Here is a 112,536-nt window from a genome sequence, read left to right as displayed (position 1 = left end):
CTTGACCCGATTGTCGATCACTTGCCGGGGGTGGAAAACCGCAAATTATACAATAAATCCCGCCGGGAATTGGAAAAAATGAATGAAATCAGTGCCTTGGCCAGATAAACGGCACTGCATCCTTATTTTTCCTGCTCCCGGGGATGCCGGCCAGGCAGGGCGCCCAGCCCTAGCTTTTTACCGGCACAGGGGTTTGATTGCCATTTTTACGATACAAATACAATGTTGCAATCAAGCCACAAATTGCCGCCGCCGTCATCCACATGCCTGGCGCACCCTTGTCGCCGGTGTATTCGATCAGGCCGGTGGCGATGGCTGGCGTGAAGCCGCCGAAAATCGCCGTCGCCAGGCTGTAGGCCAGCGAAAAGCCGGCGGTGCGCACTTCAACCGGCATGATTTCGGTCAGCGCCACCACCATGGCGCCGTTATAGCTGGCGTACAGGAAGGACAGCCACAGCTCGACCATCAGCATCTTCTGGAAAGTCGGATCGGCCACCAGCCATGACATGGCTGGATAGGCGCTCAGGATGGTCAGCACGGTAAACAGGATCAGCAGCGGCTTGCGGCCGATGCGGTCGGACAGTGCGCCCATCACCGGCAGCCAGATGAAGTTGGAAATGCCGATGCAGAAGGTCACTATCAGCGCATCGGTAGTGCTCAGGTGCAGCACGCTCTTGCCGAAGGTCGGCGTGTAAACCGTGATCAGGTAGAAAGACACAGTGGTCATCGAAACCAGCATCATGCCGGCGATCACCAGGCCCCAGTTGTCCACCATCGAGCGCAGGATTTCGCGCACCGGCGGCTTGTGCTTGCGCGCCTTGAATTCCTCGGTTTCCTGCAGCGAGCGGCGGATCACGAACAGCACCGGCACGATCATGCAGCCGATGAAGAACGGCACGCGCCAGCCCCAGTCGGCGATCTGCGCCGGCTGCAGCCACACCTGCAGGCCAAAGCCGAGCGCGGCGGCGACGATGATCGCCACCTGCTGGCTGGCGGACTGCCAGCTGACATAAAACCCCTTGTGGCCCGGCGTCGCCATTTCCGACAGATAGACCGAGACGCCGCCCAGTTCCACGCCGGCTGAAAAGCCTTGCAGCAGGCGGCCGACCAGCACCAGGAACGGCGCGGCATAACCAATGGTGGCAAAGCCAGGCACGAAAGCGATCAGCATGGTGCCGAGCGCCATCAGCGCCAGCGTCGTGATCAAGCCTTTGCGGCGACCTACCCGGTCGACGTAGGCGCCGAGTATGATGGCGCCCAGCGGCCGCATCAGGAAACCGGCGCCGAAGGTCATGAAGGTCAGCATCAGCGAGGCAAATTCGTCGCCGGCCGGGAAAAACGTCTTTGAGATATAGGTCGCGTAAAAACCGAACAGGAAGAAATCGAACATCTCCATGAAGTTACCGCTGGTAACCCGCAGGACTGTGCCGAATTTCGATTGGCTGGATTGAGTAGTCGCCATGATGTGCCGTTGCGAAAAAAGGAGGTTCGCAAGGATAGCATTTAACCGGCAGACATGTTCTGACTATGTGTGACGATATTGTATGTATCTGTTGCTTAAAATCACCATTCGCATCATTCGACTGTCGTTCTGGGACGAAGTGCACCGCAGCAATTCCTCCGCGCACAAAAAAAATCTGACCTGCTCGCGCAGATCAGATTTTTTGGTTTCCGGTTGCAGTCAGCGACAACCGGAACGGTCAACCTTGGTTAACCGCCGCGTCGCATCATGTCGAAGAACTCGGCGTTGTTCTTGGTCGACTTCATCTTGTCGAGGATGAATTCCATCGCTTCGATTTCATCCATGCTGTAGAGCAGCTTGCGCAGCACCCAGATCTTTTGCAGCTGGTCAGGCTTGATCAGCAATTCTTCGCGGCGGGTGCCGGACTTGTTCAGGTTGATCGACGGGTACACGCGCTTCTCGGCGAGGCGGCGTTCCAAGTGGACTTCCATGTTGCCGGTACCCTTGAATTCTTCGTAGATCACGTCATCCATGCGGCTGCCGGTTTCGATCAGGGCGGTCGCGATGATGGTCAGCGAACCGCCTTCTTCGATGTTGCGCGCTGCGCCGAAGAAACGCTTAGGACGTTGCAGCGCGTTGGCGTCGACACCACCGGTCAGCACCTTGCCGGAAGCAGGGATCACGGTGTTATAGGCGCGCGCCAGGCGGGTGATCGAGTCCAGCAGGATCACGACGTCTTTTTTCATTTCGACCAGGCGCTTGGCTTTTTCCAGCACCATTTCAGCAACCTGCACGTGGCGTGTGGCCGGTTCATCGAAAGTCGATGCCACCACTTCGCCGCGCACCGAGCGCTGCATTTCGGTCACTTCTTCCGGACGTTCGTCGATCAGCAGGACGATCATCACGGTGTCGGGATGGTTGGTGGTGATCGCATGCGCAATGTGTTGCAGCATGACCGATTTACCGGACTTCGGCGAAGCTACCAGCAGACCGCGCTGGCCCTTGCCGATAGGCGCGATCATGTCGATGATGCGGCCGGTGATGTTTTCTTCGCCGCGCATGTCGCGTTCCAGCGGCAGCGGCTTGTTCGGATGCAGCGGCGTCAGGTTTTCAAACAGGATGCGGTGCTTCGACGCTTCCGGCGATTCGCCGTTGACCTTGTCGACCTTGACCAGCGCGAAATAGCGTTCGCCGTCTTTCGGCGTGCGCACTTCACCTTCGATCGAATCGCCGGTGTGCAGGTTGAAGCGGCGGATTTGCGAAGGCGAAATGTAAATGTCGTCGGTGGACGCCATGTAGCTGGCGTCGGGCGAGCGCAGGAAGCCAAAGCCGTCAGGCAGGACTTCAAGGGCGCCGTCGCCGAAAATCTGTTCTCCTGATTTCGCGCGCTTTTTCAGGATCGCGAACATCAGTTCTTGTTTGCGCAAACGCGCTGCGTTATCGATGTCCAGGCCGATTGCCATTTCTAGCAGGGCGGAGACGTGTAACGCCTTCAATTCAGATAAATGCATAGGTATGAGTGTCCCGGGATGGGAAATATTGGGTGGGGGAGGGAACTGCGTGGTGTAGTCAGTAAAACACAAGCGGCGATGCGGGCGCACCGCCGCGGTTCTTATTATATATTCGAATCAATGAATGCGGTCAGCTGGCCCTTGGCCAAGGCGCCGACTTTTTGTGCCGCTGGAACACCGTTCTTGAACAGGATCAGTGTCGGGATGCCGCGGATGCCGTGCTTGGCTGGTACTGCCTGGTTGGAATCCACATCCAGCTTGACGATCTGCAGCTTGTCGCCGTATTCCTTGGCCACTTCTTCCAGGATCGGGGCGATCATCTTGCATGGACCGCACCACTCAGCCCAGAAATCGACCAGGACCGGTTTGTCGGATTTGAGTACGTCTGCTTCAAAAGCTGCGTCGGATGTGTGTTTAATATGTTCGCTCATGGTTTCCTCAGTGTGAGGGAAAAAATAATCAATGTGTGCCAAGACGACTTACCATTCCTGCTTGGTGGCTGCCTGCGGCGTTCCCTATTCTAGTGAATAAGTGGGGATGCCGTGCGCGAATTCAAGTTTCTGTGGGTGTGGTAAGAGGTGTTGCGGCGGGATATTCACTAAATAATAACCGATTTTGATAAAAAGTGTGGTGCATGATCTTATTTTGCAGGGATTTTTTGAGGGGCTCGCATAAAATGACAGGTAATTGTTGCAAAAGAGAGCCCCGCTGGGCCGCTTTCCGGGGCTGCGCGCCCGAGACTGCCTGCATCGCCGCAACACTTCAGTGAGCCTCATGTCCTTAAAGTCAATATTCATCGCGCCTTCCGCCAACTTCTGGCCCGCTGCAGCGAGCGCCTTGCTGGCGAGCTGCCGTGCGGGCGAGGATGGCATGCGCGATTTTTCGCACTGGCGCGTTATCCTGCCGACCTTTGCCCATGCCCAGCTGCTGAAAGCGGCGCTGAGCGCGCAGCTGGGCGGGACTTTCCTGCCGCCGCAATTCTTCACGCTGTCAGGCCTGCTGATGACCATGCCGCCCCTGCCGAATGTGTTGCCGGCGAGTGAGCGCCTGATGCGGCTATATGCGGAATTGCGCCAACATGGCTGGCTGAAGAAATTGTTCACCGCGCGCCGCAATACCGATCTGCTGCCGCTGGCGCAGACCTTGTTAGCGCTATCAGATGAATTGACGCAAGCTATGCTGCCGTCCTTGCATGGCGGCGGCGACGCTGAAGACGGCGCAGCCGAACAACGCTGGCAGCAGGCGCTGGAGCAGTTGTCGCCGGATGCGCGCAAGCTGCTGTCGGATGAAACCCAGCTGGTGTGGTCGATCTGGAAAAGCCAGCTGGACGCCGACGACGCGATTGCCGCGCGCTTCAGTCAAATGCTGCAACTGGCAGAGAGTTCTGCGCAACCGCTGATCTGGATCAGCTCGGTAGCGCCGGAACCATTGGAGCAAGCCTTCCTCGATGCCTATGCACGTCGCCAGCAGGTGCTGACCATTACCCTCGACTGGCGCGCGCATGCCTTGTCGCCGATTTACGCACTGGCGTGGCCGGAGATGGTGGAGGCCGCGGACGGCGCTGAGCAGATGCCGCCTGCAACTGACTACGCACTCGCCACGGAACTGGCATTGTGCGCAGCGCAGAACGTTGAGGATGAAGCCGTACAGGGCGCGCAAATGGTGATCGACTGGCTGCAGGCCGGCAAGACCAGCCTGGCGATCGTGGCCCAGGACCGGGTCGTGGCGCGGCGCATCCGCGCCTTGCTGGAACGGGCGCAGATCCATGTGGCGGACGAAACCGGCTGGAAGCTATCTACCACCCGCGCCGCGTCCGCCATCTCGGCATGGTTCGATGTCGTCACCGCGCGCGGAGAAACCACGGCCCTGCTCGATTTTCTGAAATCGCCGTTCGTCTTGAAGGCTGCAGCCAGCGATCTGCTGCATAGTGGCCAGGATGAACAGGACAGCATCGCCAACAAATCGGCGCTGGTGATGAAGATCGAATTGCTGCTGCGGCGCGCCAACGTGCTCGGCGAATGGCGCGCGGTGACCAGCGCGCTCAGCGCCGCGCCGGCAGAACAAAAGACGGTGGCCCTGCTGGCGCAACAGGCCGGATTGTTCAGCGGCCGCAAGAATCTGCGCGACTGGATCGCCACCACCGCTGCCGCGCTGGATGCGCTGGGCATGAGCGCCGCGCTGAATGCCGATTCGGCCGGCCAGCAGATCTTGCAGCTGCTGCAGAATATCGCGCCGCCGGGCAATGATTTTTCTGCCCTGTTTTCGTTTCCCGAGTGGCGCGCGCTGGTCAACCTGCAGCTGGACGACACCAGCTTCATCAGCGCCATCAACGACCGCCGGGTCGTCATGCTGCCGCTGAACGGCGCGCGCCTGCGCAGTTTCGACGCCGTGCTGATGGTGGGCGCGGATGCCGACCACCTGCCGTCGCAGCCGCAGGAAACGCTGTTCTTCGCCAACACCGTGCGCCGCGAACTGGGCCTGGCCACGCGCGAGAGCCGCCAGCGCCAGCAATTGCGCGATGTGGCCGAGCTGCTCGCCTTGAATCCTCTGGTGGTGCTGTCCTGGCAGGCGTACAAGGACGGCGAGCCGAATCCGGTCAGCCCCTGGATCCAGCGCCTGCAGCTGACCTTGGCGCGTACTGGCGCAGCGGCCTTGCCGGAACTGCGGGCGGCGATTGCCGTACAAAGCCTGCAGCCGCGGCCGTCGCGCATGCCGGCGCCGGCCGCGGCGCAGCTGACGCCAGCACGCCTGACTGCCAGCGCTTACAACAGCTTCATCGCCTGTCCATATCAATTCTTTGCCCGCCGCATGCTGGGGCTGGCCTCGCTCGATGAACTGTCTGATCTGCCGGAAAAGCGCGACTACGGCGGCTGGCTGCATGAGATCCTGGAGACCTATCACGAATCTCTGCGCGACCAGCCCTTGCCGCCGTCGCAACGTGAAGCCTTGCTGACGGCGATCTCTAAAAAGCTGTTCGACGCCGTCATCAGCAAGAATGCGGCTGCGCTCGGTTATTACGCGCGCTGGCAAAAGGTGATCGCGCCGTATGTGGCATGGGCCAATCAGCATGAAGCCGAAGGATGGCGTTTTGTCTTTGGCGAACAGGCGTATGAAAAGCTGCTGCCGCTGGCGGAGCGCGACCTGACCCTGCACGGCCGGATTGACCGCATCGATGAAAACGACGCCGGCGAACGCGCCGTGCTCGACTACAAGACCAACAACTTGCTGGCGCTGAACAAGAAACTGAAAGACCACGAAGATCATCAGCTGGCGTTCTACGGCTTGCTGTCCGACCGGCCTGTAGCCTCGGCCCATTACGTCGCGCTGGAAACCACCAAGGACAAGGTCGGCGATGTCAGTGCGCCTGACTATGACCAGGCGCAAGGCGCGCTGGCGACGCAGATCAGGATCAACGTGGAGGCGATTGCCGGTGGCGTCGGCCTGCCTGCCAACGGCGTTGCTGCGGTTTGCCAGTATTGCGATGTGCGCGGCCTGTGCCGCAAGGGAGCCTGGTGATGGACGAAGCAATGGCTCTGCCGAGCGCCTACCGCCTGAACGGCAATGTGGTTGAAGCGCAGGATTTCACCAATGCCGCCTGCGATCCGCGCCAGTCAGTGGTGGTGGAAGCCTGCGCCGGCAGCGGCAAGACCTGGCTGCTGGTGGCGCGCATGCTGCGCCTGCTGCTGGCCGGCGCAGCGCCGTCGGAATTGCTTGCGATTACCTTTACCCGCAAGGCGGCGCAGGAAATGCGCGAGCGCCTGCTGGAATTGCTGCATGACCTGGCGCTGCAGCCCGAGGCCAAAGTGCGCACGCTGCTGCTGGAACGCGGCATTGCGCCGCAGGAGCTGGCGCAGGTGCTGCCCGCCGCGCGCAATCTGTACGAAAGGGTGCTGGCCAGTCCGCAGAGCCTGTCGATCGACACCTTTCACAGCTGGTTTGCGCGGTTGCTGCAGATCGCACCGCTGGCCTCTGGCGTGCCGCACGGCTACTCGCTTACCGAAAAGACGGGTGAGTTGCTGGCGGATGCCTATCTGCGTTTCATGCAATCGCTTAACGATGAAGAAAACGACGCCGTCAAACAGGATTTGCTGGCCATGTATCAGTTGACTGGCGATTTCAGTACCAGGAAACTGCTCAATGCCTTCATCGACAAGCGGGCAGAGTGGTGGGCGGTGATCCGCCAGGGCGCCGCCGTGCCGCTGGAATGGCTGCGCGAACTGTGCGGCGAAGATGCAGACACCGATGCCCGCTTGTCGCTCTGGGCAGACGAGAAATTATTGGCGCAGGTGAAGCAGATCGCCTGGCTGCTGGGCCAGGGTTCTGCCACCAACCAGAAACGCGCCACTGCGATCGAGATGGCGCTGACCGCCGGCGCTGCGGTGGAAAATTTCGACGCCCTGTGCCAGCAGTTTTTCGACGATAACGGTAAGCCGCGCAGCAATGGCAAGACCAAGGACTTTCTCAAGGCGCTGGAAAACAGCCTGGGCGGCGATGCGCTCGACGCTTTCGACGAGCAGTTCGGCGCCACCGGCACGGCGCTGAAACTGCTGCGCAAGCGTAGCTACGAGCGCACCGTGCTGAGCATGAACCGGCATCTGTTCAGCGTCGGCAATGCCTATCTGGACTGCTACCAGGCGCTCAAGGCGGAGCAGCGCGTGTTCGATTTCGCCGATCTGGAATGGCAAGCTTACCGCCTGCTGACCAATCCGGAGAGCGCAGCTTACCTGCAGAGCCGGCTTGACACCCGCTACAAGCATATCCTGCTGGATGAATTCCAGGACACCAATCCGCTGCAATGGAGCATCGTGCGGGCCTGGCTCAGCGCCTATGGCGAAGACGCCGGCCAGCCCAGCGTCTTCGTGGTGGGCGACCCCAAGCAATCGATCTACCGCTTTCGCCGCGCCGAGCCGCGCGTGTTTGAAGCCGCCCGCAGCTTATTGCAGGAGCAGGGCGCCGCGGTATTGCAGGCCAACCAGACGCGCCGCAACGCCAGCAATATCGTCGATGTGCTGAACGCCGGTTTCCGCGCCAATCCCTTGTTTTCGCCGCAAACCACGCTGGGCGAAAGCGGTGGTGCGGTGTGGCGCTTGCCGCTGATCAGGCAGGCGGGCGACGACGCGGCCGACGACGCATCTGCGCCGGGCCTGCGCAATCCGCTGGTCACCGCGCGTGAAGAGTCGGAAGATGCGCGTCGTCGCGATGAAGGCGCGCAGCTGGCGCAAGCGCTGTGGCAGGCCCGCCAGAGCCTCAGCGTGCGGCAGGAAAACGGTAGCCGCAGCTTGCGCTGGTCGGATGTAATGTTGCTGGTGAAGAAGCGCAGCCATCTCGGCGCCTACGAGAGCGCCTTGCGCGACGCCGGCATTCCTTTCATGTCCGACAAGCGCGGCGGCTTGCTGGAGTCGCTGGAAATTTCCGACCTGATTGCTTTGCTGACATTCCTGATCACGCCGGACGATGCGCGCGCGCTCGGCCATGTGCTGAAATCGCCGATCTTCGGCGCCAGCGACGACGACCTGATCGCCCTGGCGCAGCGCGGCGAGCGCGGCTGGTGGGCGCGCCTGCGTGCGGCGGCTGCAGTTGAACCTGCTCCGCCGGTACTGCAGCGCGCTGTCGCCCTGCTGGAGCAATGGCTGCTGGCGGCGCCGCGCTTGCCGGTGCACGACTTGCTGGACCAGATTCTGCACCAGGGCCAGTTGCTGGCGCGTTATGCCCAGGCGGCAGCGCCGCTGGTGCGCAGCCAGGCCATCGGCAATATCGAAACCTTCGTCGAGCTGGCGCTGAACATGGATGCCGGCCGCTATCCCAGCCTGCCGAAATTCATCGACGCCTTGCGCGGCCTGCAGCATGCCGGCGACATGCCCGATGAAGCCAGCATAGCTGCCGCCACCGATGCCGTGCGCATCCTCACCGTGCATAGCGCCAAGGGGCTGGAAGCGCCGGTAGTGGCGCTGCTCGACGCCAATCACAGCAAGCCGGCGCGCGACGACTACGGCATCCTGTGCGACTGGCCGCAGGATGCGGAGGCGCCCCGGCATTTTTCAGCGTTCGGCAGCAGCGCCGAACGCGGGGCTGCACGTGATCCTCTGTTCGCGGCCGAGGAAGGCTTCAAGACGCAGGAAGACTGGAATCTGCTGTACGTCGCCACTACCCGCGCCAAGCAGCTGCTGATCGTCAGCGGCGTCGCCGGCAGAAGCGGCGGTGTCACGGAAGACAGCTGGTATGCCAGGCTGGAACTGGTGCCGGAAACGACGTTTGATGCAAGCGTCGCCGATGCCGTCGCAGGCGGCGAGGCCGAGCGCTTCCAGCAAGAAATTTTCGACCCGCCGCAGTTGCCGCCGCCGCAGGCCGTTGTGGCAGCGACTTTCGATAACCAGGCGATCGCCGAAGGGGTCGCCTTGCATGGCTTGCTGGAACGCGTCACCCAGCACGGGCAATGGCCGATAGTGTTGCCTGACGCAGAAACCATCGCGCGCTGGCTGCCTTGTCCGCTGGCGCTGGCAAAGCAGGTGCGGCAACAGGCACAGACGGTCCTTGGGCAAAGCGAGCTGGAACACTTTTTCAATCCGGCCCTGTATCAGCATGCGCGCAATGAAATGGAAATCATCGCCGACAACGTAGTACTGCGTTTTGACCGCGTGGTGGTGTTCGAGAACGAAGTCTGGATCCTCGACTACAAGCGCAATCTGCTCGACAGCGAGCTGGCGGCATATACCGCCCAGCTGCGCAGCTACCGGCAGGCAGCGCAGCCGGTGTTTGCCGACAAGCGCCTGCGCACGGCGCTGCTGACGGTAGATGGGCGCTTGTCGGAAATCGACTAGCGACAAAAAAGCCCTTGCTTCATGACAGAAGACAAGGGCTTTTTCGATGCAAGGAAGACTGCGATCAGCGGTGATGCGGCGCCGCGTATTTCTTTTCCAGCCGGCCCACCAGTGTCGCCAATATCATCGTCATGGCGAAATAGACCACCGAAATGGTGATGTACGGTTCCCAGTAACGCGAATAGGCGCCGGCCACTGTACGCGCCGCGTAAGCCAGTTCGGCCAGGCCGATGGCGGATACCAGCGAAGAGTCCTTGAGCAGGGTGATGGCTTCGTTGCCGAGCGGCGGCAGCATGCGGCGGAAGGCTTGCGGCAGCACCACATAGCGCATGGTTGCCTTGTAGCCCATGCCGAGGCTGGAGGCGGCATAGCTTTGGCCGCGGTCGATAGACTGGATGCCGGCGCGGAAAATTTCGGAGATATAGGCGCCGGCATTGAGCGACAAGGCGACCACGCCCGAAATGAAGGCGCCATAGTCTTGCTTGATGGTGCGCGCCAGTTCGCCGGAAATCAGCAAGCCGTTGTCCTGGTGGATCAGCACCGGCATGACGGCGAAGTGGATCAGCAGGATCTGCACGAACAGCGGCGTGCCGCGGAAGAAGGCAACGTAGAAGCTGGCCAGGCCCTTCACAACGCGGAAGGGCCACTTCCATGGTCCATGCTTGACTTCAGCCAGGCGCAGCATGCCTAGAAATAATCCGAGGATGGTGCCGATGATGATACTGATCACGGCGACCTGCAGCGTCATGAAGAAGCCTTTGACGAATAGCGGGGCGTAGCCTTGTATGATGCTCCAGCGGAAATCCATAAATTATTGAGAAGAAATGATGCGAGGATGAAGGCGGACGCGCAAGCCGGGATCGGCAATCGGCAGGCTGCGCATAAGGATATTAAAAAATTAGCGGAAAATTATACCGTAGTTGCCGCAGACCGCCAAAAAACGGCAGTCTGCGCCTCATCACGCCTTACTTGGCGTTGCCAAAATACTTCTGGTTAATCTTGTCGAAACTGCCATCCGCCTTGACCTCGGCCAGCCCCTTGTTGATTTTCTCCAGCAGTTCGGTGTTGCCTTTGCGTACGGCGATCCCATAGTACTCCTTGGGGAAGCCGCCATCGGTCACCACGCGGAAGCTGGCGGAGGGATTGTTGGTAATGTAATTGCGCACCACCGGATCGTCGGCCACCACGGCATCGACGCCGCCGCTTTCCAGTTCCTTCAGGGCCAGCGTGGTCGAGTCGAAGCGCTTGATGCTGGGGTTGTTCTTGCCGACCAGGTTCTGCACCACTTCGTCGCCGGTAGTGGCGCTTTGCACGCCGATCTTCAGGTTCTTCAGGTCGCTGAACTGCTTGACCGTGGTATTACCTTGGGGGACGGCGATCAGCTGGCTGGCTTCGAAATAGGGTGTCGAAAAATCCACCGTCTGCTTGCGCTCGTCGGTGATGGTGATGGCGGAAATCAGCAGGTCGCGGTCGCCTTGTGCCAGGAAGTTGAAGATTCCTTCAAACGGCGTCGGGATGAATTTCACCTCGATGCCGATCTTTGCCGCGATCGCCTTCATCAGATCGATATCGAAACCGACCACTTCCTTTTTTTCGTTTTCGGCGGAGAACGGCGCATAAGCCGATTCCACCCCGACCACGTACAGGGTCTGTTTGGCTGCCGCGGCCGGCGCTTCTTCCTTTTTACCGCAGGCGCCGACGGCCAGCAGGCCCAGGCTCAGGGCGCACAGCGGCAGGTAGCGGCTTAACAATTTTTTCATGGTGTACTCGCAAAAATAAATCGGCTGGCGATCAGGTTCAGTATCGGCAATGAAACGGGATTTACAGCTTCTCGTCGGCGAAATATTTCTTGTAGATGCGGTCCTGGGTGCCGTCCGCCTTGATCAGTTCCAGGCCGTGGTTGAGCTTGGCCAGCAGTTCGCTGTTGCCCTTCTTGACCGCGATGCCGTAGTACTCTTTGGGGAAAGCCGGATCGTTGACGATGCGGAAATTCTTGCCCGGATTGTTCTTGACGAAATTGGTGACCACGCCATTGTCGCCGACCACGGCGTCGACGCCGCCGCCTTCCAGTTCCTGGAACGCCAGCGGCATCGATTCGAAGCGCTTGACGCTGGGGCTGTTCTTGCCGACCAGGTTTTGCGCCGCTTCATCTGCCGTGGTGCCGCTCTGGACGCCGATTTTCTGGGCTTTCAGATCTTCGAATTTGGTCACCTTGGAGCCGGCCGGCAGCACGATCAGTTGCTTGGCGACGAAGTAGGGCTCGGAGAAGTCCATGCTTTGCTTGCGCTGGTCGTTGATCGTGATGGTGGAGATCAGGATGTCGCGATCGCCCTGGGCCAGCGCATTGAACAGGCCGTCGAACGGGGTATTGACGATCTTGACCTTGATGCCGGCCTTGTCGGCCACTGCCTTCATGATTTCGACGTCGAAGCCGACCAGTTCCTTCTGTTCGTTCTCGGAGGCGAAGGGTGCATATGCGCCGTCGGCGCCGACCACGTATTCCTTAGGCGCAGCAGCCGCAGCGGCAGTGTCCTCTTTTTTACCGCATGCCGCCAGAAGCGTCAGCGAGCACAGCAGGGCCAGCGCGGGAAGATATCGTCGTTTCATGTTGTCTCCCGGCTTATTTGGCTGTGTCGGCGAAATACTTGGCGTAAATCTTGTCGTAGGTACCGTCGGCCTTGATCGCCGCCAGTCCCTGGTTGACCTTGGCCAGCAGCTCGGCATTGCCCTTCTTGACGGCGATACCGTAGTACTCTTTAGGAAATTCCGGATCGGCGATGAAGCGGAAGCCTTCCGAAGGATTGTTCTTGATGTAGTTCTTGATCACGCCATTGTCGGAGACAACCGCCTCGACGCCGCCGCCTTCCAGTTCTTTCATCACCAGCGTCGCCGATTCCAGACGCTTGATGTTCGGATTACTCTTGCCCAGTTCCTTCTGCACGATTTCATCGCCGGTGGTGGCGCTTTGCACGCCGACCTTCATGTTCTTCAGGTCGGCAAACTTGGCGACCTTGGAATCCTTGGGCACCACGATCAGCTGGTTCGCCTCGAAGTAGGGTTCGGAAAAATCGACGGTCTGCTTGCGTTCGTCGGTGATGGTGATAGCCGACGCCAGCAGGTCGCGGTCGCCTTGCGCCAGGAAGTTGAAGATGCCTTCAAACGGGGTGTTGACGAACTTGATCTTGAAGCCGGCCTTGTCGGCGATGGCGTTCATGACATCGACATCGAAGCCGACGATTTCCTTTTGTTCATTCTGATATTCAAACGGTGCAAAAGTCGCTTCGGCGCCGACCAGGTAGACCTTGGGTTCGGCCGCTGCCGTGGTTTTCGGTTCCTGCTTGCCGCAGGCCGCCAGCAACAGTGCAGCGGACAGTACGCACAGACTCAGATTGAAAATTCGTTTCATTGAATATCTCCTGTAAATATCGGTAAAGTGTTCGATTCATATCAACAAGCAAACGGTTTCTTCGGCGCTTGGGAGTGTGCTGCCGGATAAAATATTATGCAAATGATAATTTCATCGGAAATAATGCGCTATTTTAGATTCATCTTTGCATTCCACAATGATTTATATAGATCATTGCGCATAAAGGCGCTCGATGGTTAGTGCTATGTGGAAATAAATTCATGTACGGCGTGTCCGGGCCGGACGGCGCCGCTACCGCGCCTGCTAGTGCAGGCTCTTGAACGCCTTGGCAAGCGTCAGGATCTCGCCGGTGGCGTTGCCGTCGTAGCCATGCAGCTGGTTGACGATGTCGCGGAACGAGGCTGACTGCAGGATGCCGATGACTTGCTGCATCAAGGGATCTTTCATGACGCTGATAGGCACGGCAAAGAAGTAGCGCTCGCGGATCAGGGGAATGAAGTCCAGGCCGAAGCGTTCGGCGGCGGTCTGGACGCCGAAACCGACATCGGCCATGCCGCTGGCAATAAAAGCGGCAATCGCCGAGTGCGTGAATTCGGCGGTCTCGAAGCCGTCGATGGCGGTCGGCGACAAGCCTTGCCGCGACAGCATCAGCTCCAGCAGCATGCGGGTGCCGGAGCCGGGCTGGCGATTGACGAACAGCACGCCGTCGCGGCTGAGGTCGGCCAGGCTGACTATATGTTTCGGATTGCCGGGCGCCACCATCAAGCCCTGGTTGCGGACCGCCAGATGGATCAGACAGTGCTTGTTCTTGTCCAGCCAATGGCTGTAGCCGGCCACCGCTGCTTCTTCAAACTCTCCCAGCGGCACATGGAAGCCCGCCAGGTCGCATTCCTCGCGCGCTAGCGCCGCCACGGCGTCAGCGCTGTTGCGATAGCGCAGTTCCACCGGTACCTGCTGTTCGTTCAACTGGCTGAGCAGCGCCGCCACCGCAAAGCCATGGCTGGCGTTGAGCCGGATTACCTGCGGCTGGACGCTGACCGCCTTGCTCAATTCCCCCTCTAGTTCCGAAGCCAGGCTTTCCAGCGTCGGCGATAGCCGGGCGGCGATGCGGCGATCGGCCCAGATCAGTTTTTCCGCCAGCGGCAATAATTCACTGCCACGGCCGCGTCCAGTTTGTATCAAGGGGTGGCCGAACATCTTTTCCGCTTCGCGCAGCAAGCCCCAGGCGTGGCGGTATGAGTTGCCGATCTGCTTGGCGGCGTTGGCGATCGAGCCGGTTTCCTGGATTGCCGTCAGCAATGTCAATAGCACGGCAGTATCCAACGGCGGCTCGGCGTCGCGCGAAATTTCCCAGTGCGGTTTGATTTTGACTTTAAACATTATGCAAAATATAGCCTATTGAGTATGCGCGCCGCTAGTGATATTTTTCGTTCATGTAAGGGAAATGAAAATATTTCACACATAAAACTATATGTAAGTAATTACCTATGGTACATATAATACTTTTTCATTTCCGGGGGGAATTAGATGGGGTTTCTAGACAAACAACGGACCATTGCAGGTCCGGGATTCAACCGCTGGCTGGTGCCGCCGGCGGCGTTGGCGATACATCTGTGTATTGGCATGGCTTATGGTTTCTCAGTGTTCTGGCTGCCGTTGTCAAAGGCGATCGGGATCAAGGAATCGGTGGTTTGCGCCAAGGATATGAGTTTCTTGGCTGAAATATTCGCAAGCAATTGCGACTGGAAGATTTCGATGCTGGGCTGGATCTTCACCATGTTCTTCGTCTTGCTGGGAACATCGGCGGCAATCTGGGGTGGCTGGCTGGAGCACGTTGGTCCGCGCAAGGCCGGTTTCGTGGCTGCGCTGTGCTGGTGCGGCGGTTTGCTGATCTCGGCTTTGGGCGTGTATGAACATCAGATCTGGCTGATCTGGCTCGGCTCCGGCCTGATCGGCGGCGTCGGCCTCGGACTGGGTTATATCTCGCCGGTGTCGACCCTGATCAAATGGTTTCCGGACCGCCGCGGCATGGCGACCGGCATGGCCATCATGGGTTTTGGCGGCGGCGCGCTGATCGGCAGCCCGCTCGCGGACAAGCTGATGAAGCATTTCGCTACCGATACCTCGGTCGGCGTGTGGCAGACGTTTGTAGTGATGGCGTTGATTTACCTGGTGTTCATGATGGCTGGCGCTTTCGGCTACCGGATTCCGCCTAGCGGCTGGAAGCCGGCTGGCTGGACCCCGCCGGCGGCCAGCAGCAATACCATGATCACCCAGCACCACGTGCACGCCAGCAAAGTCTGGGGTATTCCGCAGTTCTGGCTGGTGTGGCTGGTGCTGTGCCTGAACGTATCGGCAGGTATCGGCGTGATCGGCATGGCGTCGCCGATGCTGCAAGAAATGTTCGGCGGCCACCTGCTGGGTGTGACGACAAAGTTTTCCGAGTTGTCGGGCGACCAGGTGAAGGCGATTGCGGCGATTGCTGCCGGCTTTACCGGTTTGATCAGCCTGTTCAATATCGGCGGCCGCTTTTTCTGGGCTACCTGCTCGGATTACATCGGACGCAAGATGACGTATGTAGTGTTCTTTGTACTTGGTTTCGTGTTGTACGTGAGCCTGCCATGGTCGGGGGCGAGCGGCAACGTGGCGTTGTTCGTGGGGGCAGTGTGTTTGATCCTGTCGATGTATGGTGGCGGTTTCGCTACCGTGCCGGCCTATCTGGCGGACTTGTTCGGCACACAGATGGTAGGCGCGATCCATGGCCGTCTGCTGACTGCCTGGGCTACCGCCGGGATTCTCGGACCTGTGGTGGTCAACTACATGCGCGAGTACCAGCTTGGCCTCGGCATGCCGCGTGAATCGGTTTACAACACCACCATGTACATCCTGGCTGGCATGCTGGTGCTGGGCTTGCTGTGCAATTTGATGATCCGCCCGATTGCCGCCAAGCATTTCATGACGCCGGAAGAACTGGCGCGCGAAAAGCAGCTGGCGCATGAGCAGGCTTCGGCCAAGGGCGAGGCAGTGCTGCCGCCGGAAGTCATGGCGCGTATCGGCAGCGGCGGCAATCCTGCGCTGTTGTGGCTGTCGTGGGCAGCGGTGGTGATTCCGCTGATCTGGGGGATTTCGATCACCCTGCAAAAATCGGCGGTGCTGTTCAAGTAAGTATTTAGGGCAAGTGGATAGGCAACTAAATAGACAAACGCAGTACATGTAGCAGAGGGACAGGGCGTGCAAGCCAACGCAGCGTGGCGCACTGCTCTGTCCCGGTAACAAGGCAGTTTGATAAAAGCATAAAAACAGTAATGGCAACACAGATTTCAAGACACACCGCGGCACGCTGACCAGGATGCATCGCTGTACATAAGAACAGCATTCGATCGGAGCGCCTTTTGTAGTGCTGAATCCCGGTAGGAGACTGTTGTGAAGATGCAAATCGAAGCTAGCGTTCCGCAAGCTGTGCCGTCGGACCCGTCTGTCGACCTGAATCAGGTCAGATCCATTATTCAAGAATTCAAGATGCTGCCGGGCGCCATGCTGCCCGTGCTGCATGCCATCCAGGACGCGCTCGGCTATGTGCCGCCATCCGTGGTGCCGCTGATCGCCGATGAGCTGAACCTCTCGCGTGCCGAAGTGCACGGCGTGATCAGCTTCTATCACCATTTCCGCCAGCAGCCGGCAGGCCGCCACATTGTGCAGATCTGCCGCGCCGAAGCCTGCCAGGCGGTCGGCGCCGATGCGCTGGTGGCGCACGCCAAGGCAGCCCTCGGCTGCGATTTCCACGGCACCAGCAGCGATGGCCAGTTCACGCTGGAGCCAGTGTATTGCCTGGGCCAGTGCGCCTGCGGCCCGAACATGCAGATCGACGATGATTTGCACGCCCGCGTCAGCAGCGACAAATTCAATCGCCTGCTGCGCGCCAAGCGAGGTGTGCAATGAACGCTCTCGACACAGCAGTCACCATTTATGTCCCGCGCGATTCCACCGCGCTCGCTCTCGGCGCCGACCAGGTCGCCGCGGCCATTGTGCAGCAGGCGGCGCAGCGCGGCATCAGCATCAAGTTGGTGCGCAACGGCTCGCGCGGCATGTTCTGGCTGGAGCCGCTGGTTGAAGTGGCGACCGCGGCCGGGCGCATCGCTTACGGTCCGGTCGAAGCCGACGATGTCGCCGCGCTGTTCGACGCCGGTTTCCTCAGCGGCGGCCAGCATGGTTCGGCGCTCGGACTGGTGGAAGAAATCCCCTATCTGAAACAACAGGAACGCCTGACCTTTGCCCGCGTCGGCATCACCGATCCGCTCTCGCTGCCGGACTACCTGGCGCACGAAGGCTATGCAGGCTTGCGGCGCGCCTTGACCATGCCGAGCGCTGCGCTGGTGCAAGAAGTGCTTGACTCCGGTTTGCGCGGCCGCGGCGGCGCGGCTTTTCCGACTGGGATCAAGTGGAAGACGGTAGCCGCGACCGTCGCCGCGCAAAAGTACATCGTCTGCAATGCCGACGAAGGCGATTCCGGCACCTTCTCCGACCGCATGGTGATGGAAGACGATCCCTTCATGCTGATCGAGGGCATGACGATTGCGGCGCTGGCAGTGGGGGCCACGCGCGGCTATATCTACGTCCGCTCGGAATATCCGCATGCCATCGCGGCGCTGAACCATGCGATCGCCACGGCGAACAGCGCCAACTACCTCGGCGACAACATCCTCGGCTCGGCCAGCAGCTTCTATCTGGAAGTGCGCAAGGGCGCCGGCGCCTATATCTGCGGCGAAGAAACCGCTTTGCTGGAAAGCCTGGAAGGCAAGCGCGGCGTGGTGCGCGCCAAGCCGCCGCTGCCCGCCATCGAGGGTTTGTTCGGCCAGCCGACCGTCATCAACAATGTGATCTCGCTGGCGTCCGTGCCTATCATCCTGGCGCGTGGCGCGGCCTTTTACAAGAACTACGGCATGGGCCGTTCGCTGGGCACGCTGCCGATGCAACTGGCCGGCAATATCCGCCGCGGCGGCCTGGTGGAAAAAGCCTTTGGCGTGACCCTGCGCGAACTGCTGCAAGACTTTGGCGGCGGCACTGCCAGCGGCAAGCCGATCCGCGCGGTGCAGGTCGGCGGCCCGCTGGGACCCTATCTGCCGCCGTCGCTGTTCGACACCAAGCTCGATTATGAAGCCATGGCGGCAGTCGGCGGCATGCTGGGGCATGGCGGCATCGTCGTGTTTGACGACAGCGTCGATATGGCGAAGCAGGCCAGATACGCGATGGAATTCTGCGCGGTCGAATCCTGCGGAAAATGCACGCCTTGCCGCATCGGTTCTACCCGTGGGGTGGAGGTGATCGACAAGATCGTCGCCGGTCAGCCACAGCAGATCAAGCTGCTGCGCGATCTGTGCGACACCATGGTCAACGGCTCGCTGTGCGCCATGGGCAGCATGACGCCGCTGCCGGTGCTGTCGGCGCTCGATCATTTCCCGGAAGATTTCGGCAAGGGCGAACTCGGCCAGGCCGCTTGAGAAATTGGTAGGGTGGGCACGCTTTTGTGCCCACGCGGACAGCGCTACAGCGTGGGCACAAAAGCGTGCCCACCCTACACAGCGATGGATAAAAAATTTGTCGGAACCAGGAGTATGTGATGAATCAGCTTAACGAACTCGACTACGGCACTCCCGCCAAAACGGCTACCCAGCTGGTGACCCTCGAAATCGACGGCGTCAACGTCGAAGTCGCGGCCGGCACTTCGGTGATGCGGGCCGCAGTCGAGGCCGGCATCAACGTCCCCAAGCTATGCGCTACCGACAGCCTGGAACCGTTTGGTTCCTGCCGCCTGTGCCTGGTGGAGATCGACGGCCGCAAAGGCTATCCGGCTTCCTGCACCACGCCGTGCGAGCCTGGCATGAAGGTCCGTACCCAGACGCCTAAACTGGCCGATATCCGGCGCGGCGTCATGGAGCTCTATATTTCCGACCATCCGCTCGACTGCCTGACCTGCCCGACCAACGGCAATTGCGAACTGCAGGACATGGCAGGCGTCACCGGCCTGCGCGAAGTACGCTACGGCTACGAAGGCGAGAACCATCTGAAAATGAAGAAGGATGAATCGAATCCTTACTTCACCTACGATCCCTCCAAATGCATCGTCTGCAACCGTTGCGTGCGTGCATGTGAAGAAACCCAGGGCACCTTCGCGTTGACCATCGACGGCCGCGGTTTCGAATCGCGCGTGTCGGCCGGCCAGATGCAGGATTTCATGGATTCCGAATGCGTCTCTTGCGGCGCCTGCGTGCAAGCCTGCCCGACCGCCACCCTGACCGAAAAGACCGTGATCATGCTGGGCCAGGCTGAGCACAGCGCGATCACCACCTGCGCCTATTGCGGGGTCGGCTGTTCGTTCAAGGCGGAGATGAAGGGCAACCAGGTGGTGCGCATGGTGCCGCACAAGGATGGCCAGGCCAACCATGGCCACTCCTGCGTCAAGGGCCGCTTTGCCTGGGGCTATGCGACGCACAAGGACCGCATCACCAAGCCCATGATACGCAGCAAGATCACCGATCCCTGGCGCGAAGTGTCGTGGGATGAAGCGCTGGCCTATGCGGCCGGCGAATTCCGCCGCATCCAGGCCAAGTACGGCAAGGATTCGATAGGCGGCATTACCTCTTCACGCTGCACCAACGAAGAGACCTATCTGGTGCAAAAGCTGGTGCGGGCGGCGTTCGGCAACAATAACGTCGATACCTGCGCCCGGGTTTGCCATTCACCCACCGGCTACGGCCTCAAGCAGACGCTGGGCGAATCGGCCGGCACCCAGACCTTCGATTCGGTCATGCAGGCCGACGTGATCATGGTGATCGGCGCCAATCCAGTCGCCGCGCATCCGGTGTTTGCCTCGCAGATGAAGCGTCGCTTGCGCCAGGGCGCACAATTGATCGTGGTCGATCCGCGTACTACCGACATGGTCAAGTCGCCGCATGTGCAGGCGGCGTTCCACCTGAAGCTGCGCCCGGGCACCAACGTTGCGCTGATCACTGCACTGGCGTATGTGATCCTGTCGGAAGGCCTGGAAAAGCCGGACTTCGTCGCCGAGCGTTGCGATCAGAAGTCGTATACCGACTGGAAGGAATTCGTGCTGCGTCCGGAGCACTCGCCGGAAGCCGCGGCCGAGATCACCGGCGTGCCGGCCGAGCAGCTGCGCGGCGCCGCGCGTCTGTATGCCAGCGCCGCCAACGGCGCCATCTACTACGGCCTCGGCGTCACCGAACATGCGCAAGGTTCGACCATGGTGATCGGCATCGCCAACCTGGCGATGGCGACCGGCAATGTCGGCCGCGAAGGTGTCGGCGTCAATCCGCTGCGCGGCCAGAACAATGTGCAGGGCTCCTGCGACATGGGCTCCTTTCCGCATGAACTGCCGGGTTATCGCCACGTCTCCGACAGCACCGTGCGCGGCGAGTTTGAACAGGTCTGGGGCGTTACGCTCAGTCCGGAACCGGGTTTGCGCATTCCGAACATGTTCGATGCCGCGCTGGACGGCAGCTTCATGGGGCTGTACTGCGAAGGCGAAGATATCGTGCAGTCGGACCCGAACACCCAGCACGTCACCGCCGCCATGGCGGCGATGGAATGCATCGTCGTGCAAGACCTGTTCCTCAACGAGACTGCCAAGTACGCACATGTGTTCCTACCAGGTTCCTCGTTCCTGGAAAAGGACGGCACGTTCACCAACGCGGAACGCCGCATTTCGCGGGTACGCAAGGTGATGCCGGCCAAGGCCGGGAAATCGGACTGGGAAGTGACCGTGGCGCTGTCCAATGCGCTGGGTTATCCGATGAACTACACGCATCCATCGCAGATCATGGACGAGATCGCGGCCTTGACGCCGACCTTCCACGGTGTCAGCTACGCCAAGCTGGACCAAGCCGGCAGCCTGCAGTGGCCGTGCAACGACGAAGCGCCGCAAGGCACGCCGATCATGCATATCGGCCAGTTCGTGCGCGGCAAGGGAAAGTTCATCAATACCCAGTACTTCGCTACCGATGAAAAAGTGACGCTGAAATTCCCATTGATCCTGACCACCGGCCGCATCCTCTCGCAATATAATGTCGGCGCCCAGACCCGCCGCACCGAGAACGTCGAATGGCATAGCGAAGACCGGCTGGAAATCCATCCGCACGACGCTGAGGACCGCGGCATCAAGGACGACGACTGGGTCGGCATCGAATCGCGCGCCGGCCAGACCGTGCTGCGGGCGACAGTGACCGAGCGGGTGCAGCCGGGCGTGGTTTACACTACCTTCCACTTCCCGGAATCGGGCGCCAACGTGATCACCACCGATAATTCGGACTGGGCCACCAATTGTCCGGAATACAAGGTCACCGCGGTGCAGGTGCTGCCGGTCAGCCAGCCGTCCACATGGCAGCAACAGTTCAGCCGCTTTACCGAGCAGCAGCTGAAACTGCTGCAAGGACAGGCGGAGCATGGGACGGAGGCAGCCGTCACCAAATAACAGTACAGAGGAAAGCATATGGCCTTACCAGAATACGCCAGCAGCACCGAGGTAGCAGTGGAGCGCTGGCGTAACGGCGGTGTCAGCAACAGCCGCAGCCACGATATGGTGGCAGAAGAAGTGCCGGTGGCGCTGGAGTACAACGGCATTTCGCACGCGGTGATGATGGCCTCGCCGGCCGATCTGGAAGATTTTGCCTTGGGCTTTTCCCTGACGGAAGGCATCTTGCAAGACCGCAGCGAGCTGTTCGATTGCGACATAGTCATGGCTGAAGAGGGGATCCAGGTGCAGATGCAGATCGCCACGGAACGCTTCGTGGCGCTCAAGGAAAAGCGGCGCAACCTGACCGGCCGCACCGGCTGCGGCTTGTGCGGGGCGGAAACCTTGCAGCAGGCAGTGCGCAAGCCGGCGCCGGTAGTGTCGCATGCGCGCTTTTCCGCGGCGGCGATTTACGCGGCGATGGCGGAGATGCAGAAGCAACAGCATTTGCAGCAGGTTACGGGAGCGACGCACGCCGCGGCCTGGTTGCAAGCGGATGGAAATATCGGCCTGGTGCGGGAAGATGTCGGCCGCCACAACGCGCTCGATAAATTGATCGGCGGCCTGATGCAGCTGGATCCGCCGGTGGATTTTGCCAGCGGCGCGATATTGATCACCAGCCGCGCCAGTTATGAAATGGTACAGAAGGCAGCCAGCATGGGCTGCGGCTTCATCGTCGCGGTCTCGGCGCCGACTGCGCTGGCAATCCGGCTGGCGGAGCAGGCCGGCGTCACCCTGCTGGGTTTCGTGCGGCAGCCGGGCCACGTGGTGTATGCCCATCCGCAGCGCCTGGCGCCAGCTTAGTTCTTAAACACAGTCTTGCAGCAGAAAAGGTAGACGCAATGAATCTGGAACATCTGGTGAAAATGGCGAATCAGATCGGCGCATTTTTTGACACCATGCCGGACCGTCCGCAAGCCATGACGGACCTGATCACTCATCTGAAGCGTAGCTGGGAGCCGCGCATGCGGCGCGAACTGCTGGCCTATGTCGACCACGAAGGCGGCGCCGAACTGATGCCGTTCGTGCAGGAAGCCATCCGCCTGCACGCCGCCGTCCTCAAATAAATTACGGCAGGAACACCATCTGCGACGGGCTGCCCAGCCCGGTATAGCGGTCGATGAATTCCAGCCTGCCGCTTTGCTTGTCGATGGCGAACTGGGTGATGTTGTCGCTGCGCTGGTTCAGCGCATACATGAAGCGCCCTTGCGGCCCGATCACGATGCTGCGCGGATAATCGCCGCGGGTCCAGGTATCCTCCACCCAGGTCAGCTTGCCCTCGGCGCCGATGGCAAACTGCGCAATGCTGTTGCGCAGCCGGTTGGCGACATAGGCGAAGCGGCCGTCGGGGCTGAGGATCAGGCCCGAGGCGAAATTCGTGCCCTGGTAGTTTTTCGGCAAGGTCGAGACTGAATCCTGTTCCTGCAAAGTGCCCTTGGCCTGGTCGAAGTGATACAGCGTCAGCGTCGACGATTCTTCGTTGATGACATACACGTACTTGCCGTTGGGATGAAAGACGAAGTGGCGCGGCCCGGCGCCGGCCGAGGACGCCTTGATGAACGCCGGCATGTTCGGGCTCAGGCGGCCGCTGGTCTGGTCGAAGCGCCACTGGTAGATGCGGTCCAGCCCGAGGTCGGTGGAGAACACGAAGCGGCCGCTGGGGTCGCTGGCGATCATGTGCGCATGCGGTCCGTTATGGTCGCTGGCGGTGAAGCTGCCGACGACCGCCGCTTCCGGCCTTGCTGCGCCGGGGGTGCCGCTGCTTTGCTGTACCGATGAGGCCGGCTGCAGACTGCCGTCGGCGCCCAGCGGAAACACTGCCACCGAGCCGCCGCCGTAGTTGGCGGCGAATAGATGTTTTCCCTGGGCCGAAAGCGTCACGAAGGCCGGTGTCGCGCCTTGCGAATCCTGCTCATTCAACTTGCTCAGCGCGCCGTCGGTGCGGTTGACGGCATAGGCCGCCACGCTGCCGTGCTGGCCATCCTTGTAGTTGGCGATTTCGCTGGCCACATACAAGGTCTTGCCATCCAGGCCTGCGGTCAGCTGTGCCGGATTAGGCTGGCTGCTGGCAAGGCCGGCCCGGCTGAGCGCACCGGACTGGCCGTCGACCTTGAACAGATAGACTCCTTCGCCGTTAGGGTTATATGTTCCAACATAGGCGAACTGTACGGGAGTCGCGGGTGTTTCGGCTTGGAGGGGCAGGCTGGTCATGGCGAATAGGGCGGTGAGTGCGATGGAGAAGGTCGTCCGGCGGGACAGACGGGAAATCGATAATGGCGTCGGCATGGTTTCCTCGATAGCCGGGCGCTGCAGGCAAGCGCCCTGGTGGATAATTTCGTTGAATGAATATAGGGTTTTCTAGCCAGAATGGCAATCCATAAATGTGACAGCCGAGGCGCTTGGAACGTTCCTGCATCAGCTGCCGTGTAACGTAAAATATCGGGTGATCCCGGTTCTCGGCTAGAATGGCGCTCGCGCTGTATTAAAACCGACAGGCAAGGACCAATGGAATTTCAGTTCATCAGCCCCAAAAAGAATGCGCTGGTTTATCTGGTCAAGATACTTACCGGCGCCCTGATCACATGGTATGGCTTGCGCGCGCTGGGTTTGCAGGAGCCTTACTGGGCCATGATTTCGCTGATCATCGTGACTGAACCGGACATCAACCTGGCCAAGGCCAGTTTCAAGGCGCGCCTGATCAATACCCTGAACGGCTGCGTGGTGGCTTGCCTGGCGCTGGTATTGTTCGGCCCGGGCTTCCTGTCCTTGCTGATCGCGCTGGCGGTATCGGTGCTGGTTGCCATGCTGTTGCAAAACTATCCGGCCAACTGGCGCCTGGGACCGGCCACCGTGGTGATCCTGATGTCGGCGGCGATCGGCGGCAAGGGGCTGCACCAGGAACTTGAATATGCGTTATTGCGCGTCGGTGAAGTGATCGCCGGCAGTACCGTGGCATTATTGCAATCATTGGCCTACGGCTTTGTGCTCAAGCGTCTGGCGCCAGTGAAGACCTGATCACCAAGCGCGAGATTGATTGATCGAATCTATTGACGTAATTTCCTAAGCAACACTATAGTGACAAAATGATTTCAGAATTCCATCAATTATCAGAAAAAATAGGCCAGCTGGCCGAGCTGACGCACGCTCTGCGCCGCGAAAATGTCGATTTGCGCCTGCGTGCCAAGGATTTGCAGAGCGAGAGCGAGGACCTGCAACGCCAGAATGCAGAATTACAACAGCGGATAGACGAAGCGCACCGGCGCGTTGCCGCCTTACTTGAGAAATTGCCGGCATTGCCGTCGTCGCCGCAGGATAAGGAGCTTGCATGAGCCAGTTAAGCGTCAACATCATGGGCCAGCCATATACCCTGTCCTGCAAGGAAGGCGAAGAAAACGCCCTGCAGGAAGCGGTGAGCTACCTCGACGGTAAAATGACAGCGATCCGCGACGCCGGCAAGATTCGCGGCAACGACCGCATCGCCGTGATTGCCGCGCTCGGGATTGCTGCTGAATTATTGAGCAGCAAGGCGCCTTCGGGGCCGTTGTCCGAGCTGACGGTGTCGGAAGTGAAGCAGAACATTGCGGCGATGCATACCGTGCTGGATGACGCCCTGGCGGCCCAGGAAGACCTGTTCTGAGGCGGCGAAATCCAAGAAAAAACTTGCGGCAAAGGGTTTGACTTGGAAGTTGTTTGGAGTAGACTACTCACTCCTGCCGTGTTCGCGATTGTCATAAAATCCTTGAACCATTTATACGCACCGGCTGCGGAATTTTGTTCGACAGGTGTGAGCGTCGCTAGTCCGATGAGCCCGAAGTTGAACTAACTGCGGCCAACTTGAATCGCTTTGGTTCAGGATGCCGACAAAGCGGCACAGGCGGGACTTGATTCTGAAGCGGTTGCATAACCATGCAGCCGCTTTTTCTTTTGCGGCTTTGCTTTTGCGTTTTTTGCGGCCTGTTGCGATGCCTGTAGAACAGCGGAAAGAGACCACATGAATTATTGGCTAATGAAATCCGAGCCGGACGACGCCAGCATCGACGATGTGCTGGGCATGCCCGGGCAGACGATTGCCTGGTATGGCGTACGCAATTATCAAGCGCGCAATTTCATGCGCGACCTGATGAAGGTCGGCGACGGCGTACTGTTCTACCACTCCGGCTGTGCGGTGCCGGGCATCGCCGGCCTGGCGGAAGTGGCGAGCACACCCTATCCGGACGATACCCAGTTCGATTCCAAGAGCAAATATTTCGATGCCAAGGCCGAGCGTGAAAATCCGCGCTGGATGCTGGTCGATGTCAAGGCGCTCAAGAAAACCCGGCTCCTCCCTTTGGCCGAACTGCGCGCACAGGAAGCGCTGGCCGAAATGCAGATCCTGCGGCGCGGCAACCGGCTTTCCATCACGCCGGTCAGCGCCGCCGAATGGCGCCACATCGGCAAGCTGCTCAAGGCGTGACGGTAACGGCTGCCTGCTTGGCATAGTGTTCGCGCAGCAGGTTCTTTTGCACCTTGCCCATGGTGTTGCGCGGCAGCTCATCGGCGAAGAACACTTGCTTCGGCACCTTGAAGTTGGCGATGCTGCTTTTCATCAGTTCGATCACGCCGGCAGTGGTCAGCTTGGCGTCCGGCCGCTTGACGATGACCGCCGTCACGGCTTCGCCGAAATCGGCGTGCGGGATGCCGATCACCGCTGATTCCAGCACGCCGTCGATCTCATCGAGCACGCTTTCGATTTCCTTGGGATAGACGTTATAGCCGCCGGAAATGATCAGGTCCTTGCTGCGGCCGACGATGGCCAGATAGCCGTCATCGTCGAACTTGCCGACATCGCCGGTCTTGAAATAACCGTCGGCGGTGAATTCCTCCGCGGTCTTTTCCGGCATGCGCCAGTAACCCTGGAATACATTCGGACCTTTTACCTGGATATCGCCGATTTCACCGGCGCCGCCAACGCTGCTGCCGTCGCTGCCGGCCAGCCGCAGCGAGACGCCCGGCAAGGGGTGGCCGACCGTGCCGCCGCGCCGTTCCCGGTCATAGGGATTGGAAGTCAGCATGGCGGTTTCGCTCATGCCATAGCGTTCCAGGATGGTGTGGCCGCTGCGCACCTTAAATTCAGCAAAGGTATCGGCCAGCAAAGGCGCCGAACCGGACACGAACAGGCGGATATTGCGGCAGGCATGGGCGTCGAAACCCTGGGCCGCCAGCAGGCGCACATAGTAGGTGGGCACGCCCATGAAGATGGTGCTGCGCGGCAGCTGGCGGCAGACTTCGGCGGCCTCGAATTTCGGCAGGAAAATCATCTTGCTGCCATTCAGCAGGGCGCCGTTGGCAGCCACCAGCAAGCCATGGATATGGAACAGCGGCAGCGCGTGCAGCAGCACGTCGCCGGCTTGCCAGTGCCAGTACTGCTGCAGCACCTTGGCGTTCGATGCGATATTGCCGTGCGAGAGCATGGCCCCTTTGCTGCGGCCAGTGGTCCCGGAGGTATACAAGATGACGGCGAGGTCGTCGGCCTGGTTTTCCACGGTCTCGAAATGGTCCGGGAAATGCATGGCGCGCGCCAACAGCGAGCCGGAATTGCGGCCTTGGTTGCCGCTGCTGATTTCATCCAGCGTGAACAGGTGCCGGGTGCCGGCCTTGAAGGCGATCTGCGCCACCCAGCCGAAATTTTTCGGCGAGCAGATGAACACCGCGGGCTCGGCATCGCCGATGAAGTATTCGATTTCCGCGCTGCGGTAAGCCGTATTCAGCGGCAGGTAGACAAAGCCGGCGCGCAGCGTCGCCAGGTACAGTATCAAGGCTTCCGGCGATTTCTCTACCTGCACGGCAATCCGCGCGCCGCGCGGCAGGTCCAGGCTCTTGAACAGGTTGGCGATGCGGGCGGAGGCGCGCTCGACATCGCCCCAGGTGTAGTACTGGCCGTCATGGGTTTCGATGCAGCAGGCGGTTTTATCGGCAGGGAAATGCGACGCGAACAGGGCGTAGAGATTGGCGTTCATAGAGATGCGGGAAAAAGACGTTCGGCCATCGCCGCCGGCGCTATCCCTACATCAGGAATGGCCGGCGGCACGGTATTGCGCTTCAGGTTGGAGCGGGGCTGGCGGCCTTGACCGGCGGCGCATCGGCGGCGCCGGCATATTTGCGCGGATGGCGGTAAGCGATGAACAGCAGGATAATGCCGAGCACGATCATCGGCACCGACAGCATCTGGCCGGCGGAAATCGTGATGCCGCCGAAAGTGACGTTGTAGTCCGGCACGCGGAAGTATTCGGTGAAGAAGCGGGCGCAGCCGTACAGCAGCGAGAACATGCCGGCCACTGCCATGCGCGGCCGCGGCTTGCGCGAGAACAGCCAGAGAATGATGAACAGCAGGATGCCGTCGACCAGCATCTGGTAGATCGGCGACGGATGGCGCGGCAGGTTGTCCACGTTCGGCCAGATCATGGCCCACGGCAGCGACGGGTCGGAAACCACGCGGCCCGGCAGTTCGCCGTTGATGAAATTGCCGAGGCGGCCGGCGGCGTAGCCCAGCGGCACCATCGGTGCGATGAAATCCATGATGTCCATCAGGTTGCGGCCAGCCTTGCGGCCCCACAACGCCATGGCGATCAGGACGCCGAGGAAGCCGCCGTGGAAAGACATGCCGCCCTTCCATACGGCGATGATTTCGGCCGGGTGCGAAAAATAGTAGGCCGGATCGTAAAAGAACACCTGGCCCAGGCGGCCGCCGATCACCACCCCCAGCACGCCGTAGAACAGCATGTCGTCGATATCTTCCTTTTTCCAGCCGACCGCGGCGATATGCGGCTGCTTGATACGGATGCGGCCGACCCAGATGAACTGGATGAAGGCCAGCAGATACATCAGGCCGTACCAGCGTACATGCAGCGGGCCGAGTGAGAAGGCGATCGGATCGGGTAAGGGGTGGATCAGCATGTTCTATTTCTTTCTTAATAATTCTAAAAAGGCTTGCAGTACAGGTGAGGCATTATCGCGTCGCCAGGCCAGCCCGGTCTCTACCAGCGGCGTCTGGTCCAGCAATTCGCGATAGTCGACCCCCGGGCGTTGCAGGTTCGACACCGATTGTGGCACAAGCGCGATCCCCATGCCAGCCGACACCAGGCCGACGATGGTTTGCATCTGGATTGCCTCCTGGCCGATATGCGGGGTGACGCCGGCGGCGCGGAAGCAACCCAGGATGGTGTCATGGAAACCGGGCGAGATGCGGCGCGGGAAAATAATCAGGGGCATGTCGGCCACGCTGCTCAGGGCAATCTTGCCTTTGCCGCGCAGCGCCTTGAGGCCGCTTGGCGCCGCCAGCATCAAGGGTTCGGACAGCACAGGCTGATAATCGAGCACCAGCCTGGCTTTGTCCGGCAAGGGCGGGATCAGCAAGCCGGCATCGATGCGGCCTTCCATCAGCTGCGCCAGCTGCAGGTCGCTGGTGGCTTCCTGCAGGTCTATCCGTACCTGCGGGTAGGTTTCGCGGAAAGAACGCAGCAAAGGCGGCAGGATGCTGTAGTCGGCGGTGGAGACGAAGGAGAGCGTGAGCAGGCCCGACTCGCCACTGGCGGCGCGCCGGACCAGGTCGGGCAGGGTAGCGGCCTGCTGCAGCAGGCGTTGTGCTTCCGGCAGCAGCGCTTGCCCGGCCGGGGTCAGGGCGACGCTGCGCTTGGTGCGCGCAAACAGAGCGGCGCCAAGACCGGCTTCGAGCGCCTGGATGGCTTGCGACAAAGGCGGCTGCGTCATGTGCAGCCGCAGCGCGGCGCGGCCGAAATGCCTTTCTTCCGCCACCGCCACGAAATAGCGCAGTTGTCGCAGCTCTATATTCATTCATCGATACCTAATAAAAAAGCCGGAGAGAAGCCGGCTTTTTGCTTTGCTTGATGTGGCCGTATCAGCGGCCGGGACGGTTATTCTTGTCGAAGGTTTTCTTGACGCGTTCCTTCTTGATTTTTTCGAGTTCTTCGTGCGCCTTGCGCTTGTCCAGGCCGAGCATGCGTTCGAGAAATTCAAACCAGATGAAAGCGATCGCCATCAGGCCCGCGATCCACCACCAGGACATATTGGTAAAAAACGCAGTGACTTCGAAGTATTTTAACGCTATTAGTACAACGATAATGATAATCAGTGGCATGGCATTCCCTTTTCTTTGCCGAAAGGATAGGGCGAAAGATGCCTGTGGTCAACGGATGTCGCTCTGATATGTCGGATCCCTGATGTAGGTAGGTGTTTGCGGGATATGAGACAATGCGCACGGGCAGGTAAAATGGTGTCACATTTTTTTTGACGGAGATAAGAATGAAACGTTTGTTGATCTGTGCATTGCTGGGTGCAATGGCATCGGGTTCTGCTCTGGCTGACGCCGGTCTGGATCTGGCAAAAGCCAAGAACTGTCTGGCATGCCACTCGGTAGCCAACAAGGTCGTCGGACCGGCATATAAAGACGTTGCGGCAAAGTTTTCGGCAAAAGACGAAGACATGCTGGTGCAAAAAGTCCTGAAGGGCAGCACCGGCACTTGGGGCGCCATCCCGATGCCGGCCAATCCGCAAGTCAGCGAAGCCGAAGCGCATACGCTGGTGAAGTGGATTCTGTCGCAGAAATAATTCCACCGGTCAGACTGCAAAAAGGGCGCTCAGATGAGCGCCCTTTTTATTGGTAAAAATGTCGCCGTGTCCGCCGTTAAACGGTCATAGGGCGGACAGATTTTCTGCCCATGCTGAAGCCGTTTCAGTTCCCTCAAATAAAAATGCCGTTCGATCTTGGCTGAACGGCATTAATCCCGCGGGAGGCTTTTCAGGATGGCCGGAAACGCCTTATTTGGTCACAGCTAGCTGGCTGCGCTGCGCGCCGCGGTAAGTGTACAGAGTGATGGTGCCGTCCTTGATGTCGCCCTTGGCATCAAACGAAATCATGCCGGTCACGCCCTGGTGCTGGATCTTCGCCAGTTCCGGCAGGTATTTCTTCGGATCGGCCGACTTGGCTTTTTGCATCGCATCTGCCATCGTCATCAAGGCATCGTAGGTATACGGCGCATAGATCACCACATCCTTGCCGTATTTGATCTTGTATGCAGTGCGGAATCCGTCCAGCGCTTTTCTGCCCGAGTCTTCTACGCCGCCGGCTTCGGCGCAGATCACCTGGTCGTTGCTGATGCCGTCGCCCGCCAGTTTCGGCAGGTCGGAAGTGCAGATGGCGTCGCCGCCCATGAACTTGGCCTTGATGCCGAGCGCTCTCATCTGGCGCAGCATCGGGCCGGCGCCGGCATCCAGGCCGCCGAAGAAGACGACGTCAGGTTTCTTGGCCTTGAACGAGGTCAGGATGGCGTTGAAGTCGGTCGCCTTGTCGTTGGTGAACTGGCTGGAGACGATGGTCATGCCGGCCGCTTTGGCCGCTTTGCTGAATTCTTCCGCCAAACCCTGGCCGTAGGCGGTGCGGTCGTCGATCACCGCTGCGGTCTTGGCATGCAGCGTGCTGGCCGCATAACGGCCGAGGGCGCCGCCCAGCTGGCTGTCGTTGGCGACCACGCGGAAGGTCGTGTTGAAGCCTTGCTGGGTATATTTGGCGCTGGTGGTGGAAGGCGAAATCTGCGGGATGCCGGCGTCGTAATAGATCTTCGATGCCGGGATCGAGGTGCCGGAATTGACGTGGCCGATGACGCCGGCGACCTTGGCGTCGACCAGCTTCTGGGCGACGGCGGTGGCCTGCTTCGGATCGGATGCATCGTCTTCCGCCACCAGCACGAAGCGGGTCTTCTTGCCGTCCAGCACGATGCCCTGCGCATTCAATGCTTCGATCGCCATGCGGGCGCCGTTTTCATTGTCCTTGCCGATATGGGCGATAGGGCCGGTGATCGGTCCGACGTGAGCGATCTTGACCACTTGCTCTTGCGCCTGCGCCGAAGCGGCCAGGGACAGGGCGATGGCGGCAGCCAGCGGCATCATTTTAGTAGTGTGCACCAGGGTTTCTCCTAAGGATTGTCGGCGGTATTATTAAAAAATCAGTTTTTAGACAGTCGGCTTGCGCCGCGAGTTCGGACTGTCTTGAGGGAGTTAAACGTTACAACAATCCATAGCCGGCGCAAAGGGCATTTATATGCTTTTTTATCAATTCGGCAGAATGATATGCGTAAGCTGCTGGCTCCATGGAAACAATAGGCATGAAAAAAGCGCTCCGGCCTTGCGGGCGGAGCGCTTCTGCAAAGCTGCTGCGATGGTTTATTTGGTCACGGTCAGCAAGGTCCGCTTGCCAGCCTTGTAGGTGTACAGAGTCAGCGTGCCGTCCTTGATATCGCCCTTGGCGTCGAAGGCGATCATGCCGGTCACGCCCTTGTGATGGATCTTCGCCAGTTCCGGCAGGTATTTTTTCGGATCGGCGGAATTGGCTTTCTGCATTGCCTCCACCATGGTCATCACCGAGTCGTAGGAGTAGGGCGCGTACAGTTTGACTTCGGTGCCGTACTTCTTTAGGAAAGCTGCCTTGAAATCCTCCAGGCCTTTCTTGCCCGATTCTTCCACGCCACCGGCTTCTGCACACACCACCTGGTCATCGCTCAGGCCATCGCCGGCCAGCTTGCCCAGCTCTGCCGTACACATGCCGTCGCCGCCCATGAACTTGGCCTTGATGCCGAGCGCCTTCATCTGGCGCAGCATCGGACCGGCGACCGCATCCATGCCGCCGAAGAAGATTACGTCCGGATTCTTGGCCTTGATCGAGGTCAGGATGGCGTTGAAGTCGGTCGCCTTGTCGTTGGTGAACTGGGTCGCCACGATATTGACGCCGGCAGCCTTGGCGCCCTTGGCGAACTCTTGCGCCACCCCTTGGCCGTAGGCGGTGCGGTCATCGATGACCGCGATATTCTTGGCATGCAGCGCCGTCGCCGCATAGCGGCCCAGGGTGCCGCCCAGCTGGCCGTCGTTGGCGACGACCCGGAACACGCTGTTGAAACCTTGCTGCGTGTATTTCGGGCTGGTGGCTGCCGGCGAAATCTGCGGAATGCCGGCGTCGTAGTAAATCTTCGAGGCCGGGATGGTGGTGCCGGAATTCAAGTGGCCGATGACGCCGTCGATCTTGGCGTCGACCAGTTTCTGCGCCGCTGCCGTGCCTTGCTTCGGATCGGAAGCATCGTCTTCCGCCAGCAGCACGAACTTGACCTTCTTGCCGCCCAGGGTGACACCCTTGGCGTTCAATTCCTCGACCGCCATCTTGGCGCCGTTTTCCATGTCCTTGCCGAGGTGGGCCGAGGGGCCGGTCACCGGGCCGACGTGGCCGATCTTGACGACTTGATCTTCCGCATGGGCGGCGCCGGCGGCGCTCAAGGCCAATGCGATTGCTGCAGCCAGCGGCAACATTTTATTCTTCATCTGCACGTGTTTCCTCCTAAGGATTTGATAAGGTCAATGAAAGCTTTTCCAGCTTTACAGCGCGGAACATGTAAACCTTACAACAGAAAAAAATCTTCTCAAAGACTTTTAGACAATATCCTTGCGCTGGATGAGGGAATTGCGCGGTGCCGCATGCAGCCTGATTGTGTACGGTGGCGGCCGCTGACAGAGGGGAGAGCCGTGCCGCGAGAATCCGCGCGGGCATAAAAAAAGCGCCCCGGAAACCGGGGCGCTTTCTAGGAGCTGCGTACGACGATTATTTTGTCACGGTCAGCAGAGTGCGCTTGCCGTCCTTGTAGGTGTACAAGGTCAGCGAACCGTCCTTGATGTCGCCCTTAGGATCGAAGGAGATCTCGCCAGTCACGCCCTTGTAGTGGATCTTGGCCAGTTCAGGCAGGTATTTCTTAGGATCCGAGGAACCGGCTTTTTCCATCGCAGCGACCATGGTCATCAGCGCATCGTATTCATACGGTGCATAGATCACGACTTCCTGGTTGAAGCGTTTTTGGTAAGCGACCTTGAAGGCTTCCAGAGCGGCCTTGCCTGCATCCGGCACACCGCCGGCTTCAGCGCAAACCACCTGGTCGTCTTTCAGGCCGGCGCCGGCCAGCTTGGCCAGTTCAGTAGTACACAGGCCGTCGCCGCCCATGAACTTGGCCTTGATGCCCAGCTGGTCCATCTGGCGCAGCATCGGGCCGCCGACAGCATCCATGCCGCCGAAGAAAATCAGGTCAGGATTCTTCGACTTGATCGAGGTCAGAATCGCGTTGAAATCGGTCGCCTTGTCGTTGGTGAACTGCGTCGCAACGATAGTGCCGCCGGCTTTCTTGGCGCTCTTGGTGAACTCTTCAGCAACACCTTGGCCGTAGGCAGTGCGGTCATCGATGACCGCAATGTTCTTGGCTTTCAGCGTGTTGATGGCGTAGCGTCCCAGGGTGCCGCCCAGCTGGCCGTCGTTGGCGACTACGCGGAACGCAGTGTCGAAGCCTTGCTGGGTGTACTTAGGATTGGTGGCGGAAGGCGAGATTTGCGGGATGCCGGCATCGTGATAGATTTTCGATGCCGGGATGGTGGTGCCGGAGTTCATGTGGCCAATAATACCCTTGACCTTGGCGTCCACCAGTTTCTGGGCAGCGGCAGTTCCTTGCTTAGGATCGGAAGCGTCGTCCTCGGAAGCCAGTACGAATTTCACTGGCTTGCCGCCGATCTTGGTGCCCTTGGCATTCAGTTCCTCGATCGCCATGGTGGCGCCGTTTTCATTGTCCTTGCCGATGTGGGCGTTAGGACCCGTGAGCGGGCTGACCTGGCCGATGGTGATGACTTCTTGTGCCGAAACCGGACCGGCAAAGGCGAAAGCCATTGCAATTGCGCCAGCCAACGGAATCATTTTGATCTTGTTCTGCATGAATATCCTCCTGAGGATTTAAAATAAAACAATCTAGTTACAGTTTCACCGTCCGCTGCTTATTTATTATTTACTCAGATAAGACTGAAAATTTTGTAAGTTAAGTCTTATCCGAATAGAGCAACGTTACAACATAAAAAACGCTTCGCATAGCGGTTTTTGCGAATTCTTAAAACGGCAGCAGCAGCCCCTGATCCCTTGGCATGAGCAAACACCACACCCTAGACAAAGTCGACCGCAAGTTGCTCAATTTGTTGCAGCGCGACAATCAAATGCCGACCCGTACTTTGGCCGACAAAGCGCACATTTCCCAACCGACCTGCCTGCGCCGCCTGCGCGACTTGCGCGAGGCCGGCATCATCAGCGCCGACGTCTCGCTGGTCGATCCCTTTGCGCTCGGCTACGGCATGCTGGCCTTCCTCGAAATCTCGCTGAACCACCAGTCCGACGAGCACATGCAGGAGTTCGAACTGCGCATGAACAAGGAAGCCGAGGTCATGCAATGCTATTTCGTTTCCGGCGACTACGACTACTTCCTGGTGGTGCACGTGATCGACATGGATGCCTACTATCAGTTCGTGCGCCGGGTCATTTCAGGCTCCGGCAACGTCCGCCATTTCCAGTCGCGCTTTCCGATGAAACGCGCCAAGTTCGTGACGCGCGTCGCTTTCGACGAAAAACCGGCGACGGTCGAAGTCCGCGCCGTCAGGTGATGCACTGCAACAGTGCGCCTGCCGCTTCCTGAATACAGCTGAGCAAAAAGCGCGCCATGCCCGTGCCGGCAAAAAAAAGACCGGTGCTGGCGACAGCATCGGTCTTTTCAGGGCTTGCCGCGAGGGCAGTCAGGCGATCAGCTTGTTCAGGCTTGCAGCGGACGCGGCAATATCAGCGGCTGCGGCACTTGCCGCGGCATGCCGGTAAAGGCGAAATCGACTTCCGGCCGGCGTCCCGAGACGATCTCGGCGATGGCGCGTCCTGAGCCGCAACCCATGGTCCAGCCGAGCGTACCGTGGCCGGTATTAAGGAACAGGTTGCTGATCTTGCTCTTGCCGATGTAGGGCACGTTGGATGGCGTCATCGGCCGCAGGCCGGTCCAGTAGACCGGATTGTCGTAGTCGCAGCCGTCCGGGAACAGTTCGCGCGTGCGGCGCGTAATCGCCTCGCAGCGGGTGGTGTTGAGCTCGCGCGTGTAGCCGTTCAGCTCGCAGGTGCCGGCCACCCGCAGGCGGTCGCCCAGGCGCGACACCACCAGCTTGTAGCCGTCGTCGGTCAGCGACACGCTTGGCGCCGCGTCCGGATTGGTGATCTGGTAGGTAGCCGAGTAGCCCTTGCCCGGATAGATCATCAGGTCGACGCCGAGCGGTTTCAGCAGCGGCGTCGAGAAACTGCCCATGGCGACCACGAAAGCATCGGCATGCAGCACTTCGTGGCGGCCATCGGCATTGATCACTTCCACCCCGGTGATCTTGGCGCCGGCGCCGCTGCCTTCGGTGAGCAGGCGGGTGACGCTGGTGTTGTACTGGAAGTTGACGCCGGCTTCGGCGGCTTTGTCGGCGAGGCCCGATGTGAATTTGTAGACGTCGCCCGATTCGTCGGTGGCGGTAAAGTCGCCGCCGACGATCTTGTCGCGGATGCGCGCCAGCGCCGGTTCGATCTTCACCACTTCATCGGCGCTGATCGAGTCGCGCGGGCAGCCGAGGTCGCGCATCAGTTGCGCAGCCGGCAGCGAGATGTCGAATTCTTTTTGATCTGTATAGAAGTGCAGGATGCCGCGCGTCAGGCAATCGTAGTCGACGCCGGTATCGGCGCGCACCGCCTGCAAGGTCTGGCGGCTGTATTCGCAGATGGCGACGATCTGGCGGATATTGTCATTGGTGCGCGCCGGCGTGCATTCGCGCAGGAAGTTGAGCGCCCATTTCCATTGCAGCCATTCCGGACGGAAGCGGTACAGCAAGGGCGCGTCTTCCTGCCCCAGCCATTTCAAGACCTTCAAGGGCGCCTGCGGGTTGGCCCAAGGCTCGGCATGCGACACGGAAATCTGGCAGCCGTTGGCAAAACTGGTTTCCTGGGCGGCGCCAGGCTGGCGTTCGATCACGGTGACATCGTGACCTTCCTTGTTCAGGAACCATGCCGAAGAGGTCCCGATTACACCAGCGCCCAATACTATTACTTTCATCTCATCTCCAAAAAACCACCGTTTTTAACCAGCTGCGCGTTGCAGGAACAGCTTTTTCAATAGCGCTATTGTAAGAAAACCGGGATTTTTTAGGCGATCAAAATGTGGCTTGATATTTTTACTTTTAGCTATCGTGAGAATATATGTGACTGAAAAACAAAAAATATACGTTAAATATTTGTTTTTTTCAATTTGACCAATTCCAGTGTCACGGCCCGGGAAATGACTTCATCCAGGGTCTGGTGCAAGCCCTCGCGGATTTGCGCCGCCATGCCTTCCACCGCGGTCTGCAAGACATCGGCCAGGCCATCGCGCACGCGCTGCTCGATGACGAAATCGATGCGGTCCTGCAGCTGCTGCAGCACTTTTTCCCTGACTTCCGTCTCCAGCCGTTCCCAGTCGTGCTGGCTGAGGACGGCTTCCCGTTGCGGCGGCGGCAGCTCGAAATTGTCCAGATCATCCGCTGCCGCGGCAGGGAAGGCAGCGGTTTTCGGCATATCGATAATATCGGTCAGGGTCGGCAACGGAACAATGACCTCGGTCAACAAAGGGATATTGGCGTCAAGTTTTCCGGTGCTCATTGTGTTTCCTTAAACATTTTCGGCAACAAAGTGCGTCAACGGGTAACCGCGTTGCTGGTAAAAGCGATAGCGCTCGCGGCCGCCCGCCTTGTCGTCTTCGGCCAGCGAGACGATTTCAAACATTCTTTCGAAGCGGGCAAAATGCTGCGGCGTCTTGCCCGACAGGTTGACCAGCATCTGGTGATGCGGCCACTCGGTCTCTTCGTCGGCCGCCAGGATCACCGGGGTTTGCGCGGCGAGCGGGTCGCCGGCGCGCACGTGGGGCAGGAAATCGTGCTCCGAAAACGTCCACAGCGTGCGGTCCAGCGTCGCCAGCTCGTCGTTATTGGCGGTCAAGATGACGACCTGGCGTTGCGCGGTTCGGGCTTTGCGCACCAGTCGGCAGGCGTACAGGAATTTATCCGAGATATTGGTGTGAAAGTCGATTTGCGTCATTGATATAGGCTGGTTGGTCGGACCGCGCTTAAAAGCGGAAGCCGGGTGGCGCATTGCCCGCGGCCGGCGGGACGTCACCGCTATTGGCGGTGGCGGCAGGAGCGGTGGTTTTGCCGGCAGGCCGGGTGCCCTGCGCGGCGGCAACCGGCGCAGCGTTCTGATAGCCTGCCGGCAAGCGGCTGCTTTCCGGATAGCCGGCCGTGCTCAAGGCGCTGCCCCAGCTGGCGCTGGAAAAGCCGCTTTGCTTGTCGCGGCCCACCGTCAGCACCGGCAGCTGGTTGTCGCTGGCGATCTTGCGCAGCGCTGCGATATCTTCATTGGTCTTGACGGTCTTCTCGCTGAAAGGGATGCCGCGCTCCTTCAGCATTTTGCGGCCGTCGTCGCAAGGGATGCACTTGTCGGAACTGTACAAGGTGACAGGATGATTCTTGACCGCCTGCGCCAGTTCATACGGCAGGCCGTCGGTATCGTCGCCGGGGCCGCCGGCGATTTTCTTCTGCACCACATTGCCGCTGGCCGGCGGCGTATCGCTGTACGTGACCTTGCCGTCCGGGCCGGTCGACTTGTACAGCTGAGCCTGCGCACTGGCTGCCAGCATCAGCAGAAAAAACGTTGCAACGGTTCTGATACCTATCGTCATACCTGTTCCCCTTGTTCGATTTAAGAGCCTGGTTTGTATGGTTGCTACTAACTAGTACTGTGTTCTTCGGTTCAGGCGGCCATGCCGCTGTGCCGCAGCAAGGCGTCGATATTCGGTTCGCGGCCGCGGAAAGCCTTGAACGATTCCAGCGCTGGCCGCGAACCGCCGACCGCCAGGATTTCGTCGCGGAACCTGCGGCCGGTTGCGGCCGACACCACGTTGCCGCCGACGGCGGCTTCTTCAAACGCGCTGTAGGCATCGGCCGACAGCACCTCGGCCCATTTGTAGCTGTAGTAGCCGGCTGCATAGCCGCCGGCGAAAATATGGCCGAAGGAATGCTGGAAGCGGTTGAAAGACGGTGGAGTAATCACCGCGATCTTGCCGCGCACCTGGTCGATCACATCCTGCACGCTCTGGCTGCCGTAAGGATCATAATCGTCGTGCAGGCGCATGTCGAACAGCGAAAATTCGACCTGGCGCAAGGCTTGCAGGCCGGACTGGAAGTTCTTGGCGGCGATCATCTTGTCGAACAGTTCACGCGGCAGCGGTGCGCCGGATTCGGCTTCCGCAGTCATGTGCTGCAAGACATCCCACTCCCAGCAGAAATTCTCCATGAATTGCGAAGGCAGTTCGACCGCATCCCACTCAACCCCGGAAATGCCGGAGACGCCGATCTCATCGACCTGGGTCAGCATGTGATGCAAGCCATGGCCGAATTCGTGGAACAGCGTGATCACTTCGTCGTGGGTGAACAAGGCAGGCTTGCTGACGCCGTCCGCCATGGCTGGCGCGGTGAAATTGCAGGTCAGATAGGCGATCGGGGTTTGCACTTCATTGCCGAGACGGCGCCGGGCACGGGCGTCGTCCATCCAGGCGCCGCCGCGCTTGCCGTTGCGGGCATACAGATCGAGATAGAACTGGCCGATCAGCTTGCCGTCTTTCTCGATGCGGAAGAACTTGACGTCAGGATGCCACACCGCCGCCTGGTCGGCGCTGATGTCGACCGAGAACAGTTTCTGCACCAGCTGGAACAAGCCTTGGACCACCTTCGGCTCGGGGAAATACTGCTTCACTTCCTGTTCGGAAAATGCGTAGCGCTGTTCGCGCAGTTTTTCCGCGGCATAGGCCAGGTCCCAGGCTTCCAGTGTCGCCAGGCCGAGCTGCTCGGCGGCGAAGGCGCGCAGTTCCATCAGGTCCTGCTCGGCAAACGGGCGGGCGCGCCGGCCCAGGTCTTCCAGGAAGTGGATCACGTCTTGTGGCGTGTCGGCCATTTTCGGCACCAGCGACAGCTCGGCGTAGTTCTTGAAATCCAGCAGCTTGGCTTCTTCGTTGCGCAGGCGCAGGATTTCGACGATGTTGGCGCTGTTGTCCCATTCCGGCTTTTCGCCCAGCTCGGAAGCCTTGGTGGCGTTGGCGCGATACATCTTCTCGCGCAGGGCGCGGTTGTCGGCGTACTGCAGGATCGGGAAATAGGAAGGAAAGTGCAGCGTGAACTTATAGCCCGGCTTGCCATCCTGTTCTGCGGCGGCGCGCGCGGCCTGGCGCACATCCTCCGGCAGCCCGGCCAGCTCGGCTTCATCGGTGATGAAGAGGCCGTAGGCATTGGTCGCGTCCAGGATGTTTTCCGAGAAGCGGGTGGTCAGCGCCGCATGCTTTTCCTGGATCTGGGCAAAGCGGGTCTTCTTGGCTGCCGTCAGTTCGGCGCCGCCCAGGCGGAAATCGCGCAAGGCGTTGTTGACGATCTTGCGGCGCGCCGCCGACAGCTCGGCGAAATCGATATTGTTCTTGATGGCCTTGTATTTGCTGAACAGCGCCAGGTTCTGCGCCAGCGCGGTCCAGAATTCGATCAGCTTGGGCTGGTTTTCGTTATAGGCGGCGCGCAGCTCCGGCGTGTCAGCTACCGCATTCAAATGGCTGACGATGCCCCAGGCTCGGCTCAGCTTTTCCGTCACGTGCTCCAGCGGCAGGACGAAATTTTCCCAGGTGGCTGCCTCGGCGGAGGCCTCCAGCAGTTCAACCACGGTATGCGCCTGCTGCAGTAATGCGGCGATCGCCGGACTGATGTCGGCCGGGGTGATCTGGTCGAACTTGGCCAGGCCGGTAAAGTCGAGCAGGGGATTGTCAGCGTTGATTGCGGTAGTGGTCATTGCAATTACATTCTTTCTGCTGCTTCAATGGTATTGACCAGCAACATGGTGATGGTCATCGGCCCGACGCCGCCTGGCACCGGGGTGATATAGCCCGCCACTTCCTTGGCGTTGGCGAAGTCGACATCGCCGCACAGCTTGCCGTTGTCGTCGCGGTTCATGCCGACGTCGATCACGGCGGCGCCCGGCTTGACCATGTCGGCGGTGACGATATTGCGTTTGCCGGTAGCCACCACCAGGATGTCGGCCATGCGCGTGTGCAGGCCGAGGTCGCGGGTCTTGGAATTACAGATGGTGACCGTGGCGCCGGCCTGCAAGAGCAGCATGGCTTGCGGCTTGCCGACGATGTTGGAAGCGCCGACGATCACCGCATGGGCGCCGCGCACCGGGAAATTCACCGATTCCAGCATCTTCATCACGCCATATGGCGTGCAGGGGCGGAACAGCGGTTGGCCGGTCATCAGCAGGCCGGCGTTACTGATATGGAAGCCGTCGACGTCCTTCTCCGGGGCGATGGCTTCGATCACCTTGTGGGCGTCGATATGCGCCGGCAGCGGCAGTTGCACCAGGATGCCGTTGATCTTCGGATCCGCATTCAAGGCATCGATGCGCGCCAGCAGCGCCGCTTCCGTCAGGTCGGCGTCATATTTTTCCAGCACCGAATACAGGCCGTTGTCTTCGCAAGCCTTGACCTTGTTGCGCACATACACTTGCGAGGCCTGGCTGTCGCCGACCAGGATCACGGCCAGGCCGGGCTGCTTGCCCTGGGCCGTCAGTGCGGCGGCGCGCTTGGCGACATCGGCGCGCAGTTGTTGGGATAAGAGATTTCCGTCGATCAGTTGAGCAGGCATAGTGGGGACTGTTGAAAATTGAAAGCAAAGCAGGATTATAAGGGGTGTGCGCTAGGAAGACTGTGCCGGCGATGTATTGCCGTAGAGAAATTTGTCGATTCTTGCAATTTTTATTGTCACTGATGCGCGAGAAATCGCTGGAAGTTATCCATTTGACAAAGCCGGGCTGGCCAGATGTGCTCGCCGGCCGGCCGGCCGATTGTCAAATGCTGTCCATCCGTCATCCAACGCGTTCTTTCATTTTCGGCTATTCTCGCCTTCTACGACATCTGTATGTCATCGACTGCGGCCGCCATCATGCAATCAGCAATGCAATCAGCAGGACAGGCCGGAGCTGACAAATCTCAATAAAAAGGATGCTGAATTGACCGATCACTACACCCGCCGGCTGGCGCTGCTAGGGCAAGAGCAGCACCGCGGCCTGCTAGGCCAGGGCTTGCGCGGCATCGAAAGAGAAACCTTGCGCGTCGACGGCGACGGCCGTCTGGCGCTGACGCCGCATCCGCGCGCGCTCGGTTCGGCGCTGACGCAGCCGCAGATCACCACCGATTATTCGGAATCGCTGCTGGAATTCATTACGCCGGCCGAGCATGATATTGCGACGGCGCTGGACGAACTCGACACGATCCACCGTTTCGTCTACAGCAAGCTGGGCGACGAGCTGCTGTGGAGCCAGTCGATGCCGGCCCACCTGCCGGCCGAAGAGCAGATTCCTATCGCCTGGTACGGCACTTCGCACATGGGGACCTTGAAGCACGTTTACCGGCGCGGCCTGGCGCTGCGCTACGGCAAGCGCATGCAATGCATCGCCGGTATCCATTACAACTACTCGCTGGCGGAAGGCGTGTGGCAAACCTTGCAACAGGCCGAAGGCGCCAACGGCACGGCCATGCACTTTCAGTCGGAAAGCTATATCGCGCTGGTGCGCAATTTCCGCCGCTACAGCTGGCTGCTGATGTACCTGTTCGGCGCCTCGCCGGCGCTGTCCAAATGTTTCCTCGACGGCCGCGACCACCGGCTGGAGGAGCTGGATAAAGATACCCTCTATCTGCCATACGCCACCAGCCTGCGCATGAGCGACCTCGGCTACACCAGCGAAGCGCAGGCGCGCCTGACGCCGCAGTTCAACAGCCTCGACAGCTATATCAAGAGCCTGGCGCACGCGGTCAGCCAGCCTTATCCGCCGTATGCCGAGATCGGCACTCACCGCAACGGCGAATGGGTGCAGATCAACACCAACATCCTGCAAATCGAAAACGAATACTACTCGACCATCCGGCCGAAGCGCGTGATCAATTCCGGCGAACGGCCGATCCAGGCGCTGTCGGCGCGCGGCGTGCAATATATAGAAGTGCGCTGCATGGACATCGACCCCTTCGAGCCGATGGGCATCAACCTGGAAACCTCGCGCTTCCTGGATGCTTTCCTGCTGTTCTGCGCGCTCGACGACAGCCCGCTGACCAGCGACGAGGAAAGCCTGGAAAACACCGAGAACTTCGCCCGTGCGGTGAAAGAAGGACGGCGTCCCGGCCTGCAGCTGCGGCGCGACGGCAATCCGGTCGGCCTGCAAACCTGGGGCAAGGAACTGCTGGAGCGGATCAGCGCGGCAGCCGATTTGCTCGATGCCCAGCGCAGCGACGGCGCCCACGCGGCATCGCTGGCAAAGCAAAGCCTCAAGCTGGACCAGGTGGAACTGACGCCTTCGGCGCAGGTGCTGGCGATTTTGCGCGACAACAAGGAATCGTTCGGCAGCTTTGCCCTGCGCCTGAGTAAAGAGCATGCTGCGTATTTCCTGGCGAATCCTCCCAGCCCGGAAGAGCGCAATTATTACGAAACGCTGGCGGCGACTTCCCTGTCCGAACAGGAAAGCCTGGAGCGCAGCCAGACTGGCGATTTTGATACCTTTGTTGCTGCTTACCGGGCGAGCACGCTGGGTAACATGAGCGTTTAGATAAGTGTCAGCTTGGATGACCGCCTCGGCGCCGCTGGCCGAGGCGGTCGGCGTTCAAGCTTTGTTCAGCCTCCTTGGCGCCACGCGCCCGACCCGGCATGCGTCGTTTGTGCCGCCGGCAGTCCCCCACCATAGATGAAGCAGGTAATGGCGCGCGACGCCCATGCAAGATACGCTCCTTGACATTCATAACCAATTGGTTATGATTAGCTCATGTGAGGCGCGAGCTTCGCAGAAATCAAAATCAAGTTCACATAAGCAGGGATGGGCAATGCACGCAGAACCGACAGCTGTTCTAAAAATCCTGTCCGATCCAACCCGGCGCGCGATTTTCGAGCGTCTGAGCAGGGACGGTGAAATGACGGTGCATGCCTTGACCGATCCGTCCGGCGTATCGCAGCCCGCCATTTCGAAGCATCTCGGCGCGCTCAAGCTGGCGGGCCTGGTGCGGGGCCGGCGCGACGGACGCGAAACGTATTACAGCGCCGAGCCGAAAGCGCTGGCGCCCTTGATTGACTGGATCGGTTTTTATTCGACCTTCTGGAACAGCCGATTTGACCGTTTGGAAACCCTATTGAAGAGGATGGATCAATGATGCAAGCCAACGATACCAAAACGCTGATAGTAGAACGGGAAATGCCGCATTCCCTCGACAAAGTCTGGCGCGCGCTGACGCAGAGTCCCTTGATTGAAGAATGGCTGATGGATAATGACTTCCAGCCGGTCGTCGGCCACCGTTTCGATCTGCGCGCCGACTGGGGCGTGGTCGAGTGCCAGGTGCTGGCGATCGAGCCGAACCAGGCGCTTTCCTACACATGGGAAGCCATGGGTCTCAAGAGCGTCGTCACCTGGACCCTGACCCCTACCAGTGCCGGCACTCAGCTGCGCATGGAACAATCGGGCTTCCGGCCTGACCAGCAGCAAGCCTACGCCGGCGCCAAGTACGGCTGGGAGAAATTCTTCACGGGCCTGGAGCGCGTGGCGGGAGGCCTGGCGTGAGCCACGGCCTGGCTATATCTGTAACTTCGAGGACATGCACATGAAAAAATCGGACGCAAGCCAAGGTTTGTCGGCATCGGATCTCATTTCTGAAAAAATAGCCGGACTCGGAGACTGGCGCGGGGAAACGCTGGGCAGGATGCGCAAGCTGGTGAAGGACGCGGATCCGGATGTCATCGAGGAGATGAAGTGGGGGGATACGCCGGTCTGGTCGCACGACGGCATCATCTGCACCGGCGAATCCTACAAGAAGGTGGTGAAACTTACCTTTGCCAAGGGCGCGTCGCTGCAGGATCCGGCCCCTCTGTTTAACTCTAGCCTAGACGGCAATGTGCGCCGTGCGATCGACATCCACGAAGGCGAAGAAATCGACGAGTCGGCCTTCAAGGCGCTGGTGCGCCAGGCGATTGCGCTCAACAGTTCCGGCAAGGCGAAACCTTCGAAGAAAGCCAAACCTTAGGACACCCCGCCATTGAGCAGGTCAGGTATCGGGATAGCATGAAGCATGCTCCGCCGGAGCCTATTCCGGCCGGAGATTATTCCGAAGTTTTCGGCATCCGCTTCTGGCCAGGGTGTATATTTATGGCCAAGCTGCAGAGAACATCTCATCTCACCACGATACCTCGGAGGTCCCATGAAGCGAGTCACCGGCATAGGCGGCATCTTCTTCAAAGCCAAAGACGCTCCGGCGCTACAGGCTTGGTATAAGCGGCACCTGGGAATCGATGTCCAAGGATGGGGCGGCACGGCGTTCACCTGGGCCGACGGCGACGGTAAGCCGGTTGCCGGAACAACCGTATGGTCGGTCGGGTCGGCAGAAAGCGAGCAGTTTGCTCCCAGCACTGCATCTTTCATGATCAACTACAGGGTGGAAGATCTTCACGGATTGGTTAAGGTCTTGCGGGAAGAAGGTTGCAACGTGCTCGAAAAGATCGACGAATCCGAGTATGGGAAGTTTGCCTGGGTCATCGACCCGGAAGGAAACAAGGTAGAGCTCTGGCAACCGCCTGCCGGTCAATGAGCGATGCAGCCCGGGTTGACAGATATATCGGGACCATTGACGATACCGGCAGCGCTGCCCCGGCCAGTGATCAGCTTACAATTTTTCGCCGGGTGTTTCGCCTCCGGAAATAAATGTCGCTTGTTCTGGCGCATTTCCTCATTGCCATTTGCCGAAAGTGTGTTCGAAAATCTAAAGAGCTCAGCCTCCTCTGCATAGGTGGCAAGAAACGCAACTCAGGAGAAACAATATGGTCAGCAAAAACACAATTTGTCTCTGGTTCGACGGCACCGCGCTAGAGGCCGCGAAGTTTTACGCCGAGACCTTCCCGGACAGCGCGGTGGGAGCAGTCCATCGCGCCCCTGGCGACTATCCCGCGGGTAAGGAGGGTGATGTCCTGACGGTCGAGTTCACGGTGATCGGCATTCCTTGTCTCGGCCTGAATGGCGGATCGGGGATCAAGCACAGCGAAGCATTCTCGTTCCAGGTTGCGACCGACGACCAGGCCGAAACGGACCGCTTGTGGAATGCGATTGTCGGCAACGGCGGCCAGGAGAATGCGTGCGGCTGGTGCCGGGACAAATGGGGCTTGTCGTGGCAGATCACGCCGCGCGTCTTGACGGCCGCGTTCGTCGATCCCGATCGTGTTGCGGCCAAGCGGGCATTCGACGCCATGATGACGATGAAAAAGATCCACGTCGCTGCGATTGAAGCGGCCTGGCGCGGTTGAGGCAGGACACGACACTAGGTTCCAGCAGATAACGGGTGACAGCTTCTGACCGAGAGCAGGGTATCGGTAAGCGTGTACGACATCAAAACAATTCTTTCTGCCCGCCCACCAACGCCGCAAAACTATCGTCCAGAAACGGCAAGATCGCATCCGCCAGCGGCTGCAGCTGGCGGCTCAGATAGTGCTCGTAATCGATCGCCGAGCGCTGCGTTTCCAGCGGCTCCGGGCCGGCGGTGGTCATCAGGTAGCTGATCCAGCCGCCGTTCTGGTATTGCAGCGGCCGGCCTTGCGCCAGGTTGAATTCGTCGGCCGTGCGGGCGGCGCGCACATGCGGCGGCACGTTGCGCTGGTAGGCTTCCAGCGGCCGCCGCAGCCGTTTGCGGTAGACCAGCAAGTCGTCGAATTCTCCGGCCAGCGTGCGGCTGACGTAGTCGCGCACATAGGACTGGTAGGGTTCGCGCTTGAATATATGCTGGTACAGCTGCTGCTGGAATTGCTTGGCCAGCGGCGTCCAGTCGGAGCGGACTGTCTCCAGTCCCTTGTACACCATCTCTTCCGCGCCATCGGCATTGACGATCAGGCCGGCGTAGCGCTTCTTGCTGCCCAGCTCGGTGCCGCGGATGGTCGGCATCAGGAAGCGGTGGTAGTGGGTGTCGAACTCCAGTTCCAATGCGGATTCGAGGCCCAGGGTTTGCTGCAAATGCTGGCGCCACCATGTGTTGACGTCTTGCGCCAGCGCATTGCCAATCTGCGTTGCCTGCTGTTCGGTATGTGGCTGTTTCAGCCAGACGAAGGTGGAATCGGTGTCGCCGTAGATCACCTGGTAGCCCTTGGCTTCGATCAGCTCGCGCGTCTTGTGCATGATTTCATGGCCGCGCATGGTGATCGACGACGCCAGGCGCGGATCGAAGAAGCGGCAGCCGGTCGATCCCAGCACGCCGCAGAAGGCATTCATGATGATCTTCAGGGCTTGCGACAGCGGCTGGTTGCGCTGGCGCTTGGCGCTTTCACGGCCTTGCCAGATCTGGCTGACGATGGCCGGCAGGCTGTGCTTGCTGCGCGAGAAGCGGGCGCCGCGGAAGCCCGGTACGGAATCCTGATCGGCGGGATGGTGCATGCCTTCGATCAGTCCGACCGGATCGATCAGGAAGGTACGGATGATCGAGGGGTACAGGCTTTTGTAATCCAGCACCACGACCGAATCGTACAGGCCCGATTGCGAATCCATCACGAAGCCGCCGGGGCTGGATGCGTCCGCGATCTCGCCCAGGTTGGGCGCGACATAGCCCTGGCGGTGCATATGCGGCAGATACAGATGGCCGAAGGCGGCCACCGAACCGCCGCTGCGGTCGGCCGGCAAGCCGGTGACGGCGGCGCGCTCCAGCAGGAAGGGCAGCAGCTCGGTCTTGGCGAAGATGCGCGTCACCAGCTCGCAGTCTTTCAGGTTGTAGGTCGCCAGCGCTGGCTTGTCCTCGGCGAAACGGCGGTCGATTTCCGCCATGCGCTGATAGGGATTGGTGATGGACTTGCCTTCGCCCAGCAAGTCCTGGGCGACATACTCCAGGCTGAAGGAGGGAAAATTCCACATCGCCGATTTCAGCGCTTCGATGCCGTCAATCAGCAGGCGGCCGGCGGCAGAGGCGAAATGGTGGTTCGGCTTGAAGCCGTGTTCGCGCCACTCCATCGGGCTGCCGCCGCGGCCGACGCGCAACGGTATCTTGTATTGCTCGGCATGCTTTTGCAGGACGCGCAGGTCGAACTGCACCAGGTTCCAGCCGATGATGGCGTCGGGGTCGTGCCGCTCCAGCCATTGGTTCAGTTTTTCCAGAAGGAGCGGGCGGCTGTCGCAATATTCCAGGTCGAAGTCGATCCCGCCGGCGTCGCCGTTGGGCGGCCCCAGCATGTAGACCTGACGCTGGCCGCAGCCTTCCAGGGCGATCGAATACAGGTCGCCGTGCGCGGTGGTTTCGATGTCGAGCGAGACCAGTTTCAGCTGCGGACGATAATCGGCCGCCGGTTTCATGTAACTGTTGAGCATCGGTCCGCCGGCATTCGCTTCGCCGGCAAACCAGACCGGCGCCGTGATGAAACGTTCCATCAGATAGCGCTCCGGCGGACGGATATCCGCTTCGTAGACATCCACGCCGGCTTCCCGCAACAGCTTCTCCAGCTTGATCAGCTGGCGGTGCTGCTGCAGATACAGGCCCAGCACCGGGCGGCAATGGAAGTCGGTCAGCTGCAGTGGGCGCAGCTCGCAGCGGCGTTCGTTGCGCAGCACGCTTTCGGCCTGCTGCCGCTGTTCGGCCGGGATGAACGCCACCGATTCCTGCGCCGACAGGCGGATGTGCCGCGGACCATCGTCGGTCGCCAGCCAGAACTCGACTTCCGTACCAGTGGGAGTATCGCGCCAGTGTCTGGTCAGAAGAAAACCTTGTTGTGCCACGCTACTACCTTTTCGAGCTGCTTATTGTGATTGAGGCATCGGCGCGATGCGAGGATCGGGATGTGCGGTAATGCATTCACGATTATCCAAGATTTCAACTGCGCCAGCACGCAGGGTGCGGCGGAAGTTTGTCCGGGCCCTTTAAAAGAAGCATGGCAGCGTCGATTGCGTGGCGCCACGTGTAATATATTCTGGATCGATGAGCGGGCGTTGCCGCAATTCATAGTTATTAGTAATCTTATCGATAGTTTTAAATGCGATTTAGATTGCTTGCAATTTAATTTTGAGCGCTATATTATTCAACTCATGGAAACCAGCAAACATCAACTGCCGACCGCAAGCATCCCACCCGAGTTACTCGGCCCGGAAAGCCTGCTGCTGGACAACCAGCTGTGCTTTGCACTGTATTCGGCATCGCTGACCATGACCAAGATCTACAAGCCGCTGCTGCAAAAGATGGGCCTGACCTATCCGCAGTATCTGGTGCTGCTGACCCTGTGGGAGCGCGATGAAGTCACGGTGTCCACCCTGGGTGAGCGCCTGTTCCTGGATTCCGGCACTTTGACGCCCTTGCTCAAGCGCCTGGAAAGCAGCGGCTTTTTGCGTCGCCAGCGGGCGGTGCATGATGAGCGTCAGGTGATCGTCAGTCTGACCGCAGCCGGCCGCAATCTGCGCAATGAAGCGCAGGCGATACCGTTGCACGTGAGTTGCAGCGTCGGCTGTTCGCTCGATGAAGTCAAAATGTTGACCAAGGAGCTGCAGCGCTTGCGCGCAGCGATGGCGGGCAACATCGGCTAAGGCGGGTGAGCATGGATATGTTGTCTTATGAAATAGATTGTTAGCAATATAATTGTGTAGTCTGTATTATTGTTTGAAGCTTTTCATTCTTGCGTCATCTAAGTGTTGTATTTTTTATCCGGATCGTCAGTACGGCCGACTGTGCTGATCCAAAGGATTTTTCAAACGGCCAATAAAGGAAATCATCATGTCAGTCGAAAAAGTTCTGTACCGCGCCCAAGCCACTGCAACCGGAGGCCGTGACGGCCGCGCCGTTTCATCCGACAATGTGCTGGACGTCAAGTTGACCACGCCGAAAGAACTGGGCGGCGCCGGCGGCGTAGGCACCAATCCTGAACAATTGTTCGCAGCCGGCTATTCGGCCTGCTTCATCGGCGCCATGAAATTCGTCGCTTCGCAAGAAAAAATCAACTTGCCTGCCGATGTGGCGATCACCGGCCTGGTCGGCATCGGCCAGATTCCAGGCGGCTTCGGCATCGAAGTCGAACTGCAGATTTCCCTGCCAGGCATGGAAGCCGGCGCGGCGGAAGACCTGGTGAACAAGGCGCACAAGGTTTGCCCTTATTCCAACGCTACCCGCGGCAATATCGACGTTACCCTGACCCTGGTGTAATGCTAGAGGGCGAATGACAAAGTCATTCGCCCCTAAAATCAAAGCTTGAATACCGAGGCCGTCTGCGCCAGCTGCGCAGCCTGGTCTTGCAGGCTTTGGGCAGCGGCTGCTGCCTGTTCCACCAGCGCTGCGTTTTGCTGGGTGATGTCATCGATATGACCCATGGCGCGGTTGATCTCTGCGATGCCGCTGCTTTGTTCCGTGGTGGCTGCCGTGATTTCCTGCATGATGTCGGCTACCCGCCTGACCGCCGCGACAATGCCTTGCATCGTCTGTCCAGCCGCGTCCACCAGCTTGCCGCCGGCATCCACCTGTTCCACCGAAGTCCCGATCAAGCCCTTGATTTCCTTGGCGGCAGCGGCCGAACGCTGCGCCAGGCTGCGCACTTCCGCCGCCACCACCGCAAAACCGCGTCCTTGTTCGCCGGCGCGCGCCGCTTCCACCGCGGCATTCAGCGCCAGGATGTTGGTCTGGAAGGCGATGCCGTCGATCACGCCGATGATGTCGTAGATCTTGCGCGAACTGTCCTTGATGGCGCCCATGGTGGCGACCACCTGGCCGACCGCCTGGCCGCCTGCAGTTGCCTGTCCTGATGCCGTTACTACCAGCTGGTTGGCGTGCTGCGCGCTGTCGGCGCTTTGCTTGACCGCCGCTGTCAGCTGTTCCAGCGAACTGCTGGTCTGTTCCAGTGAACTGGCCTGCGATTCGGTGCGCGCCGACAGGTTGGCGTTGCCCTCGGCGATCTCCTGCGAGGCGCGCGCCATTTCTCCGGTGCCTTGCCGCACCTCGCCGATGACTCCCGCCAGTCCCTGGCTGATGCCGTTGATCGCTTGTTCCAGCCGGCCGATTTCATCGTTCCTGTCGCTGGCCAGCGCGGTGCTCAGATCGCCTTGCGCCAGGCGCTGCGCGGCATGGCAGACGCGTTCCAGCGGCTGGCTGATGTTGCGCCGTATCAGCCAGTACAGCGCGGCGACCATGATCAGCACCGCTGCCAGTCCGAACAGCGCGTTGCGGTTGCGCAGGGTAGTGATTTCGCGCGTCAGTTCAGCTACGTCTTCGTTGCCGACGATGACCCAGTTCCAGTTCTTGTAGAGCGCAAAGGCGGCGATCTTTTCCGCGCCTGCGGCCGTGCCCTGTTGCAAGGCATAGTGCATGCTGCCGTCCTTGCGCTCCAGGATTTCCTTGATGAACTCGCGGCCGTCGGCGCCCTTGAGCGCCAGCACATTCTTGCCTTCGTTCAGCGGATCGATCAGCAGCTTGCCCAAGTCCTTGCCCGGGCTGGCGCTGAGCGCGTAAAAATAGCCGCTGTCGCCCAGCTTTACCGCTCTGATGCGGGCTTTCAGGGCTTCGATGTCGTTGCTGATGTCGACTCCGACGAACAGCGCGCCGACGATCTGGCCGGCGTCATCCTTGACCGGGTTATAGGCGGTCATGTACTCCTTGCCAAACAGCGTGGCGCGGCCGATATACGCCTGCCCGCCCTGCAGGCTGGCATAGCCGGGATGGGCATGGTCCAGCACGGTGCCGACCGCGCGTTCGCCGTTCTCCTTCTTGAGCGAGGTAGAGATGCGGGTGAAATCTTCGCCGTTCTTGATGAACACTGTCGCTACTGCGCGGCTGGCGGCAGTGAAGCTGTCCGCTATCGAGAAATTCATGTTGATGACGCCGTCGCCATTCTTCAGCAAGGGCAGCCTGCTTGCCAGCGATGTCGACGGTCCTGCTGCTGTCGATGGAAAATTTGCCAGGAAAATAACTGGCCAGCAGCAGGGCGAAGCGCTCAGCCTCGCTTTTATGGCTGCTGTCGAAGGTATCCAGCATCTGGATCATGGTGCTGGTGCGGCCAGCGATATCGCGTGCTCCCCGCTGTTCCAGCAGCTGGGCGGTGGAACGGGCGCTGGCCCAGCCATAGATCAGGAAAATCAGAGTCACCAGAAGGAAGGTGAACAGGCTCAGCTTGAGGCCTACGCTCAGATTTCGCATATTGAAGAATTTATTCATCATCGACTATCCTTTTCTTGTTGGAGGAGCTGCGCTGCCGCGCCGCTGTGCGCTGCCCGTTCCGGCGCAGCCCAAGGCCGGCGGCGCGGGGCGAACGTCGCCCTGCCCGATGGCCGGCAATCAGATGTAATAACGGCATGATTTGCAGAACTTGAAGGCTGCGGCGGCACGCGCGGTTCAATAAAGCCCGCAGCCTGCCGTTAACAAGGCTAGCGTCGCGAATCTTATGCTGGCAAAAGATGGAATTCCGCATGGACCTCTGGCGCAGAGCAGATTCCCGGCCTGACGCTATGCGGCACGCGCTTGCGTGTAACTGAAACTTCCATCAGAAAAGAAAATCATGACCTGGTTCTATAACTTGAAAATCGCAAGCAAGCTGCTGCTTTCTTTCTCCCTGATACTGATATTGACGGTGGTGCTGGGCGTGACGTCGATCACCCAGCTTGGCCAGGTCAATGCCACCACCACCGAGATCAATACCAACTGGCTGCCCAGCGTACGGGTGCTGCTGACGATGAAGAGCAACCTGGCCTTGCTGCGCAATATCGAGATGCAGCACGTCATGTCGAACGACGCCGCCGACATGGACGGCAGCGCCAGGTTCCTGAGCGATATCAAGGCTGATATCCAGAAGAACATGAGCGATTACGCGTCCATGGTGACGGAGCAGGAACGCAGCAGCTACGAGCAGCTGAAAGACAAGCTGCCGCAGTATATGGAGGAAGACAAGAAGATCGTCGACCTGTCGCGCGCCTTCGGCAAAGAAAATGCCTTGAAAGAGATCCGCGGCGATTCGCTGGCCGCCGTCGTCGAGCTCGACAAGCTGGTTGAGCGGCTGGTCAAGATCAACACGGAAGGCAGCGCCGCCGCCGCAAAAAATGGCGAAGCCATCTACAGCAAGGCCAAGACCTGGGTGGTCGGTCTGATGCTGGCCATGGTCGTGCTGGGCTTCGGGCTGGCCGCGTGGATTGCGCGCGTCGTGTCTCAGCCGCTGGGCTTTGCGGTGGAAGTGGCAAGGCGCGTGGCCGACGGCGATCTTACCGCCGCCATCGAAGTCCGTTCCAGCGACGAAACCGGGCAGCTGATGCAGGCCCTGAAAGACATGAACCTGAGCCTGCAAAAAATTGTCGGGGAAGTGCGCAGCGGCACCGACACCATTGCCACGGCGTCGGGCCAGATTGCTGCCGGCAACCAGAATCTCTCGCAACGTACTGAAGAGCAGGCCAGCTCGCTGGAAGAAACTGCGGCTTCGATGGAACAGTTGACCTCTACCGTCAAGCAAAACGCCGACAACGCCAGCCAGGCCAACCAGCTCGCGGTGTCCGCCTCGGAAGTGGCGATTCACGGCGGCACGGTGGTGAGCCAGGTAGTCAGCACCATGGGCGCCATCAATACTTCGTCGAAGAAGATCGTCGATATCATCGGCGTGATCGACGGCATCGCCTTCCAGACCAATATCCTGGCGCTCAACGCCGCGGTGGAGGCGGCCCGGGCCGGCGAACAGGGGCGCGGCTTTGCCGTCGTTGCCGCCGAGGTGCGCAACCTGGCGCAACGCTCCGCCGCAGCCGCCAAGGAAATCAAGTCGCTGATTGACGATTCCGTGGAAAAAGTCGGCGTCGGCACCCGCCTGGTCGACCAGGCCGGCAGCACCATGGATGAAATTGTCGCCAGCGTACGCCGCGTGACCGACATCATGGGCGAGATTACCGCCGCCAGCCAGGAACAGACCGCCGGCATTGAACAGATCAACCAGGCGATCAGCCAGATGGACCAGGTGACCCAGCAAAATGCCGCGCTGGTGGAAGAGGCGGCCGCGGCGGCCGCCAGCCTGCAAGACCAGGCGGGTTCCCTGGCGGAGGTGGTTGGCGGCTTCAAGCTGGAGCGGGCGACAGCCGTGACGCCAATGAAAAAATTGGCAGACGCGGCGCCGCACGCGCAATTGCTGCGTCAGGCCGCCTGATTTGCAAGAGGGAAGCAGCCGCCATCGCTGGAGCTGGCGGCGCTTCAGGCCGCTGTTCAGCGCATTGCCCGTCTGTCTTCATGCCTATAGTGCAATACGGGCGATTGCCGCGTAAACGATGTCAATCGCAGCGCTGATCGTTTTGCAGGCTGACAGACTGGCCATGCTGACCTGAAAATTGAAGAAAAATGAATACATTGAGTCTGAAGAAAAAACTGCTGGCTGTGCTGGCCTTTATGTGGATCGGCATGTTGCTGCTGGGTGCCTGGGCGTCCTGGAATACGCGGGACACCATGCTGCAGGAGCGCCGCAACGGTTTGCGGAATCTGGTGGAAACGGCGGAAGGCGTCGTCAAGAGCTATGCCGCCGATGTCGCCGCCGGCAAGAGCGATAAAGACACGGCGCAGGCCGAAGCGCTCAAGCGCATCCTGGCCATGCGCTACGACAAATCCAACTATGTGTTCGTGGTCGATTCGCGGCCGGTAGTGCTGGCGCATCCGACCTTGCCAGCGCTGGTCGGCAGCAACGTCAATGAACGCAAGGACCCCGAAGGGAAATTCTTTTTCCGGGAAATGATCAATGCCAGCAAGGAAAAAGGCCAGGCTTTCGTCGACTATATGGCGCAGATTGCGGACGGCCGATATGGCCCCAAGCTGAGCTACGCCAGATACTTCCAGCCCTGGGACTGGCATCTGGTGTCCGGCGTCATGCTGGACGACGTCAACGCTGCCTTCTATGCCAGCCTGCAGCGCGACCTGCTGATTCTGTTCGCCATCGGTGTCTGCGTGTCGGCCTTGATGCTGCTGGTGATCCGCAGCGTCATCGGCAGCCTGGGCGGCGAGCCGCGCTACGCCGCCGAGATCGCCACGCGGATCGCCGACGGCGACCTCGATCTGCAGGTCGCAGTGGCAGACAAGAACCAGCACAGCCTGCTGCATGCCATGCGCCGCATGCAGCAGCAGCTGGCCGCCACCGTCAGCGAGATCCGCGACGGCAGTGCCGCGATTACCGGCGCCACGCGCGAGATCGCCGCCGGTAATGCCGATTTGTCGGCGCGCACTGAGCAGCAGGCAGCGTCGCTGGAACAGACCGCCGCCAGCATGGAGCAGCTGACCGCCACCGTCAAGCAGAATGCCGACAACGCACGCCAGGCCGGGCAACTGGCGCAGACCGCCTCCGATATCGCAGCGCGCGGCGGCGCCGTGGTAAGCCAGGTGGTCGACACCATGCAAGGCATCACCGGCAGTTCGCGCAAGATAGCCGACATCATTGGCGTCATCGACGGCATTGCCTTCCAGACCAACATCCTGGCGCTCAACGCCGCGGTGGAAGCAGCCAGGGCGGGCGAGCAGGGACGCGGCTTTGCGGTCGTGGCGGGCGAAGTGCGAACGCTGGCGCAGCGCAGCGCGCAGGCGGCCAAGGAAATCAAGGAACTGATCGACGATTCTGTCAGCCGGGTCGATGCCGGATCGGAACTGGTAGATCGTGCCGGCGACACCATGGGTGAAGTGGTGCAGGCAGTCAAGCGCGTCACCGACATCATGGGCGAAATATCGGAAGCGTCGGCAGAGCAGAGTAGCGGCATCGAACAGATCAACCAGGCCGTGATCCAGATGGATCAGGTGACCCAGCAAAACGCCGCGCTGGTAGAACAGGCTGCGGCCGCCGCCGGTTCGCTGGAAGAACAGGCGCAACGTCTGCAGCAGGCGGTGTCGGTATTCCGCTTGCAAGAAAGTGCAATTCCAGAGAAGCGATCCGGGCTCCAGCGAGGTTTGCAGCAAACCAGGTCTCCGCAACTGATCCCCGGCGCCGGCAATAGCGTCGCCAAGCCTGTGTCGCGAATGCAGGCAGCGCCGCCAGCAACAAAGCCATATCTCCGGCTGACGCCAAGCACAGCCACAGCCAAGCTCGGCGCCGACGACGACTGGCAGACATTCTGATGGCCAGGCACATGTGCATCACCTTAGGGTCAATTGCATGACAATCAAGCAGCCGGCACGTCCGGGCGCGGCATCTGCGCGCGATTTTTTGCTGACAGACGGCGATTTTTCCAAGGTGAGGGCGCTGATTTATCAGCGCGCAGGCATCGCTCTGGGCGAGCAAAAGCGCGAAATGGTCTATAGCCGCCTGTCGCGCCGTTTGCGCGAACTTGGCATGAGCGATTTCAGCTCCTATCTGGCCTTGCTGGAAACGCAGAAGGATAGCGCGGAATGGCAGTCCTTTACCAATGCGCTGACCACCAACCTGACGGCTTTTTTTCGCGAGGCGCATCATTTTCCCTTGCTGGCTGAGCACGTCAAGAATGCCGATGCAGCGGTCACGGTGTGGTGCTCGGCTGCCTCCACCGGTGAAGAGCCGTACTCCATCGCAATGACGCTGATCGAAACCCTGGGCAGCCGTGCCAGCTCGGCCAGCGTGGTCGCCACCGACATCGACACGCAAGTGCTGGAAAAGGCTGCCAGCGGCGTCTACACCATGGAGCAGGTCAGCAAATTGCCGATCGAACGTCTCAAGCGTTTCTTCCTGAAAGGCAGCGGCGCCCGCGCCGGCCAGGTCAGGATACGGCCGGAAGTGGCAGCGCTGGTGAAATTCCGTCAGCTGAACCTGCTGGATGCGCAATGGGGCTTGAAAGAGCCGTTCGACGCCATTTTTTGCCGCAATGTCATGATCTATTTCGACAAGCCGACCCAGAACAAGATCTTGCAGCGTTTTGCGCCGCTGGTGAAGCCGCAGGGCTTGCTGTTTGCCGGCCATTCCGAGAATTTTTCCTATGCCAGCCAGCCGTTCCGGCTGCGCGGCCAGACGGTGTATCAGCTCAGCGAAGCCGGCGCCCGCCAGGTAAAGGGCGGTACATGATTTCGAGCGCGGAAGAATCGCTGGCGACGCATCATTATTTCGACCGCGAATTCGACAGTGCCGCAGTCAAGCTGCTGCCGAATGAATACTACGTGACGGCCGCGGATATGGTGCTGAGCACCGTGCTCGGTTCTTGCGTGGCGGCTTGCGTGCGCGACAGCGTCGCGGGCGTGGGCGGCATGAATCATTTCATGCTGCCGGACGACGGCAGCAACGGCGGCAGCGCAGCGGCTTCGGCTTCCATGCGCTACGGCGCCTATGCGATGGAAATGCTGCTCAATGAATTGTTCAAGGCCGGCGCCCGCCGCGAACGCCTGGAAGCCAAGGTGTTCGGCGGCGGCGCCGTGCTGGCCAACATGACGATGCTGAATATCGGCGACCGCAATGCCGACTTTGTGTTGCGCTATCTGCAGCTGGAGCAGGTCAGGGTGGCGGCGCAGGACCTGCGTGGCGAGCTGCCGCGCCGCGTCAGTTATTTCCCGCGCAGCGGCAAGGTCATGGTGCGCAAACTGCATCGGATCAACGACGCCGCCCAGGTCCGGCGCGACGAACAGCAGCTGGTGCAGACCCTGGCGCAGCAGCCGATACGCAACAAGGTGGAATTATTCGATACGCCGGTTCGTAAGAAGACCGCGCAACAAGGTAGCTGAACATGGGGAAAGCGCATGAGCGATAAGAAAATAAAAGTACTGTGCGTGGACGACTCCGCACTGATACGCAGCCTGATGACAGAAATCATCAATAGCCAGCCCGACATGACGGTGGTGGCGACGGCGCCGGATCCGCTGGTGGCGCGCGATCTGATCAAGCAGCTTAATCCGGACGTACTGACGCTGGATGTCGAAATGCCGCGCATGGATGGCCTGGATTTCCTGGAAAAGCTGATGCGCCTGCGGCCGATGCCGGTGCTGATGGTGTCATCGCTGACCGAGCGCGGCTCGGAAATCACGCTGCGGGCGCTGGAGCTGGGAGCGGTCGATTTCGTCACCAAGCCGAAGCTAGGCATCCGCGAAGGCTTGCTGGAATACACCGACCTGATCGCCGACAAGATCCGCGCCGCCTCGCGTGCGCGCCTGCAACCCGTGCGCAAGCACGGAACCGATGCCGGCGCTGCCGCTGGCGGCGCGCTAGCGCCGATGTTGCGCAGTCCGCTGCTGAGCACCGAAAAACTGATCATCATCGGCGCCTCCACCGGCGGCACCGAAGCAATACGGGAAGTACTGCAGCCTTTGCCGCCGGACAGCCCCGGCATCATGATCGCCCAGCATATGCCGCCCGGCTTTACCCGCTCCTTTGCGCAACGCCTGGACGGCCTGTGCCGCATCACGGTCAAGGAAGCGGAGCATGGCGAGCGGGTGCTGCCCGGCCACGCCTACATCGCGCCCGGCGGTTTTCATCTGTCGCTGGCGCGCAGCGGCGCCAATTATGTCGCCCAGCTCGACCAGGAGGCGCCGGTCAACCGCCACCGGCCGTCGATCGATGTGCTGTTCGATTCGGTCGCCCGGCACGCCGGCAAGAACGCCATCGGCGTGATCCTGACCGGCATGGGGCGCGACGGTGCGGCCGGCATGCTGCGTTTGCGCCAGGCCGGCGCCTACACCCTGGCGCAAGACGAAGCCAGCTGCGTGGTGTTCGGCATGCCGCGCGAAGCGATTGCGCTGGGTGCCGCCAGCGAAATCGCCAGCCTGAGCGAGATGAGCCAGCGCGTGATGGCGCGCCTGATGTCTTTCGGCGAACGCTCGAACCGGGTCTAGCCTAAATTTTCTTGCAACTATGCCGTTATACAAGGAAAGCAGCCTGTGTTTTTGCAGATCCATTGCGGTTGTACTGACAGGCCCTATTCATAGTGTGGAGTAATCATGGTTGATAAAAGCATCAAAATCCTGGTCGTGGACGATTTTCCTACCATGCGGCGGATTGTGCGGAATCTGTTGAAAGAGCTGGACTTCGTCAATGTCGACGAAGCCGAAGACGGCGCCGCCGGCCTGGCCAAGCTCAAGGACGGCAATTTCGGCTTCGTGGTGTCGGACTGGAACATGCCGAACATGGACGGCCTGACCATGCTGCAAACGATACGCGCCGACCCGGCCCTGGCCAGGCTGCCGGTGCTGATGGTGACGGCCGAAGCCAAGAAGGAAAACATCATCGCTGCCGCCCAGGCCGGCGCCAACGGCTATGTGGTCAAGCCGTTTACCGCTGCCACGCTGGAGGAAAAGATCACCAAGATATTCGAGAAAATTGCGAAAGAGAGCGCCTGAGATGAGCGTCCACGCCCTGCAGATGCCGCCGGCCGGGGATTCCGCCGAACAGCTGGTCAACCGTATCGGCCACCTGACCCGTCTGCTGCGGGAAAGCGTGCGCGAACTGGGACTGGACCAGGAAATCGCCAAGGCAGCGCAGGCGATCCCGGATGCGCGCGACCGTCTCAACTATGTTGCGGCGATGACTGAACGCGCAGCGGAACGGGCCTTGAACGCGATCGATGTCGCCCAGCCGATCCAGGAAAAACTGAGCAAGCAAGCCAAGACGCTGAACCAGCGCTGGGATGAATGGTTTGTCAGCCCGGTAGAGCTGGACGACGCCCGCGTGCTGGTGCTGGACACCCGCAACTACCTGAAAGATGTACCGAAGCAGGCCTCCGCCATCAATGAGCAACTGATAGAAATCATGATGGCGCAGGATTTTCAGGATCTGACCGGCCAGGTCATCAAGAAGATGATGGAAGTCGTGCAGGAAATGGAAAAGCAGCTGCTGCAGGTATTGATCGACAACACGCCGCTGGAAAAACGCAGCGACGGCAACGGCCTGCTGAACGGTCCGCAGATGAAGGCGGATGAGAATCCGGATGCCGTTTCTGACCAGGAGCAAGTTGACGACCTGTTGTCCAGCCTGGGTTTCTGAGCAAAAAACAGGCCGCCGCCTGGATTGCGGCCTGCTGCCGGTATCCTGCCGGCAGATCGGCATGCGTTGCCGATTGCCGAAGCAGCACCCCTATCCCTGCCTTGTTTGGCCGATTGCTTCCGCTCCCTTGCATCAATAATCCCTACTGATAGGGCGCTATTCGTCCCTTTTGGTTCGGAGCATGCATGGCGGAAGAAAGCGATCTCGAAAAAACGGAACCCGGTTCTCCCCGGCGCCTGGAAAAGGCGCGCGAAGAAGGCCAGGTAGCGCGTTCGCGAGAATTGAGCACCTTTGTCATGCTGAGCACCGGCATCGCCGGCCTGTGGCTGACAGCGGTGCCGATGGCGGAGCGCCTCGGCCACGCTCTGCGCAACGGCATGCAATTCGAGCGTGCCGCCGGTTTCGACACTTCTTTCATGCTGACTCAGGCCGCCGCCGCTGCACAGCAAGCGCTGCTGGCCTTGCTGCCCTTGCTGGCAATGCTGGCGCTGGCGGCCCTGGCGGCGCCGCTGATGCTGGGTGGCTGGCTGTTTTCCACACAGTCGCTGGCGCCGAAATTTTCAAAACTGAACCCTGCCAGCGGTATCGCCCGCATCTTTTCCAGCCAGTCGCTGGCCGAACTGTTCAAGGCATGCGCCAAATCGCTGCTGGTCGGCGGCGTCGCTTACTGGGTCATGGCGACCGACATGGATATCTTGCTGGGATTGCTGACCGAGCCGCTGCATGGCGCACTGGCCCATGCGGTGCGCCTGGTGGCGCATTGCTGCGCGCTGATGATCGCCTCGCTGCTGCTGGTCGCCGCCATCGATGTGCCGTATCAGTTGTGGAGTTATTATCGCAAGCTGCGCATGACGCGCGAAGAGCTGAAGCAGGAGCACAAGGAAAGCGAAGGCGATCCTCACGTCAAGGGCCTGATCCGGCGTCAGCAGCAACAGATGGCGCGGCGGCGCATGATGGCCGACGTGGCAACTGCCGACGTGGTGGTCACCAATCCGACCCACTTTGCGGTCGCCCTCAAGTACAGCGACAAGGAAATGCGCGCCCCGCGGGTAGTAGCCAAGGGTACCGATCTGGTGGCGCTGCGCATCCGCGCCATCGGCGCCGAACACAAGATCCCGATGCTGGAGGCGCCGCCGTTGACGCGCGCCTTGTATCGCCATACCAGCCTTGGCGAAGAAATCCCTGCCGCCCTGTATACCGCGGTGGCCGAGGTGCTGGCCTGGGTTTACCAGCTGCAGCGCTGGCGCAATGAAGGTGGTATCGCGCCACGTACGCCGGCTGACCTGCCGGTTCCCGATTCACTTGACTCCTTAGGAAGCCCGGCATGAAGCCGTCCGGTTCGACTTTTTCCATCAGTTCCTTGCCGCGCATGGCGGCAGCCGTATTGGCGGGCAATAGCGTCAAGGGGATGGCCGGCCCGGTGCTGATCATCATGATTCTCGGCATGATGATCCTGCCCTTGCCGCCATTCCTGCTCGACCTGTTGTTTACCTTCAACATCGCGCTCTCGGTGATGGTGCTGCTGGTCAGCATGTACACCATGAAAGCGCTGGATTTCGCCGCCTTTCCGGCAGTGCTGCTGTTTTCTACCTTGCTGCGCCTGTCGCTCAATGTCGCTTCCACCCGCGTGGTGCTGCTGGAAGGACATACCGGGCCGGACGCCGCCGGCAAGGTGATCGAAGCCTTCGGCCACTTCCTGGTGGGCGGCAACTTTGCAGTCGGCATCGTGGTGTTCGTGATCCTGGTAGTGATCAATTTCATGGTCATCACCAAGGGCGCCGGCCGCATCGCCGAAGTTGGCGCCCGCTTCACGCTGGATGCGATGCCGGGCAAGCAGATGGCGATCGATGCCGACCTCAATGCCGGCCTCATCGGCGAGGATGTGGCGCGCAAGCGCCGCGCGGAAGTGGCGCAGGAAGCCGACTTCTACGGCTCCATGGACGGCGCCAGCAAGTTCGTCCGTGGCGATGCCGTGGCCGGCTTGCTGATCATGGTGATCAACGTGGTCGGCGGCCTGATCGTCGGCGTCGCTCAGCATGGCCTGGATATTTCGGTAGCTGCCAAGAACTATACCTTGCTGACCATCGGCGACGGCCTGGTGGCGCAGATCCCGGCGCTGGTGATTTCTACCGCCGCCGGCGTCATCGTTTCGCGCGTGACGACCGACGAAGATGTCGGCCAGCAGCTGATGGGACAGCTGTTTTCCAATCCGCAGGTGCTGTTCCTGACTGCCGGCATCATTGGCCTGATGGGACTGGTGCCGGGCATGCCTCATGTGGCTTTCCTGATCATTGCCGGCGGCCTGGTGTATCTGGGACGGCGCTTGCTGCAAAAGACAGCGGCGGCGGAATATGCCGCCAAGGCGCCGCCGCCTTCCGCTGCCGCCGCGGAACCTGCCGACGCCAGCTGGGACGACGTGGCGCTGGTCGATCCGCTCGGCCTGGAAGTCGGCTACCGCCTGATTTCGCTGGTTGACCGCAGCCAGAACGGCGAGCTGCTGGGACGCATCAAAAGCATCCGCAAGAAGTTCGCCCAGGACATCGGCTTCCTGGTGCCGGTGGTGCATATCCGCGACAACCTGGAGCTCAAGCCGAATTCCTACGTGATCACGCTCAAGGGCGTCGAAATCGCCAGCGGCGAAGCCTGGCCGGGACAGTGGATGGCAATCAACCCGGGCCAGGTCAGCGCCGTCTTGCCCGGCACGCAGACCACGGATCCGGCCTTTGGCCTGCCGGCATTCTGGATCGACAACGCCATGCGCGAGCAGGCCCAGATCTACGGCTACACCGTGGTCGATGCCAGCACCGTGATCGCCACTCACCTGAACCATCTGATCCATATCCATTCGGCTGAATTGCTGGGACGCCAGGAAGTGCAGCAGCTGCTGGACCGGGTAGGCAAGGAAACGCCCAAGCTGATCGAAGACCTGGTACCGAAGATCCTGTCGTTGACCACGCTGCAGAAGGTCTTGCAGAACCTGCTGGATGAAGACGTCTCGATCCGCGACATGCGGACCATCCTGGATGTGCTGGTGGAGCACGGCGCGGCGGTCAGCGATGCTGGCGAACTGACTTCGCTGGTGCGCCTGGCGCTGGGCCGGGCCATCACGCAGCAGCTATTTCCCGGCAACGGCGAGCTGCAGGTGATCGGCCTCGATGGTTCGCTGGACCGGGTGCTGCTGCAGGCGCTGACCAACGGTAGCGGCCTCGAGCCCGGCCTGGCCGACAGCTTGCTGACGCAGACCCAGACTGCGATCGCGCGCCAGGAACAGTTCGGCCTGGCGCCGGTGCTGGTGGTGCAGCATCCGCTGCGGGTGCTGCTGGCGCGCTTCCTGCGGCGCAGCCTGCCGCAGCTCAAAGTGCTGTCGCATGCCGAAATCCCTGACACACGCAATATCAAAGTAACCGCCACAATCGGAGGCAAGGCTTGAACACTCCCACCAGCCGCATCACCATCGTCGCTCCCTCCAGCCGTGAAGCCCTGCGCCTGGTGCGCGAACAGCTGGGGCCGGACGCGATCATTGTGTCAAGCCGCGCTACCGTCGCCGGCGCAGAAATCGTCGCCATGCTGGAAATGGCCGCCGGCGATGGCGCGCCGACCGTCATGCCGCCAGCAGCTCCAGCCACGCTGCTTGCGCCGCAAGTGCCGGCGCTGGCGCCAGACGCCAGCCAGCCTGCCGTCTTCAGCAAAGAGAGCGAAGTTAGCGTTATCAGCGAAATCCATTCGATGCGGGGCATGATCGAAGAACAGTTGGCGGGACTGGTCTGGAACGACAAGCAGCGGCGCGATCCGGTCCGTGGCCATTTGCTGCGTACCCTGCTGGGCGCGGGCTTCAGCGCCAGCCTGGCGAAAGCCATGCTCGATCATTTGCCTACCGGCCTGAACTTCGCTTCCGGCATGGCCTGGGTCAAGGCCGAGCTGGCGCGCAAGCTGCCTGTGCTGGAAGACGAAGATGCCTTGATGGAGCAGGGCGGTGTCTACGCCTTGATGGGACCGACCGGGGTTGGCAAGACCACCACCACCGCCAAGCTGGCGGCACGCTGCGTGATGCGCTTCGGCGCCGACAAGCTGGCCTTGCTGACCACCGACAGCTACCGTATCGGCGCCTTCGAGCAGTTGCGCATCTACGGCAAGATTCTCGGCGTCTCGGTCCATGCGGTGAAGGACGCGGCCGATTTGCGGCTGGCGCTGGACGATTTGCAAGACAAGCACATGGTGCTGATCGATACCGTCGGCAAGAGCCAGCGCGACCGCAGCGTTTCCGAACAGGTCGCCATGCTGTGCGGCGCCGGGCGGCCGGTCAAGCGCCTGCTGCTGCTGAACGCCGCCAGCCATGGGGATACCTTGAACGAAGTGGTGCACGCCTACAAGGACAGCGCTGGCGGCAACCAGCTGGCCGGCTGTATCTTTACCAAGACCGATGAAGCCACCCATCCGGGCGCTTTGCTGGATACGGTGATCCGTCATCGCTTGCCGGTGCATTACGTATCGTCCGGCCAGAAAGTGCCGGAGAACCTGATGACCGCGCAGCGTTTGCAACTGGTCGAGAGCGTATTCCAGAGCGCCAGCCGCAGCGCGCTGTTCGTTCCGGGCGAAGCCGATCTGGGCGAGCTGCCGGCGGCCCTTGGCAACGATAGCGAACTGGCCGCGGCGGCAACCCTGGCCGCTGCGCAAAGCGTCACCGCGGAACGTCTGCGCAGCCAATGCCAGCAGCTGATCCGGGTGCTGGCGCATGACGCCGAAGAGTTGGCGGCCAATGCGGCGGCGCTGGCGAACGGCGAAATCGGTTTCGGTGGCAGTTGTGAATTATGGCGCTATATGGCGGAGGATGCTGTCAGCTGCAAGACGCTGGAACAAACGCTGCTGCAGCAAGCCCGCGCGGAAATCGCGACTGCATGCGCTAGCTACGTGCTGGCTATCAGCGGCCGCAGCAATCTGCACGCCAGCCGCAGCGGCGATGCTTATTGCCTGCAGACCGGCGTACTGTTGTCGGACCGCAGCGGCGTGCCGCTGGCGGCGCCGCATCAGTTGCTGTCAACCACGACCGCCAGTGGCACGCCGCTGGCTGCGCCGCTGTTGCGGCAGATGGCGTGGCTGCAGCAGCAGGAGTTCGGCAAACCTGTAGTGCATCTGCTCGACAAGGCGCCGTCCGCACGGCTGATGCAGTCGTGGCAGCCGGGCGCATTGCTGTGGCTGGCGCGCATTCGCGGTACTGCCCGTGTGCTTGATGGCGATGCCACGGCAACCCTGGCGAAACTTGCCTCGCACCAGGTTTTCGGAGCGCAGCAGTCGATGCTCTACAAAGGCAAGGCCGCGCTGCGGTCGCTGGCAGAGAGCAATGTTGTCCTGAGCATCAGGGGACAGGATGGTCGGTCCTTGCCTGGCTTGCGCTGCGTGTTTGTGCGCATCGTCGACCAGCACAGCGGCAAGCTGCTTGCCGATATCAAGCTGTTGTCGAATCTCCCTGCCGACGTCAGCGCTGCCCAGATGAGCGTCTGGTCGTGCTGGCAGAAGACGGCAGAGCCATTCTACAAAATGCAGAAACAAGCGATCCGGCAACTGGGCGCCTGCATGGAGCCGGGCGACAGCAGCATGCAAAAGCGGTTGCTGGCCGTGGGGCAGGCAGGCACGACTATCTGGCGGCTGGCGCATAGGCAGGAATCTTGGGCCGCACCGGCGCGTGCCATGTTGGCGCAACTGGCCGGCTATCGCATCCGCTCCGGTGCATTCAATGCCGCCGCCGCGGCGGTTTTGCTTGAGGGCTTCGGCAAGCTGGTGACATTGCTTGACGCTTTGGCGCTGGATGCAGAAAGCGCACCTGGCCTGGCGCCGACAGCTAACCTGGCCGAGCTGCCAGGGTGAGGAGGCAGTTTTGAACAAGGTAGTCAGCGACCAGGCAGACGGTTTGCGCTGCCTGATGGCGCAACATGCCGGCAAGCAGGCGGCGCGGGTGGTAGCGCTGATTGGCAGCGGCCATCAGGTCGGCGTCACCAGCGTGATCATGAATCTGGCGGCAGCGCTGGTGCAGCAAGGACAAGAGGTGTTGCTGCTGGATGAACACGAAGGTATGAACTCGGCGACGGCGCGCTGCACGGCCGCCGCCAAAGCCACGCCGCCGCCCGGCAACTGGCATCAGGTTGCGGCTGGCGCATCGTCCATCGACGCCGCTGCCGGGCGCATGAGTTGCGGCGCATTGCTGCTGCCGGCGGGCCCAGGTCGGCCGCCGCAGGCCGATATACGCGACTGCTTTCGCGGGCAGGTGATCCTGATCGACGCCAGGCCTGATGAACACGGCGCTCTGTCGGCGCTGGCGGCGCAGGCCGACCACGTGCTGGTGGTGCTGAGGCCACAGGCAGCATCGATTACGGCAGCCTATGCGTGCATCAAGCAATTGCATTACGCGCATGCGTTGCAGCAGCTGCGGATCGTGCTCAATCAGGCCGTGGGCGGCGCGGCGGCGCCGGAGACGCAGCGCGTGCTGGCCAACCTGTCCGCCGCCGGCTGCCGCTATCTGGGGCTGGCGCTGGAGCCGGCCGGTTGCGTGGCTGCGGATCCACAGCTGATGCATGCCCAGCGGCTGAAGTTGAACGTGGTCGAAGCGTTCCAGACCAGCGCGGCGGCGATCGATTTGCGGCGGATTGCAGCCCAGCTCTTGCAATGGCCGCGCCAGCCGTTGCGCGTCGCCTGAGGCTGGTGTACGCATTGATGAAAAATACGATGTCATTTATCGATATCTGACCGCTTAGTAAGCGCACAGTAAAGCAGGAAAAGGAATCTGTCATGTATACAGCACAGGGAAGAATCGACAAATCCGATACGCTGGCCAAGCATGCGCCGCTGGTGCGTCGCCTGGCTTTGCAATTGATTGCAAAGCTGCCGGCCAGCGTCGAGCTGGACGACATGATCCAGGCTGGCATGCTGGGTTTGCTGGACGCCGCCAACCGTTTTCAGGAAGACCAGGGGGCGCAGTTTGAAACCTATGCCAGCCAGCGCATCCGCGGCGCCATGCTGGACGAATTGCGCGCCAACGACTGGCTCTCGCGTGGCCTGCGGCAGTCTTCGCGCAGCGTCGATGCAGCAGTACAGATGCTGGAACAAAGGCTGGCGCGGGCGCCAAGCGAACGCGAAATCGCTCAGGCCATGCAGTTATCGCTGGAGGACTACCAGCGCCTATTGCAGGAAATTCACGGTTCGCAGCTGCTGTACTACGAAGACTGCGAAGGCGACGGCGGCGAAAATGCGTTTCTCGACCGCCAGCATGGCTCGGCCGAGAGCAAGCGCGACAACGACCCATTGCAGAGGCTGCTGGACAGCGGCATGCGGCAGCTGCTGGTGGACGCCATTGCAATGATGCCGGAGCGCGAGCGCCTGCTGCTCAGCTTGTACTACGAACAGGAAATGAATCTGCGCGAGATCGGCGCCGTGCTGGAAGTCAGCCAGTCGCGTGTCTGCCAGCTGCACAGTCAGGCCATCAGCCGTCTACGGGCGCGCCTGAGCGAACACAGCTGGAGCGAAGCGGCCTGAGATGAAAGCAAAACGGACGAACACCCTGCAATGGCTAGGCTTTGGCATCTGGCTGGCGGCATCCATCGTCGCCGCGCAGGAGCGGCCGGCGGCGGCCATTACGCTCGACACTTATCTGCAACGCAATCCAGGGGTATCGGGCGGCCAAGGCGCAGTGCGACTGGACAGCAACACCGGCGCTGGCAGCCAGATCACTGGTTCGTGGAGCGGCAGCGCCGCGGCGCCAGCCATGTTCCAGCGCGGGGTCGCTTATCAAACGGCGCAGATCGTGCCGGTTGGCAGTGGCGTAACGCCGGTTTCGCGTACGCACAGAGTCAGCTGGCAGTATTCCTTTCTCAGTGCGCCGCCGGCCGGCGCCCGTGCTTACTTGTGCAATTACGCCAGATGCGTGGCCCTGGACGGCGCCAGCGGCAGCACCACGGCCTTTGCCGGCGACAGCGGCTGGTCGAATTTTGCGTTTGCATTCGTGATAGCCGGCCGCGGCGCGTTGACGCCTGCATTGCAGGGATCAGGCAGCCAGGTCATCGTCAACTACCAATGAACGCTGCGGGCGCTCAGCCTGACGCCAGGCTGTGGCCGTTGCCGAGACCGATCTGATGCTTGCCGTCGGCGCCATACAGCGATTGGCCGTGGGCGCGCAAGAAGTTGATTGACCGGCGTACGAAATCCAGATGCGTGTGGATCATGATGCCGTTGCGATGATTGTTTTCGCGCGCCTGGGCGGCACGTGCCAGCAGTTCATGCCAGAGCGTTTGCAGCTCGTTGCCGCCGGCCGCGGCGGCGGCATCGCCGCCTTCCCGTGTCAGCGCATAGCCGGCTTGCCGCTGCTGGCGTTCACGTTCCTGTTCCAGGGCGTTGATGCGCTCGGCCAGTTGCGCCTTGCGTTCGGTGATCAGTTGCAGGTCGTCGAAGCGGCTCTGGATCAGCGCTTCGGCTTCCTGGTCCAGCAATTCCAAAAAGTTGTCCATGACGACCCGTTCCTGTTGCAGCTGCCTGAACAAGGCGCCATTCATGACGGTTTCTTGCTCAGCAGGTCGCGCACGGTGTCCAGCAAGCCGTCGGCGATTTTTTCGGGATTGATCTGATAGCGGCCCTCGCTGATGGCCTGGCGTATCTCGGCCACCTTGGCGGCATCGAAATCGCCTGCTCCCGGCTGCAGCAATTGCGTCTGCAATTGCCGTACCTGGGCCGCCAGAGAATTCAAGGCGGCGGGCATGGGCGGGCTGGCGCTGCTGGCGACGCCGGTGGCAGCGGCGTCTGTGGAAGCGGCGCGCGGCACGCTGTCCTTGTTAGGCGCCACATTGGCTTGGTTCGACACACTATTCAGTGGCTTTGTGGGTTGATCGATTTTCAAGATAATTCCTCTAAGGGATCTGTAAGCTATAACGGCAGTCTGCGCTGAAACTTTAGGTTTTTGTCAAAAAAGCGCCGCAGCGCCGTGTTTCATGGGTTTTGCAGGTAACGCTAGTTTGGCAATTCTACCGAACCGTCCGCGCGCGCTATGCCACTCAGCATCTGTCCGGCCTGGGTCCTGACCTGGATGGCAACGCCTGCGGCGGCATTCGTCATCGCCCTGGCCTCGGTGCTGACTATAAAGCCTGACCCCTGCGACTGCACCTTGACGTTCTGCCCCTGCTGGATGACATTGCTTGCCTTCAGCAGCTCTGCCCGCAGCGGCGCCCCCATGGCGATCCGGTTGGAGGAAACCATGCCGTTTGCCTGCTGCGGGCTGGTGACGACGCCGCGCGGCAAGCTGCTCAGGTCGCCCTGGCGCAGCTGCAGATCGGCCGGGCCCAGCGTTTCACCGGGATTGATCTGGCGGCCGGCGACGTAGTAGTTTCCCGCCACCGCGATGTAAGCAGGCAGAAAGCGGACCCACGCGGCCGCACCTTCGCCGTTGCAGCGTACGCCGACCGAGACCCGGCCCCACAGGCGGGCGCCATTCGGCAGGAACGGCTGCGGCGCATCGCAGGCGGGCAGGGGCCCTGACATCGGCGTGTCGATGCGGATGCTGACCTTGCCCGGCAAGCCCTTGGCCTGTTCCAGCAAGAACTGTTCGATGACCGGTTTGGCGTCGCCGCCGAGTTCGGCCGCCCTGGCATGGGCTGGCTGGCTGACGGTGATGAGCATCGCCAAGCCCAGTGCAGAGATTGCGGCATGCATATGCATTCTTCCTTGTTCAACAGAAGCGGCGGCGCCAGCCATTTCCTGTATACGCCAGCTTCAATGGCTTGCTGCGGAATATCCGAGCACTACCAGATTCTAGCCATGAAGCGGCCGAGCCCAAGCGCGGAACTGGATTGCGATTTGCGCCTTGTTTCAGCCATTGGCGCCGGCTCCGGTGCCTAATAATGTTTTGCGGCGATTTGCCGTGCCGGCCCGGAGACGCCGGCAGGCAGCCGTAAACCAAGGATATTCAATGGCGAACATGCATGAATTGAAAGAAGATCCGCCGGCCACGCTGGCGGGATATTTGCGGCAGATACGCATGAACCAGACCGACGAGAATGGCAAAAGAATATCGCTGACGGCAATGCATCGGCGCTGCGGCCTGTCCGTGCCTGTGCTGAGCAAGCTGGAAACCGGCAGGGTGGTCGATCCCAGCGGCTCCACCATCAAGCGGGTGCTGAACGGCTATCGCCTGAGCTTCGACGAATTCGCCAGGTACCTGCCGGACGTTTAATGGATTGCCTGCAGTTTTAAATTGAGGCCGAATCTCCCGCCTGTTCCGGCGATTGCCGTGCTGAGCGGCTGCCTATAATCGCTTTCATCAAAAGGTCTGTTGAAGGCAGGTGCAAGATGGTAGACAAACTGGATGCAGCATTGCGGTTTCAGCAGGAAGCGCTGAACTTGCGGGCGCGGCGGCAAGAAGTTTTGTCGTCGAACATTGCCCATGCCGACACGCCCGGCTACAAGGCGCGCGATTTCGATTTCAGCAGCAGCCTGTCGCAGGCCATGGAACAAGGCCGCCAGGCACAATCCGTGAGCATGAGCACGACGTCGGCGCGGCACCTACAGGGGGAAGCCAGCATCCGCAGCGATCCCGACCTGCTGTACCGGGTGCCGACCCAATCCAGCATTGACGGCAATACCGTGGAAATGGATGTCGAGCGCGTCAATTTCACCGACAACGCGGTCCACTACGAATCCGGCCTGACCATTATAGGCGCTCAGATCAAGTCCTTGCTGTCGGCGGTCCAGCAGTAAGGCGATAAAGAAGCAAAGCAGTCATGCGGCGGTCACCGTCGCGAGGAACCAGAGATGCCAATTTCCAATGTATCCATGAACATTTTCGACGTCGCCGGTTCGGCCATGAGCGCGCAATCGCAACGCATGAACGTCACCGCCAGCAACCTGGCCAACGCCGACAGCGTCTCCGGTCCCGACGGCCAGCCGTATCGCGCCAAGCAAGTAGTGTTTGCGGTGGCCGCCGGCGACCAGCAGGATTCGTCGACCGCGGTCGGCGGCGTCCAGGTGGCCGGCGTGATCGAGGATCAGTCGCCCCTGAAAATGGTGTACGACCCCAAGCATCCGCTGGCGAACGCCGACGGCTATGTCGCCATGCCGAACGTCAATGTGGTGGAAGAGATGGTCAACATGATTTCCGCCTCGCGTTCCTACCAGGCCAATGTCGAAGTATTGAACACTGCCAAGACCATGATGCTGAAGACGCTCACCATCGGCCAGTAAGGAACAGTAAGAATCTGCGCAGGACAAACTTGCGCAAGACCAGGATTTAATCGCCGCTCAGCGGTCACCGTATCAGGAGAGAACCATCATGGCAGTTTCAGGCGTTTCAGGTACCGACAATAGCGCTGCGGGCGCGCTGGCGGGTGCAGCATCCAGCAGTTCCGACCAGGAGCAGCGCTTTCTCAAATTGCTGGTGACGCAATTGAACAACCAGGATCCGCTCAATCCCCTGGACAACGCCGAGCTGACTTCGCAGCTGGCGCAGATGAGCACCGTCAGCGGCATCGAAAAACTGAATTCCACCTTGCAGTCGCTGGTCGATCAGAGCGGTTCCAGCCAGACCTTGCAGGCAGCATCGCTGATCGGCCGCACCGTGCTGACTCCCGGCAGCAGCATCAACCTCAAGGACAATGCCGCAACCTCCTTCGGACTCGACATGCGGGGTGCTGCCGATACGGTCAAGGTCACCGTCACCGATGCCGCCGGCAATACCGTGCGCACCATCGACGCCGGCGCGCTGCCGCAGGGCACCAAGACCTTGTCGTGGGACGGCAAGAGCGACACCGGAGTAGCGTTGGGCAACGGCAGCTACAAGATCAGCGTGGTGGCCGCCAGCGCTGGCAAATCGGTCGCCGCCAATACCCTGACTTATTCACAGGTAGCCAGCGTGGCGCAGACCGCCAGCGGGGTCACCCTGAACCTGGGCGCAGCCGGAACGGCAGCGCTGGGCGACGTCAAGCAGTTTCTATAAATTCGGCTGCCGGCCTCGGTGACCGGAAGTGCCGGCGCCAGTAGCTGTGAATTGATTTCCAAAGGAGAGAATCATGGGTTTTGCACAAGGCGTAAGCGGACTGAATGCCAGTTCCAGTAATCTCGATGTGATCGGTAATAACGTTGCCAACTCGGGCACCGTCGGTTTCAAGGCTGGCAGCGTGGTGTTTGCCGACGTCTATGCAGGCTCGCGGGTGGGACTGGGAACCCAGGTTGCCGGCGTATCGCAGAATTTCACGCAAGGCGCGGTGCAGAGCAGCACGCGCGCGCTGGATGTGGCGATCACCAACGGCGACGGCTTCTTCCGCCTGGCCAGCCCGTCCGGCGAAGTGTCGTACTCGCGCAATGGCCAGTTCACCAAGGACAATGACAATTACATCGTCAATTCCGGCGGCTTGCGCTTGACCGGCTATCAGGTGAACGCCAACGGCAGCATTGCCGGCGGCTCGCCGACGCCGTTTCAGTTGCCGTCGGCGGCGATGACGCCGAATGCCACAACCAAGATAAATACCCAGTACAACATCGATTCGCGCAGCACGGTGCCGGTCACCACGCCTTTCAGCGCCACCGATTCCACCAGCTTCAATTACCAGAACGCCGTCAATGGCTTCGATTCGCTGGGCAATCCGCACGAAATCACCAATTTCTTCGTCAAGACCGGCGCCAACGGCTGGGACGTTTACCAGACCGTGGATGGCGGCGCCAGCAGCAAGATCGGCGCGCTGACATTCGATTCCGCCGGCAAGATGCTGACGCCGGCCAACGGCATCTTGACGCCGGCCGCGACGCCGCTGGCGAATGGCGCCGCGCCGCTGAGCTTTACCGTGAACCTGACGGGCACCACGCAGTTCGGCAACGATAATGTGGTCTCCAAGCAGACCCAGGATGGCTATACCTCAGGCGTGCTGACAGCGTTTGCCATCGGCCAGGACGGCACCGTGATCGGCAAGTATTCCAACGAACAGACCAAGACCCTGGGCCAGATCGTGCTGGCGTCGTTCGCCAATCCGGACGGCTTGCAATCCAAGGGCGGCAACGTCTGGTCGGAAACCGCCGCTTCCGGCCAGCCGCTGGTCGGTTCGCCCGGTGTCGGCACCAAGGTCGGCGCCCTGACTTCTGGTGCGCTGGAATCTTCCAACGTTGACCTCACCGCGGAACTGGTCAACATGATCATCGCGCAGCGTACTTACCAGGCGAATGCGCAGACCGTGAAGACCCAGGACCAGGTGATGCAGACCCTGGTGAGCATGCGCTGATGACGGTCTTCCTTAAGGTGAACGGGATAGGGGAGCAAGCATGGACCGCATGATCTATATCGCCATGAGCGGCGCCAAGCAGGCCATGGAACAGCAGGCGTCGGTGGCAAATAATATGGCGAACGTGTCGACGCCGGGCTTCCGTGCCCAGCTCAACAGCTTCCGCGCGGTGCCGGTAGTCGGCAGCGAAGCCGCTACGCGCGCCTTCGTGGTGACCTCGACTCCTGGTTCCGACATGAAGACCGGTGCGCTGACGGAAACCGGCCGGCCGCTGGACGTGGCCGTGCGCGGCGACGGCTGGCTGACGGTGCAGACTGCCAATGGCAACGAAGCTTATACCCGCGTCGGCAACCTGCAGGTGGGCGCCGACGGTCAGTTGATGACCATGGATAAATTGCCGGTCATCGGCGACGCCGGTCCGATGGCGGTGCCGCCAGGCGCCGCCGTGATGATTTCCAGCGATGGCCTGGTGAGCGCGATCGGCGCCGGCGATCCGGCCACCAATGTGGCGCAGGTAGGACGCCTGAAGCTGGTCAACCCGGCTGCCGGCGATCTGCAGCGCGGCGATGACGGCCTGTTCCGCATGCGCCCCGGCGTGGCAGCGGCGGAGGCCGATCCGGCGGTGACCCTGCAGACCGGCGCGATCGAAGGCAGCAACGTCAATCCGGTGTCGGCCATGGTGGACATGATCGCTAATGCCCGCAGTTTCGAGATGCAGATGAAGGCGGTCAAGAGCGCCGACGAAAACGACCAGCGCGCCAACCAGCTGCTGAGCATCACCAGCTAGCGACCAGTTAATTTTCCAGACAGGAGTTTTACCATGATGCGTTCCCTTTCCATCGCCAAGAGCGGCCTCGACGCGCAACAGCAGCAGCTGGATGTGATTTCGAATAACCTGGCCAACGTCGGCACTACCGGCTTCAAGCGCAGCCGCGCGGTGTTCGAGGATCTGATGTACCAGAACCTGCGCCAGGTCGGCGGCCAGACTTCGGACCAGACCAACTTGCCGTCCGGTCTGCAGATCGGCACCGGCGTGCGGCTGGTGGCGACCGAACGCATCCATACCCAGGGCAATCCGACCAAGACCGATAACAGCAAGGATGTGGCGATCACCGGCGACGGCTTCTTCCAGGTGCAAATGCCGGACGGCACCACCGCCTACACGCGCGACGGTTCGTTCCAGTCCGATTCGACCGGCCAGCTGGTGACCGCCAGCGGCTATCCGGTGCAGCCGGCCATCACGATTCCGCAAAATGCCACCAGCATGACCATCGCCAAGGACGGCACGGTGTCGGTGACGCAGGCCGGCAGCACCGCCAGCGTCCAGGTCGGGCAGATCCAGCTGGCCACTTTCCTCAATTCCACCGGTTTGCAAAGCAACGGTGAAAACCTGTACACCGAAACCAATGCTTCCGGCACCGCTAACCAGAGCACGCCAGGCCAGAACGGCGCCGGCACGCTTAGCCAGGGTTATGTCGAGTCGTCCAATGTGAATGTGGTGGAAGAACTGGTGAACATGATCCAGACCCAGCGTTCGTATGAAATCAACAGCAAGGCGGTCAGCACATCCGACCAGATGCTGCAGCGCCTGACCCAGTTGTAATGACGGCGCCGATGTTGAAACAATGCCTGAACGGCTTGCTGCTGGCGACGCTGCTGGGCGGTTGCGCGCAGCTGCCGCGCGAACCGCTGGTGCAGCAACCGATGACGGCGCGCGCCGAAGTGCGGCCCGCGGCGCCGGTCAACGGCGCCATCTATCAATCCGGCTTCAGCAGCCAGGCTTTGTTTGAAGACCGTCGGCCGCGCAATGTCGGCGATATCCTGACCATCATCGTCAGCGAGAACGTCAACGCCAGCAAGAATTCCGCCGCTAACGCCAGCCGCAACGGCAGCACCAGCAGTGCGCTGACGGCGATACCGAAACTGTTCGGCGGCCTGTTCGGCAACCTCGATACCGAAGCCAAGGCGAACAATGCCTTGACTGCCAAGGGCGGCGCCAACGCAGCCAACACTTTCAACGGCGTGATCACCGTCACCGTCACCGAAGTGCTGGGCAACGGCAACCTGATCGTCAGCGGCGAAAAGCAGATGATGATCAACCAGGGAACCGAGTTCATCCGTTTTTCCGGCGTAGTCAATCCGCGCACCGTCAGCGGCAACAACAGCGTGGCCTCGACCCAGGTGGCGGACGCCAGGATCGAATACAGCGCCAAGGGCTATATCGACGAAGCGCAGACCATGGGCTGGCTGCAGCGTTTCTTCCTCAACGTCTTACCGTTCTGACCATGCTAGCACTCATCCCGCGTTTCCTGTCCCGCCGATCCCGTCTTGCCTTGCTATGCGGCGGTATGCTGTTTGCTGTCTGCGGATCGCCTGCGGCGCACGCCGAGCGGCTCAAGGAGCTGGCCAGCGTCCAGGGCGTGCGCGACAATCCGCTGATCGGCTACGGCCTGATGGTCGGCCTGGACGGCAGCGGCGACCAGACCATGCAGACGCCGTTCACCACCCAGACCCTGAACAACATGCTGTCGCAGCTCGGCATCTCGATGGCGCCGGGCACCAACATGCAACTGAAGAACGTGGCCGCGGTGATGGTGACGGCGACCCTGCCGTCGTTTGCGCGGCCGGGACAGAACATCGACGTTACGGTGTCTTCCATGGGCAACGCTAAGAGCTTGCGCGGCGGCACCTTGCTGATGACGCCGCTGAAAGGTGCCGACGGCATGGTCTACGCGATCGCCCAGGGCAACATGGTGGTCGGCGGCGCCGGCGCATCGGCCAATGGCAGCAAGGTACAGATCAACCAGCTGAGCTCGGGCCGGATTCCAGCCGGCGCCATCGTTGAACGCGCCGTGGCGTCGCCGCTGGGCGAGGCCGGTACGCTGACACTGGAACTGAATGTTTCCGATTTCGGCACTGTGCAAAAAGCGGTCGACGCTATCAACCGCAGCTTCGGCGAGGGCACCGCCAGCGCCCTCGATGCACGCGTGATACAGGTGCGCGCGCCGGCCCAGCCGGAAGCCCGTGTCGGCTTCCTGGCGCGCATGGAAAATCTCGAGGTGACGCCGGCGCAGGCGGTGGCGCGGGTGGTCATCAACGCCCGCACGGGCTCGGTGGTGATGAACCAGACTGTGCGCGTGCTGGATTGTGCGGTAGCGCACGGCAATTTGTCGGTGGTGATCAATACCCAGCCGGTGATCAGCCAGCCCGGGCCGTTTTCCGGCGGCAGCACAGTGGTTACGCAAACCTCGCAAATCCAGTTGAACCAGGCCGGCGGCGCGTTGCAGGTGGTGAAGAACGGAGCATCGCTGGCGGACGTGGTCAAGGGGCTGAATACGCTGGGGGCCAATCCGCAGGACCTGGTGTCTATCCTGCAGGCGATGAAGGCCGCCGGCGCCTTGCGTGCCGAACTTGAAATCATCTAAGGCAGGATTTAAGGCATAAGCATGAGCATTTCCGGTCCTCTCGATAGCAGCCGCAGCGGCGACCTTGACCAGCGCTTTGCGCTCGATGTGCAAAGTGTCGACGCATTGCGCCGGACTACCCGGAATTCACCGCAGGATGGCTTGAAACAGGTGTCGCGCCAGTTCGAAGCGATGTTCATGCAGATGGTGCTGAAGAGCATGCGCGAGGCGACGCCGTCGGACGGCATGTTCGACAGCCAGCAGGAAAAGATGTACACCTCGATGCTGGATCAGCAGCTGGCGCAAAACCTGTCCGGACGCGGCCTTGGTCTGGCGGAAGCAATGCAGGCCCAGCTTAGCCGCGCCGTGGATTCTTCGCAGCAGCCGTCGCCGCTTAGCAAAATGCCGGCTGGCCTGCAGGGGCTGTCGACGCCTGCGGTCAACCCGAATCCGCCAGTGGTTCAGAATCTATCGCTGTACGAAGCCGCCGACTACCGTTCCGGCCGTGCCGGCGCCGGCAATACGCAATCCCAGGTCGACCAGTTCCTGGCGCGCATGAGCGCATCGGCGCAGGCCGCCAGCCGCGCCAGCGGCGTGCCGTCGCAGCTGATCCTGGCGCAGGCGGCGCTGGAATCCGGCTGGGGCAAGCGCGAGATCAAGGGCGCCGATGGCAGCGCCAGCCATAACCTGTTCGGCATCAAGGCCGGCAAGGCCTGGAAAGGGCCGGTAGTGGAAGCCGTGACGACTGAATACGTGGACGGTGCGCCACGTCGGACCAAGGCGCTGTTCCGCGCCTATGGGTCTTACGACGAAGCGTTCACCGATTACGCCCGCTTCCTGACCGGCAATCCACGCTACGCCCAGGTGGTGGCAGCGCGCGATCCGGCCGAAGCGGCGCACGGCCTGCAGCGGGCCGGCTATGCCACCGACCCGCAGTACGGCGAGAAACTGGTGCGGATTCTCAAGCAGATTATCTAGATTTCATCGAAAAACCTAAAATTTCCAAGGCTGCTGCCGTTATATCTTGAGTGAGCCTGGCGGCGATGCCGGGCGGTTGCCTTCTTAGAGGAAGAATGTATGGCGAACAGCATGTTTTATACCGGCCTCAGCGGCCTCAATGCGGCCCAGGCAGCATTGGTGACGACCGGCCATAACACCGCCAATGTGAACACGCCGGGCTACAGCCGGCAGACGGCGCAGATCGTTTCCGCCGGCGGCATCTATACGCCTAGCGTCGGCTTTTTCGGCACTGGAGCGCAAGTGGTCGATGTCAGCCGCAGCTACGATCAGTTCCTGACTTCGCAGCTGAACCAGGCGCAATCGACCAACCAGTCGCTCGGCACCTACTCGGCGCAGATCAACCAGATCAATAACCTGCTGGCCAACCAGACCACCGGCCTGGCGCCGATGCTGCAAACCATGTTCAAGGGCGTGCAGGCGGTCGCCAATACGCCGGCCGATCCGGCCGCGCGCCAGCAGCTGATCAGCAGCAGCCAGGCGCTGGCCAACCAGTTCCGCACCATGAGCGGCGTGCTGAGCGGCCTGAACGCGAATGTCAACGACCAGATCTCGGGATCGGTCAGCCAGATCAATACCTACGCCACCCAGATCGCCAATATCAACAAGCAGATCGCGCTGCTGAGCAACGCCGCCGGCGGCCAGGCCCCGAATGACCTGCTGGACCAGCGCGACAGCCTGGTGAACAGCCTCGGACAACTGGTGGCGACCAAGGTGGTGGTGCAGGATGGCGGTCAGTACAACGTCTTCATCGGCAGCGGCCAGACGCTGGTGCTGGGCGATAAGGCCTCGGCCTTGAAAGCGGTGACTTCCGCCGCCGATCCCAACCGGACTTCGGTGGCGCTGGTGAACGCCGCCGGCGTCGCTGTCGAAATGCAGGACAGCGTGTTTACCGGCGGTTCGCTGGGCGGCCTGATGCAGTTCCGCAATCAGACTCTCGGCGATGCCCAGAATGCGCTGGGACGGATGGCGATCGGCCTGGCCGATTCTTTCAATGCCCAGCACAAGCTGGGCATTGACCTGAACGGCGCTGCCGGCCAGGACTTCTTTTCGCAAGCCAGTCCCGCGGTGATCGGCAATGCCCGCAATACCGGCAACCTGGCGCTAACGTCTTCGTTCAGCGACACCAGCCAGCTGACCACCAGCGATTACCGGGTCGACTATGTGAATGTCGCCGGCAGCCCGCAATATTCAGTGACGCGCTTGTCCGACAACAAGGTGCTGGGCAATTACGCCAGCTTGCCGGTGACCTTTGATGGCGTGTCGCTGCAGGCCGCCAGCGGCACGCCGGCTATCGGCGATTCCTTCCTGGTGCAGCCGACCCGCACCGGCGCCCGCGACCTGAATGTGCTGGTGACCGATCCTGCCAAGGTGGCGGCGGCTTCGCCAGTCGTCAGCGAAAGGGCCGCCGGCAATCAGGGGAGTGCCACTATCGGTCCTGCCAAGATCGACAGCAGCTATCTGGGCGCACCCCTGGCCGCACCGGTGACGCTGAAGTACGACAGCACTACCGCGCCGCCGAGCCTGTCCGGCTTTCCGGCCACTGCTGCCGTCAAGGTCACCAATCCGGACGGCACGGTAGTCAATTATGCGGCAGGCGCCAGCGTCAGCTACACCACCGGCGCCTCCTACAGTTTCGGCGGCATCAGCGCCAGCATCAGCGGCGCACCGGTGAATGGCGACAGCTTCACGCTCAAGCCTAATATCGGCGGCGTCTCCGACGGCAGCAATGCGCTGGCGCTGGGTGCACTGCAAAACAAGAAGACCCTGGCCGGCGGCACCGCCAGCTACACCGACGCGTATGGCCAGCTGGTCAGCAGCATCGGCAACAAGGCTAACCAGATCACCATCGCCAATACCGCACAAACCAGCCTGGCGGCGCAGATCAAGGCGGCCCAGCAGTCGGTCTCGGGCGTCAACCAGGATGAAGAAACCGCCAATCTGCTGATGTACCAGCAAATGTACCAGGCCAATGCCAAGGTGATCCAGACGGCCTCAACCATGTTCGACGCCATCCTCGGGATTGCCGGCTAATGCCGGACAAGATTGCCGGGACCGCGAGATCCTGAGCAGATAAGCTGTAGTCAAGGAGAACAAGATGCGTATCAGTACCCAGTCGTTTTATGATCAGAGCCTGTCCGCGATGGGTTCCCAGCAAACCAGCCTGCTGCGGGTGCAGCAGCAGATCGGCGCCATGAGCAAGATCCTGACGCCGTCCGACGATCCGCTGGGCGCCACGCGCGCCTTGAGCGCGTCGCAGTCGATCTCGCTCAACGACCAGTATTCCGCCAGCCGCGCCCAGGCCAACCGTACGCTGGGGCTGGAAGACAATGCCTTGCAAAGCGTCACCACGCTGCTGCAGAATATCAAGGGGCAGATCGTGCTGGCCGGTAACGCCACCATGAGCGACGCCGACCGCGGTTCGGTCGCCACCGCCTTGCAAAGCACCTATGACCAGTTGCTGGGCCTGGCGAATACCGACGATGGCAATGGCCAGTTCCTGTTCGCCGGCTTCAAGAGCGGCAGCGCGCCATTCGTGCAGCAGGCCGGCGGCGGCGTGCAGTATGTCGGCGACCAGGGCCAGCAGCTGTTGCAGGTGGATGTTTCACGGCAGATGGCCGGCAGCGACGATGGCCGCAGCATCTTCCAGAGCGCACAGGGTGGGGCGGGGTATGTAACGACTTCTTCAGCGGCCAATAGCGGCGACGGCGTCTACGGTGCGACCACCGTGATCGACGCCACCAATCCCGATTTCGGCAAGAATTTTGCGATTGCCTTCACCTCACCGACCAGCTACACCGTAACCAATTCAGACACGCCACCGAAGGTCACTACGGGTACTTACACCGCGGGTACGCCGATCCAGTTCGGCGGGCTGCAGATCACGCTGACCGGTACGCCTGCCGTCGGCGACAGTTTCAATACCAATACCGCAAAGAACGCCAATCCCGACATGTTCGGGGCGCTGAAAGACTTGATCGGCGCATTGCGGACGCCTGTCGATAACGGCACTCCGGCCGCCAAGGCGCAGCTGCTGAATTCGCTCAGTACAGCCAACGTCAAACTCTCCAACTCGCTCGACAACGTGCTGACGGTGCGCTCATCGGTCGGCTCGCGCATGCAGGAGCTGGATACGCTCAGCGCCAACGGCGATGCACGTAATTTGTCGGACAAAAGCTATCTGTCGGATATCCAGGACCTGGACTACACCAGCGCCATCACTGAGCTGTACCAGCGCCAGATGGCCCTGCAGGCGACACAGCAGACATTTGTGCAGATCCGGAAGATTTCGCTGCTTAATTACTTGTAATATTTCAAGGCACGCAGTGTGGCGACGGTTTACTGCTGACTGCGTCTCTGGCAGGCTGCCGCAATATACTGCGCGGCCTGGTCGTTTTCCACGCCGGGCAGATTCTGCAATAGACAAGCCTGGTAGGTCCTCTCAGCGCTTTGCAGGAAAGCGCCTTCCTTGTACAGCTTGCGGCAGGCGTTGACGATCATGTCCGAGGCCTGGCCGGATTTGGCATTTCGCAGGTATTGCAGCACGCACTCGTCATATTGCTGGGTATCGAATGCTACGGCGGGCAATGGCGAAAGCGTCATCATGGCTAACAAGGCGTAGGTCGAATATTTCATGGGCTTCTCGTCGGACGTAAAAGTCGGGAAATCCAGAGTATACATAGCGGCAGGCGGCGTGCAATTGCATTTAGATTAATTTTTGATGAAGAACCGGGTTCAGGGCCGCAACGCTTGCGCCACCTGCAGCATGTTCGCCAGCCCAAGTGCAAACTGCCGTTCCATGAACGGCGCCAGGTGCGGCATCAGCTGCTGCAGCATCAGGATCCCGCCCAGCAGCGTCAAGGGAAATCCCACCGCAAAGATGCTCAGCTGCGGCGAGGCGCGATTTAAGATTCCCATCGCCAGGTTCAAGGTCAGCAGCGCGCCGATCAGCGGCAGCGCCAGCATCAGCGCCGCGGAAAATACGTTGGCGCCGGCCAGCGCCAGCAGATGCCAGCCTTCTGCCGCCAGCGACGCATCGGAAACCGGCAGTACGTGGAAGCTTTCCACCAAAGTGCTGATCACCATCAGATGGCCGTCGGCCGCCAGGAAGATCAGCATCGCCAGCATGTTCAGCAGGCTGGACAGCACCATGGTGTTGCCGCCGCTGTTGGGGTCGAAGAAGGAGGCGAACGACAAGCCCATCTGCAGACCGGCATAGTCGCCGGCGGCTTGCACCGCGGCGAACACCAGGCGCATCGAAAAACCCATGGCGGAGCCGATCAGGACTTGCTGGATCAGGATCCAGACGCCGCCGGCGGAGAACAGGGGCACTGCCGGCATGGGACCTAGGGTAGGAGCGATGGCGATCGCCAGCAAGGCGGCGAGGGCGACCTTGACCTGGCGCGTGACTTTCTTTTCGCCGAATACCGGACTGCTACTGATCAGCGCAAGCATGCGCACGAACGGCCAGACGAAGGCGACGATCCAGGCGCCCAGCTGAGCGGAAGTGACGGACAGTACCGGCGACATCAGCCGACCATATGGGGAATGCTGGAAAACAGCTGGCGCATGTAGTCGAGGATGGCGTTCAGCATCCACGGCCCGGCGATCACCATGGTGGCGCACACCGCCAGTAGTTTAGGAATGAAGGACAGGGTCATTTCATTGATCTGGGTGGCGGCCTGGAACAGGCTGATGATCAGGCCTGTGACCAGGGCTACCAGTAGCAGCGGCGCACCCAGCAGCAGAGTCATTTTCATGGCCTGGAAGCCGATCGCCATTACCGATTCAGGAGTCATCTTGCATCCTCAGGTGTAGAAGCTTTGCGCCAGGGCGCCGATCAGCAGCTGCCAGCCGTCGACCAGCACGAACAGCATCAGTTTGAACGGCAAGGAAATGGTGGCGGGCGGCACCATCATCATGCCCATCGACATCAGCACGCTGGCCACCACCAGGTCGACGATCAGGAAAGGGATGAAGATGGTGAAGCCGATCTGGAAGGCGGTCTTCAGCTCGCTGATGACAAACGCCGGCACCAGGATACGCAGCGGCACTTCTTCCGGCCCTTGCATCTGCGGCGTCTGCGCCAGCTTGGCGAACAGCGCCAGATCGCCTTCGCGGGTCTGTTTCAGCATGAACTGCTTGAACGGCTGGATACCCTTGTCGAGCGCCTGCTCGGCGCTGATCTTGTTGTCGGCAAAGGGCTTATAGGCGTCGCTGTAAGCCTTGTCGAAAACCGGCGACATGACGAAGAAGGTGAGAAACAGGGCAAGCCCGACCAGGATCTGGTTGGGTGGCGAACTCTGGGCGCCGATGGCGGTGCGCAGCAGGCCGAGCACGATGATGATGCGGGTGAAGCTGGTCATCGACAGCAGCAGCGCCGGCAGGAAGGACAGCGAAGTCAGCAGCAGCATGGTCTGGACGCTGAGCGACCAGGTCTGGCTGCCGCCGGGGCCGGTCGTGCTGGTGATGCCGGGCAGCGCCTGGGCAGCGGCGACGGCCGGCAGCAGGCTGAGCGCCAGCAGCAGCGCCGGCAGCAGCGCCGGCAGCAGTTTGCGCTGTTGCGCGAGATAAGAAAGAGGACGCATGCTGCCTGTCAGTGTGAAAATGGTTTGATGAAGCACTCGTCTTGCGCAGGACGGGATCAGCCGGCCGCAGTCATTTTTTTGCCAGCGATTCACGCAGTTTCTGCGCGAACAGGCTGGCGGCGGCGCCAGCGGCGAGAGCGCCTTGGCGGACCGGCAGCCTGGGTTCTTCCGCCAGTTCTTGCGCCGGCATGCTGTGCAGAGACTGGATTTGCCCCGGCGTCACGCCCAGCGCCAGCCAGGTGCCGCCGATTTCCACCACGACGATGCGCTCGCGCTGGCCGAGGGCGGTGCTGGCGACGATTTTCACCAGGCGGCCGCTATTGTGTTTTTGCAGTCCGAGCCGGCGCGCCGCCCACGCGCACAGGAAAATCAGCGCGATCACCACGGCCAGGCCGCTTGCGGTCTGCAGCAGGCCGGTGGCGCCCCAGGCCGCTACGATCGGCGCCGCTGCGGCTGCCGGCGGCGTGGCGACGGTGGCCAGCAATAACAGCCCCGGCCGCAGCGTGAATGCGGCTTTCATCGGTTCAGCTTATGGATGCGTTCGGAAGGCGTGATGATGTCGGTCAGGCGGATGCCGAATTTATCGTTGACCACCACCACCTCGCCCTGGGCGATCAGGTAGCCGTTGATCAGTACGTCCATCGGTTCGCCGGCCAGCCCGTCCAGTTCCACCACGGACCCCTGCGCCAGCTGCAGCAGGTTCTTGATGGTGATACGGGTGCGGCCCAGTTCGGCCGTCATCTGCACCGGAATGTCGAGGATCATGTCGATGTCGGTCTTGGCCACTTCCTTGGCCTCGCCGCTCAGGGGCTGGAACACCGGGCTGGCGGCTGCAGCGGAAGGAGCCGCCGCAGCAGGCTGCGAGGCGGCGGTCTGAGCCGCCAGCGCGCTGGCCCAGTCGTCTTCGGCTTCGGTGTTTGGGTCCGGCTTGTTGTCATCACTCATTGTCATTTCCCTTTAAATCATGTTCGCGGTGATTGATCATCTTTTCGACCCGCAGCGCATAACGGCCGTTGGAGGTGCCGTAGCCGCATTCCATGACCGGCACGCCGTCGACCTTGGCGAGGATGGTCTCCGGCATCTCTATCGGCAGCACGTCGCCGGCCTTGAGCTTCAGCAGCTGGCCGATGGTGGAGGCAATCTGCATGAAATCGACCTTCAACTGCACGTCCGCGCTTTGCACTTGCTGTGACAGCTGCTTGACCCAGCGCTTGTCGATTTCCACTTCGTCCTGCACCGGATTCGACAGCAGGTCGCGGATCGGCTCGATCATCGAATAGGGAATGCAGATATGCAAGGCGCCGCCGATCGGACCGAATTCGATGTGGAAGGTAGTGTTCACCACCACTTCGTTGGGCGTGGCGATATTGGCGAACTTGGTATGCATTTCCGCCCGCAGGTATTCGAATTCAAGCGGATAGATCGGATTCCAGGCGCTGCCGTAGCTCTCCAGCGCCAGGTTCAGCAAGCGGGTGATGATGCGCTGCTCGGTCTGGGTGAAATCGCGGCCTTCGACCCGCATGTGAAAGCGGCCATCGCCGCCGAACAGGTTGTCGACCACCAGGAACACCAGATTCGGATCGAACACGAACAGCGCCGTGCCGCGCAAGGGTTTCATGTGCAGCAGATTGATGTTGGCAGGCACCGGCAGGTGGCGGATGAATTCGCTGTACTTTTGCACATGCACTGCGCCGACTGAAATATCGGGACTGCGGCGCATGAAATTGAACAGGGAGCTGCGCAGCTGCCGTGCAAAGCGCTCGTTGATGATCTCCAGCGTATGCATGCGGCCGCGCACGATGCGTTCCTGGGTGCCCAGGTTGTAGGCTTGCACGCCATCCGCACTGGGCGGCGCCGCCGCCGCGTCAGTCTCGCCGGTGACACCCTGCAGCAGGGCATCTACCTCGTCTTGCGACAGCAGCTGTTCATAAGCCATGGATGAGGGTTCTCGTAAATAAAGTCACGGCTAGCTTCACTGCACCACGAAGGCCGTAAACAGCACATTGGTGATGTGCTGCGGCGGCTGGCTGCCGGCCAGCGGCTTGTTCAGCGCCTTGAGGATTTCCGCCGCCAGCTTGTTCTTGTCGTCGGCGCTGACCAGGGACGCCGGATCGCGGTTCGACAACAGGCTCAGGATGCGGCTGCGGGTTTCCGGCAGATACTGGATGATCTGGGCCTGGGTCTTGGCGTCCGCCACTTTAAGGGTCAGGCCGATATGCAGGAAGCGGTCACGGTCGTCGGCCTGCAGATTGACGGTAAACGGCTCCAGCGCCACGAAGATCGGCGTCTCCGGCATCGGCGCCGCGGTGGCGCTCTTGCCATGGTTTTGCATGAAGGTGAAATAATAAGCGGCGCCGGCGGCCGCCAGGGTTGCCGTCAGCACGATCAGGATCAGTCCGAGCCTGCTTTTCTTGGGTACTGCCGGTGCGTCATTCGCGATTGTTGCCATGGTTGTTCCTGCATCGAAATCCAGCCTTCATTCTTGGCCAAAAGAGGCTTGAACTATCGGCTGATGTAAAGGGATAAAGCGCTTCAGATCCGAGCTTTGTTGCGCCCGGAATTGCTGTTTTTTCCGTTAGGCAAAGATGTCGACCTTGCCATTGCCATTCTTGCTCAGCGCCGCGGCGACCGCGCTGCGTTCCATAAGCGGGCTGCGGTCGGGTACGACTATGTGGCGCTGGAAATGGCCGGACGAACCCTGCTGGCCGTTCTGGTTCTGGGCAAAGGCGCTCTGTTGCTGCTGTTGCTGGGTATCGGCGCTGACCGAGGTGTGGCCGAGGCTGATGCCGCTTTCTGCGAGACTGTTGCGCAACTGGGGCAGGGCGGCTTCCAGCGCTGAACGCACCGACTGGTGGGCCGAAACGAACATGGCCTGGGCCTGGTTGTCGTTCAGGGTCAGCGTAACTTTCAAGGGACCCAGGTCGGGTGGGTTGAGATGCAGTTCGGCAGTCTGGCCGCCGCTATTACCCAGCCAGACCATTTGCTTGCCCAATGCCGGCGCCCAGCTGTCGCTACCTACTATCGGCGTCAGCATCAGCTTCGGCGGCTCCGGCTGAGCGGTATTGCTTATGCTCGCATTGGCGGCGGCATGGCCGTTTGCCAGCACCGGATTGAGCTGGACCGGCGCATCGGGCGCTAACCGGCTGGCGCCGGCCGCGGCGGTTGCCGTTTGGCCGGCGCCAGCGCCAGTCGCCGCCACGCTTTCGGTATGGCGTGGCGCGAATTCGCTATTGCCGCGGCTGTCTGATTTTTCCAGTTTTTCAGTTTTTTCGTGTTTGTCCGAGCGGCCATCGCCGGCGGATGTCTGCTGCCCGCTGTTGTCGCCCACGGCGGCTTGCTTGAGCGGCTGCTCTGCGCCATGCGCAATAGCCGTGAAGGCGTCGGCGGCAGCCTCCTTGCCTGCGGGTGCAGTGCGCGCAGGTGCGGCACCGTTGGCAGGCGTCAGCGCTTCCATCGCGACTGCTGCTGGTGTTGCGGATAGCGGATGCGGGTCGCCGGGTTCTGTTGCAGCTTGCGCCGGCGCTGCTGGTATTGCGGACTTGCCGCCGGCTGCGGCGATGGCGGCATTGAGCTGCTGTTCGGCGGCCGAGGGAGCTTGGCTGTCGCCGCTGAGGCCGGCTTTTGCCGCGAGCGGATTGACCGCAGCCGACGGCTGCGGCATGAACGCCAAGACTGGCAGGCTGGCGTCATCCGGGCTTGCGCGCTCCTTGTCGGCGTCGGCCGGACGGCGCGCCGCGCCAGGTGCAGCGGGCTTGACGCCGCCGCTTGCGCCATCGCTTGCCTTGTCAGCCGGCTGCTCCTGGTTGCCGAGCGTGCGGTTCAGGAGCTGGCCGAAATTGCCGGCGTCGGCTTGCTGCTGGCTAGCGTTGCCGGCGTTGGCAGTGGAACTTGCCTGGGCCGGGGGACTATTGGGTGATACGAGCAAAGACATGAGGATTCCTCGGTGGATTATTCTGCGGCAGCGAGCATGCGCATGCGGAACTGGCGCGCTGCATGTTCGTCGCTGGCACGCTGCTCGCGCTTGTTGGCCAGCTGCGCCTGCTGCTGTTTGACGCGCTCGGCCAGGGTGTCGAACGAATTCAGACGGCGCTTGTTGTTTTGCCAGTCGCTGCGGCCGTGCAGCAGCCGGGTATCGGCCTGGGCGGCGACCGCGCGCTGCTGTTCGATGGCGCCGTCCAGCGTGCCGATGAAATGCTGGAAATTGCGCCAGCGTGAAGACGATACGCCGTCCTGCATCTGCAACTGCAGCTGGTCACAGTATTCCTGGCGGTACTGGATCAGCAGTTCCAGTTTTTGCGCGGCGCCGATCTGCGCCCGCTGCAACTGGCCGAGGCGGCGCGTGGCTTCGTCAGTCTTGTTCTGGGCCAGTTCGATCAGCATGGCGAGCGGTAAGGTGTTTGGCATGATTTCCCCTCAAGTGTGGGTTGCGGTGCGCAGCCTGTGATTGCGGCTTATCTCGAAGTTAACGGCAACGGTTCAGAAAAATGCAGGGCTCTGTGAGCAGTCTTTCAATCCGGCTGGAACAATTGCTCCAGCTCGCTGATCGCCTCCGCATAGCCGGCCCGCTCCTCCATGCCTTGTTGCAAAAACGCTTCGATCTTCGGATACAAGGCTATCGCCTGGTCCAGCTGCAAATCATGACCGGCAGCATAGGCGCCGACGCTGATCAGATCGCGGTTGCGTTGATAGCGCGACAACATCTGCTTAAAGCGGCGCACCGAATCGAATTGCTGCGGCTTGATCAGCGCTGTCATGGCGCGGCTGATCGAGGCTTCGATGTCGATTGCCGGGTAGTGTCCGGATTCGGCCAGGCTGCGTGAAAGCACCACGTGGCCGTCGAGGATGGCGCGGGCGGCGTCGGCGATCGGATCTTGCTGGTCGTCGCCCTCGGTCAGCACGGTATAGAAGGCGGTGATGGCGCCGCCTTTGCCGCTGGCGTCGCGGGCGCCGTTGCCGGCGCGTTCCACCAGCGCCGGCAGTTTGGCGAATACCGAGGGCGGATAACCCTTGGTGGCCGGCGGTTCGCCGACCGCCAGCGCAATTTCGCGCTGGGCCATGGCGTAGCGTGTCAGGGAATCCATGATCAGCAGCACATCCTTGCCCTGGTCGCGGAAGTATTCGGCCAGCGAAGTGGCATATGCCGCACCCTGCAGGCGCAGCAGCGGCGAGGTGTCGGCCGGCGCGGCGACCACCACGGCGCGCGCCAGGCCTTCGACGCCGAGCGTGTTTTCGATGAAATCCTTGACCTCGCGGCCGCGTTCGCCGATCAGGCCGACCACGATCACTTCGGCGCTGGTATAGCGCGCCATCATTCCCAGCAAGACGCTTTTACCAACGCCGGAACCGGCAAACAGCCCCATGCGCTGGCCGCGGCCGACGGTGAGCAAGGCGTTGATGGCGCGCACGCCGACGTCCAGCACGCTATCGATGGGTGCGCGCGCCAGCGGGTTGATGGGGGCGGCGGAGAGCGCTACTTCGCGGCTGAAATCGAGCGGACCGAGGCCGTCCAGCGGCCTGCCGGCGGCGTCGACCACGCGGCCCAGCATGCCTTCTCCGACCGGCAGGCGCTTGCTGCCCGCTTCGGCTGAGTTGCCTGCACCGGAGGAGTTGCTGGCTTCCAGCGGATAGACGCGAGCCCCCGGCAGCAGTCCGGCGACTTCGGTTTGCGGCATCAGGAACAGGCGGTCGCCGGCGAAGCCGACTACTTCCGCTTCGGTGGTGCGTTGCGCATAGCCGGGCGGCAGTTCGATCAGGCAATCGCTGCCGACCGGCAGCCGCAGCCCCACCGCTTCCAGCACCAGGCCGACTGCGCGCGTCAGGCGGCCATAAGTGCGGATAGGAACGCTGCGGCCGACGCTCAGGCTGGCGTTGGTCAGCGCCTGGCGCCAGGCCTGCAGGTGACGATTCGGCGCCGCGGCGCTGTCAACGCTGGCGATTTCAGTCATGGGAGGGACCGGGGAGATGACGGCCAAGCGCCGCCGCTACTCTTTGCCAGCGGGCTTCCATGGTGGCGTCCAGTTCGCCGCTGCCGGCTTGCACGCGGCAGCCGCCGCGGCTGATCGCCGGATCGGCGCGTAGCAGCCAGCCGGCGGCTTGCAGGTCTTCCGCCAGATATTGCTGGACCAGCGGCAGGTCGTCGCCATGCAGCAGCAGGCGCGGGGTGCCGCTCAATGCCGGTTCGGTCTGCAGCAGTTCGCGCACGGCCGCCAGGATCAGCTGCGGCTCGATGGACAGGGCCTGGCGCACCACTTGGCGGGCGATGTCCAGCGCCAGCGTCGTCAATCCATCGGCCACTTCCTTTTCCGCCAGGCGCAGGGCTGCCGGCATGGCTTGACTAAGCTGGTGCAGGCTATCGGCTTCCTTGCGCGCAATTTCCAGGCCGGCGTCATAGCCGGTCTGCCAGCCTGCGGCGTGACCTTGCAGGCGGCCCTCGGCAGCGCCGTCGTCCTGCGCTTGCTGGCGCAGGTGCTGCAGCTCCGCTTCATCGATCAGCAGCCTGGGCTCCAGGCTGGCCAGCGTGTCGGCTGCCGCGGGGTTGACGGCTTCCATCGCGGCCGGCGCCAGGGGCAACTGCACGTCAGCCATCTCCCAGCGCTGCCAGGCCGTCATTTGCGCCTTCGGCAAGCTGGCGCGCCGCGCCGGATCAGACGTACGCATCGTTGCCTTGTCCACCGATCACGATTTCGCCGGCATCGGCCAGCCTGCGCACGATCTGCAAGATATTCTTTTGTTCGCTCTCGACTTGCGAGACCCGCACCGGACCGCGCACTTCGAGATCTTCGCGCAGCATTTCCGCTGCCCGCTGCGACATGTTGCGCAGGAATTTCTCGCGCAGTTCTGGCGCTGCGCCCTTGAGGGCGATGATGAGCGATTCCGATTCGACTTCCTTGAGCAGCAGCTGGATGCCGCGGTCTTCGATTTCCAGCAGATTCTCGAACAGGAACATTTCGTCGATGATGCGCTGCGCCAGGTCGCCGTCGTGTTCGCGCACATGCTGGATCACGCTTTCTTCCTGGGTGCTGCTCATCAGGTTGAGGATTTCCGCCGCCGCCCTGACGCCGCCCAGGCGGCTGCGCTTGACGCCCTGGCCGGACAGCAGGCCGGACAGTACTTCGGTCAATTCGCTGAGCGCCTCCGGCTGCACGCCGCCGAAGGTGGCGACGCGCAGGATGACGTCGTGCCGCAGGCGTTCGGTGAACAGTTCCAGCACCTCGGATGCCTTGCTGCGGTCCAGATGCACCAGCAGGGTAGCGATGATCTGCGGGTGTTCGTCGCGGATCAGTTCGGCCACTTCGCTGGCTTCCAGCCAGTTGAGGGTGTCGATGCCATTGGTGGAGTTGTTGCCGGATTCCAGGATGTCTTCGATCAGGCTGGCGGCGCGGTCATTGCCCAGCGCCTTGTTCAGCACTGCGCGGATATAGCTGCCGGAGTCCAGGTTGAGGGCCGAAAACTGTTCGGTCTCGAGACGGAATTCTTCCATCACTTCGGCGATCTGTTCGCGCGTTACCTGGCGCAGCTTGGACATCGCCATGCCGAGCTTTTGCACGTCCTGCGGGGTCATGTGCTGGAACACCGCGGCGGCGCCGTCTTCGCCCAGCGACATCAGCAGGATGGCGCTTTTTCTGATTCCGTCGTCACTCATGATTGCCCATCCAGTTCTTGATTACCATGGCGACCAGGCGCGGATCTTTCTCGGCCAGAGCTTGCGCATGCTGCAGGTTGTCTTGATGGCGGTCGGCCTGGCGCTGCCTTGCTTCTTCGCTCAGCTTGTTCTGCTCCGGCGACTGTGCCTGGTTTGTGCCGGATGCGGCGCCGGGAGCGCCGGACGGGCCTGTTGCGCCAGCCGGCGGGCCTTGCAGATGCTTGCGCAGCAGCGGCCTGGCGATGCCGAACCAGAGCCACAAAGCGGCAATCCCCAGCAGCAGGTACTTGCCGACGCTCTTGGCCAGTTCGATATTGCCGGCCTGGCGCCACAGCGGCAGTTCCGGTTCCGGCGCATCGCCGGCAAACTGGCTGTTCACCACATTCAGCGAATCGCCGCGCTCGGCGCTGTAACCCATGGCTTGCCTGACCAGATTCTTGACCTGTTCCATTTCCGCTGCCGGCAAAGCCTGGGCGCTGATTTTGCCCTGGGCGTTGGCAGCGCCGCGATAGTTGACCACCACCGCCACCGACAATCGCTTGATCGCGCCGGCACTCTGCTGGACGTGGCTGATCGAGCGGTCCACTTCATAGTTGGTGGTGACGTCGCGCCGCACATTGCTGGAACCGCCGCTGCGCGCGGTATTGCTGGCGGTATTGGCCGGATTGGCCTGGGCGCCGGCTACTCCCGGCTGGCCCGGCGGCGTGGTGCTGAGCGGCGCCGTCGGATTGATCGGCGGCTGGTTCGACAAGGCGCCCGGCACGCCGCCCGGCGGCGTCGCGCCCTGCTGGTTGGCATCGCTCGATTGCTGACTGCGGATTGCTGCTTTGGCTGGATCCTGGTTGGGGCTGTATTTTTCGTCGGTATGTTCCACCGTTGAGAAATCGATATCGGCGGCCACCTGTGCCCGTACATTGGCGGCGCCGACGATGGGCTGCAGGATCGCTTCAATGCGGCGGATATAGCTTTGCTCGATTTCCTGCGAATATTTCAGCTGGCTGGCGTCCAGGCCACGGTTGCCGGTACTTGGCGTGGAAAGCAGGTTGCCGCTCTGGTCGACGATGGTGACGTTCTTGGCGCTCAGTTCCGGCACGCTGCTCGATACCAGATGGGCAATGGCGCTGACCTGGCCATCGTCGAGCGAGCGGCCGTGGTACAGCGTGATGACCACCGAGGCGCTCGGCTTTTGCTGGTCGCGCACAAACAGCGAAGGCTTGGGCAGCGCCAGATGGACGCGCGCCGCTTCGACGGCCGAAATCGACTCTACCGAGCGCGCCAGTTCGCCTTCCAGCGCCCGCTGGTAGTTGACCTGCTCGGCAAACTGGCTGACGCCGAATTTCTGGTTATCCATCAGCTCGAAGCCGACCGAGCCTCCCTTGGGCAAGCCCTGGGAAGCTAGCCGCAGGCGTGCCTCATGGACTTGTTCGGCGGCCACCAGCACGGCGCCGCCGCCTTCGGCGAATTTGTAGGGAATGTTCATCTGCTGCAGCGAGGCGATGATGGCGCCGCCGTCGCGGTCCGACAGATTGCTGTACAGGACCTTATAGTCCGGCGCCCGGCTCCACAGCCAGAAGGCGGCAATGGCGGCGACGGCGAGCGAAGCGCCCAGCATCAGCGGCAGCTTGGGGTTGGCGCGCAGCTGTTCCAGCAACGGCGGTTTCTGGTTGCCGGCGAGGCCGGCGGCGGTGGCAGCGTTCATACAAGCACCCCTGGCAACGACGGACCGCGGCGGCTGACGATGCTAGCGATGCGCTTCTGTGTATCTGGCATACAGCAAGCTTTCCTTAGAATGGGATAACAGATGTCAACAAAGGTCCAGCGGCGATCAATGTGCAGCCTGTGCCGACCCTAACGATTGTCAACGGCCGGGCAGTTTTTCGATCGCTTGAATAGCCGCGCTTTTTCCTGTTATTTGCCGGAATGCAAAAAAATCTTTGCTGTTACGCTTTGAAGCCTGATGACAGGCATGCGTTGCCGCCGCTGCCCGCCATGCCTCGGCGGGCAGCGGCGCGAGGTAGAGAACCCGCCAAACCAAGCAAGAGAGGAAGCAATATGGACATATCGGCTATTGAATCAGTGTTGCAGCAACTGACGGCGACGGCGCAGGTCGCCGCCGGCAGCCCAGCCGCGGCCAACGGCATCGCCGGCGGCGGTTTCGCCGACGAAATGAAAAAAACGCTGGAGCGTATCAGCAACGGTCAGCAGCATGCAGCTGGCCAGGCCGAGGCATTCGAACTGGGCAAGCCGGGGGTGTCGCTGAACGACGTCATGATCGATTTGCAAAAAGCCAATGTCGGTTTCCAGATGGGCCTGCAGGTACGCAACCGGGTGGTTGCTGCGTATCAGGAAATCATGAACATGCAAGCCTGAAGGGTAGTTTTGGAACAAGCATGTGTAGAGCACGGCGTCAGCTATCTGCTGCAGGAGGCGGCCGATATTGAAAGTATCCTGCGCGAGCTGGAGCGCCAGAACAGTCCGCTGAGCATGCGTTTGCTGAGCGGCGGCGAAGCGCTGGTCACGCGCCTGGTGGCGGTGGCGCTGGCGCATGACATCTTCATCCATGCCGGCGACGCCGACGGTTATGGTGCGCTGTACACCCCGGGCGACCTGTTGTGCTTCGACGGTGCGCTGGACGGCGCCGGCGTGCGCTTCGTCGCCAGCGTGGCTGGCAGCGGCATGAGTCCGTGGCCGCAGGCGCTGGCGGCGTCCATCCCGACTTGCATCGCCTACTTTCCACAGCAGAAATTCATCCGCGTCGGCCTGCAGCCGGTGGAAGCTGGCGTGGTCAGGGCCAAGCTGCGCGACGGCAACGACTTTGTGCTGGACGTGCATGACCTCAGCGCCCGTGGCATAGGGTTGCGCTCATCCTACGTTAGCGCGCAAGCGCTGCCGGTCGGCACGGTGTTGCCGGCGGCGGTGCTGGATTTTCGCTCGTCCGGAAGGCTGCAGGTGGATCTGCGGGTAGTGTTCAGCCGCAGCGTGCAGGGGAGGGAGGGCATGGTCAACCATTTCGGCTGCTATTACGTCGATCTGGACCAGGCAAGGCGGAGCCTGGGGGGCTTGCTGGCTCCATGAACAGGCGGCAGTGCGCAGCTTTGCTTATTTTTGCGACAGAGCCTAAATGTTTTCCAGGCAACTGCCGATAACCTGAATAACGGTGGCTTGCTCGTTCCGGTTGTTCCTTCCCGGGAGCGAGTCCAGCGTTACGGCGGCTTAGCCGGAACCCATAAACTATTGCAACAGGAGTCATGCCATGTCTGTCATCAATACCAATATTCTCTCGCTGGTAGCGCAAAACAACCTCACCAAGTCGGCTTCGTCACTGAGCTCGGCCATCCAGCGCCTGTCTTCGGGCATGCGCATCAACAGCGCCAAGGACGACGCTGCCGGCCAGGCCATCGCCAACCGTTTCACTGCCAATATCACTGGCCTGACACAGGCGTCGCGCAACGCCAGCGACGGCATTTCGCTGGCGCAAACCACTGAAGGCGCGCTGACGGAAGTCAACAACAATCTGCAGCGGATTCGTGAACTGGCAACGCAGGCTGCAACCGGCACCAACTCTTCCAGCGACCTGCAATCGATCCAGGATGAAGTTGGCCAGCGCCTGAAGGAAATCGACCGCATTTCTTCGCAAACCGACTTCAACGGCGTCAAGGTCCTGGCGACCAATCAGACTCTGAATATCCAGGTCGGCGCCAACGACGGCCAGACTATCGGCATCGGTCTGCAAAAGATCGATTCGACAGCGCTGAAACTGAACACCCTGAACCTGGCTGGCCCTACCGGCGCGACAACCGCCCTGGCGCCTACCGGCAAAGACAATACGGGTGCTTCGGTCGCCGTGGCTGCCGGCGGCTTCACTGCGGTCAACCGCGACGCGGCGGCTGGCTTTACCGCAACGGTTGCCGATCTGGTAACTGATGCACGCGGCAATACCTACGTCAAGAACGGGACCAACTTCTACGCCGCCACCGTGACTGTCGCGGACGCAACGCAAGGTGCAACAGTTGCTGGACCTACCTCCACGGTTACTTACGATTCCTCGAAGTCATTGACAGCGGCCAGCGGCAGCCCGCTGACAGCAATGGACAGCGCCTTGTCGCAAGTCGACAGCCTGCGCAGCTCGCTGGGCGCGGTGCAAAACCGTTTTGCTTCGACTATCGCCAACCTGGGTACCACGGTGACCAACCTGTCTTCCTCGCGTTCGGGAATCCAGGATGCGGACTACGCGACCGAAGTGTCGAACATGACCCGTTCGCAGATTCTGCAACAAGCCGGCACGTCGGTGCTGGCGAAGGCAAACCAATCGACACAAAGCGTGTTGACCTTGCTGCAATAAACGTTGTCTTGATGCCGGCGGCGGCGCTGTTTGCCGCCGCTGGCGTTGTCATTGTGAGCGGGTCGGCTGGTCGTGCGGCCGCCCGCTGTTTTACCGTACGTTTTCCAGTCCGGTTTGCATAGGCAGACCGGAGCGGACAAGGTAGCGGCAGGAGAGGATGCAATGTCAAATTCAATCAATCTGCTGGTTGCAGGCCGTAGCCTGGCAGCCGAAAGTGGCGCCGTCGATGGCGCTGCCGGCGGTGCCAGACCGGCCGCCAGCGAGAGCGCCGCTGCCGCCGGCAAAGATGTGGATACCGGCGCCTGGACGTTGGCAGCGAGGACGCAACGCAGCCAGCTGCAGGAGAGGATCGACGAGATCAACCACCAGCTGCAATTGAAGGCTGTCAGCGTGCAGTTCCAGATCGAGCCAGGCTATAAGGATGTCATCTTGAAAGTAGTGGACCAGCAGGACGGCAAGGTGGTGTTGCAGATTCCCAGCGAAGAAGTGGTGCGCATCGCCAGGGTCATGGACCAGCTCAAGGGCGTACTGCTGGAAAAGACTGCATGACACTGCTCAACTGAAAACAAAATTGAATGTAAAGGAATTGATATGGCTTTAGTGACTTCCCTGGGTTCTGCATCCGGATTGCCGCTGGCGACTTTGCTGAGCAACATTACGGTCGCGGAAAACGCCCCCCTGAATGCGTTGACCAACCAGCAGACCGCTTATAACTCCAAATTATCCGCCTATGGCAGCATCCAGAGCGCCTTGAGCGCATTGCAGACAGCCGCCGCGCAACTGGGCAATCCGACCCTGTTTCAAAGTGTCGCCCCGACGTCCAGCGCACCGGCGGTATTGAATGCAACGGCCGGCACCACGGCGGCCAGCGGATCCTACCTGGTCAATGTCAGTCAGCTGGCACAGGCGCAATCGCTGGCCACGCCGGGTGTCGCCAACACTGCCACCACCATCGGCTCCGGCACCGTGACGCTACAGTTCGGCAGCATTTCCGGCGGCACCCTGGATCCTGTCACCGGTAAATACAGCGGCGCTGCATTTACCGCCGATCCGACCCGCGCCGCAGCCTCGATCACCATCAACTCCAGCAACAGCTCGATGGCTGGCATCCGCGATGCGATCAATCAGAACAAGGCGCTTGGCGTTACCGCGTCGATCGTCAACGACGGCAGCAGCACCCCTAATCGCCTGGTGCTGACTTCCAACGCCACCGGCGCCACTTCGGTCATGCGCATTTCAGTGAGCGGCGATACAGCTTTGTCCAACCTGCTGGCGAACGATCCGGCCGGCACCCAAAACATGCAGCAGACGGTAGAAGCGAAGAATGCGCAGATGACGGTAAATGGCATCGCTGTCACCAGCACCAGCAACACTGTCAAGGAGGCGGTGCAGGGCGTCACCATGACGCTCACCGGAACCGGTAACAGCACGCTGTCCTTGCAAACCAATACCGCCAGCGTGCAAACCGCGATCACCAATTTTGTCACTGCCTATAACAGCCTGCAGACGGTCAGCAAGCAGCTGACCGCCTTCACCGCGGATGCCAATTCGCACTCGTATTCGCAGGCGCCGCTGGCCGGCGATTCGACCTTGCGCAATATCCAGATGCAGATACGCGACACCATGAACACGCCGCAGCCGCCGCTGGCCGGCAGCAACGGCGCGCCGCTGACGATGATGGCGCAGATCGGCGTGACCTTCCAGGCCGACGGCACCATGGCGGTCGATTCGACCAAATTGACGGCGGCCCTGAATAGCAACCTGAGCGGCGTGCAAAATCTGTTCTCCAGCGCCAGCGGCAAGACCGGCGTCGGTTCCACCATGTCGACCCTGCTGACCAGCTTCACCGCCAGCAACGGGCCGCTGAAGACAGCGACCAACGGCTTGAACAGTTCTCTCAAGACGCTGGCGGCGCAGATGACCAGCACGCAATCCGTGATCAGCACCACGATTGCGCGCTACACCAAGCAGTTCACCGATCTCGATAGCCTGGTCGCCAGCATGAACCAGACCGCTAATTATCTGACCCAGCAATTTGCGGCCATCGACGGCAGTTCCAAGTAAGGCAAGCCAAACATGTACACATCCTCTGCCACCATCCCGGCTGCCAGCCCTGGCGCCCGCGCCTACGCCCGCGTCGGCATCGAAAGCGCCGTCATGAGCGCCACGCCGCAGCAATTGCTGACGATGCTGTTCGACGGCGCCAAGGCCGCCATCGGCATGGCGCGCCATCATATGGCGCAACGCGATATCGTCGCCAAGGGTAATGCCATTTCGAAGGCGATCAGCATCATCGACAGCGGCCTCAAGGCCAGCCTGGATGCCGAAGCGGGCGGCAGCGCCGGCGCCGAACTGGCGGCCAATCTGTCGGCGCTGTATGACTATATCAATCAGCGCCTGCTGTTCGCCAACCTGCATAACGATCCTGCCATGCTGGATGAAGCCGAGCGCCTGCTGGAAAATATCGCCTCGGCATGGCGCGAAATCAACGGCGTGCAGAAGGTGACGGAGAATGCCGGTTTTGCTGCCGCCGAATTCGCTGCGAGGAGCTGACATGACGCCGCAACATGAAGTAATGGATTGCTACGAGCAGATTGCGCCCTTGACCGGCCGCATGCTGGTGCTGGCGCGTGCCGGCGACTGGGACGGGCTGGTGACGCTCGGGCATGAATTCCGCGCCTGCGTCGAGCGCCTGAAAGGCCTGGAGTTGCCGGTGCCGCTGGAGCCGTCGCAACTGCTGCGCAAGCATGATCTGCTGAACCGGATCCTGGCCGACGATGCGGAAATCCGCGACCTGGCCACGCCGGAGCTGGCGCAGCTAAGCAGCCTGCTGGGCAATATGCACAGGCAGCAGCATCTCAACCATGCTTACGGCCAGTAGTCCAGGCTTGCGGCAATGAGCGGCGGCACGCCTTTGATTGACAAGCTGCTGTCGACGCCCGCGCTGCAGCGCTCCGACCTGGTGCCCTTGAAGGGCCAGTTGGGGATCTTGCAGCCGGATGTCATTACCGATGTCGAGGCGGTGGCGAACGATACCCGGTTGCCTTCACGCGCTGCAATCGAACGCCAGCTCGGCGTCGATCCCGGCCTGGGGACGCCGGCATCCGCACTACGGCCGGCGGCCGGCACGGCTGATGGGGCGAGCCTGAGCGCCACGGCGCGTCTGATCAGTACAATCCTGGGGACGGCGCCTGCCGCAACGGAAGCCGTGCGCGGCGCGGCGCCATTGTGGCAGGCCGCAACTGCCCCGGATAGCGCACAATTAGCAGCCGCGCTGGCGCGCAATGTCGCCGGCAGCGGCTTGTTTTATGAGTCGCACCTGCTGCAATTTTTTACTGGTCAGCGCACATTAGTGCAGTTACGCAAGGAGCGGCAGGCGGCTCTGCGGGATTCTTCCTTGAGCGATGACGCCGCTGTCTCGGCAACTGCAAATGCACGGACCGGGGCTGGCCTCGCCGCTGCGGCGGCCGCGACTCCGGCAGATGCTATCCCTTTGCTGCGCCAGCAACTCGAACTGTTGGCCTTATCGCAATTTCGCTGGAGCGGTGAAGCTTGGCCGGGCGCCGGCATGGAATGGGAAATCACCGAGCGCGGACAGCGCCGGCAGGATAGAGGCGAGGGCGGCGCCGAAGAAGCGCAGTGCAGCTGGAGCACCAGCCTGAGCATGAGCTTGCCGCGGCTCGGCGATATTGTGCTGCACTTGCGTGTCCTGGACGGAAATTGGGAGCTTGAGCTGGCGGCAGCCGCCGCGCCTGCGTTGTCATCCATGCAGGCTGCCAGCGCGCAGCTGCAACAGCGGTTTGCCGCTGCTGGCTTGCCGTTGCGCGCGTTGAAAGTGGTGCAATTGCCACAATCGGAAACAAAAAACGATTCCTAGAAAATAACTGGAACAGAATTAAATAATTGTATTAGAGTAATATTCAATTATTGCCTGTGGGATGCATTAATTATGGTAAAGACAGCTGTATATCGCCACGGGACACAAGCCGGACAACGCCATCATGAAAAATGAAGATGCACGACGCCAAGCTGCGGTAGCGCTAACACGATTGCCTCCGCAGCAAGCGCCGGTGGTCATGGCCCAGGGCTACGGGATGGCAGCGGAGGCGGTCATGCAGCGGGCGCGCGAACATGGTTTGTTTGTACACACTGCGCCCGGCCTGACGGATCTGTTGATGCATGTCGATCTCGATCAGCATATTCCGCCACAGCTTTACCAGGCGGTGGCCGAAGTGCTGGCATGGGTCCATGGATTGGAGCAGGATGCGGCCTTGCCGCGGTCCAGGTGAATATTACTAAACTGACTATTGGTAATGCGTTTTAATTAACATATTTTTGTACGGCAATAAAATGTGTGCATTTTGTAGATATAGTTGCCGTCCCGTATTGTGCGGACTGGATCGCGGATCGATAATGCACAGCCCAGCTGGCGAATTTGGATAGTACAAAGAATCATGGATATGAAAGCAGCATCACCGATTCGGGTATTGATCGCTGATGATCATCGCATTGTCAGGCGCGGGCTGCTGCATATCCTGAATGCCAGTCCGGGCATCACCGTCGTCGGCGAGGCCAGCGATTACAGCGGCATTACCGATATCCTGAGAGAACAGCCTTGCGACGTCCTGCTGCTGGATATTTCCATGCCAGGCAAGGATGGCATAGAAATCCTGCATTTGCTGAAGAAGCGCGAACCCATGTTGCGCATCATGGTGCTGAGCAGCCACGGTCCGGAACAGTATGCGGTACGCGCCTTGAAGGCCGGCGCCGCGTCTTATCTGACCAAGGACGGCGCACCCGATGAACTGGTGGAGGCGGTGCGGGTAGTGGCGCGCGGCCGCAAGTACATCAGCAAGGGCCTGGCGGAATCGCTGGCCAACCATGTCATCGAAGAAGACGACCTGATGCCGCATGAACAATTGTCCAACCGGGAATTCCAGACCGTGCGCATGATCGCCTCCGGCCAGACTCGCACCGAGATTGCCAAGAATCTTTCCATCAGCCCCAAGACAGTCAGCGTTTACCGCTCCCGCGTATTCGAAAAAATGGGCGTGCGCACCAATGCCGAACTGACGCACTATGCGATCAAGCATGGTTTGCTGGAATAGGCTGCGAAAAAAATCCGGCGCGGCGCTTGTGAGCAACATTGCAATGTCTCCAAGCGTTGAAGAGAAGCCTGTTTCTTGTCTTTTTTGCGCCATCGATAAGCAACGTTCCTGTTTATATTGAGCCACCAAAGTGCTGCGCAAGGCCGGCCGGCTTCTGCCGTCGCATCTGCCTGCGCATTTCAATTTATCAAGGATTACGCTCATGACACCTGCTCAAACGCCGACTCAGGTACGCCGTACCGTTGCCCACAGCGACGTTGCCGGTCGCGAATTTCTGACCTTTACCCTAGGTAAGGAAGAATACGGCATCGACATTCTCAAGGTGCAGGAGCTGCGCGGCTACGACAATGTCACGCAAATCGCCAACGCGCCCGATTTCCTCAAGGGGGTGGTCAACCTGCGCGGCGTCATCACACCGATCATCGACATGCGCATCAAGTTCAATCTGGATGCATCCGTCTACGACCAGTTCACGGTAGTGATCATCCTCCATCTTGGCCAGCGTACTCTGGGGATGGTGGTCGACGGCGTGTCCGACGTGATCACCCTCTCCAGCGAACAGATCAAGCCAGCGCCGGCAATGGGCACGGTGGTCAATACCGACTACCTGATCGGCCTCGGCACGCTGGCCGACCGTATGCTGATTTTGCTGGATATCGATAAGCTGATGTCGAGCGATGAGATCGGCCTGATCGACAAGCTCGCCGCCTGAGGCTGAACTGCACAAAGGGGAGGGGACATGAGATTTGCGGATACAAGAATAGGCGTGCGGCTGGCAGTCGGCTTTACCTGCATTTTGCTGCTGGTGGTGCTGATCACTGGCATCGGCATCTGGCGTCTGCAGCAGACCGGCGCCGCAGTCGACAACATGGTGTCGCAGCTGCTGCAGCGGGAACGGCTGGCAGTCCAGTGGGAAGATGTGGTGGCGACCAATGCCGTGCGCACCATGGCGATGGTGCGCAGCGATGACAGCCGCACGCAGCAATATTTTCAGGCCGAGATGAGCGCGAATTCGGAGCGCGCCTCCGAGCTGCAGACCAAGCTGCATGGCCTGTCGAACGACAAGGGCCGCCAGGCCTTGGCGGAAATTGCCGCCGCCCGCGCTGCCTATACCGAACTGCGGGAAACGGTGCTGACCACGCGTCAGTACGGTACGGCCGAGGCAGCCGCCGCCATGATCGACCAGCAGCTCGATCCGGCGCGCAAGGAATACATGGACAAGCTGCAGAAATTCGTTGATATCCAGCGCCAGGCGATCGATCAGGCAGCGCTGGATATCGCTGCCAACTACCGTTCCGGCCGCTTGCTGCTGACCGTATTCGGCGCTCTGGCGATATTGCTGGGCGCGCTGTTCGCCTGGCGCCTGACCAGCGGCATCGTCAAGCCACTTCATGCGGCAGTCGCCGTGGCGCACCGCGTGGCGCAGGGCGACCTGACTTCCGATATCGAGGTTGGAAGCAAGGATGAAACCGGCCAGCTGATGCAGGGTATCCGGGAAATGAACCTGTCCTTGCAGGACACGGTCAGCCGGGTACGCAGCGGCACCGACAATATCGTTACCGCCTCGCGCCAGATCGCTGCCGGCAATCTCGACTTATCCAGCCGTACCGAAGAACAGGCGGCCAGCCTGCAGCAGACGGCAGCGTCGATGGAACAATTGACCTCGACCGTCAGGCAGAATGCCGACCATGCGCGCCAGGCCAACCAGCTGGCAGAGAATGCCGCCAGCGTGGCGGCCGGCGGCGGCCAGATGGTGTCTGACGTAGTGGCCACCATGGGGCTGATCAAGGATAGCTCGCACAAGATCGCCGACATCATCGGCGTGATCGACGGCATTGCGTTCCAGACCAATATCCTGGCCTTGAATGCGGCAGTGGAAGCCGCCCGCGCCGGTGAACAGGGCCGCGGTTTTGCCGTGGTGGCGGCCGAAGTGCGCAACCTGGCGCAGCGTTCCGCGCTTGCCGCCAAAGACATCAAGGTCCTGATCGGCGCCTCGGTAGACAAGGTCGATGCGGGCAGCAGACAGGTCGATGCTGCAGGCAAGACCATGAGCGAAATCGTCAGCTCGATCCGCCGTGTGGTCGATATCATGGCCGATATCGCCGCCGCCAGCGAGCAGCAGAGCAGCGGCATTGAGCAAGTCAACCAGGCGGTCGGGCAGATGGATCATGTTACCCAGCAAAACGCCGCCTTGGTGGAGCAAGCCGCCGCTGCCGCGCACAGCTTGCAGGAACAGGCGGCAGAGTTGCTGCAAGCGGTCAGTATCTTCCGTCTGGCGGAAAAGCGCTATTCCGGCAGGCCGGCGGCGCTGCACCAGCCTGCGGCTGAAATAATCGGCGAAAAGCCGCTGCTGACCTGCACAAATTGACAGGTGGGCGAGAGCTGCGATGCGGGATAATAGCAAACAGGCTCGGGCCGCGCCAATGGTGATACGATTGCCATCGGCCGGCGTCGAGTGTTGTGGCGGCAAGCCCTGTCACGCTTTCCAATAGATTGTATGCCCATCGTAATGCAAAGATTTACCTCTGCCTGGCGTTTCTTGCTGGCTGCTTCAAAAACGGAAAACATTTTCTGCGGATCGCGCTTCATGCGCCTGGTGTTTGCGATCGTTCTGACCGCCATCCTGCTGATCGGTTACGTCTGGCTGTATGCGGGTTATCAGATCGGCTCCGACTACGATCGCGACGTCAAGACCATCCAGCTCAGCCAGACCATCATGGTGCACGATTTCACCCAGCGCGTGGTGCGCTCCATCGATGAGCGCGACCGCCTGCTCAAGCTGCTGCGTGAAGATTACCAGCTCAATGGCGGCAAGCTCGACCTGCAGCGCTACAGCAAGATATTCGGCAGCTTGTACACGCAGCTGAATATCGTGGACCAGAACGGCCGGCTGCTGGCCTCGACCCGCCAGATCAATGCCGCCAACCTGGACTGGAGCGGCAATGAACTGTATCTCGCCCACCGCAGCCATCTCGACGATTCGCTGCAGATTGCGCGTCCGCGCAAGTTGCCGGATAGCGACCAGTGGCTGATGTACATGGCGCGCCGCATTTTTTCGGTAAACGGCGATTTCGCCGGCATGATAGAACTCGAATTTGCAGTAGACCGCATGCCAGCCTTGTATGCCGATGTCGACAGCATTAGCGCCGACGACGGACTGACGGTGGACAATAACGGCATCGCTACCGAAAGCCAGCTGCCCGGCGAACGCATGATCCTGCGCCGGATTGACGAAACCGTGATGACGCTGGACGATGGCGAACTGAACAAGAACAAGCTGTTCAGCGGACAGAAAAATCCAGATGATCCGCATTCCTGGGTCTCGCGCAAGCTGGAGCCTTATCCATTGCTGTTATCGGTAAAGCTGCCCGATCCGGAGCCGTTGCCGGTGCAGGAAAGTCCCAAGCTGATGGGTTACATGATGTACGCCAGCGTGCCGACGCTGCTGATCCTGCTGCTGATCAGCCTGGCCTACCGCACCATCAAGCGCCAGTACGAAGTGGTGCGCAAGTATGACGCCCTGCGGCGCCGCGCCAGCGACTCGAATAAGCGCAAATCGCGCTTCCTGGCGACCGTGGTGCATGAACTGCGGACTCCCTTGAGCGGGGTGCATGGCTATTCGGAACTGGTGCGCGACACCAGCAGCGATCCCCAGAGCCGGGAATTCGGCGACCTGATTCATCAAAGCGCGATTTACCTGCACGGCTTGCTGAACACGCTGTTTGACCTGGCCCGGATTGAAGCCGGGCGGGTCGTGATTTTCCACGAGAACATCGACACGCTCGCCTATTTCGAATACATCGGTTCCATGCACAAGATCAACGCCGACCGCAAGGGCCTGCGCTTCCAGATGCGGCTGGCGCCGGATTTGCCGGCCAACTTTCTGTGCGACCGGGTACGGTTGTCGCAGATTCTCAACAATATGCTGGATAACGCTGTCAAGTTCACCGTTACCGGCGCGGTCACGATCGAGGTCACCACGGTCAGGGACAAGCTCAAGATCCGGGTGCTCGACAGCGGCCCGGGTATATCGAAAAGCGAGCTGAAACACTTGTTCGAATATTTCTATCAGTCTGAATCGGTGCGCGCCGGACGCGGGCGCGGCCTCGGCCTGGGTTTGTCGCTGGCCAAGGAATTCACCGACCTGATACGAGGCACCATCCGCATCGATTCAGAGGTGGGAGTCGGCACTGTTGTCAATCTGAGCATCCCCCTGAATGTGCGCTAGACGCCTGGCTGCGCGGGCGGTTCCGGGGTTTGCTACACTGAACGCCGGCAACGCCGCGTGGTTGCAGGCGTCAATAAATGCTGGTGCGAGGGCGGGGTACCTGCTTCTTGCTTAAGAGGTGGCGATGCGTTCTTCAGTGATTCTTGTGGTCGAAGACCATCCTATCAATCGCCGCATGCTGCAGGCGCAACTGGCGGCGGAAGGATGGCAAAGCGAACTGGTGGCCACCGGCGGCGAGGCCCTGTCGTGGTTGCTGCATGGGAGGCCGGCTGCGGTCATTACCGACTATGTGCTGGAGGACATGACCGGCGTTGAGCTGCTGCAGCGGGTGCGGCGCCGCGAAGCCGATATGCCGGGGTTGCCGCCGATTCCGGTGATCTTGTATAGCGGTATGTCGCTGGACTATCTGCAGAACGAGTCGCGCGGGCTGGATTGCAGCGCGATCCTGACCAAGCCCATCAGCCGCGCCCAATTGCAGCAGACGTTGGCGCCCTTGCTGGCGCAGCCGCAGCCGGCGGCAGCGATCTCGCCGGGCATCGCCGACGATCTGCTGACCGAGCTGCTGCAGTTCGGCTGTCAGCAGCTCAACCGTCTCAAGCATAGTATCAAGCACCGGCAGTGGGCTGAAACAGCCAGCATCGCCCATGGTTTGCGTGGCGCTGCCGCAGTGTTGCGGCAGACCGAAATTTCACAGTCTGCCGCGGAAATCGAGAAGCTGTCGCGCAATCACGCTCTGGAGGCGCTGGACCAGGCCTGTACGCAGCTGCAGCGCGCGCTGGAACGGCTGGCGCTGCAACTCAAGGTGTTTCCTTCAATGCCGCCGGCAGCCGGACTGCCGCGCTAAGCCCGTTTTCCATTCGTTTCTTTTCCTCCCTTAGCCCATTGTTATTGCGGCGCTTTCGCTGCGCCCGCGCGTCGTGGCGCGAATGTAGGAATCATTCCTACATCGATTCAGACAAATATTTCGCAGATATCGGGAATGTTACGGACTTTTTTCCGAAAGGAAATATTTCATAATTGCCTAGAAGCAGCGAAATTAGACAAAAAACTAAAAGATTGCTCACAACTTGCCGTAAACATTCATAAGCAGCTTTAGTCTGGGGGAAAGCATGGACAGTAATGGATTTGTAAATGAAATAAGCGAAGTCAACCTCTCTTATCTGCTGTTGGCACAGCGTCTGCTGCGCGAGGACAAGGCAACTGCCATGTTCCGCATGGGATTGAGCCGCGAGCTGGCCGAACTGCTGGGCAATCTCTCTTTGTCGCAAGTGGTGAAGCTGGCGGCATCGAGCTTGCTGCTGTGCCGTTTCCGGTTCGACGATCATGCGATTCTTTCGTCGCTGACGCACAGCGACAAGGACCATGCGCTGCAACAGGCGCATGCCTCGATCCTGCTGGCAGGGCAACCGCTGGAAGGAATCCGCTGATCATGGCCACCAATAAAAGCGTGATCCAGGAAGCGCAGGAAATCCAGCTGGCGATCGATCTCATCAAGCTCGGCGCGCGGCTGCAGTTCCTGGAAGCGGAAACCTCCCTCAGCCGCGATCGCCTGATCAAGCTGTACAAGGAAATCAAGGGGATCTCACCGCCCAAGGGCTTGCTGCCGTTCTCCACCGACTGGTTCATGACCTGGCTGTCGAATATCCATTCGTCGATGTTCTACAACATCTATCGTTTCATGCTGGCCCATGGCGACGGCAAGCAGATCGTCGCCGTGGTGAAAAGCTACCGGCTGTACCTGGAGCAGGTCGAACGGCAAGGCGGCCAGCCGGTGCTGGACTTCACCCGTGCCTGGACCCTGACCCGCTTCTTCGACAGCGGCATGCTGCAACTCAGCAGTTGCAGCCGCTGCGGCGGCCGCTTTGTGGCCCATGCGCATGACTTGCAGCATGGCTTTGTCTGCGTCCTGTGCCGGCCACCGTCGCGCGCCGGCAAGACGCGCAAGCTGCATGCTCCGCTGCCGGCGCCGGCAGCACACAGCGATCCGTCCCATGGCTACAGGCTGCCGCCGCCGCGGCCTGTCGTCACAACGAAAGGCCACGCCGTCTGATTCAGGCAGGCAGCAGGGGCATGGCCGCATCGGGTTTAATTCAAGGGGAATCAATAGTGTTAGTTTTTGTTGGCTATATCGTCGTTATCGTTTCTGTGTTTGGCGGTTATGCCATGCTGGGCGGCCATCTCGGCGTACTATTCCAGCCGGTCGAGCTGCTGATGATCGGCGGCGCCGGGGTGGGCGCCTTCGTGGTCGGCAACGACGGCAAAGCCATCATGGCGACGCTGAGGGAATTGCCGAAACTGCTGCGCAGCTCGAAGCACAACAAGGCCTTGTACATGGAGCTGATGGCCCTGCTGTACGTGCTGCTGGCGAAAGCCCGCAAGGACGGCATGCTGGCGCTGGAGGCCGACATCGACGATCCCGCCAACAGTCCTATCTTCGTGCAGTATCCGCTGGTGCAGCATGACCCGCGCGTGATTGAATTCCTGACCGACTACCTGCGCCTGATCGTCAGCGGCAACATGGATGCGTTTGAAATCGAATCGCTGATGGATCATGAAATAGAAACCTACAAGCACGAGGCCGAGGTGCCGGCGCACAGCCTGGCCAAAGTGGGCGATGCCTTGCCGGCATTCGGCATCGTGGCGGCGGTGATGGGGGTGGTGCACGCGCTGGCTTCGGCCAATCTGCCGCCGTCGGAAATGGGGGAGCTGATCGCTCACGCCATGGTCGGCACTTTCCTCGGCATCTTGCTGGCGTATGGCTTTGTCTCGCCGCTGGCGACCCTGATCGAGCATCAGGTGGCAGAGTCGGTCAAGGTATATCAATGCATGAAAGTGACCCTGCTGGCCAACCTGAACGGTTATGCGCCGCAGCTGGCGGTGGAATTCGGACGCAAGGTGCTGTACTCGACCGAACGTCCCTCGTTCACGGAGCTGGATGACCATGTGCGCCAAGTCAAGAGCCGCTGATCTGTGCCGGCTGGCGCTGGAGAGCGCATGAGCAAGGTCAATAAACAGCGCATCATCGTCAAGCGGGTCACGGCCGGCAAGCATCAGGCGCACGGCGGCAGCTGGAAGATCGCCTACGCCGATTTCATGACGGCGATGATGGCGTTCTTCCTGGTGATGTGGCTGCTGTCGATCTCTTCGCCTAAGCAGCGCGAGGGGATAGCCGAGTATTTCAAGATGCCGCTCAAGGTCGCCATCAGCGGCGGTGAAAAAAGCAGCACCAGCAGCAGCGTGATTCCCGGCGGCGGTACCGATTTCACGCAGGTCGACGGCGACGACAAGCGTAGCAACCCCGATAAGGCAGATACCGAAAAGTTGCGTGTGCTGAAGCGCAAGCTGGAACAGCTGATCGACACCAATCCGGTGCTCAAGCAGTTCCGGCCGCAGCTGCTGATCGATATTACCAGCGAGGGCTTGCGGATCCAGATCGTGGATAGCCGCAACCGTCCCATGTTCGATCTCTCCAGCGCCAAGGTGCAGCCTTACATGAGCGTGATCCTGCATGAAATCGGCCCGGTGCTGAACGAACTGCCGAACAAGATCACGCTGGCCGGGCACACCGACGCCACGCCTTATGTGCAGGCGTCCAGGTCTTACAGCAACTGGGAACTGTCGGCCGACCGCGCCAATGCTTCGCGCCGCGAGCTGATCGCCGGCGGCATGGAAGAACCAAAGGTGCTGCGCGTGATGGGGGTGGCATCGACCATGGACCTGAACAAGGCCGATCCGCTGGATCCGGTCAACCGGCGCATCAGCATCGTCGTCCTGAATCGGCGTGCGCAGGACCGCATCGAGCAGGAGAACGCCAGCGGCAGCAGCGCCGGCGTCAAGATCGACGCGCAGCAAGACAGCGCCAGCCAGTTGCGGGACGGCGCCTCGAAATCCGGGCAGCCGGCACATCCCTGAACACGGTGACCTGAGATGACAACGAAAACAATACTCGTGGTGGACGATTCGGCGGTAATGCGCAAATTGCTGTCTTCGATTCTGCTTGAGCAAGCCTACGAGGTTGTGCTGGCGGCGGATGGCGAGGCAGCTTTGCAACAGGCCAGATCGGCCGCCGTCGACCTGGTGCTGACCGATTGGAACATGCCGGCCATGGGCGGCGGCCAGCTGATCCGGCAATTGCGGCGGCTGACCGGCTACGCGGAGACGCCGATGCTGGTGCTGACCACCGAAGCGCGCGAGTCCGAAAAGGCCGATGCGCGCCAGTCGGGGGCCAGCGGCTGGCTGCGCAAGCCGGTAGAGTCCGCCACTTTGCTGGAAGTGGTGGCCAGCTTGCTGGAACAGTAGTCCGTCAGATAGATAGCGCAGCGAGGAGATCAGAAAGATTATGGACATCACCGAGTTTTACCAAACCTTCTTTGAAGAAGCAGACGAATTGCTGGCCGAAATGGAGCAATTGCTGCTGGGCCTGGATATCGACGCGCCGGACAACGAACATCTGAATGCGATCTTCCGTGCCGCCCATTCGATCAAAGGCGGCGCCGCCACTTTCGGCTTTGCCGCATTGACCGACACCACCCATCTTCTGGAAAATTTACTGGACCGTGCCCGGCATCGAGAAATTCGGCTGCGCAAGGAAATGATCGATGCATTTTTGGAAACCAAAGACGTGCTACAAGAACAGTTGAGTGCTTATCGGGCAGGCGACGAGCCGGATCCCGAAATGGTCGCGCGCATTTGCGCGGTGTTGCAACAGCTGGCGCAGGAAGAAAATGCCAGCCAGCCAGGCGCCGGCGCGCCTGCTGCGGCGCCGCTGCCGGCAGCAAGCGTCGCTCCTGCGGTGCCGTTGCCTGCTTCAGACACGCCGCAATTGCGCGTGCGTTTTTCCAAGGTCTCGGAAAGCGATCGCAAGCTGTTGAGTGTGGAACTGGAGAACCTGGGGGAGGTCGTGGCGCAGACGCATACTGACGACAGCCTGACGCTGTGGCTGGAAACGTCGTGCCAGCCGGATGACATTATCGCGGTGTGCTGCTTCGTGATCGATCTCGACCAGATCGATATCGTTCAGGAAGCCAAGGCAGTTGCCGCGCCGCTTGCCGCTATGGAAACGCTGCAACCGTTGCCGGCGGTGGCCACGGTGACGCCGATTACGGCCGCGCCTTCGACCGCCAAGGCAGCGGCTGCCGCGGTGGCGCCGGCGGCAGCCAAGGAGTCCAGTTCGATTCGCGTCGACGTCGAAAAGGTCGACCAGATCATCAACCTGGTCGGCGAGCTGGTGATCACGCAGTCGATGCTGGCGCAAACCGCGGCGACGTTGGATCCGGTGCTGCACGAGCGTCTGCTGAACGGCATGGGACAGCTGGAACGCAACGCCCGCGACCTGCAAGAATCGGTGATGTCGATCCGCATGATGCAGATGGATTACGTGTTCAGCCGTTTTCCCCGGCTGGTGCGCGATCTCACCGACAAGCTCGGCAAGCAGGTGCAGCTGGTGACTTTTGGCAAGGCCACCGAACTGGACAAGAGCCTGATCGAACGCATCATCGATCCCTTGACGCACCTGGTGCGCAACAGTTTGGACCACGGCATTGAAAAGCCGGAGCGGCGGCTTGCCGCCGGCAAGGATGCGGTCGGCCAGCTGCTGTTGTCGGCCCAGCATCAGGGCGGAAATATCGTGATTGAAGTCAGCGACGATGGCGCTGGCCTGGATCGCGAAAGAATCCTGGCCAAGGCGATCCAGCAGGGCATGCCCGCCAGCGAGGCGATGAGCGACGATGAAGTGTGGCAGCTGATCTTTGCGCCCGGATTTTCCACGGCGGAGAAAATTACCGACGTCTCCGGTCGCGGCGTCGGCATGGATGTGGTCAAGCGCAACATCCAGGAAATGGGCGGCCATGTCGAAATCGCCTCGCGCCAGGGTAATGGCACGACCACCAGGATCGTGTTGCCGCTGACGCTGGCGATCCTGGACGGCATGTCGGTCAAGGTCGGCCATGAAGTCTATATCTTGCCGCTGAACTACGTCATCGAATCCTTGCAGCCGCGCGCCGAAGATATTCATGCGGTCAGCAATGAAGAACAGGTTTTGCATGTGCGCGGCGAATACCTGCCTTTGACCGAATTGCACCGGGTATTCGAGGTGGCCGATGCCCGCACCGATCCGACCCAAGGCATCGTGGTGATACTGCACGGCGAGGGCAAGCGCTTCGCATTACTGGTGGACCAGCTGGTTGGCCAGCATCAGGTGGTGGTGAAAAACCTGGAAACCAATTACCGCAAAGTACCCGGTATTTCGGCCGCCACCATTCTCGGCGACGGCAGCGTGGCCCTGATCGTCGACGTCGCCGCATTGCAGCGCGCGAACCGGGAGAAAGCGCCGCTGCTGGCGGCGGCATAGAACATCATGGAAAAAAAGGAAAGAGTGAAATGGTGAACGACCACAACAGGCTTGGCAGCGGCCAGGACGATCCGGAAGGGCAGAAATTTCTCGTGTTCACGCTGGGCAGCGAAGAATACGGCATTGATATCTTGAAGGTGCAAGAGATCCGCGACTATGAAGCAGTCACCCGGATTGCGCATGCGCCTGCATTTATCAAGGGCGTGACCAATTTGCGCGGCATCATCGTGCCTATTGTCGACCTGCGCATCAAATTCCGCCTTGAAAATATCCAGTACAACCAGCAGAGCGTGGTGATCATCTTGAATGTCGCTCAGCGCGTGGTCGGGATCCTGGTGGACGGCGTATCGGATGTGCTCACCCTGAGCCGCGATGAGATCAAGCCTGCGCCCGAATTCGGGGCAAATTTGTCGGCCGAGTATTTGAGCGGCCTGGGAACGGTGGAACAGCGCATGCTGATCCTGATCGACATAGAGAAACTCATGTGCAGCCCAGACATGGCCTTGTTCGAGGTCGCCGAGGCTGCCTGAAATCGCCGCCACAACTACAGGAATGCAATGATGAAACTGGATGACCGCCAATGGCAAAAACTGCAGCCTTTGCTGATAGGAAAGCAAGGGGATCCCGGCGCCAAGGGACGGGATAACCGTTTGTTTATCGACGCCGTGCTTTGGATCATCAGCAACAGGTCGATATGGCGCAGCCTGCCGGCCGAGTTCGGCAAATGGAACACGACTTACATGCGCTTCCGGCGCTGGAACGAGTGCGACATCTGGCGTCAGCTGGAACAGGAAATGTTTGACGACCTGACGCTGAAAGCAATGTTCCATGACATCGTTGTTTACGGCGACCAGCAAACCGGGCGCATCAGGCAACGGCTGACGCGGCGCGCAAACAAGCAGGTTTATCAGAGCGCATTGGGCAAGACTGACAGCAAGCGCAAGGGCTCGTCCGGGGTCGATGAATCGACCTCGCACTGGGTTGGATTGGTCATGCGCGGCGTCGCTGCGTAATAGTTGTGCATCATCTGGTTATCGGCTGAAATTTGCAGGAGAAGCTCGCAACAAACTCGTTATTTGCGTTCAAGAAAGTCTGGCGACGTCCGTTAATACAGTAAACGGATGGCCTGCCGGGCCAATGATAGAAGCAAATATTCTGAGGGTGTTATGAACAAGGAACTGTCTGCCAGATATTCGTTGTCGATGATCGCGATGGCCGTGTCGGTCATGATTTCCGGGTGTGGCGGCGGTGGCGGTGGCAGCGCCAACCCTGGTCCGACGTCTCCCGCTGTACCGACCACGCCGCCGCCTGTTACCTCTCCACCTGACAGCGGCAGCGGGAATGCCATCACACCGCCGCCGGTTGTCACGCCACCACCCCCGCCGCCGCCAGCCATGCTGAATGTACTTGATCCCAGCAACGTCGCTGCCGCTCGTGCCAATGGAATGACCGGCGCGGGTGTTACCGTGGGCGTGGTCGATACCGACTTCGATGTCGGCAATAGCCAGGTGGCAGGGCGCATCAGCAAGACGGTTTACGCCAGCAGTGGCGCTAACGGCAATATGCACGGTACCGAAGTCGTCGAAGCCTTGGCCGGACGCTCCGCGGGAGTGGCTTCCGGGGCTTTCATATTGGCGGCCGCGGCCGGGACAACGGGCAACAATGTGCTGCTCAACAGCCAGATGTATCAAGACATGTTTGCCAAGGGCGTGCGGATTTTCAACCAGTCCAGCGGTATCAGCAGCAGCGACGCTACCGTCGGCCAGGCGCTGGCTTTGCATGCCATGTACCAGCCGCTGGTGGCGCAGCGTGGCTTGTTCATCTGGTCGACCGGCAACGAAGGCGGAGCACAACCCAACCTGAACGCCAGCTTGCCTAAGCTTTTCTCTGACTTGGAAAGCGGCTGGCTGGCCGTGACGGCCGTCAATGCCGCCGGCGGCAGCAACGGCTACAGCAGCAGCGACAAGGTGCCCGGCATGATTTCCAGCTACGCCAACCGCTGCGGTGTCGCCGCCAACTGGTGCCTGGCGGCGCCGGGCGATTTCATTTCCAGCAGCAGCGGCGGCCGC

Annotated in this window: 112 protein-coding genes and 1 other RNA gene; 72 read left to right on the top strand and 41 right to left on the bottom strand. The window is 60.8% G+C overall.

Annotated elements, in window-relative coordinates; genetic code table 11:
• Positions 1–169: 169 nt before the first annotated feature.
• The 3 genes from VNZ65_RS12990 to trxA all read right to left on the bottom strand — a co-directional run bounded on the left by VNZ65_RS12990 (position 170) and on the right by trxA (position 3,404).
• Positions 170–1,462 carry an MFS transporter gene (locus VNZ65_RS12990; RefSeq protein ID WP_325669602.1) on the bottom strand — a complete coding sequence of 431 codons (1,293 nt, stop codon included), beginning with the start codon at positions 1,460–1,462 and terminating at the stop codon, positions 170–172.
• A gap of 248 nt (positions 1,463–1,710) precedes the next feature.
• On the bottom strand, positions 1,711–2,973 hold the full coding sequence (rho, locus tag VNZ65_RS12985) for a transcription termination factor Rho (RefSeq protein ID WP_014004861.1): 1,263 nt from the start codon (positions 2,971–2,973) through the stop codon (positions 1,711–1,713).
• A 104-nt stretch (positions 2,974–3,077) separates the two neighbouring features.
• Positions 3,078–3,404 carry a thioredoxin TrxA gene (trxA, locus tag VNZ65_RS12980; RefSeq protein WP_061532392.1) on the bottom strand — a complete coding sequence of 109 codons (327 nt, stop codon included), beginning with the start codon at positions 3,402–3,404 and terminating at the stop codon, positions 3,078–3,080.
• Positions 3,405–3,747: 343 nt separating this feature from the next.
• Between trxA and VNZ65_RS12975 the strand changes: the two genes are divergently transcribed.
• Together VNZ65_RS12975 and VNZ65_RS12970 are read left to right on the top strand one after the other, a co-directional pair.
• A complete protein-coding gene (locus VNZ65_RS12975; RefSeq protein WP_325669596.1) occupies positions 3,748–6,489 on the top strand; it encodes a PD-(D/E)XK nuclease family protein in 2,742 nt (913 codons plus the stop codon).
• Positions 6,489–9,791: a UvrD-helicase domain-containing protein gene (locus VNZ65_RS12970; RefSeq protein ID WP_325669594.1), complete on the top strand. Its 3,303-nt coding sequence runs from the start codon at positions 6,489–6,491 to the stop codon at positions 9,789–9,791. Before VNZ65_RS12975 ends, VNZ65_RS12970 begins: the two co-directional genes overlap by 1 nt.
• A 64-nt stretch (positions 9,792–9,855) precedes the next feature.
• On the opposite strand, the gene VNZ65_RS12965 is transcribed toward VNZ65_RS12970, so the two are convergent.
• From VNZ65_RS12965 to VNZ65_RS12945, 5 genes are all read right to left on the bottom strand, one after another.
• Positions 9,856–10,599 carry an amino acid ABC transporter permease gene (locus VNZ65_RS12965; RefSeq protein ID WP_325669592.1) on the bottom strand — a complete coding sequence of 248 codons (744 nt, stop codon included), beginning with the start codon at positions 10,597–10,599 and terminating at the stop codon, positions 9,856–9,858.
• 157 nt (positions 10,600–10,756) lie between these two features.
• Positions 10,757–11,551 (bottom strand): basic amino acid ABC transporter substrate-binding protein, encoded by a 795-nt coding sequence (locus tag VNZ65_RS12960; protein WP_325669590.1) that lies wholly within the window; start codon positions 11,549–11,551, stop codon positions 10,757–10,759.
• Between the two features lie 61 nt (positions 11,552–11,612).
• The gene (locus tag VNZ65_RS12955) at positions 11,613–12,398 is read right to left on the bottom strand and encodes a basic amino acid ABC transporter substrate-binding protein (RefSeq protein ID WP_325669588.1); all 786 of its coding nucleotides are present in this window, start codon (positions 12,396–12,398) and stop codon (positions 11,613–11,615) included.
• Positions 12,399–12,411: 13 nt separating this feature from the next.
• Positions 12,412–13,197, bottom strand: a complete 786-nt coding sequence (locus VNZ65_RS12950; RefSeq protein WP_325669586.1) for a basic amino acid ABC transporter substrate-binding protein — start codon at positions 13,195–13,197, stop codon at positions 12,412–12,414.
• 264 nt (positions 13,198–13,461) lie between these two features.
• Positions 13,462–14,538 carry a substrate-binding domain-containing protein gene (locus VNZ65_RS12945; RefSeq protein ID WP_325669584.1) on the bottom strand — a complete coding sequence of 359 codons (1,077 nt, stop codon included), beginning with the start codon at positions 14,536–14,538 and terminating at the stop codon, positions 13,462–13,464.
• 147 nt (positions 14,539–14,685) lie between these two features.
• On the opposite strand from VNZ65_RS12945, the gene VNZ65_RS12940 reads away from it, so the two are divergent.
• The 6 genes from VNZ65_RS12940 to VNZ65_RS12915 all read left to right on the top strand — a co-directional run bounded on the left by VNZ65_RS12940 (position 14,686) and on the right by VNZ65_RS12915 (position 22,749).
• Positions 14,686–16,323, top strand: a complete 1,638-nt coding sequence (locus VNZ65_RS12940) for an OFA family MFS transporter (RefSeq protein WP_325669582.1) — start codon at positions 14,686–14,688, stop codon at positions 16,321–16,323.
• Positions 16,324–16,587: 264 nt separating this feature from the next.
• The gene (locus VNZ65_RS12935; protein ID WP_325669610.1) at positions 16,588–17,097 is read left to right on the top strand and encodes a formate dehydrogenase subunit gamma; all 510 of its coding nucleotides are present in this window, start codon (positions 16,588–16,590) and stop codon (positions 17,095–17,097) included.
• Positions 17,094–18,656 carry an NADH-quinone oxidoreductase subunit NuoF gene (locus VNZ65_RS12930; RefSeq protein ID WP_325669580.1) on the top strand — a complete coding sequence of 521 codons (1,563 nt, stop codon included), beginning with the start codon at positions 17,094–17,096 and terminating at the stop codon, positions 18,654–18,656. The genes VNZ65_RS12935 and VNZ65_RS12930 overlap by 4 nt, the downstream gene beginning before the upstream one ends.
• A gap of 119 nt (positions 18,657–18,775) precedes the next feature.
• Positions 18,776–21,643 carry a formate dehydrogenase subunit alpha gene (gene fdhF, locus VNZ65_RS12925; RefSeq protein WP_325669578.1) on the top strand — a complete coding sequence of 956 codons (2,868 nt, stop codon included), beginning with the start codon at positions 18,776–18,778 and terminating at the stop codon, positions 21,641–21,643.
• Between the two features lie 18 nt (positions 21,644–21,661).
• Positions 21,662–22,486, top strand: coding sequence for a formate dehydrogenase accessory sulfurtransferase FdhD (fdhD, locus tag VNZ65_RS12920; protein WP_325669576.1), 825 nt, complete (start codon positions 21,662–21,664; stop codon positions 22,484–22,486).
• Between the two features lie 38 nt (positions 22,487–22,524).
• Positions 22,525–22,749, top strand: coding sequence for a formate dehydrogenase subunit delta (locus tag VNZ65_RS12915; protein ID WP_325669574.1), 225 nt, complete (start codon positions 22,525–22,527; stop codon positions 22,747–22,749).
• A 1-nt stretch (position 22,750) separates the two neighbouring features.
• Here VNZ65_RS12915 and VNZ65_RS12910 read toward each other — a convergent pair whose 3' ends face one another.
• Entirely contained in the window at positions 22,751–23,968 is a 1,218-nt protein-coding gene (locus VNZ65_RS12910; RefSeq protein ID WP_325669572.1) for a lactonase family protein, read from the bottom strand.
• Positions 23,969–24,187: 219 nt separating this feature from the next.
• Between VNZ65_RS12910 and VNZ65_RS12905 the strand changes: the two genes are divergently transcribed.
• The 5 genes from VNZ65_RS12905 (at position 24,188) to VNZ65_RS12885 (ending at position 26,135) form a co-directional block, all read left to right on the top strand.
• The gene (locus tag VNZ65_RS12905) at positions 24,188–24,697 is read left to right on the top strand and encodes an FUSC family protein (protein ID WP_325669570.1); all 510 of its coding nucleotides are present in this window, start codon (positions 24,188–24,190) and stop codon (positions 24,695–24,697) included.
• 68 nt (positions 24,698–24,765) lie between these two features.
• Positions 24,766–25,011 carry a cell division protein ZapB gene (gene zapB, locus VNZ65_RS12900; protein WP_325669568.1) on the top strand — a complete coding sequence of 82 codons (246 nt, stop codon included), beginning with the start codon at positions 24,766–24,768 and terminating at the stop codon, positions 25,009–25,011.
• Entirely contained in the window at positions 25,008–25,319 is a 312-nt protein-coding gene (locus VNZ65_RS12895) for a cell division protein ZapA (protein WP_061937683.1), read from the top strand. Before zapB ends, VNZ65_RS12895 begins: the two co-directional genes overlap by 4 nt.
• A gap of 67 nt (positions 25,320–25,386) precedes the next feature.
• A non-coding RNA gene (ssrS, locus tag VNZ65_RS12890) (6S RNA) lies at positions 25,387–25,567 on the top strand.
• 106 nt (positions 25,568–25,673) lie between these two features.
• Complete coding sequence (locus VNZ65_RS12885) at positions 25,674–26,135, top strand: EVE domain-containing protein (RefSeq protein ID WP_325669565.1); 462 nt, start codon at positions 25,674–25,676, stop codon at positions 26,133–26,135.
• Here the strand turns inward: VNZ65_RS12885 and VNZ65_RS12880 are convergent.
• From VNZ65_RS12880 to VNZ65_RS12865, 4 genes are all read right to left on the bottom strand, one after another.
• Positions 26,125–27,678 (bottom strand): malonyl-CoA synthase, encoded by a 1,554-nt coding sequence (locus tag VNZ65_RS12880; RefSeq protein ID WP_325669564.1) that lies wholly within the window; start codon positions 27,676–27,678, stop codon positions 26,125–26,127. The genes VNZ65_RS12885 and VNZ65_RS12880 overlap by 11 nt on opposite strands.
• A gap of 82 nt (positions 27,679–27,760) precedes the next feature.
• The gene (gene lgt / locus VNZ65_RS12875; RefSeq protein WP_061937692.1) at positions 27,761–28,615 is read right to left on the bottom strand and encodes a prolipoprotein diacylglyceryl transferase; all 855 of its coding nucleotides are present in this window, start codon (positions 28,613–28,615) and stop codon (positions 27,761–27,763) included.
• Between the two features lie 3 nt (positions 28,616–28,618).
• Positions 28,619–29,512: a LysR substrate-binding domain-containing protein gene (locus VNZ65_RS12870; protein ID WP_325669560.1), complete on the bottom strand. Its 894-nt coding sequence runs from the start codon at positions 29,510–29,512 to the stop codon at positions 28,619–28,621.
• A gap of 64 nt (positions 29,513–29,576) precedes the next feature.
• On the bottom strand, positions 29,577–29,816 hold the full coding sequence (locus tag VNZ65_RS12865) for a TIGR04438 family Trp-rich protein (RefSeq protein ID WP_325669558.1): 240 nt from the start codon (positions 29,814–29,816) through the stop codon (positions 29,577–29,579).
• Between the two features lie 164 nt (positions 29,817–29,980).
• On the opposite strand from VNZ65_RS12865, the gene VNZ65_RS12860 reads away from it, so the two are divergent.
• Positions 29,981–30,286, top strand: coding sequence for a c-type cytochrome (locus tag VNZ65_RS12860; protein WP_062112291.1), 306 nt, complete (start codon positions 29,981–29,983; stop codon positions 30,284–30,286).
• 210 nt (positions 30,287–30,496) lie between these two features.
• On the opposite strand, the gene VNZ65_RS12855 is transcribed toward VNZ65_RS12860, so the two are convergent.
• The 3 genes from VNZ65_RS12855 to VNZ65_RS12845 all read right to left on the bottom strand — a co-directional run bounded on the left by VNZ65_RS12855 (position 30,497) and on the right by VNZ65_RS12845 (position 34,469).
• Positions 30,497–31,624 (bottom strand): branched-chain amino acid ABC transporter substrate-binding protein, encoded by a 1,128-nt coding sequence (locus VNZ65_RS12855; protein WP_414649121.1) that lies wholly within the window; start codon positions 31,622–31,624, stop codon positions 30,497–30,499.
• Positions 31,625–31,897: 273 nt separating this feature from the next.
• Positions 31,898–33,043, bottom strand: coding sequence for a branched-chain amino acid ABC transporter substrate-binding protein (locus VNZ65_RS12850; RefSeq protein ID WP_414649117.1), 1,146 nt, complete (start codon positions 33,041–33,043; stop codon positions 31,898–31,900).
• Between the two features lie 277 nt (positions 33,044–33,320).
• Positions 33,321–34,469: a branched-chain amino acid ABC transporter substrate-binding protein gene (locus tag VNZ65_RS12845; RefSeq protein WP_325669553.1), complete on the bottom strand. Its 1,149-nt coding sequence runs from the start codon at positions 34,467–34,469 to the stop codon at positions 33,321–33,323.
• 203 nt (positions 34,470–34,672) lie between these two features.
• Here VNZ65_RS12845 and VNZ65_RS12840 point away from each other — a divergent pair, with 203 nt between their 5' ends.
• Positions 34,673–35,182, top strand: a complete 510-nt coding sequence (locus VNZ65_RS12840; protein ID WP_325669551.1) for an Lrp/AsnC family transcriptional regulator — start codon at positions 34,673–34,675, stop codon at positions 35,180–35,182.
• 146 nt (positions 35,183–35,328) lie between these two features.
• On the opposite strand, the gene VNZ65_RS12835 is transcribed toward VNZ65_RS12840, so the two are convergent.
• From VNZ65_RS12835 to folD, 6 genes are all read right to left on the bottom strand, one after another.
• Positions 35,329–36,645: a D-amino acid dehydrogenase gene (locus tag VNZ65_RS12835; RefSeq protein ID WP_325669550.1), complete on the bottom strand. Its 1,317-nt coding sequence runs from the start codon at positions 36,643–36,645 to the stop codon at positions 35,329–35,331.
• A 170-nt stretch (positions 36,646–36,815) separates the two neighbouring features.
• On the bottom strand, positions 36,816–37,226 hold the full coding sequence (locus VNZ65_RS12830) for a hypothetical protein (protein ID WP_325669548.1): 411 nt from the start codon (positions 37,224–37,226) through the stop codon (positions 36,816–36,818).
• Between the two features lie 9 nt (positions 37,227–37,235).
• On the bottom strand, positions 37,236–37,661 hold the full coding sequence (locus VNZ65_RS12825) for a DNA polymerase III subunit chi (protein ID WP_325669546.1): 426 nt from the start codon (positions 37,659–37,661) through the stop codon (positions 37,236–37,238).
• A 28-nt stretch (positions 37,662–37,689) separates the two neighbouring features.
• Positions 37,690–38,301, bottom strand: coding sequence for a glutaredoxin family protein (locus VNZ65_RS12820; RefSeq protein ID WP_325669544.1), 612 nt, complete (start codon positions 38,299–38,301; stop codon positions 37,690–37,692).
• 71 nt (positions 38,302–38,372) lie between these two features.
• On the bottom strand, positions 38,373–40,448 hold the full coding sequence (locus VNZ65_RS12815) for a M3 family metallopeptidase (protein WP_325669542.1): 2,076 nt from the start codon (positions 40,446–40,448) through the stop codon (positions 38,373–38,375).
• Positions 40,449–40,453: 5 nt separating this feature from the next.
• Positions 40,454–41,299, bottom strand: a complete 846-nt coding sequence (folD, locus tag VNZ65_RS12810) for a bifunctional methylenetetrahydrofolate dehydrogenase/methenyltetrahydrofolate cyclohydrolase FolD (protein WP_325669540.1) — start codon at positions 41,297–41,299, stop codon at positions 40,454–40,456.
• Positions 41,300–41,663: 364 nt separating this feature from the next.
• Between folD and gshA the strand changes: the two genes are divergently transcribed.
• The 6 genes from gshA to VNZ65_RS12780 all read left to right on the top strand — a co-directional run bounded on the left by gshA (position 41,664) and on the right by VNZ65_RS12780 (position 45,979).
• Positions 41,664–43,250, top strand: a complete 1,587-nt coding sequence (gshA, locus tag VNZ65_RS12805; protein ID WP_325669538.1) for a glutamate--cysteine ligase — start codon at positions 41,664–41,666, stop codon at positions 43,248–43,250.
• A 271-nt stretch (positions 43,251–43,521) separates the two neighbouring features.
• Positions 43,522–43,845: a metalloregulator ArsR/SmtB family transcription factor gene (locus VNZ65_RS12800; protein WP_325669606.1), complete on the top strand. Its 324-nt coding sequence runs from the start codon at positions 43,522–43,524 to the stop codon at positions 43,843–43,845.
• A complete protein-coding gene (locus tag VNZ65_RS12795) occupies positions 43,842–44,249 on the top strand; it encodes an SRPBCC domain-containing protein (RefSeq protein WP_325669537.1) in 408 nt (135 codons plus the stop codon). Before VNZ65_RS12800 ends, VNZ65_RS12795 begins: the two co-directional genes overlap by 4 nt.
• Before the next feature lie 40 nt (positions 44,250–44,289).
• Complete coding sequence (locus VNZ65_RS12790; RefSeq protein ID WP_325669535.1) at positions 44,290–44,709, top strand: DUF1801 domain-containing protein; 420 nt, start codon at positions 44,290–44,292, stop codon at positions 44,707–44,709.
• 174 nt (positions 44,710–44,883) lie between these two features.
• The gene (locus VNZ65_RS12785) at positions 44,884–45,270 is read left to right on the top strand and encodes a VOC family protein (protein WP_325669533.1); all 387 of its coding nucleotides are present in this window, start codon (positions 44,884–44,886) and stop codon (positions 45,268–45,270) included.
• Between the two features lie 229 nt (positions 45,271–45,499).
• A complete protein-coding gene (locus tag VNZ65_RS12780; protein WP_325669531.1) occupies positions 45,500–45,979 on the top strand; it encodes a VOC family protein in 480 nt (159 codons plus the stop codon).
• Positions 45,980–46,061: 82 nt separating this feature from the next.
• Here VNZ65_RS12780 and VNZ65_RS12775 read toward each other — a convergent pair whose 3' ends face one another.
• Positions 46,062–48,422 carry a DNA polymerase II gene (locus tag VNZ65_RS12775; RefSeq protein WP_325669529.1) on the bottom strand — a complete coding sequence of 787 codons (2,361 nt, stop codon included), beginning with the start codon at positions 48,420–48,422 and terminating at the stop codon, positions 46,062–46,064.
• A gap of 306 nt (positions 48,423–48,728) precedes the next feature.
• On the opposite strand from VNZ65_RS12775, the gene VNZ65_RS12770 reads away from it, so the two are divergent.
• Together VNZ65_RS12770 and VNZ65_RS12765 are read left to right on the top strand one after the other, a co-directional pair.
• A complete protein-coding gene (locus tag VNZ65_RS12770; protein WP_325669527.1) occupies positions 48,729–49,220 on the top strand; it encodes a MarR family transcriptional regulator in 492 nt (163 codons plus the stop codon).
• A gap of 187 nt (positions 49,221–49,407) precedes the next feature.
• Positions 49,408–49,833, top strand: coding sequence for an organic hydroperoxide resistance protein (locus VNZ65_RS12765; protein WP_325669525.1), 426 nt, complete (start codon positions 49,408–49,410; stop codon positions 49,831–49,833).
• A gap of 38 nt (positions 49,834–49,871) precedes the next feature.
• Here VNZ65_RS12765 and VNZ65_RS12760 read toward each other — a convergent pair whose 3' ends face one another.
• Complete coding sequence (locus VNZ65_RS12760) at positions 49,872–51,518, bottom strand: methyl-accepting chemotaxis protein (RefSeq protein ID WP_325669523.1); 1,647 nt, start codon at positions 51,516–51,518, stop codon at positions 49,872–49,874.
• Between VNZ65_RS12760 and VNZ65_RS12755 the strand changes: the two genes are divergently transcribed.
• The 14 genes from VNZ65_RS12755 to VNZ65_RS12690 all read left to right on the top strand — a co-directional run bounded on the left by VNZ65_RS12755 (position 51,487) and on the right by VNZ65_RS12690 (position 67,613).
• Complete coding sequence (locus tag VNZ65_RS12755) at positions 51,487–51,972, top strand: hypothetical protein (protein WP_325669521.1); 486 nt, start codon at positions 51,487–51,489, stop codon at positions 51,970–51,972. The two genes, VNZ65_RS12760 and VNZ65_RS12755, sit on opposite strands and share 32 nt — an antisense overlap.
• 199 nt (positions 51,973–52,171) lie before the next feature.
• Positions 52,172–53,791: a methyl-accepting chemotaxis protein gene (locus tag VNZ65_RS12750; protein WP_325669519.1), complete on the top strand. Its 1,620-nt coding sequence runs from the start codon at positions 52,172–52,174 to the stop codon at positions 53,789–53,791.
• A gap of 188 nt (positions 53,792–53,979) precedes the next feature.
• A complete protein-coding gene (locus VNZ65_RS12745; RefSeq protein WP_325669517.1) occupies positions 53,980–55,731 on the top strand; it encodes a methyl-accepting chemotaxis protein in 1,752 nt (583 codons plus the stop codon).
• A gap of 37 nt (positions 55,732–55,768) precedes the next feature.
• Positions 55,769–56,647, top strand: coding sequence for a CheR family methyltransferase (locus tag VNZ65_RS12740; protein WP_325669515.1), 879 nt, complete (start codon positions 55,769–55,771; stop codon positions 56,645–56,647).
• Complete coding sequence (cheD, locus tag VNZ65_RS12735; RefSeq protein ID WP_325669513.1) at positions 56,644–57,297, top strand: chemoreceptor glutamine deamidase CheD; 654 nt, start codon at positions 56,644–56,646, stop codon at positions 57,295–57,297. The genes VNZ65_RS12740 and cheD overlap by 4 nt, the downstream gene beginning before the upstream one ends.
• Before the next feature lie 15 nt (positions 57,298–57,312).
• Positions 57,313–58,401: a chemotaxis response regulator protein-glutamate methylesterase gene (locus tag VNZ65_RS12730; protein WP_325669512.1), complete on the top strand. Its 1,089-nt coding sequence runs from the start codon at positions 57,313–57,315 to the stop codon at positions 58,399–58,401.
• A gap of 105 nt (positions 58,402–58,506) precedes the next feature.
• Entirely contained in the window at positions 58,507–58,905 is a 399-nt protein-coding gene (gene cheY, locus VNZ65_RS12725) for a chemotaxis response regulator CheY (RefSeq protein WP_325669510.1), read from the top strand.
• A 1-nt stretch (position 58,906) separates the two neighbouring features.
• Entirely contained in the window at positions 58,907–59,548 is a 642-nt protein-coding gene (gene cheZ / locus VNZ65_RS12720; RefSeq protein ID WP_325669508.1) for a protein phosphatase CheZ, read from the top strand.
• 185 nt (positions 59,549–59,733) lie between these two features.
• Complete coding sequence (gene flhB, locus VNZ65_RS12715; RefSeq protein WP_325669506.1) at positions 59,734–60,876, top strand: flagellar biosynthesis protein FlhB; 1,143 nt, start codon at positions 59,734–59,736, stop codon at positions 60,874–60,876.
• Between the two features lie 41 nt (positions 60,877–60,917).
• Positions 60,918–62,978, top strand: coding sequence for a flagellar biosynthesis protein FlhA (gene flhA / locus VNZ65_RS12710; RefSeq protein ID WP_325669604.1), 2,061 nt, complete (start codon positions 60,918–60,920; stop codon positions 62,976–62,978).
• Positions 62,975–65,410, top strand: coding sequence for a flagellar biosynthesis protein FlhF (gene flhF, locus VNZ65_RS12705; RefSeq protein WP_325669504.1), 2,436 nt, complete (start codon positions 62,975–62,977; stop codon positions 65,408–65,410). Before flhA ends, flhF begins: the two co-directional genes overlap by 4 nt.
• A 10-nt stretch (positions 65,411–65,420) precedes the next feature.
• Positions 65,421–66,236 (top strand): flagellar biosynthesis protein FlhG, encoded by an 816-nt coding sequence (locus VNZ65_RS12700; protein WP_325669502.1) that lies wholly within the window; start codon positions 65,421–65,423, stop codon positions 66,234–66,236.
• Positions 66,237–66,328: 92 nt separating this feature from the next.
• The gene (locus VNZ65_RS12695; RefSeq protein ID WP_325669500.1) at positions 66,329–67,072 is read left to right on the top strand and encodes an RNA polymerase sigma factor FliA; all 744 of its coding nucleotides are present in this window, start codon (positions 66,329–66,331) and stop codon (positions 67,070–67,072) included.
• A 1-nt stretch (position 67,073) separates the two neighbouring features.
• Positions 67,074–67,613 carry a flagellar protein FlhE gene (locus tag VNZ65_RS12690; protein WP_325669498.1) on the top strand — a complete coding sequence of 180 codons (540 nt, stop codon included), beginning with the start codon at positions 67,074–67,076 and terminating at the stop codon, positions 67,611–67,613.
• Positions 67,614–67,626: 13 nt separating this feature from the next.
• Here the strand turns inward: VNZ65_RS12690 and VNZ65_RS12685 are convergent, their stop codons facing one another.
• The 3 genes from VNZ65_RS12685 to flgA form a co-directional block, all read right to left on the bottom strand.
• Positions 67,627–68,085: a flagellar protein FlgN gene (locus VNZ65_RS12685; RefSeq protein ID WP_325669496.1), complete on the bottom strand. Its 459-nt coding sequence runs from the start codon at positions 68,083–68,085 to the stop codon at positions 67,627–67,629.
• Positions 68,082–68,426, bottom strand: coding sequence for a flagellar biosynthesis anti-sigma factor FlgM (flgM, locus tag VNZ65_RS12680; RefSeq protein WP_325669494.1), 345 nt, complete (start codon positions 68,424–68,426; stop codon positions 68,082–68,084). Before flgM ends, VNZ65_RS12685 begins: the two co-directional genes overlap by 4 nt.
• 110 nt (positions 68,427–68,536) lie before the next feature.
• Positions 68,537–69,235 (bottom strand): flagellar basal body P-ring formation chaperone FlgA, encoded by a 699-nt coding sequence (gene flgA / locus VNZ65_RS12675; protein ID WP_325669492.1) that lies wholly within the window; start codon positions 69,233–69,235, stop codon positions 68,537–68,539.
• A gap of 256 nt (positions 69,236–69,491) precedes the next feature.
• Here flgA and VNZ65_RS12670 point away from each other — a divergent pair, with 256 nt between their 5' ends.
• The 12 genes from VNZ65_RS12670 to flgL all read left to right on the top strand — a co-directional run bounded on the left by VNZ65_RS12670 (position 69,492) and on the right by flgL (position 80,520).
• The gene (locus VNZ65_RS12670; protein ID WP_325669490.1) at positions 69,492–69,755 is read left to right on the top strand and encodes a helix-turn-helix transcriptional regulator; all 264 of its coding nucleotides are present in this window, start codon (positions 69,492–69,494) and stop codon (positions 69,753–69,755) included.
• A gap of 116 nt (positions 69,756–69,871) precedes the next feature.
• Complete coding sequence (flgB, locus tag VNZ65_RS12665) at positions 69,872–70,279, top strand: flagellar basal body rod protein FlgB (protein WP_325669488.1); 408 nt, start codon at positions 69,872–69,874, stop codon at positions 70,277–70,279.
• Between the two features lie 75 nt (positions 70,280–70,354).
• Positions 70,355–70,762, top strand: a complete 408-nt coding sequence (gene flgC, locus VNZ65_RS12660) for a flagellar basal body rod protein FlgC (RefSeq protein ID WP_414649119.1) — start codon at positions 70,355–70,357, stop codon at positions 70,760–70,762.
• A gap of 88 nt (positions 70,763–70,850) precedes the next feature.
• The gene (locus VNZ65_RS12655; RefSeq protein WP_325669484.1) at positions 70,851–71,513 is read left to right on the top strand and encodes a flagellar hook assembly protein FlgD; all 663 of its coding nucleotides are present in this window, start codon (positions 70,851–70,853) and stop codon (positions 71,511–71,513) included.
• 73 nt (positions 71,514–71,586) lie between these two features.
• Complete coding sequence (gene flgE, locus VNZ65_RS12650; protein ID WP_325669482.1) at positions 71,587–72,789, top strand: flagellar hook protein FlgE; 1,203 nt, start codon at positions 71,587–71,589, stop codon at positions 72,787–72,789.
• 40 nt (positions 72,790–72,829) lie between these two features.
• Positions 72,830–73,576, top strand: a complete 747-nt coding sequence (locus VNZ65_RS12645; RefSeq protein WP_325669480.1) for a flagellar basal body rod protein FlgF — start codon at positions 72,830–72,832, stop codon at positions 73,574–73,576.
• Positions 73,577–73,609: 33 nt separating this feature from the next.
• Complete coding sequence (gene flgG, locus VNZ65_RS12640) at positions 73,610–74,392, top strand: flagellar basal-body rod protein FlgG (protein WP_325669478.1); 783 nt, start codon at positions 73,610–73,612, stop codon at positions 74,390–74,392.
• Between the two features lie 11 nt (positions 74,393–74,403).
• Positions 74,404–75,072, top strand: a complete 669-nt coding sequence (locus tag VNZ65_RS12635; protein WP_325669476.1) for a flagellar basal body L-ring protein FlgH — start codon at positions 74,404–74,406, stop codon at positions 75,070–75,072.
• Between the two features lie 2 nt (positions 75,073–75,074).
• Positions 75,075–76,214 (top strand): flagellar basal body P-ring protein FlgI, encoded by a 1,140-nt coding sequence (locus tag VNZ65_RS12630; RefSeq protein WP_414649114.1) that lies wholly within the window; start codon positions 75,075–75,077, stop codon positions 76,212–76,214.
• Between the two features lie 21 nt (positions 76,215–76,235).
• Positions 76,236–77,171 (top strand): flagellar assembly peptidoglycan hydrolase FlgJ, encoded by a 936-nt coding sequence (gene flgJ, locus VNZ65_RS12625; protein ID WP_325669472.1) that lies wholly within the window; start codon positions 76,236–76,238, stop codon positions 77,169–77,171.
• A gap of 99 nt (positions 77,172–77,270) precedes the next feature.
• Positions 77,271–79,244: a flagellar hook-associated protein FlgK gene (gene flgK / locus VNZ65_RS12620; protein WP_325669470.1), complete on the top strand. Its 1,974-nt coding sequence runs from the start codon at positions 77,271–77,273 to the stop codon at positions 79,242–79,244.
• Between the two features lie 64 nt (positions 79,245–79,308).
• On the top strand, positions 79,309–80,520 hold the full coding sequence (flgL, locus tag VNZ65_RS12615; protein WP_325669468.1) for a flagellar hook-associated protein FlgL: 1,212 nt from the start codon (positions 79,309–79,311) through the stop codon (positions 80,518–80,520).
• Between the two features lie 29 nt (positions 80,521–80,549).
• Here flgL and VNZ65_RS12610 read toward each other — a convergent pair whose 3' ends face one another.
• The 14 genes from VNZ65_RS12610 to fliF all read right to left on the bottom strand — a co-directional run bounded on the left by VNZ65_RS12610 (position 80,550) and on the right by fliF (position 92,139).
• The gene (locus tag VNZ65_RS12610; RefSeq protein WP_325669466.1) at positions 80,550–80,846 is read right to left on the bottom strand and encodes a VF_A0006 family four-cysteine protein; all 297 of its coding nucleotides are present in this window, start codon (positions 80,844–80,846) and stop codon (positions 80,550–80,552) included.
• A gap of 99 nt (positions 80,847–80,945) precedes the next feature.
• Complete coding sequence (fliR, locus tag VNZ65_RS12605; protein ID WP_325669465.1) at positions 80,946–81,740, bottom strand: flagellar biosynthetic protein FliR; 795 nt, start codon at positions 81,738–81,740, stop codon at positions 80,946–80,948.
• Positions 81,740–82,009, bottom strand: a complete 270-nt coding sequence (fliQ, locus tag VNZ65_RS12600; RefSeq protein ID WP_325669463.1) for a flagellar biosynthesis protein FliQ — start codon at positions 82,007–82,009, stop codon at positions 81,740–81,742. The genes fliR and fliQ overlap by 1 nt, the downstream gene beginning before the upstream one ends.
• Positions 82,010–82,018: 9 nt before the next feature.
• Complete coding sequence (gene fliP / locus VNZ65_RS12595; RefSeq protein WP_325669461.1) at positions 82,019–82,798, bottom strand: flagellar type III secretion system pore protein FliP; 780 nt, start codon at positions 82,796–82,798, stop codon at positions 82,019–82,021.
• Positions 82,799–82,868: 70 nt separating this feature from the next.
• A complete protein-coding gene (gene fliO / locus VNZ65_RS12590; protein ID WP_325669459.1) occupies positions 82,869–83,318 on the bottom strand; it encodes a flagellar biosynthetic protein FliO in 450 nt (149 codons plus the stop codon).
• Positions 83,315–83,743: a flagellar motor switch protein FliN gene (fliN, locus tag VNZ65_RS12585; protein ID WP_325669457.1), complete on the bottom strand. Its 429-nt coding sequence runs from the start codon at positions 83,741–83,743 to the stop codon at positions 83,315–83,317. Before fliN ends, fliO begins: the two co-directional genes overlap by 4 nt.
• The gene (fliM, locus tag VNZ65_RS12580) at positions 83,736–84,734 is read right to left on the bottom strand and encodes a flagellar motor switch protein FliM (protein ID WP_325669455.1); all 999 of its coding nucleotides are present in this window, start codon (positions 84,732–84,734) and stop codon (positions 83,736–83,738) included. Before fliM ends, fliN begins: the two co-directional genes overlap by 8 nt.
• Before the next feature lie 36 nt (positions 84,735–84,770).
• A complete protein-coding gene (gene fliL, locus VNZ65_RS12575) occupies positions 84,771–85,247 on the bottom strand; it encodes a flagellar basal body-associated protein FliL (RefSeq protein WP_325669453.1) in 477 nt (158 codons plus the stop codon).
• Positions 85,248–85,373: 126 nt separating this feature from the next.
• A complete protein-coding gene (locus VNZ65_RS12570; RefSeq protein ID WP_325669451.1) occupies positions 85,374–86,729 on the bottom strand; it encodes a flagellar hook-length control protein FliK in 1,356 nt (451 codons plus the stop codon).
• A 17-nt stretch (positions 86,730–86,746) separates the two neighbouring features.
• Entirely contained in the window at positions 86,747–87,202 is a 456-nt protein-coding gene (fliJ, locus tag VNZ65_RS12565) for a flagellar export protein FliJ (protein ID WP_325669449.1), read from the bottom strand.
• 104 nt (positions 87,203–87,306) lie between these two features.
• A complete protein-coding gene (gene fliI, locus VNZ65_RS12560) occupies positions 87,307–88,743 on the bottom strand; it encodes a flagellar protein export ATPase FliI (RefSeq protein ID WP_325669447.1) in 1,437 nt (478 codons plus the stop codon).
• A complete protein-coding gene (gene fliH, locus VNZ65_RS12555) occupies positions 88,736–89,455 on the bottom strand; it encodes a flagellar assembly protein FliH (protein WP_325669445.1) in 720 nt (239 codons plus the stop codon). Before fliH ends, fliI begins: the two co-directional genes overlap by 8 nt.
• Positions 89,442–90,440 (bottom strand): flagellar motor switch protein FliG, encoded by a 999-nt coding sequence (gene fliG / locus VNZ65_RS12550; RefSeq protein ID WP_325669443.1) that lies wholly within the window; start codon positions 90,438–90,440, stop codon positions 89,442–89,444. Before fliG ends, fliH begins: the two co-directional genes overlap by 14 nt.
• Positions 90,433–92,139, bottom strand: a complete 1,707-nt coding sequence (gene fliF / locus VNZ65_RS12545; protein ID WP_325669441.1) for a flagellar basal-body MS-ring/collar protein FliF — start codon at positions 92,137–92,139, stop codon at positions 90,433–90,435. Before fliF ends, fliG begins: the two co-directional genes overlap by 8 nt.
• A gap of 353 nt (positions 92,140–92,492) precedes the next feature.
• Here fliF and fliE point away from each other — a divergent pair, with 353 nt between their 5' ends.
• From fliE to VNZ65_RS12430, 23 genes are all read left to right on the top strand, one after another.
• Positions 92,493–92,810 (top strand): flagellar hook-basal body complex protein FliE, encoded by a 318-nt coding sequence (fliE, locus tag VNZ65_RS12540; RefSeq protein WP_325669439.1) that lies wholly within the window; start codon positions 92,493–92,495, stop codon positions 92,808–92,810.
• A gap of 9 nt (positions 92,811–92,819) precedes the next feature.
• Complete coding sequence (locus VNZ65_RS12535) at positions 92,820–93,515, top strand: flagellar regulator YcgR PilZN domain-containing protein (RefSeq protein ID WP_325669437.1); 696 nt, start codon at positions 92,820–92,822, stop codon at positions 93,513–93,515.
• A gap of 178 nt (positions 93,516–93,693) precedes the next feature.
• Positions 93,694–94,782, top strand: a complete 1,089-nt coding sequence (locus tag VNZ65_RS12530) for a FliC/FljB family flagellin (RefSeq protein WP_325669435.1) — start codon at positions 93,694–93,696, stop codon at positions 94,780–94,782.
• Positions 94,783–94,944: 162 nt separating this feature from the next.
• Entirely contained in the window at positions 94,945–95,331 is a 387-nt protein-coding gene (locus VNZ65_RS12525; RefSeq protein WP_325669433.1) for a flagellar protein FlaG, read from the top strand.
• A 42-nt stretch (positions 95,332–95,373) separates the two neighbouring features.
• On the top strand, positions 95,374–96,846 hold the full coding sequence (gene fliD, locus VNZ65_RS12520) for a flagellar filament capping protein FliD (RefSeq protein WP_325669432.1): 1,473 nt from the start codon (positions 95,374–95,376) through the stop codon (positions 96,844–96,846).
• Between the two features lie 12 nt (positions 96,847–96,858).
• Positions 96,859–97,335, top strand: a complete 477-nt coding sequence (gene fliS / locus VNZ65_RS12515; protein ID WP_325669430.1) for a flagellar export chaperone FliS — start codon at positions 96,859–96,861, stop codon at positions 97,333–97,335.
• Position 97,336: 1 nt separating this feature from the next.
• Entirely contained in the window at positions 97,337–97,663 is a 327-nt protein-coding gene (locus VNZ65_RS12510; protein WP_325669428.1) for a flagellar protein FliT, read from the top strand.
• 15 nt (positions 97,664–97,678) lie between these two features.
• Positions 97,679–98,659, top strand: a complete 981-nt coding sequence (locus VNZ65_RS12505) for a flagellar hook-length control protein FliK (protein ID WP_325669426.1) — start codon at positions 97,679–97,681, stop codon at positions 98,657–98,659.
• A gap of 124 nt (positions 98,660–98,783) precedes the next feature.
• Positions 98,784–99,071 (top strand): EscU/YscU/HrcU family type III secretion system export apparatus switch protein, encoded by a 288-nt coding sequence (locus tag VNZ65_RS12500; RefSeq protein ID WP_325669424.1) that lies wholly within the window; start codon positions 98,784–98,786, stop codon positions 99,069–99,071.
• Positions 99,072–99,242: 171 nt separating this feature from the next.
• Positions 99,243–99,890: a response regulator transcription factor gene (locus VNZ65_RS12495; protein ID WP_325669422.1), complete on the top strand. Its 648-nt coding sequence runs from the start codon at positions 99,243–99,245 to the stop codon at positions 99,888–99,890.
• Between the two features lie 202 nt (positions 99,891–100,092).
• Positions 100,093–100,602: a chemotaxis protein CheW gene (locus tag VNZ65_RS12490; RefSeq protein WP_325669420.1), complete on the top strand. Its 510-nt coding sequence runs from the start codon at positions 100,093–100,095 to the stop codon at positions 100,600–100,602.
• Positions 100,603–100,629: 27 nt separating this feature from the next.
• Entirely contained in the window at positions 100,630–102,258 is a 1,629-nt protein-coding gene (locus VNZ65_RS12485; RefSeq protein ID WP_325669418.1) for a methyl-accepting chemotaxis protein, read from the top strand.
• 141 nt (positions 102,259–102,399) lie between these two features.
• The gene (locus VNZ65_RS12480) at positions 102,400–104,118 is read left to right on the top strand and encodes a sensor histidine kinase (RefSeq protein WP_325669416.1); all 1,719 of its coding nucleotides are present in this window, start codon (positions 102,400–102,402) and stop codon (positions 104,116–104,118) included.
• A 124-nt stretch (positions 104,119–104,242) separates the two neighbouring features.
• Positions 104,243–104,962: an Hpt domain-containing response regulator gene (locus VNZ65_RS12475; protein ID WP_325669414.1), complete on the top strand. Its 720-nt coding sequence runs from the start codon at positions 104,243–104,245 to the stop codon at positions 104,960–104,962.
• A 265-nt stretch (positions 104,963–105,227) separates the two neighbouring features.
• Positions 105,228–105,545, top strand: a complete 318-nt coding sequence (flhD, locus tag VNZ65_RS12470) for a flagellar transcriptional regulator FlhD (RefSeq protein ID WP_325669413.1) — start codon at positions 105,228–105,230, stop codon at positions 105,543–105,545.
• Between the two features lie 2 nt (positions 105,546–105,547).
• Positions 105,548–106,168 carry a flagellar transcriptional regulator FlhC gene (flhC, locus tag VNZ65_RS12465; protein ID WP_325669411.1) on the top strand — a complete coding sequence of 207 codons (621 nt, stop codon included), beginning with the start codon at positions 105,548–105,550 and terminating at the stop codon, positions 106,166–106,168.
• A gap of 56 nt (positions 106,169–106,224) precedes the next feature.
• Positions 106,225–107,085, top strand: a complete 861-nt coding sequence (motA, locus tag VNZ65_RS12460; RefSeq protein WP_325669409.1) for a flagellar motor stator protein MotA — start codon at positions 106,225–106,227, stop codon at positions 107,083–107,085.
• A 27-nt stretch (positions 107,086–107,112) separates the two neighbouring features.
• Entirely contained in the window at positions 107,113–108,030 is a 918-nt protein-coding gene (gene motB / locus VNZ65_RS12455) for a flagellar motor protein MotB (RefSeq protein WP_325669407.1), read from the top strand.
• A 15-nt stretch (positions 108,031–108,045) separates the two neighbouring features.
• On the top strand, positions 108,046–108,417 hold the full coding sequence (locus VNZ65_RS12450) for a response regulator (RefSeq protein WP_325669405.1): 372 nt from the start codon (positions 108,046–108,048) through the stop codon (positions 108,415–108,417).
• A 40-nt stretch (positions 108,418–108,457) separates the two neighbouring features.
• A complete protein-coding gene (gene cheA / locus VNZ65_RS12445) occupies positions 108,458–110,467 on the top strand; it encodes a chemotaxis protein CheA (RefSeq protein WP_325669403.1) in 2,010 nt (669 codons plus the stop codon).
• Positions 110,468–110,496: 29 nt separating this feature from the next.
• The gene (locus tag VNZ65_RS12440; RefSeq protein ID WP_325669401.1) at positions 110,497–110,997 is read left to right on the top strand and encodes a chemotaxis protein CheW; all 501 of its coding nucleotides are present in this window, start codon (positions 110,497–110,499) and stop codon (positions 110,995–110,997) included.
• Positions 110,998–111,024: 27 nt separating this feature from the next.
• Entirely contained in the window at positions 111,025–111,480 is a 456-nt protein-coding gene (locus VNZ65_RS12435) for a transposase (RefSeq protein WP_325669399.1), read from the top strand.
• 153 nt (positions 111,481–111,633) lie between these two features.
• On the top strand, positions 111,634–112,536 hold a 903-nt coding region (locus VNZ65_RS12430), incomplete at its 3' end, for a S8 family peptidase (RefSeq protein ID WP_325669397.1).

Source organism: Collimonas sp. (assembly GCF_035566555.1).
Taxonomy (GTDB): domain Bacteria; phylum Pseudomonadota; class Gammaproteobacteria; order Burkholderiales; family Burkholderiaceae_D; genus Collimonas.
This window is presented reverse-complemented; position numbering and strand designations above follow the sequence as displayed.

Excerpts from the sequence above, each read along its gene's own strand:
- VNZ65_RS12915 (WP_325669574.1), top strand. The coding sequence starts at position 22,525 with ATGAATCTGGAACATCTGGTGAAAATGGCGAATCAGATCGGCGCATTT.
- VNZ65_RS12495 (WP_325669422.1), top strand. The coding sequence starts at position 99,243 with ATGAAAGCAGCATCACCGATTCGGGTATTGATCGCTGATGATCATCGC.
- VNZ65_RS12950 (WP_325669586.1), bottom strand. The coding sequence starts at position 13,197 with ATGAAACGAATTTTCAATCTGAGTCTGTGCGTACTGTCCGCTGCACTG.
- VNZ65_RS12530 (WP_325669435.1), top strand. The coding sequence starts at position 93,694 with ATGTCTGTCATCAATACCAATATTCTCTCGCTGGTAGCGCAAAACAAC.
- cheY (WP_325669510.1), top strand. The coding sequence starts at position 58,507 with ATGGTTGATAAAAGCATCAAAATCCTGGTCGTGGACGATTTTCCTACC.
- flgG (WP_325669478.1), top strand. The coding sequence starts at position 73,610 with ATGATGCGTTCCCTTTCCATCGCCAAGAGCGGCCTCGACGCGCAACAG.
- VNZ65_RS12830 (WP_325669548.1), bottom strand. The coding sequence starts at position 37,226 with ATGAGCACCGGAAAACTTGACGCCAATATCCCTTTGTTGACCGAGGTC.
- VNZ65_RS12970 (WP_325669594.1), top strand. The coding sequence starts at position 6,489 with ATGGACGAAGCAATGGCTCTGCCGAGCGCCTACCGCCTGAACGGCAAT.
- VNZ65_RS12955 (WP_325669588.1), bottom strand. The coding sequence starts at position 12,398 with ATGAAACGACGATATCTTCCCGCGCTGGCCCTGCTGTGCTCGCTGACG.
- fliS (WP_325669430.1), top strand. The coding sequence starts at position 96,859 with ATGTACACATCCTCTGCCACCATCCCGGCTGCCAGCCCTGGCGCCCGC.
- VNZ65_RS12780 (WP_325669531.1), top strand. The coding sequence starts at position 45,500 with ATGGTCAGCAAAAACACAATTTGTCTCTGGTTCGACGGCACCGCGCTA.
- fdhD (WP_325669576.1), top strand. The coding sequence starts at position 21,662 with ATGGCCTTACCAGAATACGCCAGCAGCACCGAGGTAGCAGTGGAGCGC.
- VNZ65_RS12510 (WP_325669428.1), top strand. The coding sequence starts at position 97,337 with ATGACGCCGCAACATGAAGTAATGGATTGCTACGAGCAGATTGCGCCC.
- VNZ65_RS12490 (WP_325669420.1), top strand. The coding sequence starts at position 100,093 with ATGACACCTGCTCAAACGCCGACTCAGGTACGCCGTACCGTTGCCCAC.
- VNZ65_RS12935 (WP_325669610.1), top strand. The coding sequence starts at position 16,588 with ATGCAAATCGAAGCTAGCGTTCCGCAAGCTGTGCCGTCGGACCCGTCT.
- VNZ65_RS12475 (WP_325669414.1), top strand. The coding sequence starts at position 104,243 with ATGCGTTCTTCAGTGATTCTTGTGGTCGAAGACCATCCTATCAATCGC.
- VNZ65_RS12645 (WP_325669480.1), top strand. The coding sequence starts at position 72,830 with ATGGACCGCATGATCTATATCGCCATGAGCGGCGCCAAGCAGGCCATG.
- cheD (WP_325669513.1), top strand. The coding sequence starts at position 56,644 with ATGATTTCGAGCGCGGAAGAATCGCTGGCGACGCATCATTATTTCGAC.
- VNZ65_RS12630 (WP_414649114.1), top strand. The coding sequence starts at position 75,075 with ATGCTAGCACTCATCCCGCGTTTCCTGTCCCGCCGATCCCGTCTTGCC.
- VNZ65_RS12905 (WP_325669570.1), top strand. The coding sequence starts at position 24,188 with ATGGAATTTCAGTTCATCAGCCCCAAAAAGAATGCGCTGGTTTATCTG.
- VNZ65_RS12965 (WP_325669592.1), bottom strand. The coding sequence starts at position 10,599 with ATGGATTTCCGCTGGAGCATCATACAAGGCTACGCCCCGCTATTCGTC.
- VNZ65_RS12740 (WP_325669515.1), top strand. The coding sequence starts at position 55,769 with ATGACAATCAAGCAGCCGGCACGTCCGGGCGCGGCATCTGCGCGCGAT.
- folD (WP_325669540.1), bottom strand. The coding sequence starts at position 41,299 with ATGCCTGCTCAACTGATCGACGGAAATCTCTTATCCCAACAACTGCGC.
- fliH (WP_325669445.1), bottom strand. The coding sequence starts at position 89,455 with ATGCGTACGTCTGATCCGGCGCGGCGCGCCAGCTTGCCGAAGGCGCAA.
- fliD (WP_325669432.1), top strand. The coding sequence starts at position 95,374 with ATGGCTTTAGTGACTTCCCTGGGTTCTGCATCCGGATTGCCGCTGGCG.
- VNZ65_RS12690 (WP_325669498.1), top strand. The coding sequence starts at position 67,074 with ATGAAAGCAAAACGGACGAACACCCTGCAATGGCTAGGCTTTGGCATC.
- VNZ65_RS12870 (WP_325669560.1), bottom strand. The coding sequence starts at position 29,512 with ATGAATATAGAGCTGCGACAACTGCGCTATTTCGTGGCGGTGGCGGAA.
- cheA (WP_325669403.1), top strand. The coding sequence starts at position 108,458 with ATGGACATCACCGAGTTTTACCAAACCTTCTTTGAAGAAGCAGACGAA.
- VNZ65_RS12685 (WP_325669496.1), bottom strand. The coding sequence starts at position 68,085 with ATGAATGGCGCCTTGTTCAGGCAGCTGCAACAGGAACGGGTCGTCATG.
- VNZ65_RS12770 (WP_325669527.1), top strand. The coding sequence starts at position 48,729 with ATGGAAACCAGCAAACATCAACTGCCGACCGCAAGCATCCCACCCGAG.
- VNZ65_RS12800 (WP_325669606.1), top strand. The coding sequence starts at position 43,522 with ATGCACGCAGAACCGACAGCTGTTCTAAAAATCCTGTCCGATCCAACC.
- trxA (WP_061532392.1), bottom strand. The coding sequence starts at position 3,404 with ATGAGCGAACATATTAAACACACATCCGACGCAGCTTTTGAAGCAGAC.
- fliQ (WP_325669463.1), bottom strand. The coding sequence starts at position 82,009 with ATGACTCCTGAATCGGTAATGGCGATCGGCTTCCAGGCCATGAAAATG.
- fliG (WP_325669443.1), bottom strand. The coding sequence starts at position 90,440 with ATGAGTGACGACGGAATCAGAAAAAGCGCCATCCTGCTGATGTCGCTG.
- VNZ65_RS12910 (WP_325669572.1), bottom strand. The coding sequence starts at position 23,968 with ATGCCGACGCCATTATCGATTTCCCGTCTGTCCCGCCGGACGACCTTC.
- VNZ65_RS12795 (WP_325669537.1), top strand. The coding sequence starts at position 43,842 with ATGATGCAAGCCAACGATACCAAAACGCTGATAGTAGAACGGGAAATG.
- fliN (WP_325669457.1), bottom strand. The coding sequence starts at position 83,743 with ATGAGTGATGACAACAAGCCGGACCCAAACACCGAAGCCGAAGACGAC.
- fliL (WP_325669453.1), bottom strand. The coding sequence starts at position 85,247 with ATGGCAACAATCGCGAATGACGCACCGGCAGTACCCAAGAAAAGCAGG.
- fliF (WP_325669441.1), bottom strand. The coding sequence starts at position 92,139 with ATGAACGCTGCCACCGCCGCCGGCCTCGCCGGCAACCAGAAACCGCCG.
- VNZ65_RS12755 (WP_325669521.1), top strand. The coding sequence starts at position 51,487 with ATGTTGATGACGCCGTCGCCATTCTTCAGCAAGGGCAGCCTGCTTGCC.
- VNZ65_RS12480 (WP_325669416.1), top strand. The coding sequence starts at position 102,400 with ATGCAAAGATTTACCTCTGCCTGGCGTTTCTTGCTGGCTGCTTCAAAA.
- fliM (WP_325669455.1), bottom strand. The coding sequence starts at position 84,734 with ATGGCTTATGAACAGCTGCTGTCGCAAGACGAGGTAGATGCCCTGCTG.
- cheZ (WP_325669508.1), top strand. The coding sequence starts at position 58,907 with ATGAGCGTCCACGCCCTGCAGATGCCGCCGGCCGGGGATTCCGCCGAA.
- VNZ65_RS12815 (WP_325669542.1), bottom strand. The coding sequence starts at position 40,448 with ATGACCACTACCGCAATCAACGCTGACAATCCCCTGCTCGACTTTACC.
- VNZ65_RS12975 (WP_325669596.1), top strand. The coding sequence starts at position 3,748 with ATGTCCTTAAAGTCAATATTCATCGCGCCTTCCGCCAACTTCTGGCCC.
- VNZ65_RS12435 (WP_325669399.1), top strand. The coding sequence starts at position 111,025 with ATGATGAAACTGGATGACCGCCAATGGCAAAAACTGCAGCCTTTGCTG.
- VNZ65_RS12860 (WP_062112291.1), top strand. The coding sequence starts at position 29,981 with ATGAAACGTTTGTTGATCTGTGCATTGCTGGGTGCAATGGCATCGGGT.
- flgK (WP_325669470.1), top strand. The coding sequence starts at position 77,271 with ATGGCGAACAGCATGTTTTATACCGGCCTCAGCGGCCTCAATGCGGCC.
- VNZ65_RS12885 (WP_325669565.1), top strand. The coding sequence starts at position 25,674 with ATGAATTATTGGCTAATGAAATCCGAGCCGGACGACGCCAGCATCGAC.
- VNZ65_RS12835 (WP_325669550.1), bottom strand. The coding sequence starts at position 36,645 with ATGAAAGTAATAGTATTGGGCGCTGGTGTAATCGGGACCTCTTCGGCA.
- VNZ65_RS12880 (WP_325669564.1), bottom strand. The coding sequence starts at position 27,678 with ATGAACGCCAATCTCTACGCCCTGTTCGCGTCGCATTTCCCTGCCGAT.
- VNZ65_RS12610 (WP_325669466.1), bottom strand. The coding sequence starts at position 80,846 with ATGAAATATTCGACCTACGCCTTGTTAGCCATGATGACGCTTTCGCCA.
- VNZ65_RS12570 (WP_325669451.1), bottom strand. The coding sequence starts at position 86,729 with ATGTCTTTGCTCGTATCACCCAATAGTCCCCCGGCCCAGGCAAGTTCC.
- fliE (WP_325669439.1), top strand. The coding sequence starts at position 92,493 with ATGGACATATCGGCTATTGAATCAGTGTTGCAGCAACTGACGGCGACG.
- VNZ65_RS12635 (WP_325669476.1), top strand. The coding sequence starts at position 74,404 with ATGTTGAAACAATGCCTGAACGGCTTGCTGCTGGCGACGCTGCTGGGC.
- motB (WP_325669407.1), top strand. The coding sequence starts at position 107,113 with ATGAGCAAGGTCAATAAACAGCGCATCATCGTCAAGCGGGTCACGGCC.
- VNZ65_RS12450 (WP_325669405.1), top strand. The coding sequence starts at position 108,046 with ATGACAACGAAAACAATACTCGTGGTGGACGATTCGGCGGTAATGCGC.
- flgB (WP_325669488.1), top strand. The coding sequence starts at position 69,872 with ATGGTAGACAAACTGGATGCAGCATTGCGGTTTCAGCAGGAAGCGCTG.
- VNZ65_RS12485 (WP_325669418.1), top strand. The coding sequence starts at position 100,630 with ATGAGATTTGCGGATACAAGAATAGGCGTGCGGCTGGCAGTCGGCTTT.
- fdhF (WP_325669578.1), top strand. The coding sequence starts at position 18,776 with ATGAATCAGCTTAACGAACTCGACTACGGCACTCCCGCCAAAACGGCT.
- VNZ65_RS12845 (WP_325669553.1), bottom strand. The coding sequence starts at position 34,469 with ATGCAGAACAAGATCAAAATGATTCCGTTGGCTGGCGCAATTGCAATG.
- VNZ65_RS12990 (WP_325669602.1), bottom strand. The coding sequence starts at position 1,462 with ATGGCGACTACTCAATCCAGCCAATCGAAATTCGGCACAGTCCTGCGG.
- fliP (WP_325669461.1), bottom strand. The coding sequence starts at position 82,798 with ATGCGTCCTCTTTCTTATCTCGCGCAACAGCGCAAACTGCTGCCGGCG.
- VNZ65_RS12855 (WP_414649121.1), bottom strand. The coding sequence starts at position 31,624 with ATGATGCCGCTGGCTGCCGCCATCGCCCTGTCCCTGGCCGCTTCGGCG.
- VNZ65_RS12655 (WP_325669484.1), top strand. The coding sequence starts at position 70,851 with ATGGCAGTTTCAGGCGTTTCAGGTACCGACAATAGCGCTGCGGGCGCG.
- flhC (WP_325669411.1), top strand. The coding sequence starts at position 105,548 with ATGGCCACCAATAAAAGCGTGATCCAGGAAGCGCAGGAAATCCAGCTG.
- VNZ65_RS12730 (WP_325669512.1), top strand. The coding sequence starts at position 57,313 with ATGAGCGATAAGAAAATAAAAGTACTGTGCGTGGACGACTCCGCACTG.
- VNZ65_RS12895 (WP_061937683.1), top strand. The coding sequence starts at position 25,008 with ATGAGCCAGTTAAGCGTCAACATCATGGGCCAGCCATATACCCTGTCC.
- fliI (WP_325669447.1), bottom strand. The coding sequence starts at position 88,743 with ATGACTGAAATCGCCAGCGTTGACAGCGCCGCGGCGCCGAATCGTCAC.
- VNZ65_RS12940 (WP_325669582.1), top strand. The coding sequence starts at position 14,686 with ATGGGGTTTCTAGACAAACAACGGACCATTGCAGGTCCGGGATTCAAC.
- VNZ65_RS12930 (WP_325669580.1), top strand. The coding sequence starts at position 17,094 with ATGAACGCTCTCGACACAGCAGTCACCATTTATGTCCCGCGCGATTCC.
- VNZ65_RS12790 (WP_325669535.1), top strand. The coding sequence starts at position 44,290 with ATGAAAAAATCGGACGCAAGCCAAGGTTTGTCGGCATCGGATCTCATT.
- VNZ65_RS12825 (WP_325669546.1), bottom strand. The coding sequence starts at position 37,661 with ATGACGCAAATCGACTTTCACACCAATATCTCGGATAAATTCCTGTAC.
- flgJ (WP_325669472.1), top strand. The coding sequence starts at position 76,236 with ATGAGCATTTCCGGTCCTCTCGATAGCAGCCGCAGCGGCGACCTTGAC.
- VNZ65_RS12750 (WP_325669519.1), top strand. The coding sequence starts at position 52,172 with ATGACCTGGTTCTATAACTTGAAAATCGCAAGCAAGCTGCTGCTTTCT.
- flgL (WP_325669468.1), top strand. The coding sequence starts at position 79,309 with ATGCGTATCAGTACCCAGTCGTTTTATGATCAGAGCCTGTCCGCGATG.
- flhB (WP_325669506.1), top strand. The coding sequence starts at position 59,734 with ATGGCGGAAGAAAGCGATCTCGAAAAAACGGAACCCGGTTCTCCCCGG.
- VNZ65_RS12820 (WP_325669544.1), bottom strand. The coding sequence starts at position 38,301 with ATGACGATAGGTATCAGAACCGTTGCAACGTTTTTTCTGCTGATGCTG.
- fliO (WP_325669459.1), bottom strand. The coding sequence starts at position 83,318 with ATGAAAGCCGCATTCACGCTGCGGCCGGGGCTGTTATTGCTGGCCACC.
- flgC (WP_414649119.1), top strand. The coding sequence starts at position 70,355 with ATGAACATTTTCGACGTCGCCGGTTCGGCCATGAGCGCGCAATCGCAA.
- VNZ65_RS12765 (WP_325669525.1), top strand. The coding sequence starts at position 49,408 with ATGTCAGTCGAAAAAGTTCTGTACCGCGCCCAAGCCACTGCAACCGGA.
- VNZ65_RS12785 (WP_325669533.1), top strand. The coding sequence starts at position 44,884 with ATGAAGCGAGTCACCGGCATAGGCGGCATCTTCTTCAAAGCCAAAGAC.
- fliJ (WP_325669449.1), bottom strand. The coding sequence starts at position 87,202 with ATGCCAAACACCTTACCGCTCGCCATGCTGATCGAACTGGCCCAGAAC.
- VNZ65_RS12960 (WP_325669590.1), bottom strand. The coding sequence starts at position 11,551 with ATGAAAAAATTGTTAAGCCGCTACCTGCCGCTGTGCGCCCTGAGCCTG.
- flgE (WP_325669482.1), top strand. The coding sequence starts at position 71,587 with ATGGGTTTTGCACAAGGCGTAAGCGGACTGAATGCCAGTTCCAGTAAT.
- fliR (WP_325669465.1), bottom strand. The coding sequence starts at position 81,740 with ATGTCGCCGGTACTGTCCGTCACTTCCGCTCAGCTGGGCGCCTGGATC.
- VNZ65_RS12500 (WP_325669424.1), top strand. The coding sequence starts at position 98,784 with ATGAAAAATGAAGATGCACGACGCCAAGCTGCGGTAGCGCTAACACGA.
- VNZ65_RS12505 (WP_325669426.1), top strand. The coding sequence starts at position 97,679 with ATGAGCGGCGGCACGCCTTTGATTGACAAGCTGCTGTCGACGCCCGCG.
- VNZ65_RS12850 (WP_414649117.1), bottom strand. The coding sequence starts at position 33,043 with ATGAAGAATAAAATGTTGCCGCTGGCTGCAGCAATCGCATTGGCCTTG.
- VNZ65_RS12525 (WP_325669433.1), top strand. The coding sequence starts at position 94,945 with ATGTCAAATTCAATCAATCTGCTGGTTGCAGGCCGTAGCCTGGCAGCC.
- VNZ65_RS12695 (WP_325669500.1), top strand. The coding sequence starts at position 66,329 with ATGTATACAGCACAGGGAAGAATCGACAAATCCGATACGCTGGCCAAG.
- VNZ65_RS12840 (WP_325669551.1), top strand. The coding sequence starts at position 34,673 with ATGAGCAAACACCACACCCTAGACAAAGTCGACCGCAAGTTGCTCAAT.
- flhA (WP_325669604.1), top strand. The coding sequence starts at position 60,918 with ATGGCGGCAGCCGTATTGGCGGGCAATAGCGTCAAGGGGATGGCCGGC.
- flgA (WP_325669492.1), bottom strand. The coding sequence starts at position 69,235 with ATGCATGCCGCAATCTCTGCACTGGGCTTGGCGATGCTCATCACCGTC.
- VNZ65_RS12865 (WP_325669558.1), bottom strand. The coding sequence starts at position 29,816 with ATGCCACTGATTATCATTATCGTTGTACTAATAGCGTTAAAATACTTC.
- VNZ65_RS12670 (WP_325669490.1), top strand. The coding sequence starts at position 69,492 with ATGGCGAACATGCATGAATTGAAAGAAGATCCGCCGGCCACGCTGGCG.
- VNZ65_RS12440 (WP_325669401.1), top strand. The coding sequence starts at position 110,497 with ATGGTGAACGACCACAACAGGCTTGGCAGCGGCCAGGACGATCCGGAA.
- flhD (WP_325669413.1), top strand. The coding sequence starts at position 105,228 with ATGGACAGTAATGGATTTGTAAATGAAATAAGCGAAGTCAACCTCTCT.
- VNZ65_RS12745 (WP_325669517.1), top strand. The coding sequence starts at position 53,980 with ATGAATACATTGAGTCTGAAGAAAAAACTGCTGGCTGTGCTGGCCTTT.
- rho (WP_014004861.1), bottom strand. The coding sequence starts at position 2,973 with ATGCATTTATCTGAATTGAAGGCGTTACACGTCTCCGCCCTGCTAGAA.
- zapB (WP_325669568.1), top strand. The coding sequence starts at position 24,766 with ATGATTTCAGAATTCCATCAATTATCAGAAAAAATAGGCCAGCTGGCC.
- VNZ65_RS12945 (WP_325669584.1), bottom strand. The coding sequence starts at position 14,538 with ATGTTTAAAGTCAAAATCAAACCGCACTGGGAAATTTCGCGCGACGCC.
- lgt (WP_061937692.1), bottom strand. The coding sequence starts at position 28,615 with ATGCTGATCCACCCCTTACCCGATCCGATCGCCTTCTCACTCGGCCCG.